Source organism: Sphingopyxis microcysteis (genome assembly GCF_012274265.1).
GTDB classification, from domain to species: Bacteria; Pseudomonadota; Alphaproteobacteria; order Sphingomonadales; family Sphingomonadaceae; genus Sphingopyxis; species Sphingopyxis microcysteis.
This window is the reverse complement of sequence record NZ_JAANYY010000002.1, coordinates 1,024,589-1,138,010: the sequence shown is the minus strand read 5'-3', so window position 1 is coordinate 1,138,010 and position 113,422 is coordinate 1,024,589. Positions and strand designations below refer to the sequence as shown.

General features: G+C 64.6%; 109 protein-coding genes and 3 tRNA genes (2 of these 112 cut by a window edge). 76 read left to right on the top strand and 36 right to left on the bottom strand.

Annotation, left to right across the window (positions count from 1 at the left end; genetic code table 11):
• Positions 1–875, bottom strand: partial view of a BCCT family transporter gene (locus G9408_RS05460; RefSeq protein ID WP_235957475.1) — the 5' portion only. The gene continues 649 nt to the left of window position 1, outside the view; 875 of the gene's 1,524 nt are visible here — the first part of the coding sequence; its start codon is at positions 873–875; its stop codon lies beyond the left edge, outside the window.
• Between the two features lie 154 nt (positions 876–1,029).
• Here G9408_RS05460 and G9408_RS05455 point away from each other — a divergent pair, with 154 nt between their 5' ends.
• Positions 1,030–1,443 carry a hypothetical protein gene (locus G9408_RS05455; protein WP_168453013.1) on the top strand — a complete coding sequence of 138 codons (414 nt, stop codon included), beginning with the start codon at positions 1,030–1,032 and terminating at the stop codon, positions 1,441–1,443.
• A 4-nt stretch (positions 1,444–1,447) separates the two neighbouring features.
• Here G9408_RS05455 and G9408_RS05450 read toward each other — a convergent pair whose 3' ends face one another.
• Positions 1,448–1,939, bottom strand: a complete 492-nt coding sequence (locus G9408_RS05450; RefSeq protein ID WP_168453012.1) for a hypothetical protein — start codon at positions 1,937–1,939, stop codon at positions 1,448–1,450.
• Between the two features lie 246 nt (positions 1,940–2,185).
• Here G9408_RS05450 and G9408_RS05445 point away from each other — a divergent pair, with 246 nt between their 5' ends.
• The gene (locus G9408_RS05445) at positions 2,186–2,542 is read left to right on the top strand and encodes a UrcA family protein (RefSeq protein WP_120216022.1); all 357 of its coding nucleotides are present in this window, start codon (positions 2,186–2,188) and stop codon (positions 2,540–2,542) included.
• Positions 2,543–2,605: 63 nt separating this feature from the next.
• Here the strand turns inward: G9408_RS05445 and G9408_RS05440 are convergent, their stop codons facing one another.
• The 6 genes from G9408_RS05440 to ypfJ all read right to left on the bottom strand — a co-directional run bounded on the left by G9408_RS05440 (position 2,606) and on the right by ypfJ (position 12,192).
• A complete protein-coding gene (locus G9408_RS05440; protein WP_120216023.1) occupies positions 2,606–3,337 on the bottom strand; it encodes a LytR/AlgR family response regulator transcription factor in 732 nt (243 codons plus the stop codon).
• Positions 3,337–4,503: a sensor histidine kinase gene (locus G9408_RS05435; RefSeq protein WP_232014847.1), complete on the bottom strand. Its 1,167-nt coding sequence runs from the start codon at positions 4,501–4,503 to the stop codon at positions 3,337–3,339. Before G9408_RS05435 ends, G9408_RS05440 begins: the two co-directional genes overlap by 1 nt.
• A 105-nt stretch (positions 4,504–4,608) precedes the next feature.
• The gene (locus G9408_RS05430) at positions 4,609–7,449 is read right to left on the bottom strand and encodes a valine--tRNA ligase (RefSeq protein ID WP_210423183.1); all 2,841 of its coding nucleotides are present in this window, start codon (positions 7,447–7,449) and stop codon (positions 4,609–4,611) included.
• A 174-nt stretch (positions 7,450–7,623) separates the two neighbouring features.
• Entirely contained in the window at positions 7,624–9,690 is a 2,067-nt protein-coding gene (locus G9408_RS05425; protein ID WP_168453010.1) for a S9 family peptidase, read from the bottom strand.
• A gap of 340 nt (positions 9,691–10,030) precedes the next feature.
• Positions 10,031–11,314, bottom strand: a complete 1,284-nt coding sequence (locus tag G9408_RS05420; RefSeq protein WP_328804389.1) for a metal-dependent hydrolase family protein — start codon at positions 11,312–11,314, stop codon at positions 10,031–10,033.
• Entirely contained in the window at positions 11,287–12,192 is a 906-nt protein-coding gene (gene ypfJ, locus G9408_RS05415) for a KPN_02809 family neutral zinc metallopeptidase (protein WP_168453008.1), read from the bottom strand. The genes G9408_RS05420 and ypfJ overlap by 28 nt, the downstream gene beginning before the upstream one ends.
• Before the next feature lie 153 nt (positions 12,193–12,345).
• Between ypfJ and G9408_RS05410 the strand changes: the two genes are divergently transcribed.
• From G9408_RS05410 to G9408_RS05385, 6 genes are all read left to right on the top strand, one after another.
• The gene (locus tag G9408_RS05410; protein ID WP_168453007.1) at positions 12,346–13,500 is read left to right on the top strand and encodes a patatin-like phospholipase family protein; all 1,155 of its coding nucleotides are present in this window, start codon (positions 12,346–12,348) and stop codon (positions 13,498–13,500) included.
• A gap of 28 nt (positions 13,501–13,528) precedes the next feature.
• On the top strand, positions 13,529–14,314 hold the full coding sequence (locus G9408_RS05405) for a 3-hydroxybutyrate dehydrogenase (RefSeq protein WP_168453006.1): 786 nt from the start codon (positions 13,529–13,531) through the stop codon (positions 14,312–14,314).
• Positions 14,315–14,556: 242 nt separating this feature from the next.
• Complete coding sequence (locus tag G9408_RS05400; RefSeq protein ID WP_168453005.1) at positions 14,557–15,210, top strand: DUF4893 domain-containing protein; 654 nt, start codon at positions 14,557–14,559, stop codon at positions 15,208–15,210.
• Positions 15,211–15,405: 195 nt separating this feature from the next.
• Positions 15,406–16,728, top strand: a complete 1,323-nt coding sequence (locus tag G9408_RS05395; RefSeq protein WP_168453004.1) for an amidohydrolase — start codon at positions 15,406–15,408, stop codon at positions 16,726–16,728.
• A 424-nt stretch (positions 16,729–17,152) separates the two neighbouring features.
• Positions 17,153–17,335 (top strand): hypothetical protein, encoded by a 183-nt coding sequence (locus tag G9408_RS05390; RefSeq protein WP_168453003.1) that lies wholly within the window; start codon positions 17,153–17,155, stop codon positions 17,333–17,335.
• A gap of 73 nt (positions 17,336–17,408) precedes the next feature.
• On the top strand, positions 17,409–18,395 hold the full coding sequence (locus G9408_RS05385) for a TerC family protein (RefSeq protein ID WP_168453002.1): 987 nt from the start codon (positions 17,409–17,411) through the stop codon (positions 18,393–18,395).
• 148 nt (positions 18,396–18,543) lie between these two features.
• Here G9408_RS05385 and G9408_RS05380 read toward each other — a convergent pair whose 3' ends face one another.
• Positions 18,544–20,136 (bottom strand): isocitrate lyase, encoded by a 1,593-nt coding sequence (locus G9408_RS05380; protein ID WP_168453001.1) that lies wholly within the window; start codon positions 20,134–20,136, stop codon positions 18,544–18,546.
• Positions 20,137–20,275: 139 nt separating this feature from the next.
• Here G9408_RS05380 and G9408_RS05375 point away from each other — a divergent pair, with 139 nt between their 5' ends.
• Positions 20,276–21,664 carry a helix-turn-helix domain-containing protein gene (locus G9408_RS05375; protein ID WP_168453000.1) on the top strand — a complete coding sequence of 463 codons (1,389 nt, stop codon included), beginning with the start codon at positions 20,276–20,278 and terminating at the stop codon, positions 21,662–21,664.
• A 171-nt stretch (positions 21,665–21,835) separates the two neighbouring features.
• On the top strand, positions 21,836–23,128 hold the full coding sequence (locus tag G9408_RS05370; protein ID WP_168452999.1) for an HD-GYP domain-containing protein: 1,293 nt from the start codon (positions 21,836–21,838) through the stop codon (positions 23,126–23,128).
• Positions 23,129–23,148: 20 nt separating this feature from the next.
• Here G9408_RS05370 and G9408_RS05365 read toward each other — a convergent pair whose 3' ends face one another.
• Complete coding sequence (locus tag G9408_RS05365; protein WP_168452998.1) at positions 23,149–23,865, bottom strand: CPBP family intramembrane glutamic endopeptidase, BDIM_20840 family; 717 nt, start codon at positions 23,863–23,865, stop codon at positions 23,149–23,151.
• Between the two features lie 107 nt (positions 23,866–23,972).
• Positions 23,973–25,007, bottom strand: coding sequence for a mannose-1-phosphate guanylyltransferase (locus tag G9408_RS05360; RefSeq protein ID WP_168452997.1), 1,035 nt, complete (start codon positions 25,005–25,007; stop codon positions 23,973–23,975).
• A 127-nt stretch (positions 25,008–25,134) separates the two neighbouring features.
• On the opposite strand from G9408_RS05360, the gene G9408_RS05355 reads away from it, so the two are divergent.
• From G9408_RS05355 to G9408_RS05340, 4 genes are read left to right on the top strand one after another with little or no spacing between them, the layout of a single operon-like run.
• Positions 25,135–26,523 (top strand): TIGR03013 family XrtA/PEP-CTERM system glycosyltransferase, encoded by a 1,389-nt coding sequence (locus tag G9408_RS05355; RefSeq protein ID WP_168452996.1) that lies wholly within the window; start codon positions 25,135–25,137, stop codon positions 26,521–26,523.
• Positions 26,524–26,525: 2 nt separating this feature from the next.
• Positions 26,526–28,658 (top strand): XrtA/PEP-CTERM system histidine kinase PrsK, encoded by a 2,133-nt coding sequence (prsK, locus tag G9408_RS05350; RefSeq protein ID WP_235957474.1) that lies wholly within the window; start codon positions 26,526–26,528, stop codon positions 28,656–28,658.
• Complete coding sequence (gene prsR, locus G9408_RS05345; RefSeq protein ID WP_168452995.1) at positions 28,655–30,034, top strand: PEP-CTERM-box response regulator transcription factor; 1,380 nt, start codon at positions 28,655–28,657, stop codon at positions 30,032–30,034. Before prsK ends, prsR begins: the two co-directional genes overlap by 4 nt.
• The gene (locus G9408_RS05340) at positions 30,035–31,879 is read left to right on the top strand and encodes a tetratricopeptide repeat protein (protein ID WP_168452994.1); all 1,845 of its coding nucleotides are present in this window, start codon (positions 30,035–30,037) and stop codon (positions 31,877–31,879) included. It begins immediately after the preceding gene.
• Between the two features lie 180 nt (positions 31,880–32,059).
• Here the strand turns inward: G9408_RS05340 and G9408_RS05335 are convergent, their stop codons facing one another.
• Both G9408_RS05335 and G9408_RS05330 read right to left on the bottom strand, forming a co-directional pair.
• Entirely contained in the window at positions 32,060–32,407 is a 348-nt protein-coding gene (locus tag G9408_RS05335) for a GntR family transcriptional regulator (RefSeq protein ID WP_137869892.1), read from the bottom strand.
• A 71-nt stretch (positions 32,408–32,478) separates the two neighbouring features.
• Complete coding sequence (locus G9408_RS05330) at positions 32,479–33,060, bottom strand: nitroreductase family protein (protein ID WP_168452993.1); 582 nt, start codon at positions 33,058–33,060, stop codon at positions 32,479–32,481.
• Between the two features lie 201 nt (positions 33,061–33,261).
• On the opposite strand from G9408_RS05330, the gene G9408_RS05325 reads away from it, so the two are divergent.
• The 5 genes from G9408_RS05325 (at position 33,262) to G9408_RS05305 (ending at position 39,031) form a co-directional block, all read left to right on the top strand.
• Entirely contained in the window at positions 33,262–34,845 is a 1,584-nt protein-coding gene (locus G9408_RS05325; protein ID WP_168452992.1) for a peptide MFS transporter, read from the top strand.
• A gap of 3 nt (positions 34,846–34,848) precedes the next feature.
• Entirely contained in the window at positions 34,849–36,258 is a 1,410-nt protein-coding gene (locus G9408_RS05320) for an amidohydrolase (protein WP_168452991.1), read from the top strand.
• Between the two features lie 128 nt (positions 36,259–36,386).
• Complete coding sequence (locus G9408_RS05315; RefSeq protein ID WP_408021862.1) at positions 36,387–37,658, top strand: amidohydrolase family protein; 1,272 nt, start codon at positions 36,387–36,389, stop codon at positions 37,656–37,658.
• A gap of 148 nt (positions 37,659–37,806) precedes the next feature.
• Complete coding sequence (locus tag G9408_RS05310) at positions 37,807–38,508, top strand: NnrU family protein (protein ID WP_168452989.1); 702 nt, start codon at positions 37,807–37,809, stop codon at positions 38,506–38,508.
• A gap of 7 nt (positions 38,509–38,515) precedes the next feature.
• Positions 38,516–39,031 (top strand): DUF1003 domain-containing protein, encoded by a 516-nt coding sequence (locus G9408_RS05305; protein WP_168452988.1) that lies wholly within the window; start codon positions 38,516–38,518, stop codon positions 39,029–39,031.
• 141 nt (positions 39,032–39,172) lie between these two features.
• Here G9408_RS05305 and G9408_RS05300 read toward each other — a convergent pair whose 3' ends face one another.
• Both G9408_RS05300 and G9408_RS05295 read right to left on the bottom strand, forming a co-directional pair.
• Entirely contained in the window at positions 39,173–40,168 is a 996-nt protein-coding gene (locus tag G9408_RS05300) for an aldo/keto reductase (RefSeq protein WP_168452987.1), read from the bottom strand.
• The gene (locus G9408_RS05295) at positions 40,165–41,415 is read right to left on the bottom strand and encodes a dicarboxylate/amino acid:cation symporter (RefSeq protein ID WP_168452986.1); all 1,251 of its coding nucleotides are present in this window, start codon (positions 41,413–41,415) and stop codon (positions 40,165–40,167) included. Before G9408_RS05295 ends, G9408_RS05300 begins: the two co-directional genes overlap by 4 nt.
• Before the next feature lie 120 nt (positions 41,416–41,535).
• Between G9408_RS05295 and glmM the strand changes: the two genes are divergently transcribed.
• From glmM to folP, 7 genes are all read left to right on the top strand, one after another.
• A complete protein-coding gene (gene glmM, locus G9408_RS05290) occupies positions 41,536–42,873 on the top strand; it encodes a phosphoglucosamine mutase (RefSeq protein WP_168452985.1) in 1,338 nt (445 codons plus the stop codon).
• Between the two features lie 33 nt (positions 42,874–42,906).
• Entirely contained in the window at positions 42,907–43,131 is a 225-nt protein-coding gene (locus tag G9408_RS05285; RefSeq protein WP_037510600.1) for a DUF1272 domain-containing protein, read from the top strand.
• The gene (gene thiD, locus G9408_RS05280) at positions 43,128–44,282 is read left to right on the top strand and encodes a bifunctional hydroxymethylpyrimidine kinase/phosphomethylpyrimidine kinase (protein WP_168452984.1); all 1,155 of its coding nucleotides are present in this window, start codon (positions 43,128–43,130) and stop codon (positions 44,280–44,282) included. The genes G9408_RS05285 and thiD overlap by 4 nt, the downstream gene beginning before the upstream one ends.
• A 37-nt stretch (positions 44,283–44,319) precedes the next feature.
• Positions 44,320–44,874: a ribonuclease HII gene (locus G9408_RS05275; protein ID WP_168452983.1), complete on the top strand. Its 555-nt coding sequence runs from the start codon at positions 44,320–44,322 to the stop codon at positions 44,872–44,874.
• A gap of 29 nt (positions 44,875–44,903) precedes the next feature.
• Positions 44,904–45,800 (top strand): oxidoreductase, encoded by an 897-nt coding sequence (locus G9408_RS05270; protein ID WP_168452982.1) that lies wholly within the window; start codon positions 44,904–44,906, stop codon positions 45,798–45,800.
• Between the two features lie 346 nt (positions 45,801–46,146).
• Positions 46,147–47,286: a site-specific DNA-methyltransferase gene (locus G9408_RS05265; protein WP_168452981.1), complete on the top strand. Its 1,140-nt coding sequence runs from the start codon at positions 46,147–46,149 to the stop codon at positions 47,284–47,286.
• A gap of 151 nt (positions 47,287–47,437) precedes the next feature.
• Complete coding sequence (folP, locus tag G9408_RS05260; protein WP_168452980.1) at positions 47,438–48,568, top strand: dihydropteroate synthase; 1,131 nt, start codon at positions 47,438–47,440, stop codon at positions 48,566–48,568.
• Here folP and G9408_RS05255 read toward each other — a convergent pair whose 3' ends face one another.
• Positions 48,569–49,285, bottom strand: a complete 717-nt coding sequence (locus tag G9408_RS05255; protein WP_168452979.1) for an SDR family NAD(P)-dependent oxidoreductase — start codon at positions 49,283–49,285, stop codon at positions 48,569–48,571.
• A 19-nt stretch (positions 49,286–49,304) separates the two neighbouring features.
• Positions 49,305–50,738, bottom strand: a complete 1,434-nt coding sequence (locus G9408_RS05250; protein ID WP_168452978.1) for a sigma-54-dependent transcriptional regulator — start codon at positions 50,736–50,738, stop codon at positions 49,305–49,307.
• Positions 50,739–50,975: 237 nt separating this feature from the next.
• Here G9408_RS05250 and G9408_RS05245 point away from each other — a divergent pair, with 237 nt between their 5' ends.
• The 7 genes from G9408_RS05245 (at position 50,976) to G9408_RS05215 (ending at position 56,574) form a co-directional block, all read left to right on the top strand.
• Entirely contained in the window at positions 50,976–51,095 is a 120-nt protein-coding gene (locus G9408_RS05245) for an aa3-type cytochrome c oxidase subunit IV (protein WP_120216060.1), read from the top strand.
• Positions 51,096–51,105: 10 nt separating this feature from the next.
• Entirely contained in the window at positions 51,106–52,227 is a 1,122-nt protein-coding gene (locus G9408_RS05240; RefSeq protein WP_168452977.1) for an NAD(P) transhydrogenase subunit alpha, read from the top strand.
• 106 nt (positions 52,228–52,333) lie between these two features.
• On the top strand, positions 52,334–53,002 hold the full coding sequence (locus G9408_RS05235; RefSeq protein ID WP_168452976.1) for a fasciclin domain-containing protein: 669 nt from the start codon (positions 52,334–52,336) through the stop codon (positions 53,000–53,002).
• A gap of 22 nt (positions 53,003–53,024) precedes the next feature.
• Positions 53,025–53,645, top strand: a complete 621-nt coding sequence (locus G9408_RS05230) for a fasciclin domain-containing protein (protein WP_168452975.1) — start codon at positions 53,025–53,027, stop codon at positions 53,643–53,645.
• Between the two features lie 338 nt (positions 53,646–53,983).
• Entirely contained in the window at positions 53,984–54,265 is a 282-nt protein-coding gene (locus G9408_RS05225) for a proton-translocating transhydrogenase family protein (RefSeq protein ID WP_088441687.1), read from the top strand.
• 1 nt (position 54,266) lies between these two features.
• The gene (locus tag G9408_RS05220) at positions 54,267–55,766 is read left to right on the top strand and encodes an NAD(P)(+) transhydrogenase (Re/Si-specific) subunit beta (protein ID WP_168452974.1); all 1,500 of its coding nucleotides are present in this window, start codon (positions 54,267–54,269) and stop codon (positions 55,764–55,766) included.
• 109 nt (positions 55,767–55,875) lie between these two features.
• Positions 55,876–56,574, top strand: a complete 699-nt coding sequence (locus tag G9408_RS05215) for an aspartate/glutamate racemase family protein (protein ID WP_168452973.1) — start codon at positions 55,876–55,878, stop codon at positions 56,572–56,574.
• Between the two features lie 149 nt (positions 56,575–56,723).
• On the opposite strand, the gene G9408_RS05210 is transcribed toward G9408_RS05215, so the two are convergent.
• Positions 56,724–57,086, bottom strand: coding sequence for a DUF2147 domain-containing protein (locus G9408_RS05210; RefSeq protein ID WP_168452972.1), 363 nt, complete (start codon positions 57,084–57,086; stop codon positions 56,724–56,726).
• Positions 57,087–57,237: 151 nt separating this feature from the next.
• Between G9408_RS05210 and G9408_RS05205 the strand changes: the two genes are divergently transcribed.
• The 8 genes from G9408_RS05205 (at position 57,238) to G9408_RS05170 (ending at position 64,952) form a co-directional block, all read left to right on the top strand.
• A complete protein-coding gene (locus G9408_RS05205) occupies positions 57,238–58,449 on the top strand; it encodes a parallel beta-helix domain-containing protein (protein WP_168452971.1) in 1,212 nt (403 codons plus the stop codon).
• A complete protein-coding gene (locus tag G9408_RS05200; protein ID WP_168452970.1) occupies positions 58,446–59,477 on the top strand; it encodes an SO2930 family diheme c-type cytochrome in 1,032 nt (343 codons plus the stop codon). Before G9408_RS05205 ends, G9408_RS05200 begins: the two co-directional genes overlap by 4 nt.
• A gap of 143 nt (positions 59,478–59,620) precedes the next feature.
• The gene (gene maiA, locus G9408_RS05195; protein WP_168452969.1) at positions 59,621–60,253 is read left to right on the top strand and encodes a maleylacetoacetate isomerase; all 633 of its coding nucleotides are present in this window, start codon (positions 59,621–59,623) and stop codon (positions 60,251–60,253) included.
• Positions 60,250–62,319, top strand: coding sequence for a TonB-dependent receptor (locus G9408_RS05190; RefSeq protein ID WP_168452968.1), 2,070 nt, complete (start codon positions 60,250–60,252; stop codon positions 62,317–62,319). The genes maiA and G9408_RS05190 overlap by 4 nt, the downstream gene beginning before the upstream one ends.
• A gap of 36 nt (positions 62,320–62,355) precedes the next feature.
• Positions 62,356–62,802, top strand: coding sequence for a MarR family winged helix-turn-helix transcriptional regulator (locus G9408_RS05185; protein ID WP_120216071.1), 447 nt, complete (start codon positions 62,356–62,358; stop codon positions 62,800–62,802).
• Positions 62,795–63,076 carry an HPr-rel-A system PqqD family peptide chaperone gene (locus tag G9408_RS05180; RefSeq protein WP_168452967.1) on the top strand — a complete coding sequence of 94 codons (282 nt, stop codon included), beginning with the start codon at positions 62,795–62,797 and terminating at the stop codon, positions 63,074–63,076. Before G9408_RS05185 ends, G9408_RS05180 begins: the two co-directional genes overlap by 8 nt.
• A complete protein-coding gene (locus G9408_RS05175; protein WP_168452966.1) occupies positions 63,073–63,939 on the top strand; it encodes an HprK-related kinase A in 867 nt (288 codons plus the stop codon). Before G9408_RS05180 ends, G9408_RS05175 begins: the two co-directional genes overlap by 4 nt.
• The gene (locus G9408_RS05170) at positions 63,918–64,952 is read left to right on the top strand and encodes a nucleotidyltransferase domain-containing protein (protein ID WP_168452965.1); all 1,035 of its coding nucleotides are present in this window, start codon (positions 63,918–63,920) and stop codon (positions 64,950–64,952) included. Before G9408_RS05175 ends, G9408_RS05170 begins: the two co-directional genes overlap by 22 nt.
• A 77-nt stretch (positions 64,953–65,029) precedes the next feature.
• On the opposite strand, the gene G9408_RS05165 is transcribed toward G9408_RS05170, so the two are convergent.
• Positions 65,030–65,746, bottom strand: a complete 717-nt coding sequence (locus G9408_RS05165) for an HAD hydrolase-like protein (RefSeq protein ID WP_168452964.1) — start codon at positions 65,744–65,746, stop codon at positions 65,030–65,032.
• Between the two features lie 59 nt (positions 65,747–65,805).
• Between G9408_RS05165 and glmU the strand changes: the two genes are divergently transcribed.
• From glmU to G9408_RS05115, 10 genes are all read left to right on the top strand, one after another.
• On the top strand, positions 65,806–67,161 hold the full coding sequence (gene glmU / locus G9408_RS05160; RefSeq protein ID WP_235957473.1) for a bifunctional UDP-N-acetylglucosamine diphosphorylase/glucosamine-1-phosphate N-acetyltransferase GlmU: 1,356 nt from the start codon (positions 65,806–65,808) through the stop codon (positions 67,159–67,161).
• A 4-nt stretch (positions 67,162–67,165) separates the two neighbouring features.
• Positions 67,166–67,708, top strand: coding sequence for a GNAT family N-acetyltransferase (locus G9408_RS05155; RefSeq protein ID WP_168452962.1), 543 nt, complete (start codon positions 67,166–67,168; stop codon positions 67,706–67,708).
• Complete coding sequence (locus G9408_RS05150; protein ID WP_168452961.1) at positions 67,705–68,019, top strand: hypothetical protein; 315 nt, start codon at positions 67,705–67,707, stop codon at positions 68,017–68,019. Before G9408_RS05155 ends, G9408_RS05150 begins: the two co-directional genes overlap by 4 nt.
• A gap of 31 nt (positions 68,020–68,050) precedes the next feature.
• A complete protein-coding gene (locus G9408_RS05145) occupies positions 68,051–68,428 on the top strand; it encodes a ribbon-helix-helix protein, CopG family (protein ID WP_168452960.1) in 378 nt (125 codons plus the stop codon).
• Positions 68,425–68,805 carry a PIN domain-containing protein gene (locus tag G9408_RS05140; protein WP_168452959.1) on the top strand — a complete coding sequence of 127 codons (381 nt, stop codon included), beginning with the start codon at positions 68,425–68,427 and terminating at the stop codon, positions 68,803–68,805. The genes G9408_RS05145 and G9408_RS05140 overlap by 4 nt, the downstream gene beginning before the upstream one ends.
• A gap of 18 nt (positions 68,806–68,823) precedes the next feature.
• A complete protein-coding gene (gene glmS, locus G9408_RS05135) occupies positions 68,824–70,647 on the top strand; it encodes a glutamine--fructose-6-phosphate transaminase (isomerizing) (RefSeq protein WP_168452958.1) in 1,824 nt (607 codons plus the stop codon).
• A 46-nt stretch (positions 70,648–70,693) separates the two neighbouring features.
• Positions 70,694–71,782 carry a DUF4238 domain-containing protein gene (locus tag G9408_RS05130; RefSeq protein ID WP_168452957.1) on the top strand — a complete coding sequence of 363 codons (1,089 nt, stop codon included), beginning with the start codon at positions 70,694–70,696 and terminating at the stop codon, positions 71,780–71,782.
• A gap of 36 nt (positions 71,783–71,818) precedes the next feature.
• A complete protein-coding gene (locus G9408_RS05125) occupies positions 71,819–72,232 on the top strand; it encodes a GFA family protein (protein WP_168452956.1) in 414 nt (137 codons plus the stop codon).
• Between the two features lie 4 nt (positions 72,233–72,236).
• Entirely contained in the window at positions 72,237–72,902 is a 666-nt protein-coding gene (locus tag G9408_RS05120) for an HAD family hydrolase (protein ID WP_168452955.1), read from the top strand.
• 146 nt (positions 72,903–73,048) lie between these two features.
• Positions 73,049–73,918 (top strand): dienelactone hydrolase family protein, encoded by an 870-nt coding sequence (locus G9408_RS05115; protein ID WP_168452954.1) that lies wholly within the window; start codon positions 73,049–73,051, stop codon positions 73,916–73,918.
• A 95-nt stretch (positions 73,919–74,013) separates the two neighbouring features.
• Here G9408_RS05115 and G9408_RS05110 read toward each other — a convergent pair whose 3' ends face one another.
• The 3 genes from G9408_RS05110 to G9408_RS05100 form a co-directional block, all read right to left on the bottom strand.
• Positions 74,014–74,481, bottom strand: coding sequence for a DUF411 domain-containing protein (locus G9408_RS05110; protein ID WP_168452953.1), 468 nt, complete (start codon positions 74,479–74,481; stop codon positions 74,014–74,016).
• 60 nt (positions 74,482–74,541) lie between these two features.
• Positions 74,542–75,558: an aldo/keto reductase gene (locus tag G9408_RS05105; RefSeq protein WP_168452952.1), complete on the bottom strand. Its 1,017-nt coding sequence runs from the start codon at positions 75,556–75,558 to the stop codon at positions 74,542–74,544.
• A 67-nt stretch (positions 75,559–75,625) separates the two neighbouring features.
• The gene (locus G9408_RS05100; RefSeq protein WP_168452951.1) at positions 75,626–76,216 is read right to left on the bottom strand and encodes a LysE family translocator; all 591 of its coding nucleotides are present in this window, start codon (positions 76,214–76,216) and stop codon (positions 75,626–75,628) included.
• 73 nt (positions 76,217–76,289) lie between these two features.
• Here G9408_RS05100 and G9408_RS05095 point away from each other — a divergent pair, with 73 nt between their 5' ends.
• From G9408_RS05095 to queE, 8 genes are all read left to right on the top strand, one after another.
• Positions 76,290–76,742, top strand: a complete 453-nt coding sequence (locus G9408_RS05095) for an Lrp/AsnC family transcriptional regulator (protein ID WP_168452950.1) — start codon at positions 76,290–76,292, stop codon at positions 76,740–76,742.
• Between the two features lie 141 nt (positions 76,743–76,883).
• Positions 76,884–77,879, top strand: a complete 996-nt coding sequence (locus tag G9408_RS05090; protein WP_168452949.1) for an LLM class flavin-dependent oxidoreductase — start codon at positions 76,884–76,886, stop codon at positions 77,877–77,879.
• 217 nt (positions 77,880–78,096) lie between these two features.
• Positions 78,097–79,284 (top strand): aspartate aminotransferase family protein, encoded by a 1,188-nt coding sequence (locus G9408_RS05085; protein WP_168452948.1) that lies wholly within the window; start codon positions 78,097–78,099, stop codon positions 79,282–79,284.
• Entirely contained in the window at positions 79,284–80,207 is a 924-nt protein-coding gene (gene argF, locus G9408_RS05080) for an ornithine carbamoyltransferase (RefSeq protein WP_120216090.1), read from the top strand. The genes G9408_RS05085 and argF overlap by 1 nt, the downstream gene beginning before the upstream one ends.
• 10 nt (positions 80,208–80,217) lie before the next feature.
• Positions 80,218–81,132, top strand: a complete 915-nt coding sequence (gene hslO / locus G9408_RS05075) for an Hsp33 family molecular chaperone HslO (protein WP_328804387.1) — start codon at positions 80,218–80,220, stop codon at positions 81,130–81,132.
• A 116-nt stretch (positions 81,133–81,248) separates the two neighbouring features.
• Positions 81,249–81,653, top strand: a complete 405-nt coding sequence (locus G9408_RS05070; protein ID WP_137869850.1) for a DUF3617 domain-containing protein — start codon at positions 81,249–81,251, stop codon at positions 81,651–81,653.
• Positions 81,654–81,849: 196 nt separating this feature from the next.
• Positions 81,850–82,533, top strand: a complete 684-nt coding sequence (gene queC, locus G9408_RS05065; protein WP_168452947.1) for a 7-cyano-7-deazaguanine synthase QueC — start codon at positions 81,850–81,852, stop codon at positions 82,531–82,533.
• A gap of 4 nt (positions 82,534–82,537) precedes the next feature.
• Positions 82,538–83,170, top strand: coding sequence for a 7-carboxy-7-deazaguanine synthase (gene queE, locus G9408_RS05060; RefSeq protein ID WP_168452946.1), 633 nt, complete (start codon positions 82,538–82,540; stop codon positions 83,168–83,170).
• A 148-nt stretch (positions 83,171–83,318) separates the two neighbouring features.
• Here queE and G9408_RS05055 read toward each other — a convergent pair whose 3' ends face one another.
• Both G9408_RS05055 and lipB read right to left on the bottom strand, forming a co-directional pair.
• Positions 83,319–83,660, bottom strand: coding sequence for a hypothetical protein (locus G9408_RS05055; RefSeq protein WP_168452945.1), 342 nt, complete (start codon positions 83,658–83,660; stop codon positions 83,319–83,321).
• 9 nt (positions 83,661–83,669) lie between these two features.
• Positions 83,670–84,323 (bottom strand): lipoyl(octanoyl) transferase LipB, encoded by a 654-nt coding sequence (lipB, locus tag G9408_RS05050; RefSeq protein ID WP_168452944.1) that lies wholly within the window; start codon positions 84,321–84,323, stop codon positions 83,670–83,672.
• A 132-nt stretch (positions 84,324–84,455) separates the two neighbouring features.
• On the opposite strand from lipB, the gene G9408_RS05045 reads away from it, so the two are divergent.
• Positions 84,456–85,202, top strand: a complete 747-nt coding sequence (locus G9408_RS05045) for a glycerophosphoryl diester phosphodiesterase membrane domain-containing protein (RefSeq protein ID WP_168452943.1) — start codon at positions 84,456–84,458, stop codon at positions 85,200–85,202.
• 70 nt (positions 85,203–85,272) lie between these two features.
• Positions 85,273–86,145: a hypothetical protein gene (locus G9408_RS05040; protein WP_168452942.1), complete on the top strand. Its 873-nt coding sequence runs from the start codon at positions 85,273–85,275 to the stop codon at positions 86,143–86,145.
• A 55-nt stretch (positions 86,146–86,200) separates the two neighbouring features.
• Here G9408_RS05040 and hemF read toward each other — a convergent pair whose 3' ends face one another.
• Both hemF and G9408_RS05030 read right to left on the bottom strand, forming a co-directional pair.
• The gene (hemF, locus tag G9408_RS05035) at positions 86,201–87,061 is read right to left on the bottom strand and encodes an oxygen-dependent coproporphyrinogen oxidase (protein WP_168452941.1); all 861 of its coding nucleotides are present in this window, start codon (positions 87,059–87,061) and stop codon (positions 86,201–86,203) included.
• Positions 87,058–87,516, bottom strand: coding sequence for a tRNA (cytidine(34)-2'-O)-methyltransferase (locus G9408_RS05030; RefSeq protein ID WP_168452940.1), 459 nt, complete (start codon positions 87,514–87,516; stop codon positions 87,058–87,060). Before G9408_RS05030 ends, hemF begins: the two co-directional genes overlap by 4 nt.
• A 222-nt stretch (positions 87,517–87,738) precedes the next feature.
• Between G9408_RS05030 and petA the strand changes: the two genes are divergently transcribed.
• From petA to G9408_RS05010, 4 genes are read left to right on the top strand one after another with little or no spacing between them, the layout of a single operon-like run.
• Positions 87,739–88,296 (top strand): ubiquinol-cytochrome c reductase iron-sulfur subunit, encoded by a 558-nt coding sequence (gene petA / locus G9408_RS05025; protein WP_168452939.1) that lies wholly within the window; start codon positions 87,739–87,741, stop codon positions 88,294–88,296.
• Positions 88,297–88,309: 13 nt separating this feature from the next.
• A complete protein-coding gene (locus G9408_RS05020; RefSeq protein ID WP_168452938.1) occupies positions 88,310–89,596 on the top strand; it encodes a cytochrome b in 1,287 nt (428 codons plus the stop codon).
• A gap of 31 nt (positions 89,597–89,627) precedes the next feature.
• Positions 89,628–90,437 carry a cytochrome c1 gene (locus G9408_RS05015; protein WP_168452937.1) on the top strand — a complete coding sequence of 270 codons (810 nt, stop codon included), beginning with the start codon at positions 89,628–89,630 and terminating at the stop codon, positions 90,435–90,437.
• Positions 90,438–90,465: 28 nt separating this feature from the next.
• Positions 90,466–91,020, top strand: coding sequence for an adenine phosphoribosyltransferase (locus tag G9408_RS05010; protein WP_168452936.1), 555 nt, complete (start codon positions 90,466–90,468; stop codon positions 91,018–91,020).
• A gap of 595 nt (positions 91,021–91,615) precedes the next feature.
• Here G9408_RS05010 and G9408_RS05005 read toward each other — a convergent pair.
• Entirely contained in the window at positions 91,616–92,389 is a 774-nt protein-coding gene (locus tag G9408_RS05005; protein ID WP_168452935.1) for a DUF1134 domain-containing protein, read from the bottom strand.
• A 244-nt stretch (positions 92,390–92,633) separates the two neighbouring features.
• On the opposite strand from G9408_RS05005, the gene G9408_RS05000 reads away from it, so the two are divergent.
• The 5 genes from G9408_RS05000 to G9408_RS04980 all read left to right on the top strand — a co-directional run bounded on the left by G9408_RS05000 (position 92,634) and on the right by G9408_RS04980 (position 95,885).
• A tRNA-Ser gene (locus tag G9408_RS05000) sits at positions 92,634–92,726 on the top strand.
• Between the two features lie 162 nt (positions 92,727–92,888).
• Positions 92,889–93,533, top strand: coding sequence for a PepSY-associated TM helix domain-containing protein (locus G9408_RS04995; RefSeq protein ID WP_168452934.1), 645 nt, complete (start codon positions 92,889–92,891; stop codon positions 93,531–93,533).
• 11 nt (positions 93,534–93,544) lie between these two features.
• Positions 93,545–94,075, top strand: a complete 531-nt coding sequence (locus tag G9408_RS04990) for a DUF2271 domain-containing protein (protein ID WP_168452933.1) — start codon at positions 93,545–93,547, stop codon at positions 94,073–94,075.
• Between the two features lie 17 nt (positions 94,076–94,092).
• Positions 94,093–94,929: a DUF4198 domain-containing protein gene (locus G9408_RS04985; protein ID WP_168452932.1), complete on the top strand. Its 837-nt coding sequence runs from the start codon at positions 94,093–94,095 to the stop codon at positions 94,927–94,929.
• A 92-nt stretch (positions 94,930–95,021) separates the two neighbouring features.
• Positions 95,022–95,885, top strand: coding sequence for an FAD:protein FMN transferase (locus G9408_RS04980; protein WP_168452931.1), 864 nt, complete (start codon positions 95,022–95,024; stop codon positions 95,883–95,885).
• Here the strand turns inward: G9408_RS04980 and G9408_RS04975 are convergent.
• From G9408_RS04975 to G9408_RS04960, 4 genes are all read right to left on the bottom strand, one after another.
• On the bottom strand, positions 95,882–96,565 hold the full coding sequence (locus G9408_RS04975) for a Fe2+-dependent dioxygenase (protein ID WP_168452930.1): 684 nt from the start codon (positions 96,563–96,565) through the stop codon (positions 95,882–95,884). The two genes, G9408_RS04980 and G9408_RS04975, sit on opposite strands and share 4 nt — an antisense overlap.
• 98 nt (positions 96,566–96,663) lie before the next feature.
• On the bottom strand, positions 96,664–98,958 hold the full coding sequence (locus G9408_RS04970; RefSeq protein ID WP_168452929.1) for a TonB-dependent receptor: 2,295 nt from the start codon (positions 98,956–98,958) through the stop codon (positions 96,664–96,666).
• 143 nt (positions 98,959–99,101) lie between these two features.
• Positions 99,102–99,848: an energy transducer TonB gene (locus tag G9408_RS04965; protein ID WP_235957472.1), complete on the bottom strand. Its 747-nt coding sequence runs from the start codon at positions 99,846–99,848 to the stop codon at positions 99,102–99,104.
• Between the two features lie 20 nt (positions 99,849–99,868).
• On the bottom strand, positions 99,869–100,738 hold the full coding sequence (locus G9408_RS04960) for an alpha/beta fold hydrolase (RefSeq protein WP_168452928.1): 870 nt from the start codon (positions 100,736–100,738) through the stop codon (positions 99,869–99,871).
• Between the two features lie 95 nt (positions 100,739–100,833).
• Here G9408_RS04960 and G9408_RS04955 point away from each other — a divergent pair, with 95 nt between their 5' ends.
• Positions 100,834–101,625 (top strand): SDR family oxidoreductase, encoded by a 792-nt coding sequence (locus tag G9408_RS04955; RefSeq protein WP_168452927.1) that lies wholly within the window; start codon positions 100,834–100,836, stop codon positions 101,623–101,625.
• Between the two features lie 215 nt (positions 101,626–101,840).
• Here the strand turns inward: G9408_RS04955 and G9408_RS04950 are convergent.
• Both G9408_RS04950 and cpdR read right to left on the bottom strand, forming a co-directional pair.
• A tRNA-Val gene (locus G9408_RS04950) sits at positions 101,841–101,915 on the bottom strand.
• Between the two features lie 70 nt (positions 101,916–101,985).
• The gene (gene cpdR, locus G9408_RS04945) at positions 101,986–102,363 is read right to left on the bottom strand and encodes a cell cycle two-component system response regulator CpdR (protein ID WP_088442230.1); all 378 of its coding nucleotides are present in this window, start codon (positions 102,361–102,363) and stop codon (positions 101,986–101,988) included.
• A 143-nt stretch (positions 102,364–102,506) separates the two neighbouring features.
• Here cpdR and G9408_RS04940 point away from each other — a divergent pair, with 143 nt between their 5' ends.
• The gene (locus G9408_RS04940; RefSeq protein WP_168452926.1) at positions 102,507–103,382 is read left to right on the top strand and encodes an N-formylglutamate amidohydrolase; all 876 of its coding nucleotides are present in this window, start codon (positions 102,507–102,509) and stop codon (positions 103,380–103,382) included.
• A 182-nt stretch (positions 103,383–103,564) separates the two neighbouring features.
• Here G9408_RS04940 and G9408_RS04935 read toward each other — a convergent pair.
• Positions 103,565–103,641, bottom strand: a tRNA-Pro gene (locus G9408_RS04935).
• 107 nt (positions 103,642–103,748) lie between these two features.
• Complete coding sequence (locus tag G9408_RS04930) at positions 103,749–104,177, bottom strand: JAB domain-containing protein (protein WP_168452925.1); 429 nt, start codon at positions 104,175–104,177, stop codon at positions 103,749–103,751.
• A gap of 141 nt (positions 104,178–104,318) precedes the next feature.
• Here G9408_RS04930 and thyA point away from each other — a divergent pair, with 141 nt between their 5' ends.
• From thyA to G9408_RS04910, 4 genes are all read left to right on the top strand, one after another.
• Positions 104,319–105,254: a thymidylate synthase gene (thyA, locus tag G9408_RS04925; protein WP_210423181.1), complete on the top strand. Its 936-nt coding sequence runs from the start codon at positions 104,319–104,321 to the stop codon at positions 105,252–105,254.
• 93 nt (positions 105,255–105,347) lie between these two features.
• Positions 105,348–106,643 (top strand): thiamine pyrophosphate-dependent enzyme, encoded by a 1,296-nt coding sequence (locus tag G9408_RS04920; protein ID WP_168452924.1) that lies wholly within the window; start codon positions 105,348–105,350, stop codon positions 106,641–106,643.
• A 32-nt stretch (positions 106,644–106,675) separates the two neighbouring features.
• Positions 106,676–107,680: an alpha-ketoacid dehydrogenase subunit beta gene (locus tag G9408_RS04915; protein ID WP_137870054.1), complete on the top strand. Its 1,005-nt coding sequence runs from the start codon at positions 106,676–106,678 to the stop codon at positions 107,678–107,680.
• A 5-nt stretch (positions 107,681–107,685) separates the two neighbouring features.
• On the top strand, positions 107,686–108,984 hold the full coding sequence (locus G9408_RS04910; protein WP_168452923.1) for a dihydrolipoamide acetyltransferase family protein: 1,299 nt from the start codon (positions 107,686–107,688) through the stop codon (positions 108,982–108,984).
• 108 nt (positions 108,985–109,092) lie between these two features.
• On the opposite strand, the gene G9408_RS04905 is transcribed toward G9408_RS04910, so the two are convergent.
• Positions 109,093–113,422 carry the 3' portion of a DUF11 domain-containing protein gene (locus G9408_RS04905; protein ID WP_168452922.1) on the bottom strand. 824 nt of this gene lie beyond the right edge of the window, so the window shows 4,330 of its 5,154 coding nt (coding positions 825–5,154); the start codon falls outside the window, past its right edge; the stop codon is at positions 109,093–109,095.

The following is a 113,422-nucleotide window of genomic DNA, read 5'->3' as shown; positions in this document are numbered from 1 at the left end:
AAATAGTCGAAGGCGCCGCGCAGCGCGAGGTCGAACATCCGCGCGGTCGGGCCCGCGAGCAGCACGAAGGCGATGATGCCGAAGAATATCCAGGTGTTGAGGACCGAAAGCCCGGCTATCCCCTTTTGCAGGCCCGTCGCGGCGGAGATGAGGAAGCCGCCGACGATGGCCGCGGCGATCGCCCAGCGGAGAGCGGTGCCACCCGCAAACCCGCCGATCCCCTCGATCCCGCCCGCCAGTGCGAGCAGGCCGGCACCGAGCGAGGCGGCCATGCCCGCGACGAGGGCGTAGAGGCAGAGAATGTCGATTCCGGTCCCGACGGGGCCGTGCGCGCGCCGCCCGAGGAGGGGGACGAACAGCGACGACAGGCTGAACGGTTCGCGGTGATTGTAATAGACGAGCGCGAAGGCGAGCCCAGCAACGGTGTAAATGGCGTAAGGTGTCAGCGTCCAGTGCAGGAACATCGTCGACATCGCAAAGGTCGCGGCGGCGTCGCTGCCGGGGATCAGCCCGAGCATCGCGGGCGGATCGTTGAGGTGAAACAGCGGTTCGGCGGCACCCCAGAACAGGATGCCGGTCGCGATCGTGGTACAGAGCGTCACAGCGAACCAGCGCCAACGGCCCAGGATCGGCTTCGCATGCGGTCCGCCGATGATGCGCCCGCCGAGCGGAGAAAGCGCGATACCGGCGAGCAGCGCCAGAAAGGCGAGGCCGGACCATGCGAACAGCGGCGAAAAATGGCGCAAGATCCAGTCGTTGATCGCGACTTCGGCGGCGAGCACGGCGTCGCCCTGCCACAGGCTGAGGCCGACCGCCGCCAGCAGCACCGCGAGCGGGGTGAAAAAGACGGCGCGGTTGAGCGGGTGCTTTGGCAATGCTGGCAAATCGGCGTCCGATCGGACAAGGTGCGGCGGGGCAGCATGACCCCTGGCCTTGCGAAGGTCAATCAACGGGCTGTGATCCGGGCTGGAACGCCCGATGCAGCCATGCGTTGGACCGCCAAAGCGATGGATTGAAGGAGAGACTTCGATGAAGAAGATCATTCTGGCGGCAGCTACCGCAATGTCACTGGTCGGCACCGGACAGGTTGCAGCGTTTCAGGCGCCGGTCGCGACGCCAACCGAAGCGACCGCAGCGCAAACCAAGCTGCCCGACGGCACGACGGCCGAGGAACGGTCGAACACCGCGCGGCTCAATGCCGAACAGGCGGCGCGCGCCAAGGCCGAGATCACCACTTATGAGCAGGAGGTTTCGGCAGTGGCGCAGCAGGTCGCGCATGACCAGGCCGAGTTCGCCGAAGAAACTGCTGCTTACGAAGCCGAAAAGGCGCGTGTCGCGGCGATGTCGGCCGAAGAACGGATGAAGTGGGAGGCCGATGTTGCCGCGTGTAAAGCGGGCGACACGACGCGCTGCGCCAAACCGGTCGCGCCGCAGCCGCGCTGATCAGTCAATATTGCGGCGGTAGCGCCGACGTTTCCGCGGCGACCGGTTCGTCGTCCGCCACGCTGGCGGACACAATCGCGGGAGCCGTCACGACGCGACGTACCTCGCGCGGCGGCGGGTCCGGAAAGCGGCCGCCATAGCGATAGCCGTCATCGGGTTCGTCCGGTGGCGGCGGATCGAGGTCGACGGCGCCCAGCTCGCGAAACTCATGGCTCATCCGGTCTTCGCGATCGGCGCGGAGGCGCGCGGCGACGCCGTAGCTGTCGCGGCAATCGGGACAGGGCACCGCCCCGCCGACGGGCGCCGCCGCGGCGTCGGGGTTGGCGCTGAGGTGCGAATAGGTCGCGGGTTCGCCCATTCCGCCGATGGATCGCGTTCCAACCGCCATCTCGCCGAGCAGCATCCCGGCAATGACCCCGGCCAGCGCTACCGCGGACCAGCGGAACAGCCGGACACCGCGATGACGACTCGCGACGAAAGATAATTTCCTTGGCACGGCGCGATTTGGTCATGTGCGGGCGCCGGATGCAAGCGTGACGCCATCAAATTGCCCGCCTCTCGTCCGTTCGTCGACGGATGAACGGCTTTCGTCCGGTAATCGACCGGCCTTTCGCTCCGATCGATCCAAACGCGATTCTGATGACGTCTAGGGAGTATCACGGTTGTGCGGGATGCGGAGGTGCTGGTCTCCCCGGTCCAGAAACTCCGTGTCCCGCATCATCCCCCAAGAGAGGACTCCCCCATGGCGAAACTTTCCCTGATCCTGCTGACCGCGCCGATCGCGTGCGTTGGCCTGAGCGTCCCGGCCTTCGCGGCTGACGACGAAGACACACAGCGTAGCGTCGTCGTGCGCTATGACGACCTGAACCTGACGAGCGTGGAAGGGCGCGACCGGCTGAACGCGCGGGTCAAGTCCGCCGTTCGCAAGGTTTGCGACAGCCGCCCCAACTACCGCCAGACCTTGCACGAGCGGGCATTGTCGCTGGAATGCGAAACCGCCACGCTGGCCGACGCCGACGTGAAGCTCGCCAGCCTGCTGAATGGCGACGGCACCCGGTTGGCCGATCGCGGCAAGACGATCACGGTCGCCGCGCCCTAACGGTGCGGAACGCGCCAAGAAAAAAGGCGGTCATGCTGGAACAGCATGGCCGCCTTTTTCGGTTCAGGCGTGCATGATGGACTTGACGTCGTGGAGATAGGTGCGGCCGACGCGGTGGATGCCGCCATCGCCCAGATCGACGCTCCAAGCCCCGTCGCCATGATGTTTCAGCCCGACGATCCCGTCGCGGCGAACCATTTTCGAGCGGTGAATGCGCATGAACTGATCGGGGTTCATCCGCGCTTCCAGTGACTTGATGGTCTGGTGAATGAGCCAGCTGCGCGCGCCGACATGCAGCCGCATATAATCGCGCTCGGCCTCGATCAGATCGACCTGGCCCGCGTCGATACGCAGCATTTCGCCGCGGTTCTGAACCCAGAATTCGTTGATCCATTTGCTCTTTTGCGTCGGGGCGCGTTCCGCCGCGCGCCATTCGCGCACCCGCGCGAGCGCGCGGGCGAGGCGGTCGGGTGATACCGGTTTGAGCAGATAGTCGACCGCTGCGACGTCGAAGGCGGCGACCGCATATTGGTCGAACGCGGTGACAAAAATCACCGCCGGCGGATTGTCGAGCCGGTCGATCGCGGCGGCGACCTCCAGCCCGTTGAGATCGGGCATCGCGATGTCGCAGAGCACGAGGTCGGGGGCGAGCGCATCGACCATGCGCAGCGCCGAGGCGCCGTCGCTGGCGGTGCCGACCAGCGACACGCCGTCCTGCTGGCCGGTCAGTATCTGCAGGCGTTCAATCGCCAGCGGTTCGTCATCGACGATCAGAGTACGCAGCGTCTGGATCATCAGCGAGCCTCTCGTGATAATGGCAGCCAGAGCGACACGACGAAGCCGCCATCGTCCGACGGTCCCCATTCGCATCCGGCGGTCGGACCGTAGCGCGTGAGCAGGCGTTCGCGAACATTGCCGAGCCCGAGCCCGGTTCCCGACGCCGGGGTCGGCGCCTTGGGATCGATGTCGTTGTCGATGCGCAGCACCAGCAGCCCATATTCGGCGCTGGCGTGCAACCGGATCGCGATTTTGCCCTTGGTCGGCGCGACGCCATATTTGATCGCATTTTCGATGATCGGTTGGAGGATCAGCACCGGGACGCAGGCGTTTTTCAGCTCGTCGGGCATCGTGACCTCGACCTGCAAACGATCGGGAAAACGCGTTTGCTCGATTTCGAGATACAGGCGTTGCAGCGCGATTTCTTCGTCAAGGCTGACAAGCTGTTCGGGGTCGATCGCAAGGCTGGAGCGCAGGAAGGACGACAGGTTCATGATCATCGTCTCCGCCTCGCTCTTCGATCCTTTCAGGACGAGCGTCGACAGTGAGTTGAGCGTGTTGAACAGAAAATGCGGGTTCACCTGATAATGCAGCGCGCGCAGCTGCGCATTTTTTGCCTCCAGCCGGAAATGATTGGCGCGCCGTTCGACCGCGCGCATCTCATTCGCATAGCCGAAGGCGACATAGAGCGCCGCCCATACGGCAAAGAAGAAATACCAGCGGATCGAGCTGTCGAGAATCAGGATCGTTTCCCACGCGCCGGGGAATTTCGCCTGCATTTCCTCGATGATCCGCGTCGCTTCGGGAACCGGGAACCAGTAATAGAAGACGAGCAGGTTGACCGATGCATAGACGATCACCAGCGGCACCGCCGCGCCCAGCGCGGCCGCCAGGCGCGCGCCGAAACTCTGCGGCTGCGCGCGTTGCAGTAACTGGTAGAGGACAAAGGTGCATAAAATGCCCGCCACGACCACAATCGCGCGGCGCCAGATCGACGACAGCGGCTCCGCCACGCCGGTCAGCATCGCAAGGCCCGTGGTGATCAGGAAATAGATCACCCACATCGCGACGATCGATCCGATCGCAACCCGCGGGTTGACGCGTGCGTCGGAGGCGCGCCAGTCGGGCGCCGCCGCCAACATTTTTGCGCGCTGATCGCGCAGCGCGTCCTTACGTAGAGCCATGTTCATTGCGCCTGCTTTAGCGCCAAAACCGGCGCCGACGCTAGCAGACGGCGGGCCGCCAGTCGAACCCCCGGGCGCTTTGGTCGAAAGCCCGTGCGTCGATCGTCACCCCAGCCGGGCCAGCGCGGCGGTCAGCCGGTCCGCTTCTGCTTCCTTCGCGGCATGATCGGCGCGCGCCTTTTCGACCGCTTCGGGCTTGGCGCGTTCGACGAACGACGGGTTATTGAGGCGCCCGGCGAGGCCGTCGCGTTCCTTGACCGCGGCGGCGAGCGCCTTGGTCAGACGGTCGCGTTCGGCGGCGATGTCGATGACGCCTTCGAGGGGGACGGTGATCGTTTCGCCCTCGACGACAAGCTGCGCCGATGCGCCAGCGGGGGCGGGGTCGAAGCTGACATTTTGAAGCCGTGCTATTCGCAGGAGCGCTTGATAGCCGGCGTTGACGCGCGGCTGTAGGCTCGCGGGGAAGTGCGCCATCAACCTGTCGCTCGGCTTGATCCCAAGTTCGGTCCTGGCGGAACGAACTTCCTTGATGACCGCGACGAGCCAGTTGATCTGGGCGCTCGCTTCCTCATCGAGCTCCGCATTGGGGGCGGGCCAATTTGCTGTGATTAGCGGATGGTTCGGTCGGTCACCCATCGCGTGCCAGAGTTCTTCGGTAACGAACGGCATGAATGGGTGCAGCATGACGAGTATCTGGTCGAGGGCCCATCCTGCAACACGACGCGTTTCGTCGGCCATATCTGGCTGGAACTGAGCGTCCTCATTCAGCGTTGGCTTGATCAGTTCGAGATACCAGTCGCAGAAACGATCCCAAGCAAAGCTGTAGATCGCATTCGCGGCTTCGTCGAAGCGATAGGCGGCGAAGGCGGTTTCCATCGCGGTAACGGTCGCCGCGACTTCGCCGATGATCCAGCGGTTGACCGGCAGGGTGGCGGCGGGCGCCTCGAAGCTGGTCGATGCCGAAATGCCATTGGCTTCGCAGAAACGCGCGGCGTTCCACAGCTTGGTAGCGAAATTGCGATAACCCGCGAGGCGCGCGTCATCCATCTTGATGTCGCGACCCTGGCTTTCCATCGCCGCCATGAAGAAGCGGAGGGCATCGGCGCCATATTGGTCGATCAGCCCGAGCGGGTCGACGACATTGCCCTTCGACTTCGACATCTTCGCGCCATCGGGCGCGCGGACGAGGCCGTGGAGATAGAGCGTCTTCCACGGGACATCGCCCATGAACTCCATCCCCTGCATCGCCATGCGCGCATCCCAGAAGAAGAGGATGTCGAAGCCCGAGATGAGGACGTCATTGGGGTAGTGGCGTTTGACGAGGTCCGTGTCTTCCGGCCAGCCGAGGGTGGCGAAGGGCCAGAGGGCGGAGGAGAACCAGGTGTCGAGAACGTCAGGGTCGCGATAAAGATAGACATCAGCGGTGTTGCCCGTCGCAATCTCGTCGGTGAATTCGATTGTTTTAGCTGAACCGTAGTACTCTCGCGCCTGCTCAAGCACTTCCGCCTCATCGATCCCAACGAAGACCTGTTGGCCGCTATAAAATGCTTGTTCGCGTTCGGGCTTGCGAGAGTCGATAATGACTGTCTTTTGCTGATCCTTGCCCGGCCCATACCAAGCCGGAATCCGGTGCCCCCACCACAGTTGGCGCGACACGCACCATGGCTGGATATTCTCCATCCAGTTGAAGAAGGTCTTTTCCCATGTTTTGGGCACAATGTTGATGCGCCCGTCGCGCACCGCCGCCATCGGCGGCTGCGCGAGCGTTTCGGCGTCGACATACCATTGGTCGGTCAACCACGGCTCGATCACCACGCCGCCGCGATCGCCGAACGGCGTCTGGATCGTGCGCGGCTCGGCGTCGTGAGCGTTGCCATCCTTGTCGACATGCGGGATCAGGAAGCCTGCTTCCTTCATCCGCGTCACGACCAGTTCGCGTGCCCCATCGACACCGTCGCGTTTGAAACGGTGGAGGCCGAGATATTCTGCCGGGATCAGCCCGTCGCTCGTCTGAATGACGTTCGCATCGCCGTCGAGCATGTTGAGCATTTCGCCGGGCTTGAAGCCCGCACGCTTGCCGACGTCGAAGTCGTTGAAATCATGCCCCGGCGTGATCTTCACCGCGCCGCTGCCCAGCTCGGGATCGGCATGTTCGTCGGCGACGATCTTGAAGCGGCGCCCGGTGATCGGCTGCAGGATATCCTTGCCGATCACGCTCTTGTAGCGCGCATCGTCGGGATGCACCGCGACCGCCATGTCGGCGAGCATCGTTTCGGGGCGCGTTGTCGCGACCTCGATATAGTCGCGCTCGTCATCGAGCTTAACGCCATCGGCGAGCGGATATTTGAAGTGCCAGAAGCCGCCCTGCACCTCGTGCGTCTCGACCTCGAGGTCCGAAATCGCAGTTTTGAGCTTCGGATCCCAGTTCACCAGGCGCTTGTCGCGGTAGATCAGGCCCTTCTTGTGGAGGTCGACGAACACCTTGACCACGGCTCGCGTGAAATGCGGGTCCATCGTGAACTGTTCGCGCGACCAGTCCATCGAGCAGCCGAGGCGGCGAAGCTGGCCGGTGATCTGGCCGCCGCTTTCAGCCTTCCATTGCCACACCTTGTCGATGAAATCTTCGCGGCTGTAGTTGGTGCGCTTGTCCTGCCGCGCCTCGAGCTGGCGCTCGACAACCATCTGCGTCGCGATCCCGGCATGGTCCATGCCGACGACCCACAGCGCGTCCTTCCCGCGTAGCCGTTCGTAGCGGACGAGGACGTCCTGCAACGTGTTGTCGAGCGCATGGCCGATGTGCAGCGCGCCGGTGACGTTCGGCGGCGGGTTGACGATCGTGAAGGGGGTGGCTTCGGGACGATGCGGGCGAAATAGCCCGCGGTTTTCCCACTCACTGGCCCATTTCGCCTCGATTGCGGCGGGATCGAATGTTTTTTCCATCGGCATAATGCGCCGCGCTTTGCCAGCCATGGTGCGGCGCGGCAAGGGGCAATGGCGCGCTTCGTCATCCGGCCACGATTGTCGTCGCCCCCGCGCAGGCGGGGGCCGTTATCGGGCGTATCCATCCTAGCCGCGTAAACCTCCAGCGGCCCCCGCCTGCGCGGGGGCGACGAAGGCGGGCTATTTCTTCAAATGCCTGCCCAGCCAGCCAAACACCGTCTGATACCATTGGACGCTGTTCTGGCCCTTCAGGATCCAGTGGTTCTCGTCGGGGAACACCAGCAATTCGCCCGCGACGCCCTGCCGTTGCAAGGCGTGGAATGCCGCGAGGCTTTGGCTGTAGGGAATGCGGAAATCCTTTTCGCCGTGGATCACCAGCATCGGGGTCTTCCATTTGGTGACGTGATTGACCGGGTTCCACTTCTCGGCATCGCGGCGCTGCCACCATGGGCCGCCATGATCAAATTCGTCGAACCAGGTTTCCTCGGTCTCGAACGCCATCGCGCGCAGGTCGAATACCCCGGCATGGTTGACGAGGCATTTGAAGCCGTCGGGCCAATTTCCCGCGATCCAGTTCATCATGTAACCGCCATAGGAACCGCCGAGCGCGCAGGCGTTGGCGGTGTCGACATTGGCGTCCTGCGCTCCCGCTGCGGCGAGTCCGAGCTTGAGGTCTTCGAGCGGCTTGCCGCCCCAATCCTGATTGATGCTGTCGGTGAACGCTTGGCCGTAACCTGTCGAACCGTGGAAATCGACGGTCACCGCGGCATAGCCCGGCGCCGAAAACAGCCGCGGGTTCCAGCGCGTCGACCAGCTGTTGCCAAAGCTCGATTGCGGGCCGCCGTGGACGAGGTAGGCGACCGGGAGCTTGCCCTTGGTGTCGGCGGTCTTGACGATCTGACCCCACACGGTGTCGCCATTGGCGCCCTTGAAACTGAAGCGCTTGGCATCGACGGGGTCGAGTTCGGCCAGCTGGGCGCGGTTGACGTTGGTCAGGCGGGTAATCTTGCCCTTGGCGTCGCGCGTCCAGAGGTCGGTCGGCACCGCGACGCTGTTACGCGAGTAGAGCAGCGCGCCGCCGGGCAGGGGGGTGACGTCGCCGATATTGCCCTCATAGGCTTCGGTGGTGGCCTTGAGCTTGGCCACCTTGCCGGTGTTTACATCGACCTGAAAGACGGGATGGTCGAGCACTTCCTGCGCGGTGACAAAGAGCGATTTGCCGTCCGCTGCCCACGCGATCGAGCCGACCGAACGATCCCACCTATCGGTCAGCTTGCGCGTTTCGCCGCTGGCAAGGTCGCGTAGCATCAGCACCTGCCGATCGGCCTCATAGCCGGGGCGGGCCATCGCGGCATAGGCGAGCCATTTGCCGTCGGGCGAGAGCGTGGGCAGGGTATCGGTCGCCTCGTTTTCCGCAGTCAGGTTCCGCGGCATCATCCGGCTGTCGACCAGCCAGCTATAGATATCGAGGTTGGTCGAGGTTGGCTCGTCCTTGTCGGCCTTGCGCAGCGTGAAATACACGGTGCGGCTGTCGGCGCCCCACGCCAGTTCCTCGCCGCCGCCAAAGGGTTTCGACGGGCTGTCGCCGGTCAGCCCGGCATCGACGGCGCGCGCGGTCGTCGCCTTGCCCCCGTCGAGGTTGAAGACAAAGGGGCGGCTATAGGTGCCGGGGGTTTCCCAGCTGTCCCAGTGGCGCACGAAGCCCGTGCCGTCCTTGTACAGGCGGCCGGTGCCGGGGCCAGGCTGTGCGCCCTTGTCCTTGGCGTCGCAGCCGAAATCGGTGCATTCGCGCGGCACGTCGCCCCAGGCCAGCAGGCGCTGGCCGTCGGGCGAAATCTTGAACCCCGACACGTCAGCCACGGTATCGGTAACCTGCACGGCGCCAGCGCCAGTCTTGGGATCGACCCGCCACACCTGGCTTTTGCCACTGGCGTTCGAGAGGAAATAGAGGCTGCCGTCGGGGTGGAAGGCGGGGGCCGATTCATTCTTGTCGGCGATATCGGCGACGCGCACCGGCGCAGCATCCTTCGCATTGCGGTCCACCAGCCACAGGCCGGTCGCGCGCTTGTAGGTCGCGGCGTCGGTCTCGGTCATCTGGAACACCACCCAGCGTCCGTCGGGCGACGCGGTCGGCGCCGCGACGCGTTTCAGCGTCGCCAGATCGACCTCGGTCATCGGGCGCGCGAAGGCGGGGGTTGACAGGGCAGCGGCGAGCGCCAGAGCGCTGGTCAGGATATGGTTTCGCATGAAAGCGGTTTAGCGGGGTAGGGCGCGCGTTCAAGCGTGTTCGTCGATTGCGGGTTCAGGGCGTTCGGTTTGGGGGGGTGAGCAGACCTAGCCTTATTCGTCATCCCGGCGAAGGCCGGGATCTCACCCTATCGGTTTTCCACACCGGCGAGATCCCGGCCTTCGGCGGGATGACGATGTTATAGATACTCCCTGTGGCGAAGCCATGGGGAGGGGGACCGTTCGCGAAGCGAATGGTGGAGGGGCAGCGGCGGTAGTGCCAATGCCCCTCCGTCAGCGCTCCGCGCTGCCACCTCCCCATCGCTACGCGACAGGGAGGATCGACGGCAGCAATCGGTCGCTACCGGACGATCTCGCCGCCCTTCATCACATGGTCGATCTTTTCGAGCACCGCGATGTCGGCAAGCGGGTCGGCCTTTACCGCGACCATATCGGCATAGCGGCCGGGCACGATCGCGCCGATGTCGCCACGGCCCATCTCGATCGCGGCGCGGCCGGTGGCGGACTGGATCGCCTGCATCGGCGTCATGCCATATTTGACCATGTTGCGGAATTGCCGCGCGTTCAGCCCGTGCGGATAGACGCCGGCATCAGTGGCGTAGCCGATATTCACACCCAGCTCGACCGCGCGGCGAAACGCGGCGCGCTGGGCGTCGGTGGTTTCGCGGTTCTTGCGCAGATATTCCTCGGGCCAGCCCTCCTTGGTCCCGACATCATCGATGTAGGTGCCGTTATAGATGTCCATCGCCAGCCAGGTGCCGCGCGCCTTGGCGAGCCGGAGCGCTTCCTCGTCCGCGAGGCTGGCGTGCTCGATGCTGTCGACCCCGGCGTTGATCGCGATCTTGATCCCCTCGGCACCATGGGCATGCGCCGTGACCTTCTTGCCCCGCGCATGGGCGACTTCGACCACGGCGCGCAGATAGTCCTCGCTGAGTTCGACCGCACCGGGTTCGGTGCCGATCGCCAGTACCGCGCCAGTGGCGATCGTCTTGATGAAATCGGCGCCGCTATCGAGCAGGAAGGTGGTTTTGGCCGCCGCTTCTTCAGGCGTTGCAGCAACGCCCAGCCGCATGTCGGGCGGCAGTTGGTCGTTGGGCACGACGCCGTTCAATTCGCCGCCGCCCTTGGGGATCGTGATATAGGCGCCTGCGACCCACATCCGCGGTCCGGGGACATCGCCCCGCTCGATTGCGTTGCGCAGCGTCACGTCGGTCAGGCCGCGATAGGTGCCGACGTCGCGCACGCTGGTGAACCCCGCGTCGAGCGTGACGCGGGCGTTGCGCGCGCCGACGAGGACGGTCTCGGCGGGCGAGGCCTTGATCGGCGCGGCAAGGTCGGCGCTCTGGCCGAGGTCGGCGAGATGGGTGTGAAGGTCGATCAGCCCGGGCAGGACGGTGTAGCCCGACCAGTCGAGCCGCGTCGCGCCCGCGGGCGTTTCGCCGCATGGCCCAACCGCCTTGATCCGCTCGGACTCGATCGTGATGCATTGGCCGGTGCGAACGTCGTCGGTCACGCCGTCGATCAGCCGTCCGGCCTGAACATAGATCGTCTGCGCCATCGCAGGCGTCGCGGCCACCGCGGCCGCGAGCGCTACGATCAGATGGCGGTATCGAAGGCGTTGCACTGGCGCGGATCCCCCGATTGCAGGCCGCGGCGCAGCCATGTCATACGCTGTTCGCTGGTACCATGGGTAAAGCTTTCGGGGACCGGACGCTGCCCCGCCGAACGCATCAGCGTGTCGTCGCCGATCGCATTCGCCGCGCGCATCGCCTCTTCCATATCGCCCGGTTCCATCACCGGCTGACCCGCCGCAGTGCGCGCGCGCGCGGCCCAAACGCCAGCGTAGCAATCGGCCTGCAATTCCATGCGGACCTGCAGCGCGTTGCCTTCCGCCTGCGAGCTGCGCGCCTGCGCCTGACGGACCTGGTTCGAAATCCCGCTGATCGTCTGGATATGATGGCCGACCTCGTGCGCGATCACATAGGCCTGCGCCGCGTCGCCCGCGGCGCCGAATTTCTGTTCGAGCTCGCGGAAGAAGCTGGTGTCGAGATAGACGCCCTGGTCGGCGGGGCAATAAAAGGGGCCCATCGCCGCCTGTGCCGCGCCGCAGCCCGAACTGTTGCGTTCGGTAAAGAAATTGAGCGTCGGCCTTTGGTAGCCGCTAACCAAGCCCTCCCAAACCGTGTGCGTCGATCCGAACACATTGCAGGCGAACCGTTCCGAAGCGGTGTCGCAGGCGACGTTCGCGCCGCCGCGGCTGTCCGCCATCGGATCGGCGGTGCCGCCGCCGCTGCTCAGCATATTGGCACCGGGGCCGAGCAGGAAAAAGGCGACCGCCCCGATCAGCAGGATCGTCCCGCACCCCATCTTACGCCCGAGCAGCATCGGCAGGAACCCGATCAGCAGTCCGCCCAGCCCGCCGCCACCCCCGCCAAAACCACCGCCCCCGCCGCGGCCCAGGTCGCGAATATCGTCGCCGGGATCATAATCGTCGAGGCGCATGGGGGTTCTCCGCCGCTAAAGTGTCAGTCGGTCTCGATAGTTACAGCAGCGCCGGGCAATTGAAAGAGACTTCGCGCGCGACGCGGCGCTTGCAATCATTTGTGCTGCGGCGCACCAATTGCGCTGTCGCGGATCAGAGGAGCCCCCGAGTCCATGCCACGCCGTGCTGCCGCCGCGCTCCCGCTTCCCGACCTCGTCGTGCTTGTGCTGCAAGGCGGCGGGGCGCTCGGTGCCTTTCAGGCAGGCGTGTATGAGGCGCTGATCGAGCTCGGGATCGAACTCGATTGGGTCGCCGGTATTTCGATTGGCGCGGTTAATGCCGCGATCATTGCGGGCAATCCGCGCGATACGGCGGTGGGCAAGCTGCGCGAATTCTGGAACGGCGTATCGTCGGCGCTGCCGTCGCTGCCGACCGCCGATAATGACTGGGCGCGCGAATGGGCGCATATGGTCGCGGCGGGGCAGGTCGCGGCGTTTGGCGTGCCCGGCTTTTTCACCCCGCGCTTTCCGCCGCCGATGTTCGCCGAGCGTCAGACCCCCGAGGCGGTCAGCCTTTACGATACCAGCCCGCTGATCCAGACGCTCGACCGCCTTGTCGACTGGGACCGGGTGAACAAAGGCAATGTTCGCCTGTCGGTCGGCGCGGTGGCGGTCGAGACCGGGAATTTCCGCTATTTTGACACCAGGATCGACACGATCGACGCGCGGCATATCCTGGCTTCCGGCGCGCTGCCGCCGGGGTTGCCGCCGGTCGAGATCGACGGCACCTGGTATTGGGATGGCGGGCTGGTGTCGAACACCCCGCTCGAGCATGTCGTCGATGCCGCCAAAGAGGATATGCTGGTGTTTCAGGTCGATCTGTTCCCCGCGCGCGGCGAGCGGCCGCACGACATGGAAGAAGCCTGGTCGCGCGAAAAGGATATTCGCTATTCCAGCCGTACGCGGCGGATTTCGGACGGGCTGGTGCGGCGGCGCAAGGAGCATCAGCTGATCGACCGGATGCTCGCGAAGCTCCCGGCGGAGGCGCTGGACCTGCCCGAGGTCAAGGCGGTGCGGCGGATGGTCGACTGCAAGGCGCTGAACGTCGTTCAGCTGATCCACCAGCCGCCGAAATGGCAGACCGGGGCGCGCGATTTCGAATTTTCGCGCTCGACAATGGAGGCCAATTGGGCGCTGGGGCGCGCCGCGGTCGAGGCCGCGATGAAAGACGGGCACCTGCTCGCCGACAGCATCGCCGAAGGGCGATCGGGCAGTTTTGCGGTGCAATCCGACGCGCTGCGTTCCAAGGCCGATCCCGACATCAACTGAATATTCTTCCATCGAAAGGATTTGCACCATGCGTCTCAAAGGAAAAACCGCGCTCGTCACCGGATCGACGTCGGGCATCGGGCTGGGCATCGCCAAGGCGCTGGCGAGCGAGGGCGCGAATCTCATCATCAACGGCTTTGGCGACGCCGCGGCGATCGAGGCCGAGCGCGCTGCGCTCGAAGGCTTGAGCGGCGGCAAGGCGAGCTATGACGATGCCGACCTGACCAAGGTCGATGCGATTACCGCGATGTTCGAGCGCGCCGATGCCGATATGGGCGGCGTCGACATCTTGGTGAACAATGCCGGGACGCAGTTCGTGTCGCCGATCGAGGATTTCCCGGTCGAGAAATGGGATCTGATCCTCGCGCTCAACCTGACGTCGGCGTTTCACACCATCCGTCACGCCGTCCCCGGGATGCGCAGAAAGGGGTGGGGCCGGATCATCGGCACCGCATCGGCGCACTCGCTCGTCGCCTCGCCGTTCAAATCGGCCTATGTCGCGGCGAAGCACGGGCTGGTCGGAATGACCAAGGCGGTCGCGCTGGAAGTCGCGGACGCCGGGATCACAGCCAATTGCATCAGCCCCGGCTACGTCTGGACCCCGCTGGTCGAGGGACAAATTCCCGACACGATGAAGGCGCGCGGGATGACGCGCGAGCAGGTGATCAACGATGTGCTGCTGGCGGGTCAGCCGACCAAGCAGTTCGTGACCGTCGAACAGGTCGCGGCGCTGGCATCGTTCCTGACCCGCGACGAGGCGGCGAACATCACCGGCGCCAATCTGAGCGTCGATGGCGGGTGGACCGCTGCCTGACGCCGACCTTCTCCCCTTGGGAGAAGGATACGAAGCCTTATCGTGAAGCGATTAGGCGGAGTTGGATGAGAGTCTCGGGGGTGGCGTGCATCGGCCACGCCTGATCCCCTCACCCAGGTCCGACTAGCCAACAAGTTGGCAAGTCTTCGCAACCCTCTCCCGACGGGAGAGGGTAGAGTCGCTTGAGCATTCTCCTTTCCCCTCCTAAGGTTAACGCAGCCGGACCAGGGGAGAGACGGAGAATGAGGGGTCGCACCAACTATTTTCTTGCCATGGCGCTGGGGCTGACGGCGGCTGGATGCCAGTCGGTCCCGGTGGTGCCGACAATACCGCCGTCGGCGGCCGACGAGCCGCCCGCCGCGGGAAGCTGGCGCGCCACCGCGACCGATGCCGACAAGGAACGAATTCGCGGCTGGTATTCCAGCTGGGAAGCGGCGCTGGCCGACGCGCGGGCGAAGGGGCATGGCGCCGAAATCGATCGCGAAGGGGGGCTGCTGCAGCCGATGGCGGCGCTGCCCAACGCGCATCTGCCGGCGGGCGATTACCGCTGCCGGACGATCAAGGTCGGCGCGAAGGGACGCGGCGGGCTCAGCTATATCGCCTATGGCTGGTTCCGTTGCCGCGTGGCACCCGAACAGGGGCTGTCGAGCCTGACCAAGCTGACCGGGTCGCAGCGCCCCGTGGGGTTGATCTTTCCCGATCATCTGAAACGCCAGATTTTCCTCGGCACGCTCGAGCTCGGCGACGAGAAAATGGCGGTCAATTACGGCAGCGACCGGATGCGCGACATGGCGGGGCTGGTTGAACGGATCGGCGACAATCGCTGGCGTCTGGTGCTGCCCGCCCCGGCTTATGAATCCTTGGTCGATGTGATCGAACTGGTTCCGGGCGGCTGACGTCCGATTGAAAGGATGCTTACGTTCCGTTCGTGTCGAGCGACGTCGAGACACGCTTGGGACGCGCTACGCCGCGGGGTGTCTCGACTTCGGCCAATGGCCGAAGTTTATCCTGAGCGCCTGCCAAGGCAGTCGAAGGGCTCGACACGAACGGATCAGGATCGGCTCGCAAGAGCTTGGTACAGGGGAATGACGATGCAGAACTTATGGACGGGCGCCGCGGCGCTGGCGCTGATAGCAGTGGGGGCCACCCCCGTGGCGGCGCAGCAGCTCGGCAGCGAAGTGCAGAAGCAGATGCCGTCGCTGATGAAGATTTACGACGACCTCCACGCTAATCCCGAACTCAGCTTCATGGAGGTCCGCTCGGCAGGCATCCTCGCGGCCGAGGCGCGCAAGCTGGGGTTTGAAGTCACCGAAAAGGTCGGCGGCACCGGCATCGTTGCGGTAATGAAGAACGGCCCCGGGCCGATCGTCATGGTGCGCGCCGACATGGACGGGCTGCCGGTGACCGAACAGACGGGGCTGCCGGGCGCGTCCAAGATACGCGTGACCACCGCAGAGGGGGTCGAAACCGGCGTAATGCACGCTTGCGGCCACGACACGCATATGACCGCGTGGGTGGGCGTCGCGCGGCTGATGGCCGCGAACAAGGCGAACTGGTCGGGGACGCTGGTGATGATCGGCCAGCCCGCCGAGGAACGCGGCGCCGGGGCGCGGATGATGCTGGCGGACGGGCTCTATACCCGCTTTCCCAAGCCGCAATATGCGCTGGCATTCCACGACGCGGCGCAGTTTCCTGCCGGGGTAATCGGCTACACGCCGGGATATGCGCTCGCCAATGTCGACAGCGTCGATATCTTGGTCAAGGGCGTCGGCGGCCACGGCGCCTATCCGCAAACGACCAAGGACCCGATCGTGCTGGCCAGCCGCATCGTGACGACGCTGCAAACCCTTGTATCGCGCGAGATCAGCCCGCTCGATAGCGCGGTGGTGACCGTGGGCAGCTTTCACGCCGGGGCAAAGCATAATATCATCTCGGACGAAGCGAAGCTGCAACTGACGGTGCGCAGCTACACCGATGCGGTGCGCGAACATCTGCTCGACGGCATTGCGCGCGTCGCCAAGGGCGAGGCGATTGCGGCGGGAGTTCCCGAGGACAAGATGCCGGTCGTGACCGTGCAGAAGGACGAATATACGCCATCGACCTTCAACACGCCCGATTTCACCGAGGAAATGGCGGGCTTTCTGAAAACCAGTTTCGGCGACAAGCGCGTGGTCCAGGTGCCGCCGGTGATGGGCGGCGAAGATTTCGGCCGCTTCGCGCGCGACGACAAGGGCATCAAAAGCCTGATCATCTGGGTCGGCGGGGTGCCGCAGGCCGAATATGACGCGGCGAAAAAGGAAGGCCGGACGCTGCCCAGCCTGCACTCGCCCTTCTGGGCGCCCGATGCCCCGGCGGTGATTTCGACAGCGACCGAGGCGCTGACGGCGATGGCGATGAAGTTGATGGGGAAATAGCGAGCCACGCGGGAACCGGCCGGTCGCGGTCATGCCACTATCGTCATCCCGGCGAAGGCCGGGATCTCACCCTATCGGCTTGCCGCACCGGCGAGATCCCGGCCTTCGCCGGGATGACGAATAAGCAACGGGCGGGGATACACACCCAAAGTTACACCCCATCTATCGTGCCCACTGCTCCACCCAGCCGGCCCGACCGAACGGCTTTTCCGCCAATATGATATCGGGAGTCTTGAAACCGTCACATACCCCACCTAGATTGATCTCATGCGGGCCGGGCCCCTCTGGCGTCGGCGGGACTTTTCCCGCCACGTGATGTCGGACCGCATCGGGTGACACCGATGCTCTGGGCCTACCTCCCCCCTTACACCCGGGTCCGGCATCGGCGTCACCTGCTTGATTTTCAATCAGGAGGCCCATTTTCATGACGCTTAATCCCAATGTTTATCGGCTCACCCTGCTGCATCGCCAGCTGGACGAGGCGGCGCGGCGCGAGGCGCGGCGGCGTGGAGCTGATCCGTTCCGCCTGCTGCGGCTGAAGACGCTGAAGCTTGCGGTCAAGCGGCGCCTGGCGGCGCTGTCGCTGCGTCCGGCGCTCGCCCGCTAATCCATCCTAATCAAGACCGGAAGCGTCGTCCCGCCGGGGCGGCGCTTTCTGGCGTTCACCAGGGACTATCACCATGGAATTTCTGTTTGCCGACTGGCTGGGCACCCCGGCCTGGTTCTGGCTGGCGTTCATCGCGCTGGTCGTGGCGCTCACCGCCTTTGACCTTGGCATCCTGAACAAGGAAAACAAGGAAATGGGGATCGGCGAGAGCCTGAAGCTCTCGGCGCTCTATATCGGCATCGCGATGGCGTTCGGCGCCTGGGTCTGGGCCGCGAAAGGCGGCGAGGCGGGGCTGCAATATTACACCGGCTTCTTTATCGAGAAGGCGCTGTCGATCGACAACATCTTCGTCATCTCGCTGATCTTCGCCACCTTTGCGATCCCGCCGCGCTACCAGTATCGCGCGCTGTTGTGGGGCATCGTCGCAGTGATCGTGCTGCGCGGGATCATGATCGCGGGCGGCGCGGCGCTGGTCACCGAATATGAATGGCTGCTCTATGTGTTCGCCGCGTTCCTGGTGTTCACGGGGATCAAGATGCTGTTCGCGGGCGACAAGCCGATGGACGTCGCGGGTAACCCGGTGGTCAAATGGCTGTCGCGCCATATCCCGATCACCAACGAACTGCACGGCGAGAAATTCTTCGTGCGCGTGCCCGACAGCAAGACCGGCAAGCTGGTACTGGCGGCGACGCCCTTGTTCCTCGCGCTCGTCGTCATCAACCTCGCCGACCTCGTGTTCGCGGTCGACAGCGTGCCGGCGATCTTTGCGATCACCACCGATACCTTCATCGTCTATACGTCGAACATCATGGCGATCCTGGGCCTGCGCGCGCTCTATTTCGCGCTGTCGGCGATGGTGCACCGTTTCCATTACCTCAAATATGCGCTCGCGCTGGTACTGGTGTTCATCGGGTCGAAGATCTTCGTCGCCGATTTCATCCTCGGCGGCGACAAATTCCCGCCGCTGGTCAGCCTTGGCGTAACCGTCGCGCTGATTGCGGGCGGCGTGATCTGGTCGCTGGTCAAGACGCGCGACGAGGAAGCGATCCTGCCGCAATAAAAATGTCCGCCGGAAGCCCGTATAAGCTTCCGGCGGACAGGCTTTCCTCCCCAGGAAAGCTCGGGAGGCGCGGGGGCTGGGTCGCTAGCCCCCGCACCAAGCGGGGTGGCGCGAGCGGGTGCAACGGGCCGCTCGCGCCGAACTCGTGTCAGGCAGCGAACTGGTTCATCGTATTGTCCTTGCCCGCGGCTTTGAGGGCCGCTTCGCCGGCGAAATATTCCTTGTGATCGTCGCCGATGTCGCTGCCCGACATATTCTGGTGCTTCACGCAGGCGATACCCTGGCGGATCTCGGCACGCTGAACGCCCTTGACGTAGCCGAGCATCGCTTCGTCGCCGAAATATTCCTTGGCGAGATTGTCGGTGCTGAGCGCCGCCGTGTGATAGGTCGGCAGCGTGATGAGATGGTGGAAGATGCCCGCCCGCTTCGCCGCGTCGCGCTGGAAGGTGCGGATGCGGTTGTCGGCTTCTTCGCCCAGCGGCGTCGCGTCATAATCGGCGCTCATCAGCTTGGCGCGGTCATAGGCGCTGACGTCCTTGCCCTCGGCCTGCCAGCTGTCGAACACCTGCTGGCGGAAGTTGAGCGTCCAGTTGAAGCTCGGCGAATTGTTATACGCGAGCTTCGCATTGGGAACGACTTCGCGGATGCGGTCGACCATGCCGGCGATCTGTTCGATGTGCGGCTTTTCGGTCTCGATCCAGAGCAGGTCGGCGCCGTTTTGCAGGCTCGCGATGCAGTCCATGACGCAGCGATCCTCGCCGGTTCCGGGGCGGAACTGATAGAGGTTCGAGGGCAGGCGCTTCGGGCGCATCAGCTTGCCGTCGCGGTTGATCAGCACGTCGCCCGGGTTGCCCGCGCCTTCGACCTCTTCGCAGTCGAGATAGCTGTTATACTGGTCGCCAAGGTCGCCGGGCTCCTTCGAGAAGGCGATCTGCTTGGTCAGGCCCGCGCCGAGACTGTCGGTGCGCGTGACGATGATACCGTCCTCGACGCCGAGTTCCATGAAGGCGTAGCGGCAGGCGCGGATCTTCGCGATGAAATCCTCGTGCGGCACGGTGACCTTGCCGTCCTGGTGGCCGCACTGCTTTTCGTCCGAGACCTGGTTCTCGATCTGGAGCGCGCAGGCGCCGGCCTCGATCATCTTCTTGGCGAGGAGGTAGGTCGCCTCGGCATTGCCGAAGCCCGCATCGATGTCGGCGATGATCGGCACGACGTGCGTTTCATGATTGTCGATCGCGGCCTGCACCTGCTTGGCCTTCAGCTCGTCACCTTCAGCGCGCGCGGCGTCGAGTTCGCGGAACAGGCCGCCGAGTTCGCGGGCGTCGGCCTGACGCAGGAAGGTGTAGATTTCCTCGATCAGCGCCGGAACACTGGTCTTTTCGTGCATCGACTGGTCGGGCAGCGGCCCGAATTCGCTACGCAGCGCAGCGATCATCCAGCCCGACAGATAGATGTAGCGGCCCTTGACGGTGCCGAAATGCTTCTTGATCGAGATCATCTTCTGCTGCGCGATGAAACCGTGCCAGCAGCCCAATGACTGGGTGTAGTTGGCGGGATCGGCGTCATAGGCGGCCATGTCGGCGCGCATGATGCGCGCGGTGTAGCGGGCGACGTCGAGGCCGGTGCGGAACTTGTTCTGCGCGCGCATGCGGGCAACGCTTTCGCCGCTGATGCCGTCCCAGGTGCCGTCATAATCGCGGATGAGGCGGCCTGCCTGCGCCATGTCTTCGGTGTAGCCCATCGTTCGAATCCTTGTGGAGAGGTGATGGGCCGAAGGTGGCGAAAGTGGCGCACAAAGTGAAAAGCTTTGTCAATAATATTTGTAAAATATGCCGTTCTGGTGCTAATTAGCGTGTAAATCAGTAAAGAAAGTTACATCTATGGCTGAGCGACGGGTGTTTGCAGGGGCGGCGGTACGGCGGGCGCGGCGCGATGCGGGGATGACGCAGGCGGCGATGGCCGAGGCGCTCGACATTTCGCCGAGCTATCTCAACCTGATCGAGCATGGGCAACGCCCGCTGAGCGCGACGGTCATCGTCAGGCTGGCCGAACGCTTCGATTTCGATGCCGCCAAGCTCGGGGAAGAAGAGGTGCCGGGCGGGTTGGCGGGGTTACGGCGGCGGCTCGCCGACCCGCGTTTCGCCGACCTGGGGATCGGCGCGCAAGATGTCGAGGAGTGGTTGCAGAGCGCGCCGGCGACCGCCGCGGCCTTTGCGCGATTGTTCGATGCGGCACCCGAAGCGCGCGCCGATGTGTCGCAGGAAGCGCCCGAAGTTGCCGCGGTTCGCCGTGCGATCGAAAAATGGCGCAACCATTTTGCCGACCTCGACGCGAAGGCCGAGGAACTGGCCGACGAACTGCGGCTCGCGGGCGGCGATCTTTACGGCACGATTTCAGAGCGCTTGCGCACGCGGCACCAGCTGGGCATTCGCATCTTGCCGAGCGACGTCATGCCCGACCGGCTGCGCTGGCTCGACTGGCACGCACGGCAGTTGATGCTGAACGAGCTGCTCCGCCCCGCCTCGCGCACCTTTCAGGCGGCGGCGACATTGGCGCAGGTCGAGGCGAAGGGCGAGATCGACGCGCTGGTCGCGGGCGCCGAGTTTGCCGAGCCCGCAGCGGCGCGCCTGTTCGAGCGGCATCTGGTCCACTATTTCGCCGCGGCGCTGATGATGCCGTACAGCCGGTTCCTCCGCGCGTGCGACGCGACCGGCTATGACCTGCTGCTGCTCCAGCGGCGCTTCGGTGCGGGCTATGAGCAGGTCGCGCACCGGCTGACGACGCTCCAGCGCGTCGGCGCGCGCGGACTGCCCTTTTTCATGCTGCGCATCGACCGGGCGGGGCAGGGGAGCAAGCGTTATGCCGGCGCGAGCCAGTCGCCGCTGGTCGATGGCGATGCGCGTTGTCCGCTGTGGGGCGTCCATGAAGCGTTCGCGCGGCCCGGCGAAGTGATCGCCGACCTGATCGAGCTGGAGGACGGGTCGCGCTGGTTCACGCAAAGCCGCAGCGTCGCCGCGCCGGGCGCAACAGGCAGCGGTACGCCCGCGCGCTTTGCGGTGTGCGTCGGCGTCGATGCAAAGGTCGCGGCACCGCTCGTTGCCGCGCGCGGGATCGACCTGATGCGATCCCCCGCGACGCCGATCGGACTCGGCTGCCGCCGCTGTACGCGCACCGGATGCGTGCAAAGATCGATGCCGCCGCTGGGACGACCTTTGCGGTTCCGCGAGGGCGAGCGAGGCGTTAGTGCCTTCGATTTTGCGGGGGATTAGGTCAATTCACCATTTGGGCGAAGGCTGGATATCGCTCGCCGAAACAACGTCCGGGTGACATCGCCAACTACGCTGGCGTGCACACCGACATGGCGCGCCGCATCTCTGATTAAATCGCGTCCCGTTCCGGTCGTTAAGCGACTGTGGCATATGCCATTTGGGACCAGATCAATGCTGCTTCACCTCAAACCCGAGCAAGTCGAGATCGGCATGTTTGTCGATGGGTTCGACGGACGATGGATCGATCATCCGTTCTGGCGCAGCCGGTTCCTGATCGAAACACCCGAGCAGCTGGCGCGCATTCGCGAGTCCGAGGTGACGGCGGTGATCGTCGACCGCAGCCGCAGCCGATGGGCGGAAACCGACGCGGCACGCGAGTTTACCGCCGATGACCGCCGAAAATCGGCGACCGGCCTTGCGCCGCCCTATCGCGGGATCGAGCGTCGGCGCGCGCATATCTTTGCGCCCCCGCGCGAGCGGGTGGTGCGTCCCGCAAGCTATGCCCAGGAGCGCCGCCGCGCCGAGCGGCTGGTCGCGAAATCGAAACAGGCGGTGGTCGACCTGTTCGGCGCGGCGCGGATGGGGCGCGCGGTCGAAGCGCGGCGGATGGCGTCGCTGGCCGAAGCGGTCGGCAAATCGATCACGCGCCAATCGCGTGCGATGATCGACCTGGTGCGGCTGAAGCAGAAGGATGAATATACCTATCTTCATTCGGTCGCCGTCTGTGCGCTGATGATCAATTTTGCCCGCCACCTGAAACTGGACGAGGCCGAGGTGCAGGCATTGGGGGTGGCGGGATTGCTGCACGATGTCGGGAAGGTCGCGATTGCCGACGACGTCCTGTTCAAGCCCGGCAAGCTGACGATGTGCGAACGCAATGCGGTCGAGGTGCATCCCGAAGCAGGCCATGCCTTTTTGATGAAGTCGCAGGATATTCCGGCAGCAGCGTTTGAAGTGTGCCTGCGCCATCATGAAAAGATGGATGGTACCGGCTATCCGGGCGGGCTGGCGGGCGATGAGCTGTCGCTCTACGCCCGGATGGGGGCGATCTGCGACGTGTATGACGCAGTGACGTCGGATCGTCCGTACAAGGCGGCGTGGTCGCCGTGCGAGGCGCTGACCGCGATGCAGGGTTGGGCCGGCCATTTCGACCCGCACCTGCTTGACCAGTTCGCCGACAGCTTAGGGATATATCCCGCTGGAACGCTGGTCAGCCTGTCGAACGGAATGCTGGCGGTGGTCACCGGTAGCGCGGGCGAGACGGGCGCGGCGGTGTCGGTTCGTCTGTTCTTTGACTGCAACCTGCTCGCCGAAGTGACGCCGGTGGACCTGGAAATTGCGCCAACCGATCGAGAACCGCGGATCGTCGGCCGTTCGAGCCCGGGGTTCTGGCGGTTCGACGATTGGGAGCGGACCGTTGATCGCATCCTGACGGCCAGCCTGGACGTTGCGGTGCACCACTAAGCCGACCGCCCGTCCGCACGTTACAGCAACCAGCCAATCGCATTGCCGAAGTTGTGAAGGATAACCGGCAGCAACAGACTGCGCGTCCGCAGCACCAGCCAGACCGCCAGCAGCGACGGGACGGCGGTCAGCGCCATGATAATCGGATCGAACGAGAAAGTGCCATCGGAATAGCCGAAGGCATGCGCCATGCCAAACAGCGCGCACGACAAGAGCGCGCCCCAGCTCCAATCGACGCCAAGAAAACGGATGCGTGCCGTAAATGCCTGCGCCAGCGCGAACAGCAGGGTGCCGCGGTAAAAGGATTCTTCTTCGAACCCCGGCATCGTGAGCTGAAAGGCAATGGCTTCGGGCGATACCGGGTCGCTGGGGAACGCCACGGCCAGCGCCAGAAAGAAGGCGCAATAGAGGATGGCAACGGCGATTGCCGCGCGCAGGCTTCCAGGCTGTTGCCGCAGCGTCAGGCCGACACGTCGCCAGCCAAAGGCAGGGTGAGCGGCGATGGCGAGGGTGGCGATCAGCGCCAGCAACTTGCCCTCCCAGTTCCAGTCGCTGTCGGGCAGCAGCGACGGGATCAGCCCATAGGCGCGGGTGAGCAGCAGATCGTTGAGCAACACGAGCGCCGCGGCGACGCCAAGCCAGCGCGCGGAAAAGGCGCGGCGTTGGCAAAGTCCGATCGCGGCCCCCGCAACAAGCAGGAGCCCGACAATCGCGACGATAGCGATCACCCCGTTCATGATGTCCCCCCGTTGCAACGCGGCACGGGACAGTTAGAAATTCCTGTAGCTTCGTTCAAAGCCGATCGCGTACCGGGTCATGACAGGTGGAAGCGAAGCGGATGCGCTCATTCGCGCGCTTTGGCGGCGACGCGCACGTCTTGCGAACGCGCGAGCGGCATGACGAGGATGTCGTCGCCGTCGACGATCACCGCAACCTGCTCCATCCCGACGAGCGAGACGCGCTTGCCGCCCGCGCGGACGAGGTTGCCGCGGCTGTCGTGCAGGAAAGCGTCGCCGATGACCGCGTTTTCGGCGTCGTCTTTGGGCGCGAGCGCATGGACCGCCTGCCAGCTGCCGAGGTCGGACCAGCCCATTGCGGCGGGAACGACGGCGACGCGGTCGTCCTTTTCCATCACCGCATAGTCGATCGAGTCCGACGGGGCGGCGGCGAAATGCTCGGCGTCGGCGTAAAGCGCGTCGCCGTCGAATATCCCCGCAGCGACGGCGCGATCGGCGGCTTCGAAGATCGCGCGGCAATGGGTGAGCATCGCGTCGCGCATCCGCCCGGCGCGGAACAGGAAGATGCCGGCATTCCAGCTGTAGCCGCCCGCGGCGAGCATCGCTTCGGCATCGGCGAGCGGCGGCTTTTCGATGAAACGATCGACCACAAAGCCGTCGTCGCCCAGCGCCTTGCCACTGGCGATATAGCCAAATCCGGTTTCGGGGGCGTCGGGCGTGATGCCGAAGGTGACGATCCAATCCTGCTGCGCCAATCGCGAGCCCTTGGCGATGGCGGCGTGGAAGGCGGCCACGTCGGCGATCACATGGTCGCTGGGCATCACCAGCAGCAGCGCGTCGGCGTCGGCGCGCGCCACCGCGAGCGCAATCGCGGCAGCGGTGTTCCGTGGCATGGGTTCGACCAGAAGCGATGCCTGGTGCGCCCCCATCCGGTCGCGCACCGCGGCGACATGGCCAGCGCCGCACAGGATGATCGGCGGCGCGAACCCGGCGTCGGGGAGAGTGCGCTGCACCGTTTGCTGAAACAGGCTTTCGGGGCCGGTCAGCGGCAGGAACTGCTTGGCACGCTGGCCGCGCGATTCGGGCCATAGCCGCGTTCCGGCGCCGCCGCACAGGATGACGGGTTGGATCATGCTGGTCATCGCGCCCGTCTATCGCCTTGGGCGCAGCAGGTCATCCCCGATTGCGCGCATCGTGAGTGTAAAATTAACCGACAGTTGACGCCTCGGCTGTAGTATTGGGCGACGCGAAAGGGTTGCCCGTTTTACCATGTTCCGGCTGTTCAAACATTATGTGCCGCACGCTGTCGTCTGGCTGGCGCTGATCGAATTTCTCGCGCTGCTCGGTTCGGCCGAGGCGGCGTGGCACCTTTATGCCAATCAGGCCGCGTTCGACGCCGGACCGCTGGGCGAGCGCTGGTTGCCGCTGACGACCTTTGCCGTCGCCAATTCGCTCGCGATGATGGCGACCGGAATGTACGGCAACGAGGGGCTGCGCTCGATGCGGTTCGCGACCGCGCGCCTGCTCGCCGCGATTTCGCTGGGGGTGATTTTCCTGTCGGTGGTGGGGTTTCTGCTGCCGACCGCGACCTTGTGGCGCGCCAACAGCCTGTATGCGATGATGATGGCGATCGCGGCGCTGTTCGTCATCCGCCTGGTGCTCACGCAATCGGCCGGCGCCGAGGCGTTTCGGCGCCGGATTTTGGTGCTGGGCGCGGGCGCACGCGCGGCGCGGCTGGCGGCGCTGGCGGACGAGCCGGGCAGCGGGCTGGAGATCGTCGGCTTCGTTGCGATGAGCGGCGCCGAAAAGACCGTGGCCAGCGCAGTACCGCGCGATGCGATCCCCAATCTGTCTGATCATGTCGTCGCGCTGCGCGCGGGCGAGGTGGTGTTGGCGCTGGAGGAGCGGCGCAATGCGTTGCCGTTGAACGACCTGCTGCGGGTCAAGACGACCGGAGTGCATGTCAACGACATCGCGAGCTTTATCGAGCGCGAGACGGGACGCGTCGACCTGGCGACGACGAACCCCAGCGGGCTGATCTTCTCCGACGGCTTTTCCGCAGGGCAGCGGATTTCGAAGGTCGGCAAGCGATTGTTCGATATCCTCGCCAGCCTGGTCGTGCTGGTCATTGGGTTGCCGCTGATCCTGCTCGCGGGGATCGCGGTCGTGCTCGACAGCCGCGGGCCGGTCTTTTACCGCCAGCCGCGCGTCGGGCTGTTCGGCGAAACCTATGACATCTACAAGATCCGGTCGATGCGCACCGATGCCGAGGCGGCGGGACAGGCGGTGTGGGCCAGCGAGAATGATCCGCGCGTGACGCGGGTCGGACGGATCATCCGCAAGCTACGCATCGACGAGCTGCCGCAGCTGTGGTGCGTGCTGAAGGGCGAAATGAGCTTTGTCGGGCCGCGCCCCGAACGGCCGAGCTTCGTCGCGGAGCTCGAGCAGAAGATGCCCTTTTATGCCGAGCGGCATATGGTGAAGCCGGGGCTGACCGGCTGGGCACAGATCAACTATCCCTATGGGGCGTCGGTCGAGGATGCGCGGGTCAAGCTGGAATATGACCTATATTATGCAAAGAATTATTCGCCCTTCCTTGACCTGTTGATCCTGCTCCAGACGGTGCGCGTCGTGCTGTGGCCCGAGGGTGCGCGCTGACCATGCTGTCCGGGCTTTCCGAGATTTTGTCGGTGCTGGCGCTGGTCGGCTTTTCGGTCGTTGCGCTGTGGTTGCTGGCGCGGCCGACGGCGCGGATGGCGGTGCTGATGCCCGCGCCGCGACTGCTCATGCTGGCCGCGACCGCGACGGCGCTGTGGTGCGCGGCGCTGGCGATGTTCGGGGCGGGATCATCGCAAGCCTTTGTCGTACAGACGCTGCGCGATCTGGCGATGCTGGGGTGGCTGAGCGCGACCTTCTGGACCGCCGTGGCACCCATGTCGCGCCCGCTGCGCCTGATCCTGCGGATGCTGATGACGATCGCCGTCCTGGCGCTGGTGCTGGGGGCCGCGGCGCATTGGCGCGCCGGGGCAGAGGCGGAGGCGTGGATGGCGCCGACGCTGATCTTTGCGGCGATGGTCGTGGCGACCGGCGGGCTGGTGATCGTCGACAGCGGGGTCCGGCACGCGAGCGCCGGATTGCGGATGCCGGTGATGGCGGTCGCGGGCGGTTTCGCGATGCTGTGGGCCTATGAGCTCAATGCCCAGCTGATCGGGGCGCTGACCGGCAAGCGGGCGCAGGCGCTGATCGAGCTTTTGCCCGCGGTCGTGTTGTTGACGCTGCCCACCTATGTCGTCGCGGCGATGGACATCGGGCGCGAGCGGATGCGCCTATCACGCACCGCAGCGGTGCGGACGCTGATCCTGGTCGGCGGTGCGGCCTATCTGATCGTCATCGGGCTGACGGGTGCGATCGCACGGTGGGTGGGCGGCGATTATGCCGTGCTGGCGCAGGCGGCTTCGCTGGTCGTCGCGCTGGGTGCCGGCGGGCTGCTGATCGTATCGGCGCGGCTGCGCGCCTGGTTGTCGGTGATGATCTCGAAGCATTTTTTCGAGCATCGCTATGATTATCGGACCGAATGGATGCGTTTCACTGCGACGCTGGGGCAGGGCGCCAAGGGGGATGGCGACGCGGATGATCGCAACCTGCACGGCCGCGTCGCCAAGGCGATGGCCGAACTGACCGGCAGCCCTGCCGCGCTGTTGATGCTGCCCGGTGCGGGGGGCAGCTTTCGCGTCGCCGAACAATGGCAATGGCCGGTCGACGTCGAGGGTGAGGAAATGGCGCTGTCGGTGCGATCGGCGTTCATGTTGCAGGAAACGCGGCATATCGTCGACCTCGATGCGCGTCGGCGCGGTCTGAGCGGGGACGTGCCGGACGGCGACGATATGGCGCTTCCCGCATGGCTGCTCTCCGATCCGCGCGCGTGGGTGGTCGTCCCGATCCTGCATTTCCAGCGAATGATCGCGGTCGTCGTGCTGCACCGCCCGCCGGTTTCGCGCGCGCTGGACTGGGAAGATCTGGACGTGCTGCGTATCGCGGGGCAGCAGGCTGCCAGTTATCTGGCGGAATCGCAAAGCCAAGAGGCTTTGTCGGAGGCGCGGCGCTTCGACGAGTTCAACCGCCGCTTTGCCTTCATCATGCACGACATCAAAAATCTGGCGAGCCAGATCGGCCTGCTCGCGCGTAACGCCGAACGACACGCGGACAATCCCGCTTTTCGCGCCGACATGGTCGAAACGCTGAAGATTTCCGCGGGGAGGCTCAGCGACTTGCTGGTGCGGCTGGCCCCCCGCGCGCGCGGGACTGCGGCAGAGGCCGTACGGGTGTTGATCGAGCCGATATTGAACGATGTCGCGGCGGAGGCGCGGGCGCGGCGCGCGCTGTTCGTCGGCTGTCAGGCGGGGCTCGCGGCGTGGGGCGACGCCGCGTCGGTGCGGCAGATCGTGCAGCATCTGGTCGCCAATGCGATCGATGCTTCGGCATCCGATACGCCGGTTCAGGTGGTGGCGGTGTCCGAACATGGCCGCGTGCGCATCGACGTGATCGATCAGGGCAGCGGCATGACGCGCGCCTTCATCCGCGACGAATTGTTCAAACCCTTCGTATCGACGAAAGACGGCGGTTTTGGCCTGGGTGCGTTCGAAGCGCTGAACATCGCGCAGGCCATGGGCGGCGCGATCGATGTCGAAAGCGAGCCCGGCAAGGGCAGCAGCTTTACCCTGTGGCTGCCGCTCGCCGATGCGCGGGACGATGGCGGCAATGCAAACCTGATGATGAAAGTAGCATCGCAATGAGCGACAGCGGCGCCGATATCCGCAAATTGCTGGTGGTCGAGGACGATCCCGGGCTGCAGGCGCAGCTCAAGTGGGCGTATGAGGATTATCAGGTGCTGATCGCGGGCGACCATGACGCCGCGATCGAATTGCTGCGCGCCGAGGAGCCCGAAGTGGTGACGCTCGACCTGGGGCTGCCGCCCGATCCCGACGGGACGCGTGAGGGGTTCCGGACGCTGAGCGCGATCCTGGAGGCGAAGCCCGATACCAAGGTCATCGTCGTGTCGGGGCATGGCGAACGCGCCAGCGCGCTGGCCGCGATCGCGAGCGGTGCTTGGGACTTTTACCAGAAGCCGATCGACATCGACGAACTGGGGCTGATCGTGCGCCGCGCCTTTCATGTCCGCGAGCTGGAAGTCGAAAACGCGCGGCTGGCACAGCAGGGGAGCAGCGACAACCGCGTCCTTGGCGGCATGATCACCGGCGCGCCCGAGATGCAGAAGGTCGCGCGGACGATCGAGCGCGTCGCCGATCTGGATGTCAGCGTGATGCTGCTCGGCGCCAGCGGCACCGGCAAGGAATTGCTGGCGCGCGGGCTGCACCAGGCGAGCAGCCGGCGCGATGGCGCGTTCGTCGCAATCAACTGCGCCGCTATCCCCGAGAACCTGCTCGAAAGCGAATTGTTCGGGCATGAAAAGGGCGCGTTCACAGGTGCGGTCAAGACGACCGAGGGCAAGATCGAACTGGCGCATGGTGGGACATTGTTCCTCGACGAAGTCGGCGACATTCCGCTGCCGTTGCAGGTCAAATTGCTGCGGTTCTTGCAGGAACGGACGATCGAGCGGATCGGCGGGCGCAAAGCCATCGCGGTCGACACGCGCATCGTGTGCGCGACGCACCGCGACCTCGACGCGATGATCGCCGACCAGAGTTTCCGCGATGACCTTTATTACCGGCTCGCCGAGATGGTGGTGAAGATCCCCTCGCTCGCCGAACGGCCCGGCGATGCGGTGCTGTTGGCGCGGCATTTCCTGCATCAATATGCGCCCGCGATGAACCCGGCGGTGCGCGGCTTTGCCCCCGATGCGTTGCAGGCGATCGACGAAGCGCGCTGGCCGGGCAACGTCCGCGAGCTGGAAAACCGGATCAAGCGCGCGGTGATCATGGCCGACGGCAAGCTGGTCGCCAAGGACGATCTCGACCTGATGAACGGCGGGGCGGGCGACGGCGACGAAGCCTGGCTCAACCTGCGCAGCGCGCGCGAGGCGGCCGACCGCGTCGCGATCCGCCGCGCGATGATCCAGAGCGAGGGGAATATTTCCGCCGCGGCCAAGCTGCTGGGGATCAGCCGCCCGACGCTGTACGACCTGCTGAAGCAATATCGGATGCAGGCCTGAATGGGCCTTGGACGTTTCTGGATCGGCGCGCTGCTGGTGGCGGCGACGCTCGCCGGATGCGGCGAAGCCGGTTCGGATGCGCCGCGCGCCGCCCTCGCCGAACGCCGCGCCGAATTGCAGGATGCGATTGCCGATAATCCGCAGGCGATTGCGGAGCGTGTCGAGCTGGCGCGCGTTGCGATCCGGATGGGGGATGGGGTCGGCGCGGAAGCCGCGGTGAACGGGGCACTGGCGGCGGGAGGCAATGCTGCGGCGCTGCGACCGTTGCTGGCGCGCGCTTTTGCGATGCAAGGCGAGGGCCAGCGCGCGCTGGAGACGATCGACGGCGGCGCGATCATTCCCGAGATGATCGGCGAGGCCGCATGGGTCGCGGGCGACGTCCACCTGTCGAACGGCGATCTGGTCGCAGCGCGCGACGCTTATGACCGGGCCGTGCGCGAAATGCCCCGCAATTCGCCGTTATGGGTCGATGTGGCGCGCTTTCGCGACGCCAGCGCCGACACTGCGGGCGCGCGCGATGCGGTCGATTACGCGATCGAACTCGACAAGGGGAACAGCGCCGCATTGGCGTATAAGGCCAATCTGATCCGTACCGAAGACGGGTTGAAGGCGGCGCTGCCCTGGTACGATCAGGCGCTGGCGGCCGATCCGGACAATGCCGACGCGCTGATCGATCAGGCGGCGACGCTGGGCGATCTGGGGCGGTACCGCGACATGCTGGTCGCGCTGCGCCGCGCCGCGACGGTGGTGCCCGGAAATCCGCGCATCTATTATCTGCAAGCGGTGCTGGCCGCGCGGGCCGACAATTACCGGCTGGCGCGCAGCCTGCTTCAGCGCACCCGCGGGGCGATCGACGATCTGCCGGGGTTCATGCTGCTGAGCGCGGTCGTCGAACTGGAGCTCGGCGGCGAGGCGGTTGCGGCGACCTGGGCCGACCGGCTGCTCGTCGAACAACCGAATAATTTTACCGCGCGGCGCATACTGGCGGCGGCGAACTGGGCCGACGGCGATGCCGACGGAGCGATCGAGGCGCTGCTGCCGATCGTCGATCGGCCCGACGCCGACAGCTGGTCGCTGCTGCTGGCGGCGCGGGCGGCAAGCGAATTCGATCGGCGCAGCGAGGCTGCCGACTATTTGGCGCGCGCCGCAACGCTGGCGCGCGGCGAAGCGCCGCCCTTCGCCGCCGATTACGACTATGGCGTGTTGAGCCAGGCGGCCGACGCCCAGCCGCTGAACCCGGGAATCGCGATTCCGGCGATCGGCGCCGACATCCTGCGCGGCAATGGCGAACGGGGCGTAGCGCGCGCGGCGCGGCTGCGCGACGCCAACCGCGGGGTGGCGGATGCACACATTCTGCTCGGCGATGCCGCGCTGGCGAGCGGGCGCTTCGACCTCGCCATACAGGCCTATCGCACCGCGCGCGACCTGGATGCCAGCGAGCGCACGACGCTGCGGCTGGCCAACGCCTTGTTCCGCGCGGGCGATGCGGCGGGGTCGGGTGCCGCGATCCTGGCGCTCCGCGATACCCAGCCGTCGAGCATCGCCGCCGATCGGCTCGCGGGGCATCTGGCGATGGATCTGGCGCATTGGGACGAAGCGATCGGGCATTTCGAGCGCGTACGGCGGCGGATTGGGGATCGGGACGTCGTGGTCCTGCGCGAACTGGCGCGCGCGTGGGCCGCCAAGGGCGATGATGTCCGGGCGCTGGCGCTGATCGATCGGGCGTATCGATTACAGCCGCTGAACGCGGCGATCATGCGGATCTATGCTGATCTGTTGGCGAAGCGCGGCAATGCGCAAGCGGCGGCGGATTTGCGCGACAAGGCGGCGCAGATCGGGCGTTAGGCGTATTGGTGCGTGACGCCAACTCAGGACAAGCTTGGCCGCGAAAACCCCACGATCCCGTTCGTGTCGAGCGAAGTCGAGACACGCGAAGGCTGGTGCTTCCCAAGCGTGTCTCGACTTCGCTCGACACGAACGGAAACCGAGTATGGATTCGAAACCGCCCCTAAGCGCTGAGAGGGATCAAGCCTCGGTCAGGTCCAGCAACGTCCGCGCATCGAGCCCGATGCGGCGCATCTGGTCGGCGACGGGGGGCCACACGTTGGTCAGGAAATCCTCGCGCATCATCGCGCGCAGCCGTTCGGTCGCCCCGGCGGCGACGAACATGCCGACGCCGCGCTTGACCGTCACCAACCCTTCGTCCTGAAACGTCTGATACGCCTTGGCGACGGTTAGCGGGTTGGCGCCTTCATCGGCGGCGAGCGAACGGACCGACGGCAGCATGTCGCCGTCGCGAAAGCTGCCATCGAGAATCGCGTTGGCGATCACGTCGCGCAGCCGCTGATATACGGGTTTGGATTGATCGAGCATGCCGCCTTAATGCCATAAGACAGCAGCACAGTCAAATGCGGGTTGTTACAATCAGGCGACCTGCCGTGTAACTAAATTTCCCAAGGCCGAACAACGGCGTCATATTCGGGTCGTGGCCGCTCATCAAGCTCGCGTGCGGGGGAGCCGAGGAAGAAATAGCCGACGATGCTGTCGCCGTCCTCAGCGCCGAACGCCGCGGCGACGTCGCGATTGTAAGCCGCCCAACCGGTCAGCCAGCTGCCGACAAAACCATGCGCATGTGCGGCGTGGAGCAGGTTCATGCCGACGGCGCCGGCGGACATCTGCTGCTCCCACACCGGAATCTTGCTGCCCGCGACCGGGGTCGAGAGCAACACGAGCAGGCTGGGCGCCTGATGCGCGAACTGGTCGAGCGCCGACAGATCGAGCCCGGCGGCGCCGGGATTCTCTGCCACCCAAGCCGCTTTGAGCAGCGATGCCAAGGCCTCACGCTGGTCGGCGGTGATGGTGACGATGCGCCAAGGCGCGAGCTTGCCATGGTCGGGCGTGCGCAGTGCAAGGGCGATGATGTCGCGCAATTGCGCCGCGTCGGGGCCGGGTGCGACCATGTCGCGTGCCTTGCCCGAACGGCGGCTGGCGAGGTAGGCGCGGAGCGAGGAGGTGTCGTTGAACATGCGCTGTCCTGTGGCCCTTTATGCGGCCTTGCGCAAGTGTTGCGAGCCGTTCGCAATAGAAATGCATGCGGTAGCGTTGGTCCGCCAGAAAGTTTCCGGCGCAATTAGATTCTTCCCTTACGCAATTTTCGCGTTAGGTTGCCGCCCAACCGGGCCGCATCGACGGCACCCAAACCAACAATCTCCAGGGAAAAGTCGCACATGACCAAAGCCTATGCTCAGCCGGGGGATGCCGCAGGAACCTTCCTCGGCCATCCCAAAGGCCTGTTCGTCCTGTTTTTCGCCGAGATGTGGGAGCGTTTTTCCTACTACGGGATGCGCGCGCTGCTCATCTTCTATCTCACCAAGCACTGGCTGTTTTCGGACGGGGAATCGGGCGTCATCTATGGTGCCTATACCGCGCTCGTTTACATCACGCCGGTGCTCGGCGGTTATCTGGCGGACAAATGGCTGGGGCAGCGAAAGGCGGTGCTCTATGGCGCGGTGCTGCTGACCTTTGGGCATTTCATCATGGGATTCGAGGGCGATGGCGGGCAGGATCCCGCCAGCCTGAACATCTTCTGGCTGGCGCTGGCGTTCATCATCGTCGGGTCGGGCTTCCTGAAAGCCAATATCTCGGTGATCGTCGGCCAGCTCTATCCGCGCACCGACGTGCGCCGCGACGGCGCCTATACGATCTTCTACATGGGGATTAACCTCGGCGCCTTCCTCGGTTCGCTGCTCTGCGGTTATCTCGGCGAAACCTATGGCTGGGCCTATGGCTTCGGCGCCGCCGGTTTCGGGATGCTGCTCGGCCTGATCGTGTTCATCTGGGGCAAGCCGCTGCTGCTCGGACGCGGCGAGGCGCCCGATCCGGTCAAGCTGGCCGCGCCCGTGATGGGCATCAAGCTCGAATGGCTGCTCTATCTCGTCGGTCTGGTCGCGGTTGCCGTCTGCTGGTGGATGGTACAGAATCAGGCGATCGTCGGCACGTTGCTCGGCCTCGCTGGCGCGGTACTGGTCGCTTATGTGATTTTCACGGCGGTGGTGAAGCTGCCCCGCGAAGATCGCGACCGCATCTTTGCCGCCATGTTCCTGATCTTGGGATCGATCCTGTTCTGGGCGCTGTTCGAACAGGCGGGATCGTCGCTGAACCTGTTCACCGACCGTTATGTAGATCGCGCCGGGGTTCCGGCATCGGTGTTCCAGTCGCTCAACGCCGGTTATATCGTGCTGCTCGCGCCGCTGTTCGCGGCGCTGTGGACATGGCTTGGTCGCCGCAACATGGAACCGTCGGCGCCGGCGAAATTTGGCCTGGCGATGCTCCAGCTCGGGCTCGGCTTCCTTGTTCTGAAATGGGGTGCCGAAGCGGTTGGCATGGGCGTCGCGACGCCGGTGCTGTTCATCTTCCTGATCTATCTGCTGCACACGACCGGCGAGCTTTGCCTGTCGCCGGTCGGCCTCAGCGCGATGAACCGGCTGTCGCCCGCCCATATGGCGTCGCTGATCATGGGTACCTGGTTCTTTGCGTCGGCCACCGGCAATTTCGCCGCGGGCCTGATCGCCGCCGCGACCGGTTCGGAAAAGGCGAGCGGCGAAGGCGCGGGCAAGGCGCTGGTGCTCGACGTTTACCAGACGATCGGCCTCTGGGCGATCGGCTTTGGCGTGCTGGTCATCCTGGTGTCGCCGCTGATCAAGAAGCTGATGCACCTCGACACGCTGCGCGATGCCGATGAGCTGGCGGGCCAGGGCGAACTCGGCGAGCCGCAGGCCGCGGGTGTCCATCCCGAACCCAAGGGGGCGTAATCCATGATCCGTGGTGTGAAGGGCAGCCTGCTGGCTGCGGTGTCGCTGGCGCTCGTCGGTTGTGCGGCGACCGGCAAGGAAACGGCTTCGGCGGGCGACAAGCCCGCCACCGCCGAAAAGCCGGTCAAGTTCAACAAGGACCCCTATCCGTCGACCTATCGCCCCTATGGCGGGCGGCCGACCGCGGTGCGCGGGGTCACCATCTTTGATGGCGAGGGCGGGCGGATCGACAATGGCGTCGTGCTGTTCGCAGGCGGCAAGGTCGAGGCGGTCGGCGGCGCCGACACCGCGATCCCGACGGGCTATGACGTGATCGACGGCACCGGCAAGTTCGTCACCCCCGGCGTCATCGACATCCACAGCCACCTTGGCGACTATCCGTCGCCCAGCGTTGATGCGCATTCGGACGGCAATGAGGCGACCAGCCCGACAACCCCCGAAGTATGGTCCGAACATAGCGTCTGGCCGCAGGATCCGGGCTTCAGCCGCGCGCTCGCTAATGGCGGCGTGACATCGCTCCAAATCCTCCCCGGCAGCGCGAACCTGATGGGCGGCCGCTCGATCACACTCAAGAATGTGCCTTCGCGCACCGTGCAGGGGATGAAATTTCCCGGCGCGCCCTATGGCCTCAAAATGGCGTGCGGCGAGAATCCGAAGCGCGTCTATGGCGGCAAGGGCCGGATGCCCTCGACCCGCATGGGCAATTTTGCGGTCAACCGCGCGACCTGGCAGAAGGCGGCGGCGTACAAGAAGAAGATGGACGACGGCAAAGCCGTCGATCGCGATCTGGCGATGGAAACGCTCGCGGGCGTGCTGTCGGGTGAAATCCTGCTCCACAATCATTGCTACCGCGCCGACGAGATGGCGCTGGTGATCGATATGTCGAAGGAATTCGGATACAAGGTTTCGACCTTTCACCACGCGGTCGAAAGCTACAAGATCGCCGACATATTGGCGAAAGAAGGCATCTGCTCGGCGATGTGGGCCGACTGGTGGGGCTTCAAGATGGAAGCCTATGACAGCGTCAACGAGAATATTCCGATGGTCTATAAGGCCGGGGCGTGCACGATCGTCCATTCGGACGACGCGAACCAGATCCAGCGCCTGAACCAGGAAGCGGCCAAGGCGCGCGCCGCGGGGCGCCGCATGGGGATCGACGTCAGCGACGAGGTGGCCTGGACCTGGCTGTCGCTGAACCCGGCGAAGGCGCTGGGCATCGGCGACCGGACCGGCAGCCTGAAACCCGGCAAGATGGCCGACGTCGTGCTGTGGAACGGCAATCCGTTCAGCGCCTATACGCGGCCCGAAAAAGTGTGGATCGACGGCGCGCTGATGTTCGACGCCAATGATCCGAAACGGCGACCGGTCAGCGATTTCGAGCTTGGCCAGCCGGGCGAAGGAGATGTGAAATGAAGTATCTCCTGAACGCTATCTCTCACCTCCGTTCGTCCCGAGCGAAGTCGAGGGACGCGAAGCCTGGCGCAGACGTGTCTCGACTTCACTCGACACGAACGGGGTTGGGGGGCGCACTGGTTGCAGCCTTGGTCCTGGCTGCACCGGCTACCGCCCAAGACATCGCGATCACCAACGCCAAACTCGTCATCGGCGACGGCAGCGCGCCGATCGACAGCGGCACCGTCGTCGTGCGCGGCGGCAAGGTCGTGGCCGCAGGCGCGGGCGTTGCGGTGCCCGCCGGGATCGAGCGGGTCGACGTGGGCGGCCGCTGGGTCACGCCGGGGATCGTCGCAGCGTTCAGCCGCGTCGGGCTGGTCGAAGTCGATGCGGTCGGCGGCACCAACGATCGCAATGCCCCGCGCACGCGCTTTTCGGCGGGGCTCGACATCGCGCCCGCGCTCAACCCGATGGGATCGCCTGTCGCGGTCAATCGCGCGGCGGGAGTCACGCGGGCGATCGTCGCGCCGGGGGGCAGCAGCAACTTGTTCGCCGGGCAGGGCGCGGTCGTCGATCTGGCCGACGACATGGACATGGTGACCAAGCCGCGCGCGCTGCAGTTCGTCGCATTCGGCGAGGATGGATCGGCCAAGGCGGGCGGCAGCCGCGCCGCGACCTTCCTGCTTTTCCGCGAACAATTGCTCGCGGCGCGCAGCTACGCCCGCAACCCCGCGTCGCGGGCAGAATGGGGCAATGACGCGATGATCCAGCGCGCCGATGCCGATGCGCTGGTGCAGGTGATCAACGGGACAACGCCGCTGTTCGTTCGCGTCGATCGCGCCGCCGACATCGTCAACGTGCTGAAGCTGCGGCAGGAGTTTCCGGCGCTGAAACTGGTGCTGGTCGGGGTGACCGAGGGCTGGATGGTGGCGCGCGAGCTGGCGGCAGCAAAAGTGCCGGTGCTGGTGTCGCCGCTGACCGACCTGCCGTCGAGCTTTGAACAGCTCGGCGCGACGCAGTCGAACGCCGGACGGCTGAAAGCCGCGGGCGTCGACGTGTCGGTCGGGGTGTTCGACGACGATGATGCGCACAAGATGGGCTATGCCACGCAATATGCGGGCAATCTGGTCGGGCTGACGCGTGTGCCGGGTGCCAGCGGGATGACCTGGGATCAGGCGTTCGCGTCGATCAGCAGCGCACCCGCGCGCGCGGTCGGGATGGAGGGCAGCATCGGGTCGCTGCGCCCGGGGCGCGTCGGCGACGTTGTCGTCTGGGACAATGATCCGCTGGAACTGGGCAGCCGCCCGACCGCAATCTGGATCGACGGCAAGGCGCAGTCGCTGACGACGCGGCAGGATCGCCTGCGCGATCGTTATGCGACGCCGCAGGAAGGCGCGTTGCCCAAAGCTTATGACCGCTAAAACCCTGCGTCATCCCGGCGAAGGCCGGGATCTCACCGGCGCGTTATAGCGTGAGGGCGAGATCCCGGCCTTCGCCGGGATGACGATCATGGGGTAATGCGCGTCGATGTGTTAGGGTGCCGCGGGATAGGCAGGTGAGGGGCTTTCCATGCAACCGATGTCGCTTCTGATCACAACCTGCGCGCTGTTTGTCGGCTCGCACCTCGCGCTGTCGCATCCGCTTCGCGCCGGACTGGCCGGTCGGCTGGGTGAGCGGGGGTTCCAGATCGTCTATTCGATCGTCGCGATCGCCACGCTGATCATGGTCGTTCAGGCTTGGCGCGGGATGCCGCCCGAACCGCCGCTGTGGGCGGTCGGCGACGGATTGTGGATCATTGCGTCGCTGATCGTGCTGTTCGCGAGCATTCTCTTCATGGGATCGCTGATCGGCAATCCGGCCCTGGCCGCTCCGGGCGCGGCGGAGGCCGCCCAAGCCCCGCCGCGCGGCGTGTTCGCGATCACGCGGCACCCGATGATGTGGGGGTTTGCGCTGTGGGCGATCGCGCATGTCATGGTGATGCCGACGCCGGGGCAGATCGTGCTTTCGGCCACCATCGCCTTCCTCGCGCTCGTCGGGTCGGCGGGACAGGACGTCAAAAAGGCGCGGCTGATGGGCGAGGCATGGCGCGGCTGGGCCGCACGGACGAGCTTTGTGCCCTATGCGGGGCAGCTTTCGGGCAAGGCATCATGGGCCGAAGCGATCCCGCGGCCGCACGCCCTCTTTGGCGGAATAGTGCTTTGGATTGCCGCAACCTGGGCGCATGGTGCGCTTGGCTATATGGTCGCTGGAATATGGCGCTGGACCGGATAGGGGACGAATGAACGCGGAGATGCATCTCAACGACTTGTCGCTGCGATTGCTGGGCCGCGCATTCGATGATCTCGATCCGGAAGAAGGCCGCGTAGTTGAGGCGATCGCCAAGCGCGCGCCGAGCAGCCGCGACGCCGCCGACATGGGCGATGCGCAGGCCAGCACCGGCGATCGGCTCGCCGACAAGGTCGCGGCGGTCGGCGGGTCGTGGGGCTTCATCATCGTGTTTGCGCTCGTGCTGCTCGGCTGGATGTTGCTCAATTCGGAAGTGCTCGAGCGCTGGGGCATGGCGTTCGATCCTTATCCGTTCATCTTTCTGAACCTGATGCTCTCGACCCTCGCCGCGGTGCAGGCGCCGATCATCATGATGAGCCAGAATCGGCAGGCGGCGAAAGACCGGCTGACGGCGAGCGTCGATTACGAGATCAATTTGCGCGCCGAGCTGGAGATCATGCGGCTGCATCACAAAATCGATGCGTTGGTCGAGAAGGTTGAGGGATTGGGCGGGCAGGTCGCCAGCTAATCCTCCCTGTGGCGAAGCCATGGGGAGGGGGACCGCTTGCGAAGCAAGTGGTGGAGGGGCCGCGACGTTGGCGCTATCGCCCCTCCGTCAGCGCTTCGCGCTGCCACCTCCCCATCGCTGCGCGACAGGGAGGATTGGTTATTACAACCGCACCATCCGCATGCCCATTTCGCCATAGCGCGGGCCGCTGGTGCCGCCTTTGGGCGCCGCAGCTTCGATTGCAGCAAGGTCGTCGGCGGTCAGCGTGACGTCAGCGGCGCCGACGCTGTCCTCCATTGTTGCGCGGCGCTTGGTGCCGGGGATCGGGACGATGTCGTCGCCCTGCGCGAGCAGCCACGCCAGCGCGACTTGCGCCTTTGACACGCCATGCCCGTCCGCCACCGCGCCAATGGCATCGACGATCGCCAGATTGGCGGGCAGGTTTTCGTCCGAATAGCGCGGATCATTGCGGCGCCAGTCATGCTCGGGCAGTTCGTCGCGGCTGCGCACCGCCCCCGCGAGGAAGCCGCGGCCGAGCGGCGAATAGGGGACAAAGCCGATGCCATTCTCGCGGCAGACGCCCAGAATCTCGTCCTCGATGTCGCGCTCCCAGATCGAATATTCGCTTTGCAGCGCGGTGATCGGCGCGGCCTTGGCGGCGCGGCGCAGCGTTTCGGGGCCGGCTTCGGACAGCGCGATGTGCCGCACCTTGCCTTCGTGGACCAGCTCCATCATCCCGCCGACGACTTCCTCGATCGGGATCGAGGGATCGACACGGTGCTGATAGAAAAGGTCGATCGTGTCGATGCCGAGCCGCTGGAGCGAGCCTTCGCACGCGGCGCGTGCGTTGGCGGGCGAGCCGTCGACCCCGACGATCGCCTTGCCGTCGAATTTGAAGCCGAATTTGGTCGCGATGATCAGGCCGTCGCGCTTGCCCCTGATCGCCTGCCCGAGCAGTTCCTCGTTCGAGAACGGGCCATAGATTTGCGCGGTGTCGAAGAAGGTGACGCCAAGGTCGATCGCGCGGTGAATGGTCGCGGTCGATTCGTCCAAGTCGGCGGCCTCGCCATACAGGATATTGCCGCCTTTGATCATCGGCATGCAGCCGATGCCGATCGCCGACACTTCAAGGCCGTGGCCGAGCTTGCGATATTTCATGGCGTCTCTCCTGTCGGTTCGGGCTCCTCGACCCCATCGGCGGCAAATTTGGTCGCGGCGACGTCGCCGACGACATTGCCGAGGGTGCGGAAAATATCAGGAAAGGTCTCGACCGCCACCAGCAATCCGAGCGGGGCGACGGGGACGCCCATCGACACCGCGATCGGCGCGATCGAGGTGACGAAGCTGATCGACCCCGGCAGGCTGACCGACGAGAGCGCGGCCGCCATCGCGACCGCCAGCCCGACCGCCATTTCCCACGGGGTGAGCTCGACCCCGAACAGCCACGCGACATAGACGACGACCGCAAGGTTCATCGCCGGGCTGGTAAAGCGGAAAAGCGCGACCGCGAGCGGCAGGACGACGTCGGCTTTCTTGGGATCGACGCCCAGCGCTTCCGACGATTTGAGCATCGCGGGCAAGCTGGCGAGCGAGCTTTGCGTGCTGATCGCGACCGCCAGCGTCGGGACCATCGCGCGGATGAAGCGCGGCAACGATATGCCGACGACCAGCCAGGCGAGCAGGAGACCAAGAATGAGGCAGCTGACCCCGATCCCCATCAGGATGAGCACATAATGGATCAGCCCGCCGAACGCCGCGAGTCCCGCCTTGACCGCGAGCGCATAGCCGAGCGCAAACACCCCGATCGGAGCGAGCGCGAGCACCCAGCCGATGACGATCAGCATCGCGTCGCCGAGCGCCTTGAAAAAGCCCGACAAGGTTGCGCGCTGCGCTGGCTCGAGCTTGGTGATCGCAAAGGCGAATATGGTCGTAAAGACGATCAGCGGCAGGATAGCGGTATCGGCGGCGGCGGCGATCGGATTGGTCGGGACCAGCGAAAGGAGGAAGTCGCCAAAGGTGGGCGACGGCCCTGTCTCGGTCGTACCGCCAAGCCCGCTCCGCAGTGCCTCGGCGGCGCTGGCCGAAAGCGGGAACAGGCGAAGCAGCAGCGGCGTCATCAGGAGCGACATCGTTCCCGACAGCGCGATCGCGCCAAGGAAGATCATCACCGCGCGCGCTGCAAGCTTGCCGGCGCGCGCGGCGTCGGCGGTCGCGGTGATCCCGGTGATCAGCAGCGCGACGACGAGCGGGACGATCGTCATCTTTAGCGCGTTGAGCCAGAGCAGCCCGATCGGTTCGATATAGGGGAGCGATGCGGTTCCCGCGGCGGGCGCGATCACTTCGATCGCGATCCCCAGCAGCATCCCGGCGACCAGCGCCGAGAGGATGATCCATGCCGATTTCAAGCCATATTCTCCCGGTGATATTCGTGGCCAGCTTGCCAAGCAATTGGCGGTGACTTAGGGCCATCCGGAACAAGCCGGGCAGGCATTGGTCTGACCCTCGGCTTAAGTAGCAGAGGTGGCATGCGCAAGTTTTTCGGAACCGACGGGATTCGCGGACTGACCAATCAGGTTCCGATGACCGCGGAAGTCGCGATGCGCGTCGGCATGGCGGCGGGCGCGCATTTCCTGCGCGGCGACCACAAGCATCGCGTCGTGATCGGCAAGGACACGCGATTGTCGGGCTATATGCTCGAAAACGCACTGGTCGCGGGGTTCACCAGCGTCGGCATGGACGTCGTGCAGGTCGGCCCGATGCCGACCCCCGCGATCGCGATGCTGACGCGCTCGATGCGCGCCGACCTCGGCGTGATGATTTCGGCGAGCCACAATCCCTATCAGGACAACGGTATCAAGCTGTTCGGCCCCGACGGCTACAAGCTGTCGGACGAGGACGAAGCGAAGATCGAGCATCTGCTGGCCGTGCAGCCGACGCTGGCCGACGCCGGACATATCGGCCGCGCCAAGCGGATCGACGACGCGCGGGGCCGCTATATCCACGCGGTGAAGCAGAGCCTGCCCGAATCGGTGCGCCTCGACGGGCTGCGCATCGTGCTCGATTGTGCCAATGGCGCGGCGTATAACAGCGCGCCGACGGTGTTCTGGGAATTGGGCGCCGACGTCGTCGCGATCGGCGTCGAACCCAACGGCACCAACATCAACAATCAATGCGGATCGACCGCGCCCGCGCTGCTCCAGGAAACCGTCGTCGCGAGCGGCGCCGACATCGGCATCGCGCTCGACGGCGACGCCGACCGGCTGATCGTGGTCGACGAAAAGGGGACGATCGTCGATGGCGACCAGATCATGGGGTTGATCGGCGCGAGTTGGGCGAGGCAAAGCCGGCTGAAAGGCGGCGGCGTCGTCGCGACGGTGATGTCGAACCTTGGCCTCGAACGCTTTCTCGAGGGCGAGGGGCTGCGGCTCGAGCGCACCAAGGTCGGCGACCGCTATGTGCTCGAACGGATGAAGGAGGGCGGGTTCAATGTCGGCGGCGAACAGTCGGGGCATATGATCCTGTCCGACCATGCGACCACCGGCGACGGCACGCTGGCGGGGCTGCAGGTATTGGCCGAGCTGGTCGCGTCGGGCAAGCCGGCGAGCGAATTGCTGCACCAGTTCGACCCGGTCCCGCAGCTTTTGAAGAATGTTCGCTTCGCGGGTGGCAAGCCGCTCGACGACAAGCATGTCATCGCGGCGATTGCCGAAGGCGAAGCCGCGCTCAATGGCCGCGGACGCCTCGTCATCCGGCCTTCGGGCACCGAGCCGCTGATCCGCGTGATGGCCGAGGGCGACGATGCCGGACAGGTCGAGCAGGTCGTCGACATGATCTGCGATGCAGTGCGCGCCGCGGCAGCGTAAATATTTGATTTTTAGAACTGAAAGAGACTGATCATGCTTGAAATGCGACCCGATTGCGAAAAATGCGGCCGCGATTTGCCCGCCAATCTCCACGGCGCCTTCATCTGCTCGTTCGAGTGCACCTTTTGCGCGAATTGCGCCGACAAGCTCGATGAAATCTGCCCCAACTGCGGCGGTGACCTGCTCGACCGCCCGCTGCGCGAAGGCGCGGCGCTGGCCAAATTCCCCGCTTCGACGGAGCGAAAGCATAAGGGGTGACCGCCCGCGTCCTGATTATCGCCGGATCGGATAGCGGTGGCGGCGCGGGGATCCAGGCCGACATCAAGGCGGTGTCGATGCTCGGCGGTCACGCGATGACCGCGATCACCGCGATCACCGCGCAGAATACGCTGGGGGTGCAGGGCGTCCACCCGGTTCCCACCGACATGGTTCTGGCGCAGATCGATAGCGTCGCGTCGGACATCGGTGTCGACGCGGTCAAGATCGGGATGATCGGCAGCGCGGAAACCGCCGCAGCGGTGGCGGAGCGCCTGTCGCGGCCCGACCTTGCGCAAGCCGCGCTGGTGTTCGACCCGGTGATGGTCGCGACAAGCGGGTCGGTGCTGGCCGACGAAGCGACGATCGCGGCGTTCAAGGCGCTGCTCGACCGCGCGATGGTCGCGACGCCGAATCTGCCCGAGTTGGATGCGCTCGGCGGGGAGGATGCGGTGCTCGCGCACGGCTGCTCGCTGCTCGTGAAGGGCGGCCATGCGGACGGCGAAACGATCGTCGACCGCTTGCTCGAAACGGGCGAGGGCGAGGTCGCGCGCTGGGAAGCGCCGCGGATCGATACGCCGCACAGCCACGGCACGGGATGCACGCTCGCGAGTGCGATCGCGACCGGGCTGGCGCAGGGCATGCCGCTCGAACCCGCGATCGCGCGCGCGCGCGATTTCGTGCGCCTGTCGCTGATGGGCGCGCCGGGGCTGGGGCAGGGGCATGGCCCGATGGGACAGCAATATGTCCGCAACGACGGTCTGTTCACCGGTCCGGCGCTCAACCAGATCACCTTGCCTGCGCGCGATTATGCGGTGTCGGTGGCTTTCTACAAGCAGCTGGGCCTGAAGCAGATCGTCGATAGCCCGGGCAATGGCTATGCGCGCTTCGAGGCCGCGAACGGCGTGACGCTGTCGATCCATGTTGACGACAGCGTCGGCGATGGCGCGGCGGTCGGCGCGACGACCTATCTCGAAAGCGGGGCGCTCGACGCCTGGGTCGCTTATCTCGCGCGCCGCGGGGTGCGGTTCGACCAGATGCCCAAGGATGAAGAATGGGGCTGGCGCGAGGCGCGGCTCACCGACCCCGCGGGTAACCGGCTGTGCCTGTATCAGGCAGGGGAGTATCGAAGGTGTCCGCCGTGGCGGGTGTAGCTATTCCTGCTCCCCTCCCTCTTAGGGAGGGGAACCAATGATCGTCGGCGTCGATGAGGCCGGGCGCGGGCCGCTTGCGGGACCGGTGGTCGCCGCGGCGGTGTTGCTGTGCGACGGCGGCATCGAGGGTCTGGACGACAGCAAGAAACTCTCCGCAAAACGCCGCGCCAAACTGGAAGACCAGATCAAGGCGCGCTGCCGCTGGGCGATCGGCGAGGCGAGCGTCGAGGAGATCGACCGGATCAACATCCTGCAGGCGACTTTCCTCGCGATGACGCGCGCGGTCGAGGCGCTGGGGTTCGAGCCCGCAGAAGTACTGGTGGACGGCAACCGCCTGCCGCGCTGGCGCTACACGGCGCGCGCGGTCGTCGGCGGCGACGCGCTGCATCCGTGCATTTCGGCGGCGAGCATTTTGGCGAAGGAGCATCGCGACCGCTTCATGGTTGCGGCCGCGCGCGATTTCCCGGCTTTTGGTTGGGAGAGCAACATGGGTTATGGTACGGCTCAGCATCTCGCGGCGCTGCGCCAGCATGGCCCGACGCCGCACCATCGGACCAGCTTTGCCCCGGTCGCACAAATGCAACTGGTCTGACCGCCCGAAGCCTAAGAGGGGAACAGGCGATGAGCAGAGGATTTTCGGCCGACGATGTCGGCATGCAAACGGGACGCCGCGTCCTTGTCACCGGTGCCAATGCCGGAATCGGGTTCGAGGTCACGAAAGTTCTCGCCGCCCGCGGCGCGCATGTCGTGCTTGCCTGCCGCGATGAAGACAAGGCCGAGGTGGCGATGAACCGCATCTGGGCCGACGTCCCGCAAGCCGAGCTGTCGTTCCAGCCGCTCGATCTTGCCGACATCGATCAGGTCAGGGAGTCGGCCCAGGCGGTGCTGGCGGGGCCGCGCATCGATGTGCTGGTGAACAATGCCGGGGTGATGATCCCGCCGCGGACGCTGACGAAGCAGGGCTATGAGCTGCAATTCGGGGTCAACCACCTTGGCACCTTTGCCTTCACCGGGCTGGTCCACCGCCATGTCGACGACCGGATCGTTATCACCGGCAGCATCGCGCACAAGAGCGGCACGATGGATTACAGCGACCTGTCGGCGTCGCGCAGCTATCATAATTGGGCCCGCTACCAGATGAGCAAGCTCGCAAACCTGCTCCATATGTTCGAACTCGACCGCCGGCTGAGCGCGGCGGGCCGCGCGACGCAGGCGATCGGATGCCACCCCGGGGTCGCACTGACCGAACTGACGCGGCACCTGCCGCTGCCGCTGCGCACACTGACCCCGCTCGCCGGCCCCTTTTTCAACAGCGCCGCACAGGGGGCTTGGCCCACATTGCAGGCAGCGACGGGCGCGCATGTGCAGGGTGGCGACTATCTGGGGCCGCAGGGGCTGGGCGAGGTGTCGGGACGATCGGGCCCGGCGCGCGCGACGCGCGACGCGCGCGACCCGAAGCTGGCGCGCGAATTGTGGCAGCGGTCGATCGAGCTGACCGGGGTCGATCCGGGGATATGATAATCCTCCCTGCCGCGAAGCGGTGGGGAGGGGGACCGTTCGCGAAGCGAATGGTGGAGGGGCCAACGACGCGTCGCCATCGCCCCTCCGTCAGCCCTGCGGGCTGCCACCTCCCCATGGCTGCGCCACAGGGAGGATTGAAATTATTTTTGCGGGTGAGTCTTGATCGCCACACCACCACCCGTTGAGTCCCCGAGTCACGGCCGACTCCATATGCTGTGTCAGACTCGTTTCGTTCTCATCCCGTTAACCACTTGGTCACGCGGAATCCCTAGGATTCTGCGCTTGACGGCGGACTCCGCCGGACTCATCAGGGGCTTCTTTCGGATCTTCGCGGGGGCAGAACATGGGTGTGATGGAACGGGTGAAGACCCCGGCGGTAAAGCAGCGGGCCGCGAAGATTGCGCCCGCCCAGCTGCCGCTCGACAGCATCCTGCAGGGCGATTGCATCGAAATGATGCGCTCGCTGCCCGCGGCGTCGATCGACATGATCTTTGCCGATCCGCCGTACAATCTTCAGCTTGGTGGTGACCTGCATCGCCCCGACGGCAGTCAGGTCGACGCGGTCAACGACGAATGGGACAAGTTCGACAGCCTCGCGACCTATGATCGCTTTACCCACGCCTGGCTCAAGGAAGCGAAGCGCATCCTGAAACCCAACGGCAGCATCTGGGTGATCGGCAGCTACCACAATATTTTCCGCGTTGGCGCGGCGCTGCAGGATCGCGGTTACTGGATCCTCAACGATGTCGTGTGGCGCAAGGCGAACCCGATGCCCAACTTCAAGGGCACGCGCTTCACCAACGCGCACGAAACATTGATCTGGGCGTCGATGGGCGAGAAGGCGAAATATACCTTCAACTACCGTGCGATGAAGACGCTGAACGACGAATTGCAGATGCGCAGCGACTGGCTCATACCGATCTGTGCGGGGCAGGAGCGGCTGAAAAAGGGCGGCCACAAGGTCCATCCCACGCAGAAACCCGAAGCCTTGCTGTATCGCGTGCTTCTCGCCTGTTCGAACCCCGGTGACGTGATCCTCGATCCGTTTTTCGGGACCGGGACTACCGGGGCGGTCGCCAAGCGGCTTGGCCGTCATTTCATCGGCATCGAGCGCGAGGATGACTATATCGCCGCGGCGAAAGAACGCATCGAAATGGCGCTGCCGCTCGACGAAAGCGCGGTTAAGACGATGATGGCGCCGCAAGCCGCGACGCGCGTCGCGTTCGGCACGCTCGTCGAATGCGGCATGATCGCGGCGGGTACGCTGCTCACCGATACGAAGCGCCGCTGGAAGGCGAAGGTGCGCGTCGACGGCAGCCTCGACTGCGAAGGCCAACCCGCCGGATCGATCCACAAGGTCGGCGCAGGCGTGCAGGGCGCGCCGAGCTGCAACGGCTGGACCTTCTGGCACGTCGACAATGGCAAGGAATTGCGCGTCATCGACGCGGTGCGGCAGGATTGGTTGCTGGCGAACGAGGCGTAGAGAAATCAATAGACTTTGATAAAAGCGCTGCGCTCCCGCGAAGGCGGGAGCCCATCACCTGCCGGTGCCATCTTGAACCGACCGGAGATGGGTCCCCGCCTTCGCGGGGACACGCGGCTTTAACTCAGCACAGACGGTTAAGGGGATGGGGATGTTTGCGCCACTGACGAAACCCGACCTTGGCGCTTCGTCCGCCACCGCGCAAATCTATTGCCGCCCAACCTGTTTCATCGACCGGCCGCACGAGCTCGACGACAATTGTCTGCGGATCGCCGATTCTATGGTCTGGTTCGCCGCGTGGAACATCAGCCTGCGTGATGGGGCCAGCGTCAAATCGGGGATCGTGACCGTGGCCGAATGGGCCGACTGGATCGCGGCGATGCCGGATGCCTTGGCGCAGGCGGCGACGGCGCAGCACGCCGGGGTGCTGCGACCGCGCGGCGCGCTGCACCTGGGCGAACGCACGGTGCGACTGAACGAGCCGCAGCTGATGGGTATCCTCAACGTCACCCCCGACAGTTTTTCGGACGGCGGCAAGCATGTCGATGTCGAAGCCGCGGCCGGCGCGGGCTTTGCGATGGCCACCGCGGGCGCCGCGATGATCGACGTCGGCGGTGAATCGACGCGCCCCGGCGCCCCGCTGATCTGGGACGGCGACGAGATCCAGCGCGTCGAGGGCGTCGTCGCGGCGCTGGCGAAGGGCGGTGTCGCGGTGTCGATCGACACGCGCAAGGCCGCGGTGATGGAGGCGGCGCTGGCTGCCGGGGCGCGGATCGTCAATGATGTGTCGGCGCTGCGTTATGACGACCGCGCGATGGAGGTTGTGCTGGCCGCGGGCTGTCCGGTCGTGCTGATGCATGCACCATCGGCGAAAAGCGATCTGCATGCGGGCGGCGATTATGGGCACGTCCTGTTCGACGTTTACGACATGCTTGCCGAGCGAGTTGCGGCGTGCGTGGCCGCCGGGGTCGACCCGGCGAAGATCATCGTCGATCCGGGGCTGGGCTTCGGCAAAGGTGTTGCGGACAATCTGGCGCTGATCAACGGCCTCGCGCTGTTCCACACGCTTGGCTGTCCGATCCTGTTCGGCGCGAGCCGCAAGCGGATGATCGGTGCGCTCGATAATGAGGCGCCCGCTGACCAGCGGCTTGGCGGCACCGTCGCGCTGCATTATCAGGCGGCGGCGCAGGGCGCGCAGTTGCTGCGCGTCCACGATATTGCAGAGAACCGGCAGGCGCTGCGCGTGTGGCGCGGGCTGCGCGATGCGGCGCTGACCGGCTGATTATAGAGAATAGCCACCATCGGCGGCAAGGACCGCGCCCGTGATCGTCGCCGCGTCGTCGGACAGCAGGAAGGCGATCTGACGCGCGGTTTCCTCGGTGGTCGCCCAACGCCCCAGCGGCGTGGCCATTTGCGCCAGCGCGGCGGTCGCGGCGGCGCGGCTGCCGAGATCGGTTACCATCTGGCCGAAGAAATCCATGCCATCCCAGATCGGCGTGTCGACCCCGCCCGGCGCGATCGCGTTGACGCGGATGCGGTGCGGCGCGCCTTCCTTTGCCGCGACGCGTGCGAGGTGGATCGCGCCGGCCTTCGACGCGGCATAGGCCGCCGTGCCGGGTTCGGCCTTCAGGCCGGCGATCGACGCGGTCACGACGATCGCACCGCCGCGGCCATGGCCGATCATCGCGCGCATTGCCGCCTGCACGCTGAGCATCGCGCCGTCGAGGTTGACCGACAGGGTGCGGCGCCAGTCGGCAAAGTCGAGTTCGGCGATCGGTGCGGCGGAGGAGACCCCGGCGTTCACGACTGCCAAATCGATACCGGCGAGCTGGCCCGCGAGCCCGGCCCATAGCGTCGGATCGGTGACGTCTTGCCCTTGTGACAAATCGACCCCGATGACTTCGGCCCCCTCGGCGGCGAGCAGCGCGGCGGTCGCGGCGCCGATGCCGGAGGCATGGCCGGTGACGAGGGCGGTTCGATCGGAAAAGCGGAGCGACATGCCGCCGCGGATAACGGGTTCAGGCGGCGGTGTCGATGCCGAGGTCGCTGAGTTTGCGGTACAGTGTTGAGCGGCCAATCCCCAGTCGCCGCGCGACTTCGCTCATCCGGCCGCGGTAGTGACCGATGGCCAGACGGATGACATCGGCCTCGATTTCCTCGAGCGGGCGGAGGTTGCCGTCGGGCAAATAGAGGGTGACCCCGATCGCTTCGCCATTGATCGCAATCTCGCCTTCGCCGGTCGGGCTGCCGCCGCCCAGCGTCGCCTCGATGGCGCGGAAATCCGCGCTGGTCAGCACGTCGGTCTTGCTGCCGACGGCGGCGCGGAACAGCACGTCCTGCAACTGGCGCACATTGCCCGGCCAGGCATAGGCGGCGAGCAGGCGCAGCGCGTCGTCGGTCACCCCGATCGGCCCCATGCCCGGCAACCCGCCGATGCGGGCGAGCAGATGGCGCGCGAGCGGGCCGACGTCGCCGCGGCGTTCGGACAGCGACGGCAGGGTGAACTGCGCGCTCGACAGCGCGTAATACAGGTCTTCGCGGAAATGCCCCGCCTCGATCAGCTTTTCCAGCGGGCTGGTGCTGGTCGCGATGATGCGGACATCGACGCTCTGGCGGATCGTGCCGCCGATCATCTGCACCTCGCCGCTGGTCAGAAACTCGACGAGCTTGGCCTGCGTTTCGAGCGGGATACATTCGACATGATCGATGATGAGGCTGCCGCCGTCGGCCTGGACGAGCCGCCCGACCTGACGATCGAAGGCGCCGGCAAAGGCGCCGCGTTCATGCCCGAACAGCCCCGATCCGATCAGCCCCGGCGAGACCGCCGAACAATCGACCATCACCAGCGCACCGCGGGCGCGCGGGGACGCATTGTGGATCGCGCGGGCAAAGACTTCCTTGCCGGTGCCCGGGCGGCCGTTGATCATCACCGGGACGCGGGCGCGCGCGGCTTTCGCGGCGATGGCGAGCGCGCTGCGGAAGTTCGGGCTCGACCCGATGATCTCGTCAAAAGCGAGCGGCGCCCGCAGCTTTTCGGTCAGCGGGCGCAGCTCGCCCTGCGGACCGCTGGTCGATACCACGCGATCGAGCGCCTCGAGCAGGCGGTCGGGCGCGATCGGCTTCTGAACAAAGTCGCTGGCCCCGGCGCGCATCGCGCCGACCGCAACCTCGACCCCGTTGCGCATGGTGATGACAATCAGGGGGAGGGCGGGGCGCCAGCGACGCAATTCGGCGACGAATTCGGCGATTTCCATGCCGGGCGCGCCCTGATCGACGAGCACTGCATCGAGCGCCATGCCTTCCTGGGTGCCAAGCTTGGCGAGCGCGGTGTCGGTGTCCGCCGCAACGACGCTGCGCCAGCCGCCGCGCGATACCAGCGCCGCCAGAAAGCGTTGCTGCGCCGGCTCGCTGTCGACGATCATCACTGTTCGCGTATCGCGCGTGGTTGCCATCGTTTTCGAATCCGCCCTTGTTCGGCGCTGTCGTGCCGATTTCTCCGCTTGAACGCTGTGATGTACGCCACACGGGTAAAGGGGCGATTAAGGCCGTTTGGCTTTTGCGGGGCGGCGCGCGGGCCAAAGCGCGCTTGAGCATCTGCGGCAGCGTGGCTAAGACCGGCGCGAAGGCCGATTCTGGGCCGGGCGCCTGGCGCCTGTGCGCGGAAACTGGCGACTGAAGGGGAAAGAGCCATGGCGGAACAGGAAATGAAGGCGGCAACCGAAACGTATTCAGGTTTCCTCAGCCTGCTGAAAGTCGGATCGATCATCACCGCGATCGTGACCGTTTTTGTCGTCCTGATCATTTCCTGATCGGGTTGGCATGCGCATCGCCGTCCTGAAGGAGCTCGCCCCGGGCGAGACCCGCGTCGCCGCGACCCCCGAAACCGTGAAGAAATTCATTGGCTTGGGTGCCGAAGTTGCCGTTGAATCGGGGGCGGGTGAGGCCGCATCGGTGGCCGACGCCGACTATAGCGCCGCGGGCGCCAGCGTCGCCAGCCGCGCCGACGTGCTCAAGGGCGCCAACGTCATTCTGGCGATCCAGGGGCCGGATCCCAAGGGACTGAGCGGTTTTGCCGACGGTGCCTGGCTTGCCGCCGGTTTGAACCCGTTCGGCGAGCGCGCGCGCGTTGACGAGTATGCGAAGCTCGGTCTCGAAGCGCTGGCGATGGAATTCATGCCGCGCATCACGCGCGCGCAGTCGATGGACATATTGTCGAGCCAGGCCAATCTTGCCGGTTACAAGGCGGTGCTGATGGCAGCGAACGCCTATGGCCGCGCCTTTCCGATGATGATGACCGCCGCGGGCACGGTGAGCGCTGCCAAGGCGTTCGTGATGGGCGTCGGCGTCGCGGGCCTGCAGGCGATCGCCACCGCCCGCCGTCTGGGTGCGCAGGTCAGCGCCACCGACGTGCGCGCCGCGACCAAGGAACAGATCCTCAGCCTCGGCGCCAAGCCGATCTTCGTCGAAAGCGTCGCGGGGATCGAGGGCGAGGGCGCAGGCGGCTATGCCACCGAAATGTCGGACGAATATAAGGCGGCACAAGCGGAATTGGTGTCGTCGCATATCGCCAAGCAGGATATCGTCATCACCACCGCGCTGATCCCGGGGCGCCCCGCGCCGCGGCTGATTTCGGACGCGCAACTCGCGACGATGCGCACTGGCAGCGTGATCGTGGACATGGCGGCCGAAAGCGGCGGCAATGTCGAAGGATCGGTGCCGGGCGAAGCCAAGCGCATCCACGGCGTCACCGTGATCGGCGCGAGCAATATCGCCGCATTGATGCCCGCCGACACCAGCGCGCTGTTCAGCCGCAACCTGTTCAACTTCCTGTCGGCCTTTTGGGACAAGGAAGCGGGCAAGCCCGTGCTCGACGAAGAGATCGGCAACGCGATCCGCCTGACGCAGGGCGGCAAGGTCGTGAACGAGCGGCTTTTGGCGTAGCACTAGGGCAAGAAAAGCCCGATTTCGGCCTTTTCCTGCAACTTTCGGCGGTTAGGATGCGTTCAGGGTGTGAAACCCTGTCCTTTCAACAACCGGAGATTGATCGATGTTGCGTGCGAAGTTTTTTGCCGTCCCTCTGTTTGCGCTGACTGCGGCGGCAATGGTCGCCCCGGCGCACGCCCGCGCCGCCGACGAGGCTGCAGAGGCGACGACTGCCGAGGCCGAAGCCGCGGCGGGCGCGATGGTCGATAGCTGGAACATCGTCCAGAACGCAACGAAGTCGCCCGAACATACGACGCTGGTCAAGGCGCTGACCGCCGCCGGTTTGACCGACACGCTGTCGGGCACCGGCCCGTTCACGGTGTTTGCGCCGACCGATCAGGCCTTCGCCGCGGTGCCGCAGTCGATGACCGCTTATCTGATGGATCCGGGCAACAAGGCGGCGCTGGCCCAAGTGCTGACCTATCATGTCGTGCTGGGCGCGATCAGCTCGACCGATCTTTATGCCAAGATCAAGGCGGGTGGCGGCAAAGCAACGCTGACCACGGTCGAAGGCCAGCCGCTGACCTTCACCGAGGTTTCGGGCAACATCAAGGTCGACGGCACCCAGGGCAGCAGCGGCTATGTGACGCAGGCCGACGTGGCGCAGTCGAACGGGATGATCCACATCCTGAACGGCGTGCTGATCCCTGAAATCAAGCCCGCCGCCGCAGCCGAACCCGCGGCCGCGCCAGCCGAAACGGCCCCCGCCGCGGAAGCTGCTCCGGCGAGCTGATGCTGAACCCAGAGGAGAGTTTATGAAACGCACGACTTTGTTGGCGGCGGTAGCCGCCGTCGGACTTGGCCTTGCCGGTTGCGGCGGCAAGAGTGAAACACCGACCGAAACGACCACCGTCGATGCCGGTGAAACGACCCCGGTCGAGACCGCGGGCGCCAACCCGACCGTCGGCGGCGCTGAGATGCTGCCGACCAAAAACATCGTCGAAAATGCATCGGCATCGCCTATTCACAAGACGCTGGTGGCCGCGGTAACGCAGGCTGGTTTGGTCGAGACCCTGTCTGGCGCAGGTCCGTTCACCGTCTTTGCGCCAACCGATGCCGCCTTCTCGCAAGTCGCTCCGGTGACGCGGGACGGCTGGATGCGGCCGGCGCAGAAGGAAGTACTGGCGGGCGTGCTGAAATATCATGTCGTGCCGGGCAAGCTGACCGCGGCCGATCTGGCGGCGCAAATTACCGCCGGTGGCGGAAAGGCGGTCCTTAAGACCGCTGACGGTCAGGATCTGGCGGCGACCAAATCGGGCGACGCGATCATCCTGACCAGCGCCAGCGGCAACAAGGCAGCGGTTACGCAGGCCGATGTCGGCCAGTCGAACGGCGTGATCCATGTGATCGATGCCGTCCTCGTGCCCAAGATGTAATCAAAGGCGATCCTCCCCCTTCATGGGGGAGGCAGCGCGACTTGGCGGCTTGCCGCCTAGTCGCAGCGGAGGGGGTGTGCTCTCGGCCTCGGATGATGGTCGAAGGACGCACCCTCACTCCCATCCAACTCCGCCTAATCGCTTCGCGATAAGGCTCCATATCCTTCCCCCATCAAGGGGGAAGATATTTTGGCGCCCGCGACATTTAATTTCGCAATTGGCCCGCATTTCTCATCTTTGAGAGATGCGGCCCTTTCTTTTTGGCCGCTTTGGAGTCGACACGCTCCGCGGGGCGCGGCAAGAGGTGCGCGAAACGGAATCAGCAGGGGAGCGAGCCCGTGGATTTTATCGCGATTTTTTCGATTTTCATCCTGGCGTGCTTCGTCGGCTATTTCGTCGTGTGGTCGGTGACCCCGGCGCTGCACACGCCGCTGATGAGCGTGACCAATGCGATTTCGTCGGTGATCATCGTCGGGGCGCTGATTGCCAGCGCTGCCGCGGGTTCGGCCTCGTCGAAATGGCTCGGGCTGGCCGCGGTCGTTATGGCGAGCATCAATATTTTCGGCGGCTTTGCCGTCACCGCGCGCATGCTGGCGATGTACAAGAAGAAGGAGCGCTGAGATGGATATCCAGTCGATCCTTGCGGCCGCGGCGGACGGCCATGGCGCGGTAAACCCCTGGGCCGCCATCGCCTATCTCGTTGCGGGCGTGCTTTTCATCCTCTCGCTGCGCGGGCTGTCGAGCCCGGCGACGGCGCAAAGCGGCAACCGCTTTGGCATGATCGGCATGACCATCGCGGTGGTCACGACGCTGCTGACGCATATGCCGATGAAATTTGGCGACGCGACCAACAGCTATACCGGGGTCGACCCGGTCGGGCTGATCGAGATCCTGGCGGCGATCGGCATCGGCGCCGTCATCGGTATCGTCATGGCACGCCGGATCGCGATGACCGCGATGCCGCAGCTGGTTGCTGCCTTCCACAGCCTCGTCGGCCTCGCCGCGGTCGCGGTGGCAGCCGCGGCCTATCTCAATCCGCAAGCCTTCGGGATCGCCGACGCGGCGGGTCAGATCTTCACCGTCAGCCGCATCGAAATGGGTCTGGGTATCGCGATCGGCGCGATCACCTTTTCGGGATCGGTCATCGCCTTCCTTAAGCTCAACGGCAATATGTCGGGTTCGCCGATCATGCTGCCGGGGCGGCACATCATCAACCTCGGCACGCTGGCCGCGATCATCGGGCTCGTTGCCTATTTCACCGTTGACCAGTCGCCCTGGGTATTCTGGACCGTCACCGGGCTCAGCTTTGCGATCGGCTTCCTCTTGATCATCCCGATCGGCGGCGCCGACATGCCCGTCGTCGTGTCGATGCTCAACAGCTATTCGGGTTGGGCCGCGGCGGCGATGGGCTTCACGCTCGGCAACACCGCGATGATCATCACCGGCGCGCTGGTCGGATCGTCAGGTGCCATCCTGTCGTACATCATGTGCCGCGCGATGAACCGCAGCTTCATCAGCGTGATCGCTGGCGGTTTCGGTGCCGAGGCCGCGGCGAGCGGCGGCGGATCGAAGGAGCAGCGTCCGTGGAAACCGGGCAGCGCCGACGACGCCGCTTTCCTGATGAGCCAGGCCGACACCGTCATCATCGTCCCCGGTTACGGCATGGCGGTCGCGCAGGCGCAGCACGCGCTGCGCGAAATGGGCGACTTGCTGAAGAAAGAGGGCGTCACGGTCAAATATGCGATCCATCCGGTCGCGGGGCGCATGCCCGGCCATATGAACGTGCTGCTCGCCGAAGCGAACGTCCCCTATGACGAGGTGTTCGAGCTGGAGGACATCAATGGCGAATTTGCGCAGGCCGATGTCGCCTTCGTTATCGGCGCCAACGACGTCACCAACCCGTCGGCAAAGACCGACAAGACGTCGCCGATCTACGGGATGCCGGTGCTCGACGTCGAAAAGGCCAAGACCGTGCTGTTCGTGAAGCGATCGATGGGCGGCGTCGGTTATGCCGGGGTCGACAATGACGTCTTCTACATGGACCAGACGATGATGCTGCTCGGCGACGCCAAGAAGATGACCGACGATATCGTGAAAGCGCTGAACGGCGGGGGTCATTGAGTTATACGTCGCCCCCGCGAAGACGGGGGCCGCTGGCAACCTTATGCAAGGACGATAGCGGCCCCCGTCTTCGCGGGGGCGACGATTTTAAAGAGGACTGAATATCCAAATGCGTAAAATCGGCCTGATCGGCGGCATGAGCTGGGCATCGACCGAGCTCTATTACCGGCATCTCAACAAGGGAGTGCAAAAGCGCCTCGGTACCGCCTGTTCTGCGCCGATCCTGCTCGAAAGCCTGAATTATTGCGACCTGTCGCGGCTGACGACGCCCGAGCAATGGGCGCATGCGAAAGAGGTGCTGATCGCCTCGGCGCAGCGGCTGGAGACCGCGGGCGCGACCGCGCTGATGATCGCGGCCAATTCGATGCACAAGGTCGCCGATGAGGTCGCCGCGGCGATCTCGATCCCGCTCATCCATATCGTCGACGAAACCGGCGAGAAGATGAAGGCCGACGGGATCAAGGCCGCGGCGGTGATCGGCACGCGCAATGTGATGACCGAAGCCTGGTTCCGCCAGCGCCTTGTCCGCCACGGCCTGACGCTGGCGCCCTATGACGCGAGCCGCGCCGACGAGATCGACCGGATCATTTACGAAGAGCTGATGCAGGGCAAGGCGAACGAAGCTTCGCGGCGCACGATGAAAACCTTCATCACCGACATCGCCAAGCAGGAGATCCAGGCGATCGTGCTGGCGTGCACGGAATTGGTGATGCTGGTCGACCCCGACGCCAATGTGCTGCCGATCTACGACACGACGCGGATTCACGTCGCGGCAGGGGTGGATTGGATATTGGGGGATGAAGGCTAGTTAATTCCTCCCTGTGGCGAAGCCATGGGGAGGGGGACCGTCCCCGCGAAAGCGGGGATGGTGGAGGGGCGGCGACGTTGCGCTAAAGCCCCTCCGTCAGCGCTTCGCGCTGCCACCTCCCCATCGCTGTGCGACAGGGAGGATTTGGGTCAGCTCATCTTCGTCCACGTCACGGTGCGGCAAAACAGGCTGACGCAGCCCTTCATTGTCAGCTTGCTGCCCTTCACGCGGAGATGCGCCTTGTAATATCGCCCGTCTTCGGGGCTGTAGCCTTCGCCTTTCCAGCCATCACCGTGCGGGACCAGATCCCAATAGATTTGCAGCCCGGTAATCTGTCGTCCGCGCTTGGCCTTGTCGGGATTGCGTTCGTCAAGCTGGCCGCCCGCGGGCTGTTTGACGAGGATGCGTTCGATGCGTCCGCACATCTTGTTGCCGCAAGCCGCCATCACGACGACGCCTTTGCCATCGTCGGTTTTCCAGCGTCCCGCGATCGGCGCAGGCGCGGCGGCCATCGATGGTACGGCAATGAGCGCGACAAGCGCCAATGATAATCTGGTAAGCAAAGCGACCTCTCCCCGGTTTTTTAGCTACACGCATGTCAGCAACCCGCTTGGCATCCGTCAAGTCTTGCCGCATGTTCTCCCAAAATCAGGGGAGAGAGCGATGCGATTCAACGGCTTTCACGCGGCGGCGCTGGGCGTATTGGCGGTGCTTGGCGCCAGTCCGGCGGCCGCCAAGACGATCAGCGTCAGCGCGACAACGCCCGACGCCAATGAAAAGCTGCAAGAGGCGCTGATTCTGGCCGAGCCCGGCGATATCGTCCAGCTCGGCGCCGGGGTATGGACGCTGACCGATGGCCTGTCGCTCGACGTCGCCGGGGTCACCGTGCGCGGCGCGGGGGCGGGCGAGGGCGGATCGATCCTCGACTTTACCGGCCAGCAGGGCGCGGGCGAGGGGTTGCTCGTCACCAGCGACGATGTGCTGCTGACCAATTTTGCGGTGCTCAACACCAAGGGCGACGGAATCAAGTCGAAGGGCGCCGACCGCATCGTCTATCACCAGCTGCGCGTCGAATGGACCGCGGGGCCGAAGGAAACCAACGGCGCCTATGGCATTTACCCGGTCGAAAGCACCGACGTGCTGGTCGACAGCGTCTATGTGCGCGGGGCGTCGGACGCGGGCATCTATGTCGGCCAGTCGAAAAATATCATCGTCCGCGATTCGATCGCGACCGAGAATGTCGCGGGGATCGAGATCGAGAACAGCTATAACGCCGACGTCCACGACAATATCGCGACCAAGAACACCGGCGGCATCCTGGTGTTCGACCTGCCCAGCCTGCCGATGCAGGGCGGGCATAATGTCCGCGTGTTCGAAAATATCGTCAACGACAACAGCACGCCCAATTTTGCGCCAAAGGGCAATATCGTCGCGAGCGTGCCGACCGGCACCGGGGTGCTGGTGATGGCCAATCGCAATGTCGAAATTTTCGACAATGTGTTCGCCGACAACGGCACCGCCAATGTGATGATCGTCGGCTATCGCTACGAGCATAAGGATCCGAACTATCAGCCGCTGCCGCGCGCGATCGTCGTGCGCGGCAACCAGCATGGCAAGGCGGGCTATGCTCCGAAGTTTCCCGGCGGTGACATGATCGCGGCGGCGATGGGCGGCGCGATCCCGCCGGTGCTATGGGACGGGTCGGGCGATGCGGTCGTGCTCGACAAGGTCGGCGTGCTGTCGCTGAACCTGCCCGACGTAAAGACGCCGCAAAGCGAAGCCAAACCTGCCCCCGCCGACCTGTCGAAGGGGACGCCGCCCGCCGCGCTGCCAGCAATCACCCTGCCGGAAAGCATGGAGGCCAAGGTCAAGTGAAGCGGATATTGGCTGCGGTTGCTGCGACGCTGCTATGTGCAAGCGGCGGCGCGGCCTTTGCGCCACCCGGGGTCGACCAAGCGCTGGTCGAGAGCGATGCGATGCCGCCAAAGCTGTCGGCCTTCGGGTTGTTCCGCGGCAACGATCCAGGGCAGCCGTCGACCGGCGTCGCCTACACACTCCGCGCGCCGCTGTTCAGCGATTATACCGAGAAGCACCGCTTCATCGCGATCCCGGCGGGCAAGAAGGCCAGGGTCGGGAGCGATGGAGTCATCGACTTCCCGGTCGGCACGGTGCTCGTCAAAAGCTTCGGCTGGAACGACGTGGGCGGCGGACGTCCGGTCGAGACGCGCCTGTTGATCCACCGCGCTTCGGGCTGGGTCGCGCTGCCCTATATCTGGGACGCCGATGGCAAGGATGCGACGCTCGCGCTGGGTGGGCGGCGGGTGCCGGTGACGTTCAAATCGCCCGATGGCGAGACGCACAGCATCCGCTACGCGGTTCCCAACAAGAACCAGTGCAAGGAATGCCACAGCCTGAATGGCGAGATCGTGCCAATCGGGCCAAAGGCGCGCAATTTCATCCTCGATCCCGCCGCTTCCGACGCGGTACGCGCTCGCTATTTCGAGAATCCGGCGGCACTCAAGCCGACCATGCCGATATGGGACGACCCCAAGGCGGGCAGCGTCGCGGACCGTGCGCGCGCCTATCTCGACGTCAATTGCGCGCATTGCCACAATCCGGCGGGCAGCGCGTCGAACAGCGGGCTGTTCCTGCGCTGGACCGACGATCCGGGCGGCGTGAATTACGGCATCGGTAAGCGCCCGACCGCGGCGGGGCGCGGCAGCGGCGGGATGGATTTCGCGATCGCGCCGGGCGACCCCGCGCACAGCTTCATGATCTATCGCCTCGAAAGCATCGACCCCGGCATCGCGATGCCCGAGGTCGGACGATCGACCGTGCATAAGGAGGGCGCCGCGTTGCTGCGGCAGTGGATTGCGGAAATGCCGAGGGGCGCAAGCAACTAGCTTTCCCCCGGCCTTGAACGAAACAGTTTCCGCCCATATGCGTCATCCCGGCGCAGGCCGGGATCTCGACGATGCGTCAGGTCGCGACGATGAGATCCCGGCCTGCGCCGGGATGACGACAAGATAGGGACGCGCTGAAGCTTATGATGAAACTCGTCCTCCACGATTATTTCCGCTCCTCGGCCAGCTTTCGCGTTCGCATCGCGCTGAACCTGAAGGGGCTCGACTATGAACGCGTCGAGGTCAGCCTGATCGCGGGTGAACAGCGCAGCGACGCCTATCTTGAACAGAATGCGCAGGGCTTTGTCCCGATGCTCGCCGTCGATGGCGAGCCGATCATCCAGAGCATGGCGATCATCGACTGGCTCGACCGTGCCTATCCCGAACCACGGCTGATCCCCGACGAAGCGATGCCGCGCGCCGTAGCGCTGGCGCAGGCGCAGGTGGTGGCAAGCGACATCCATCCGCTCAACAACCTCCGCGTGCTCAAATATCTGACCAAGGACCTGGGGCTGAACGAGCAGACCAAGGACCGCTGGATCGCGACGTGGATCACGCAGGGGTTCGAGGCGCTCGAGGCGATGGCCGGCGACGCGCGCTATCTGGGGGGCGATGCGCCGGGGATCGCCGACTGCTGTCTTGTCCCGCAAATGTACAATGCGCGCCGGTTCGAAGTGCCGCTCGACGCCTTTCCGCGGCTGGTCGCGATCGATGCCGCGTGCATGGAGCTGTCGGCGTTTCAACAGGCGCATCCCGACGCGGTCAAGGCGGCGTGATCCGCCTGCTCGCGGGTGTCGCGGCGCTGGTCGTGCCGGCGTCGGTGGCGGCGCAGGATGCCGCCACCTCGCCAACAAACGACGACGTCCTCGACGAGGTTATCGTCTGTCGCGCGCGGACGACGCAGGAACGACTTGAGATTGTCGTCAACGGCGCAGGCGCGCTGCCGCTGACGTCCGCCGACGCCGTGCAGTCGACCAGTTTGATCGAAAATCTGAGCCCCGGCCTCGGCACCCGCGTCGAAAACCGCCTGCGCGACGAAGCCGGGATCGTCCAGTTCCGCCGATCGGACGGGCGGACGGCAAATCCGACCAGCCAGGGGGTGACGCTGCGTGGGCTCGGCGGTAATGCGTCGAGCCGCGCGCTGGTGACGCTCGATGGGATCCCGCAGGCCGATCCGTTCGGCGGCTGGGTCGCGTGGACCGCTTATGACGCGATCAACCTGCGCGGCGTCACGATCACGCGCGGTGGCGGCGGCGGTGCCGACGGGCCGGGGGCGCTAGCGGGCACGGTCGGGCTGCATTCCGATCTGATCCATGGTGGCACTGCCAGTCTGGCCTTTGGCAGCCGCGATAGCTGGGACGCATCGGCATCGGTCGGCGGCGAACTGGGCGGCGGTGAGGTCGCGGTCGACGGCCGCTATAGCCGCGGCGATGGCTTTATCCCGATTGCCGATGGCCAGCGCGGCAGCGTTGATCGCGCGGCGCCTTACGAGCAGGGCGGGCTAGGCGTGCGCATGCGCTTCGACGCGGGGGAGAGCGGCCGGATCGAGGCGAGCGTCCGCGGTTTTGCGGACCGGCGTGATCGCGGCACAGATTTTACGACCAGCCGGGTTGACGGCATCGATGCGAGCCTGCGCCTTGTCCATGATCCGTACCGGGCCAATCAGCTGTTCGCGCTGGCCTATGTCCAGCTGCGCGATTTCGAGAGCGGCTTTGCCAGCGTCGCGGCGAACCGTAACAGCGTGACCCCCGCGTTGTTCCAGCGCGTTCCGGCCACGGGCCTTGGCGCGCGGGTCGAATTTCGCCCGCTCATCGGCCGCGCCAACCCGCTGCGGATCGGGGCCGACTGGCGCCGCACGACGGGCCGCACCGAAGAGGACTTCTTTTTTGCCGGGACCGTTCCCGGTCGCCACCGCATGGCGGGCGGCGACAGCGACACCGTCGGGGCTTTCGCCGAATGGACGTCGGGGTACCGCGACTATGGCCTGGTCTGGACGGTCAGTAGCCGCGTCGATCGCTGGTGGCTGGGCGAGGGGTATCGGCTTGAGCGCAACATCGCCGGTCCCGTTATCACCGACCTGCGCTTCGCCGCTCGGCAGGGCTGGGAAGCCAGTGGTCGCGCCGGGGTGCAGTGGACGAAAGATGCCTTGTCGCTGCGCGGCGCGGTCTATCGCGGCTGGCGCCTGCCGACGCTGAACGAACTCTATCGCCCATTCCGCGTTGGGGCCGAGGTCACGACCGCGAACGAGATGCTGAAGCCTGAACGGCTGTGGGGCGGCGAAGTCGGCGTCGATTGGAAGCGGGACGACACCAAGCTGTCGGCGACCCTGTTCGTCAATCATCTGAGTAATGCTATCGCCAATGTGACCTTGGCGCCCAATCTGAACCAGCGGCAGAATCTCGATGCGATCGACACCAAGGGGATCGAAATTAGCGCCGAACAGCGGATCGATTTTCTGACGCTGCGCGCAAGCTATGCGTTGACCGATGCGACGGTCGATGCGGCGCGCGCCGCCTCGGCGCTCGACGGGCGCCGTCCGGCACAGATCGCCAAACACGGCGCCAGCGTTTCGCTGCGCAGTAACGCCCGCGGCCCGCTGAGCGGTTTTGCGACGCTGCGCTATATTGGCAGGCAGAATGAAGATGATCTGGGGCTGCTGGTCCTTGGCGACGCCTTGACGTTCGACGCGGGATTGTCGTGGCGGCTGGCGGATGCGATCAGCATCGAGGCGCGCGGCGAGAATCTGTTCGACGAACTGGTGCCCGCTGCGATCTCGTCGGCGGGGATCGTCGAGCGCGCGACACCACGAACCTTGTGGATCGGCGCGCGCGTGTCGTTCTGAGCTTCACAGGGCGGCGATTGTCGATAAGAACGGAGCATGGCCGCCAAGAAACTGAACCTCGACAATTTCCTGCCCTATCGCCTGTCGATCGCGTCGAATGCGCTCTCCGAACGGATCGCCGCCGAATATCAGAACCGCTTCGGGCTGAAGATTCCGGAATGGCGGTTGATGGCGGTGCTCGGCGAGGGAAAGCCCAAGACGCAGCGCGAACTGGTCGAAGCGACGCGGATGGACAAGGTGACGGTCAACCGCGCCGCAAAAGCGCTCGCCGACCGGCAGCTGATCGCGCGGCAGGCGCATGAGGTTGACGGGCGGTCGCATCATCTGGAACTCACCGCGACGGGATGGTCGCTGTACGACGCGATCGTCCCTGCGGCGCTGGCGAGCGAGGCGCAGCTGGAATCGCGGATCAGCGCTGCCGAGCGCGAAACAATGATGGCGATCCTCGCCAAGCTGACCGCCGCCGCCGAAGATTATGCCTGATCCCGCCTATCGCGCGGCGCCGCCCGGCGCGCTGCGCTTCGAACCGCTGGGCGAGGTCACCGCAATCTTTGACCGGCGGTCGGTGCAGACGCATCTGGTCGTGTCGCCGATGCCCGAAATATTGGAAGCGATGGGTGCGGGCGATTGCGATGCGGCGACGCTTGCGGCGCGCCTCGCCGCACGCTTTGACCTTGACGGCGTTGCGGACGTGGGGGCGATCCTGAACGAACGGCTGGGCGAGCTTGCCGCCATGGGGCTGGTGGAGCGCGCGTGAGGCACAGCACGCGCATCGCGGTCGGCCCCGTGCAGTTCCGGATCGGCAGCGACTGGGCGGCGCCCATTGCCGCGCTCGACCGGCTCTACGCGGGCTATCCGCAAGACGAAGCACGGCCTGCCGACGCGACCGTTCGGCTGTTCGCGGCGCGGCCGTGGCGGCGCTGGCTGCGGCCGTCGGTGCATATCGGCGGCGACTTTGTCGTCCCCGACGCGCTGCCTCTGCCGCTGTCGATGGGGCTCCTCGCCGCCGAAATGGGGATGAATTTGCAGGTCGCGCTGGGGTGGCGGCGCCACATGCTGCTCCACGCCAGCGCCGTTGCAAAGGATGGCCGCGCGCTCATCATGTCGGGCGAATCGGGGTCGGGCAAATCGACGCTCGCGGCGCTGCTGGGTGAGGGCGACTGGCGGTTGATGGGTGACGAATTCACGCTGATCGATCCGGCGAGCGGCGATGCACTGGCCTTCCCGCGCGCGGTCAGCCTCAAGAATGAAGCGATTGCGGCGGTTGCGGCGCGGGTCGATGTCGCGCGGCTCGGTCCGCTGCTGGCGGGGACGCCGAAAGGCGACATTCGCCACCTGATCCCGCGCGCCGACGCGATCGCGGCGATGCACGAACCCGCGCGGCCCGCGCTGCTCCTGTTCCCGCGCTTTGGCGGTGAAGCGAGCATCGAGCCGATGGGCGAGGGCGAGGCGTTCGTGCGGCTGACCGAGGCGTCGACCAACTATGTCGCGCTCGGCGAGGCGGGTTTTGCCGCGCTGACTCGGTTGGTGCGCGAGACGCCGGCGTTCGGCATCTCCTATCCCGACGGCGCCGCGGGGATCGCGCTGGTCGAACAATTATGGGCGGACGCGGCCCGGTGAGCTCGGCGCAGACCTTCGTCGACCTGCTTGCCGGGCGCCGTGATGCCGCCACGCTGGCGCCGCGCGACTGGGACGGGGTAATCGGCGTCGCGCGCAGCGAGACGATGTTGGCGACCCTCGCGCACCGGCTGAAAGATTCCGCGCTGCCGCCGACCGTTGCGGCCCTGTTTGCTGATCAACGCGCTGCGGCGGCAGTCGCGCGGCAACAGGCGCTGTGGGAGGCGGAGATGGCGCGCCGGGCGCTGGCCCCGCTGGGGATCGAGTTCGTGCTGCTGAAGGGCGCCGCCTATGCCGCCGCCGATATGGCCTGCGCCGCCGGACGGCAGATCGGCGACCTCGATATATTGGTTTCTGAGCCCGACATTCGCCGCGCCGAAAATGCGCTGCTCAAGGCCGGGTGGGAGTGGGTCAAGGCCGACCCCTATGACGATTTCTACTACCGCGAGCATATGCACGAGCTGCCGCCGCTGATCCACAAGGCGCGCGACCGGATGATCGACGTCCACCACACGATCCTGCCGCGCACGCACCGGATCACCCCCGATGCGCTGGCGCTGATGAGCGACGCGGTGAAGCGCCCCGATGGCTTTGCGGTGCTGAATCCCGCCGACATGGCGTGCCACTGCGCCGCGCATCTGCTCGCCGACGGCGATTTGCAGGGCGGGCTGCGCAATCTGTGGGATTTCCATCTCATGACGCGTGATTTCGCCGCCGCGGACGCGGGCTTCTGGGGCAAGCTTGACGCGCGCGCGGAACTGCACGGGCTGCGCGCCGCGGTGCGGCGGGCTGCACGGCTGGCGCGCGATTTGTACGGCAGCGTGTTGCCATCGGGCTGGGACGGGCAGGATGGGAGCGACGTCTGGTATCGCCGACGCCTGCTCGCGCGCGACGATTGGGGCCGGGTGACCCGACTGCTGCTGGAGCAAGCTTTCTACATCCGCTCGCACTGGCTGCGCATGCCGCCCGCCATGCTGGCGAAGCATCTGTGGACGAAGTGGCGGAAGAAGCCATAAGCCCCTCCCCTTTAGGGGAGGGGTTGGGGTGGGGGCCAGCGGCAATGCGCTCGGCCGCTGGACCCCACCCGCTGCGACTAACGAACAAGTTCGTAAGTCTCGCTGCCCTCCCCTGAAGGGGAGGGCCATAGTTCCCGAAGCAGCGGGACCAGTTCGTCATAATGGTCGATGACATGATCGGCGCCCAGCTCTTGCACAGGTCTATCGAGAAAGCCGAAACTGACCGCCACACTGGTCACACCGGCGCCGTTGGCTGCCATCACGTCATAAATGCTGTCACCGACAAACGCCGCGCGCCCGCCGCCGCAGCGCTCGATCATCGCAAGGATCGGGGCGGGCGAGGGTTTGGCCTTGTCCGGCCCCAGCGTATCGCCGCCAATAATCGTCGCCATCCGCTCCGCAAGCCCGAGCGCGCTGAGCAGTTTGCACGCCATATCCTCGCGCTTGTTGGTGACGACTGCCGTCTTCACACCCAGCGCATCGAACCGATCGAGCGCTGCTATCACCCCCGGGTAGGGGCGGCTGTGTACCGCGATATGTGCTTCGTAGAAGCGCAGCAATTCGCAGTAGAGCCGCTCGAAATCGCCGCCCGGAACACCGCCGGTCGCGGCAAAGCCCTGTTCCAGCATATGCTGCGCGCCCAGCCCGATCATCGGCCGCACCTCCGCCTCGGTCAGCGGTGAGCGTGCGGCAAGGCTCAGCGCATGGTTGACCGCGGCGGTCAGGTCGCCCGCGGTATCGATCAGCGTTCCGTCGAGGTCGAAGCCCACGATCGCGAAAGGAAATCCGTTCATCGGCTGCGCATGGCGCGATGCTCTGGAAACCGCAATGATTTGCTGGCATGGCAGCGCGCATGAGCAATCCGATCGCCGCTATCGTCCTTGCCGCGGGCAAGGGTACCCGCATGAAATCCGACCTGCACAAGGTGCTGCACCCGATCGGTGGGCGCCCGATGCTGCTGCATCTGATGGCCAGCGTTGACGCGCTGAGCCCCGCGAAAAAAGTGGTGGTCGTCGGCGACAAGGCCGACCAGCTCGAGGCCGCGCTCGGCGGCACCGCTGATCTGGCGGTACAGGATCCGCAGCTCGGCACCGGCCATGCGGTGCAGCAGGCCGAAACCGCGCTCGCGGGTTTCGACGGCGATGTGCTGATCCTCTACGGCGACGTGCCGTTCGTTCCCGCCGCGACGATGCAGGCGATGATCGACCGGCTCAACGCCGATGACGCACCCGCAGTCGTCGTGCTTGGTTTCGAACCGTGGGACGGGCTTCAATATGGCCGTGTGATCAGCTGGGACGATGGCACGATCACAAAGATGGTCGAATTTAAGGATGCGACGCAGGCCGAACGCGATTTTCGCGTTTGCAACAGCGGCCTGATGGCGGTGCGTGCAAAGGATTTATTCGCCCTGCTCGCAAGGGTGACCAATGAAAATGCGGCGGGAGAATATTATCTGGTCGACATCGTCAATCTGGCGATTTCGGACAAGCGACGCTGCGTGGTCATCAAGACCGATCCCTATGACGTTGCCGGAATCAACAGCCGCGGCGAGCTTGCGTCGATGGAGGCGGAATGGCAGGGGCTTCGCCGTCATGAAGCAATGGCCAACGGCGCGACACTTATCGCGCCCGAAACCGTCTGGTTCTCGTGGGATACCGAGCTTGGCCGCGACGTGACGATCGAGCCCAACGTCTTTTTCGGCCCCGGCGTAAAGGTCGCCGACAATGTCACGATCCGCGCCAACAGCCATATCGAGGGCGCGACGATCGGCGCCGGCTGCGAAGTCGGTCCCTTCGCGCGCCTGCGCCCCGGCACGGTGCTCGGCGAAAAGGCCAAGATCGGCAATTTCGTCGAAACCAAAAAGGCGGTGCTCGGCAAGGGCGCCAAGGCGAACCACCTGACTTATCTGGGCGATGTGACCGTCGGCGCGGGCGCCAATATCGGCGCCGGGACGATCACCTGCAATTACGACGGCTATTTCAAATATCAGACCGTCATCGGCGAAAATGCGTTCATCGGGTCGAACAGCGCGCTGATCGCCCCCGTCACCATCGGCCGCGACGCGATCGTCGCCGCGGGCAGCGCGGTGTCGCGCGACGTCGCTGCCGGCGACCTGCGCATGGTCCGCGCCGAGCAGCTGATCAAGCCCGGATGGGCCGACCGCTTCCACGATACGATGCGCAAGAAAAAGGCGGCGGAGAAGAAATAGCCCGATGCCCGCGCCGACGCTGACCACCGCGCGCCTTGTGCTGCGCCAACTGCGCGCGGACGATGCCGCCGCGCTGTTTCCGGTGCTGTCGGACGCAGAGGTGATGACCTGGTGGTCGAGCGGCCCGCACCAGTCGCTCGCCGAGACAGCCGACTATGTCAAAGGCAATGCGGCCGAGGATGAGGGCTATCTCTGCTGGGCGATCACCGACGCGGGCGACGACACCGCGCTCGGCTGGGTAATCCTCATCGACGGCAAGCCCGACGTCAAGGAGATCGGCTATATCCTGCGCCGCGACCAATGGGGCAGCGGCCTTGCGCGCGAAGCCGTTGCGCGGGTGATCGATTACGGGTTCGGCGACCTCAGATTGCGGCGCATCTTTGCCGATACCGATCCGGAAAACGGCGGATCGATCGCGCTGCTCGAACGGCTGGGCTTTCAATATGAGGGACGCCTGCGCGGTGAGTGGGAAACGCATATCGGCATCCGCGATTCGCTGATTTATGGCCTGCTCCGCGACGAATGGACGATGGAGAAGAACAAGTGAGCGATCGTTATACCGACAAGCCCTTCCTGCGCTTCGTCGACGCGTGGGTGCTAAAGGCGATCGGGCATCTCGACGCGGCCACCGAAACCTATTGCAAGGCGATGGTGCCGCAGCTCGAGCAAAGCTTCGGCATCACCGGCAGCTGGGAGCAGATCGTCGAGCAGCAGATGAAATTCGGCCCCGATCTGCCCGCGCAGATCCGCAAGATCTGGACAGATGGTCAGGCGCGGTTCGAAGCAGGCAACGGAATGGCGCCCGATCCGGTGCAGTTCGCCATGATTTTCGTCGATCGCAACTTCGACCGCGCTTGACATGATATCATGATATGATATCAGTATATCAATGACCCGCATTCTCGCCGACCTGCCCGATGAAGACATCCAGTGGCTCGACCAGCTTGCTGCCGAGCAGGGAAAGTCGCGCGCGTCGGTGCTTCGCGATGCCGTTACGGATTATCGGGCGCAGTCACAGGCGTCGCAGCGCAAGGAGTGGCTCGATATCGGCTTTGGTGCGTGGAAGGACCGGGCTGATATCGGCGATTCGGTCGAGTGGCAGCGGCGCGAACGCGCCGCCTCGACGCGCCCGTGGGATGATGACTACGAAGACGTCAAAGCCGAGTTTCCGGACCTGTTCGATGCGGAGGACGATCGCCAGCGGCGGATCCATCTCGACATGCTGGCAGGAAAATACCCCAAGCCCAAAAAGCCCGCTTCTCGGTGAGCGGCTTCAGCTTCGATTCAAATATCATCATCGATGCGCTCGCTGGCTTTGGTCCGGCGCGCGCAGAGATCGATCGCGCCACCGACTTCGGTTCGCGCGCGTGGATTAGCCGCGTGGTGTGGATCGAAGTGATGTCGAAGGGTGAGGGCGACGGCCTGCGTCGCGCCGAAACGCTTCTGTCCGGGTTCAGCGTGGATGAAGTCGATGCCGAAATTGGCCGACGCGCTGCTGCTTTGCGGCGCGAACGCGTTCGGCTGAAAGCGATGGATGCCATCATCCTCGCAACCGCGCTTACCCGCGGACGGGTACTGATTACCCGCAATACAAAGGATTTCCCGGCGAACATGCCGGGCATCCGTGTCCCCTACACGCTCTAAGACGAAAGCCAGACCCACATGTGCGGAATTATCGGAATCATCGGCAAGGATCAGGTCGCCGATCGGCTCGTCGACGGGCTGAAGCGGATGGAGTATCGCGGCTATGACTCGGCGGGCGTCTGCACCGTCGAGGGCGGCCAGCTGATCCGCCGCCGCGCCGAGGGCAAGCTTGGCAATCTGGTGAAGGAGCTGGCGGGCAACCCCGCACCCGGCACCGTCGGCATCGCGCACACGCGCTGGGCGACGCACGGCGCGCCGACGACGAGCAACGCGCACCCCCACGCGACGGGCGAGGTCGCGCTGGTCCACAACGGGATCATCGAGAATTTCAAACCGCTGCGCGAGGCTTTGCAGGCGCGCGGGCGGAGTTTCGAGAGCGAAACCGACACCGAAGTCGTCGCCCACCTCGTCAGCGAACAGGTCGAAGCGGGCAAGTCGCCGCAGGAAGCCGTGCAGGCGGTGCTGCCGCAGCTCCGCGGTGCCTTCGCGCTCGCCATCGCCTTTCGCCAGCATCCCGGCCTGCTCATCGGTGCGCGGCTCGGTTCGCCACTCGTCGTTGGCTATGGCGAGGGCGAGACGTTCCTCGGCTCCGACGCGCTCGCGCTCGCGCCGCTGACGCAGAAGATCGCCTATCTCGACGAGGGCGACTGGGTCGTCATCACCCGCGATGGCGCGCAGATCTACGATGCTGACAATAATCCGGTGCAACGCGAGATCACCACCAGCGGCGTCACCGCTGCGGCGGTCGAAAAGGGCAATTACCGCCACTTCATGCAGAAGGAGATTTTCGAGCAGCCGACGGTGGTCGCGCAGACGCTCTCCTCCTACATCCGCCCGCTCGAACAGACGGTCGCGCTGCCGCAGATGGACTTCGACCTCAGCAAGATCGACCGCATCACCATCGTCGCCTGCGGCACCAGCTTCTACGCGGGGATGGTCGCCAAATATTGGTTCGAAACCTTCGCGCGCGTCCCCGTCGATATCGATGTCGCGAGCGAGTTCCGCTACCGCGACCCGGTGCTGCAACCGGGCGGGCTCGCGCTGTTCATCTCGCAGTCGGGCGAGACCGCCGACACGCTCGCGGCGCTGCGCCATTGCAAGGCGAACGGCCAGACGATCGCCGTCGTCGTCAATGTGCCGACGAGCAGCATGGCGCGCGAGGCCGACCTGCTGCTTCCGACCCACGCGGGGCCGGAGATCGGCGTCGCCTCGACCAAGGCCTTCACCTGCCAGCTCGCGGTCCTCGCCGCGCTCGCCGCGCATCTCGCGCTCAAAAAGGGCAAGCTCAGCGAAGCCGACGAGCGCGAGATCGTCAAACATCTGATCGAGGCGCCCGCCGCATTGAACGCCGCACTCGCGCACGACGAGGACATCTCGAAAATGGCACATCTCGTCGCCCCGGCGCGCGATGTTCTCTACCTCGGCCGTGGCCCCGACTATCCGCTAGCGCTCGAGGGCGCGCTGAAGCTCAAGGAAATCTCCTACATCCACGCCGAAGGCTACGCGTCGGGCGAGATGAAGCACGGCCCGATCGCGCTGATCGACGAGGCGGTCCCCGTGATCGTCCTCGCGCCGAGCGGACCTTTGTTCGAAAAGACCGTCAGCAACATGCAGGAAGTCATGGCGCGCGGCGGCAAGGTCGTGCTGATCAGCGACGCCGAAGGCCTCGCCGAAGCCGGTGACGGCTGCATGGCGACGATCGAAATGCCCAAGGTCCATCCGCTGATTGCGCCGCTGGTCTATGCGGTGCCGGTGCAGCTCCTGGCGTACCACGTGGCGGTGGCAAAGGGGACGGACGTCGATCAACCACGCAACCTGGCGAAGTCGGTGACGGTCGAGTGACAGAGCGGAAGATTGATTATATCGCCCCGGGTGACAGTATCGCAAGATGGCCCACAATAAGAATCAACACTATGTCCCAAAGGGCTTGCTGAAGCCGTTCACGAAGAATGAGGAAGGCATTTCTTTAGAAATGCTCCTGATTAGATCGGGGAAAATTCAGTCAGATGTTAGCGTATCGAGCCAGTGCTCAAAGCCATATTTCTATGGGTCAGATCCAAAGCTTGAAAATGCCATTCAAGCGATGGAAACCCAATATGGCGTCGCCCGAAATTCCATCGTCGATGGATCGTTCTTGCCTAAAGACATCGATCAAGCAACGTTTCTCAATCGCTTCATTTTATTCCAGCATTATAGAACCTTATCAAGCCTCCAGCACAACGCAGAAGCGATGGTTCTGATGCGAGAGGGTCTCAGTCGTATGCCGGGCTCAGATATTGAGCCGCTTCCTGACGAACGTACGCTAACCCAATTCGCGATGAGGGCTTACGTGCAAAACATGCCGATGCTGGACGATCTCGCCATATGCTTGATCAGGAATGAAACCGACCTAGACTTTGTTGTCGGAGATAACCCTGTAGTCCATACAAATCGTTGGCAGCTTCAGAGAATGAAACGTCAGCATTTTGGTCCTGGGCATGCCGGGGCGATCTTCTTCCTACCGATATCTCCTCGGGTCGCGGCGATGGGATATGACGGTGACGTTTATCATGTGCCGAAGATCGCTGGTTGGCTTCGGCTCTCCCGTCGCAAAGATGCCGACGTGGTCAATATGCTCCAGTTTAGCAATGCTCGCGCTGCCATATACTTTTCTGCTACATCCAATCGCGAGGCTATCCTTTCGCAGTACCGGCGGTTTCAGGCTGAATGGCCACAAAGGCTTAGGGCGCACACCTTACGGGTCGCTCAGCTAAAAGAAGAAAACGAGGAGTATAAAGAATATTTGGTGCTCTCTGAGGGTGAGGCGCCCAAGGAAAATGAACTTCTTGTGCACGTGCAGCAACAGCATGCCCAAATCCCGACGTGGCCGAAGTTTTTGAAGTATAGGAGTAAGCCCACCTATTTTGACACCAATTCTGGGCGTGGACAGATTCGCCATCATACTCGAATCTGGCACAACGGTGTAGATTGGGCTTGATGTGGTCGGCAATCTTCTTCGCAGAAGTTCAGTAGAATGACCTGGATCACCACCTGCCACTGCGGCGCCGTCTCGGTGCAGCTCGCCAAGGCGCCCGAGGAAATCGCCGAGTGCAATTGTTCACTGTGCTTTTCGCACGGCATTCTCTGGGCCTATTATTCGCCGCGCGATGTTGTCATTGAGGGCGCGACGCGGACCTATAATCGCGCCGACCGGCCAAACCCCAATTCGGACCTTCATTTCTGTCCAACCTGCGGCTGCTCGACCCACTGGTCGGCAACCGCGGGGCTGATCGAGCGGATGGGCGGCTCGGTCGACATGATGGGCGTCAACATGCGGCTGTTCGCGCCGGAGCAGCTCAGCGGGATCAAGCTCAGTTTCCCCGACGGGCGAGGCTGGTCGGGCGAGGGGGCGTGGGCGTTTGCGCGCGATGCCGGGGTCATGTCCTAGCCGCATGTCTTTCGCCGCCATCATTTTCGATTTCGACGGCGTCATCGCCGACAGCGAGGTGCGCGCGAATATGTCGCTGTCCGAAAGCCTGACCGCGATCGGGATGCCAGCGACCTATGATGAGTGCCTCCGCGACTATTATGGCCATAATTGGCAGGAGACGCAGCGGCGGATCGAGGCGCGCTTTGGCCGTCCACTTCCCGCCGATTTCCGCGAGACGCACCGGACCCGCGCCCGCGCGCGCTTCATGGAAGGTTTCGAAGCGGTTCCGGGCGCCGCCGAGTTTCTTGGCCGACTGGGGCCGCTGCCCCGCGCGATCGCCTCGTCGAGCCGCGCCGAATATATCGGCTGGGCGCTGGGGCTGTTCGGGCTCGATCATCATTTCGGCGGGCATGTCTATAGCGCCGACGGCTGGGATCGCGGCAAACCGCATCCCGACATCTATCTTGCTGCCGCCACAGGGCTGGGCGTCGATCCGGCGCGGTGTCTTGCGGTCGAGGATTCGCCGACCGGCGCACAGGCGGCGCTTGCGGCGGGAATGACCGTCGTCGGTTTCTGCGGCGCGGGGCATATCGTCGACCGCGCCGCGCACGGCGGGCTGCTGCGCGAGGTTGGCGTGCATCATGTGGCGCTGAGCTTCGACGAGATCGATTTCCTCCCTGTCGTTTAGCGCCAGCAAAAAAGCGCTGTCCTACAATTGCGCGCTGGATTAGCTTTGCCCTTGGCTCGATCCCGAAGACGGGACGAAATATGCAATCGCGAGTAAAGTTGCGCAGTTTTCCGCGACTTCTCCGCAAGCCCCCAAGGAGAGACAGCATGTGTACCGACAAGACCGAAGCCGATCTCGACCGTGCCGGGATGCCCGTTGGGCGCCGCAGCTTTGCCGCGCTGGCGGGCGCCGGCGCGCTGATCGCGGCGCTGCCCGCGCGCGCAATCGCGGGGAAGCCGGTGAAAGGGCGCGATGTCACGATCAAGACCGCCGACGGCGTGTGCGACGCCTATTTCGTCGCGCCCGCGCAGGGCCGGCACCCGGCGGTGCTGGTGTGGCCCGACATCCGCGGGCTGCGTCCCGCCTTTCGCCAGATGGCCGACCGGCTGGCGGGCGAGGGCTATGCGGTGCTGACGATCAATCCCTTTTACCGCTGGCAGAAATCGCCGGTCGTCGATGCGGCGAATGATTGGGGCAACCCTGAAGTGCGCGAAAAGCTGATGGGTTATCGCAAGCAGTTGACCCGCGCGACCGGCGAGACCGACGCGGCGGCGCTGCTCGCCTTCCTCGATGCCCAGAAGGAGGTCGATACCAGGCGGCGGATCGGAACCACCGGCTATTGCATGGGCGGGGAGATGACGATCTACACCGCCGCGCTGCGCCCCGATCGCGTCGGTGCCGCGGCGAGCTTCCACGGCGGCGGGGTCGGCACCGACAAGCCTGACAGCCCGCACCTGCTGATTCCCGGGACCAGTGCCGGCTACCTGTTCGCGATCGCCGACAATGACGACAAGGAAACCCCGAACGAGAAAGTGCTGCTGAAGGCGGTGCTCGAGCCGCGCACGCAATGGCACGAGGTCGAGGTATATGAAGGCGCGATGCACGGCTGGTGCCCGCCCGATGGCCGCGCCTACAATGAGGCCGCAGCCGAAAAGGCGTGGGCGCGGATGCTGGCGTTGTTCGAGGCGAGTTTGTAGGCCTTGTTTCGTCATCCCGGCGAAGGCCGGGATCTCGCCGGTGCGGCAAACCGATAGGGTGAGATCCCGGCCTTCGCCGGGATGACGGAAGGAGTTCAATGCGCGCGTGCGCCGCCGCTCGCCGCATAGCTCGCGTAAACGCGCTGTCCGGCGGGGCCGAAGGTCATGACCTTATAGGCTTCGCGCACATTGCCATGTTCCATGCCCGGCGAACCGGTCGGCATTCCGGCGACGGCAAGGCCTTTGACGCCCTTGGGCTTTTCGCGGAGCAGGCGGGCGATGTCCTTCGCGGGGACATGGCCTTCGATCACATAGCCGCCGACCAAGACGGTGTGGCAGCTGCGCAGCGCCTGCGGCACCCCCTGCTTGTCCTTGACCGCGTCCATGTCCTTCGAGTTGACGACCACCGCCTTCTGCCTGAACGACGCCTTCACCTGTTCGAGCCATTTGAGGCAGCAACCGCACCCGGCGTCGCGGAACATCACCGGGTTCGCGGCATGCGCGGTGCCGACCGCGGCGGCAAAGGCGGCTAGGGCGAAGAGCGGGCGGCGGACGGGGAGCATCGGCGGATCCTTTTTCAACGGTTGGCGAGATTAGCAGTCGCGGCGCGGCGCACAAGCCGCTCAGCCCATCGGATAGAGGATGTCCTTGCTCACCTGATGCAGCGCGGTCATCACATCGTCGCCGAGCACAAGGTCGATCGCGTCGAGGATCGGCTGGACCTGCTCATAGGCGCTGACCCCGACGATCGTCGAAGCGACGAAATCATGCTGTTTCGACCATGCGGTCGCCATCGTCACCGGATGCAGCCCCGCTTCGGCGGCGATCGCGAGATAGCGCTCGGTCGCCGCGAGGCTCTTTTCGTTGACGAAGCGCTTGCCCATCGCCGCCTGCCGCCCCTCCATTGCGAGGTAGCGCGAGAAGCGCGCACCCTCCGGCGTCGCGCCGCCCTGATATTTGCCCGACAGCACCCCGCCGGCGAGCGGCGAATAGGGGATCAGGCTGACGCTTTCCTGGCGGCAAACCTGTTTCAGCTCGTCCTCGAAGCGCCGGTTGTTGAGGCTGAAATTATTCTGGATCGTCTGATAGCGCGCGGCACCGAGCCGTTCCGATGCGGCAAGCGACTTCATGAGCCCCCAACTCGTCTCGTTCGAGCAGCCGAGGATGCGGACCTTGCCGACGCGGACGAGTTCGTCGAGCGCATCCATGATTTCGTCATAGGGCGCGTCATGGTCGGGCCAGTGCGTCTGGTAAAGGTCGACATAGTCGGTCTGGAGCCGCGTGAGGCTGTCGTCGATAGCCTGCATAATGTTTTTGCGGTCGAGCGCGGTCATGCCGCTGCGGCACGGTGACTTGAACCAGACGTGGCTGGGCCCCGACACCTTGGTCGCCATGATGATCGCGTCGCGCGGCTTGGTCTTCATCCAGCGCCCGACGATTTCCTCGGTGCGCCCGACCCATTTGACGTCGGGCGGCACCGGATAGCCTTCGGCGGTGTCGAAGAAGTTGATCCCCGCATCGAAACAGCGATCGAGCACCCGGAAAGCCGTCGCCTCGTCGGTCTGGCTGCCGAAGGTCATCGTCCCCATGCAGATGTCGGAGACGTGGATGGCGCTTTTTCCAAGGCGGCGGCTTTGCATGGCTCTTTCTCCGGTCAGGGGAGGGGAGCGCGATGCATAGGTTGCGGATCGCAACCTGGCAATTGCATCAAATGAGCAGCGCGAGCGATCCGACGAGCAAGGCCGCCATCGTCCAGTTGAAGGCCTTCAATCGGGCCGGGCTCGATATCCATCCGCGCAGCGATACGCCCAGCACCGCCCACAGGCTGGTCGACGGCAGGTTGATAAGGCCAAAGATCACGGCGACGAGCAGGACCGCGACGAAATTGCGATCGGGCGCGTAGAGCGCGATCGCTGTGAGCGCCATCGACCATGCCTTGGGGTTCACCCACTGGAACAGCATCGCCTCGACAAACGTCATCGGCTGACCGCGCGCGTTTCCTTTGGTGTCGGGCGCGGCGGCGTTGGCGATCTTCCACGCGAGCCACAAGAGATAGGCGACGCTCACCACCTTGAGCACGATGTTGAGCACCGGGAACAGGTCGAACAGCCCCATCAAGCCGACACCGACGAGGATGATCATCACCGTGAAGCCGATTCCGACCCCCAGCGCGTGCGGTATCGTGCGGCGCAGGCCGAAATTGGCGCCCGACGCCATCAGCATCATATTGTTCGGCCCGGGCGTGATCGACGAGACGAGAGCGAAGGCGGAGAGCGCCGCGAGGGTGGTCTGGTTCATACGCGCAATATATTCTGCAATTCGGCGCTTCGGGTTGCAAACTTTGGCGGCTTTGCGATAGAAATCACAATCTATGACCAAGATTGATGATATTGGCCGCAAGATATTGCACGAATTGTCGCGCGACGGGCGAATCTCGAACCTCGACCTCGCCGATCGCGTCGGGCTGTCACCCTCGGCCTGCCTGCGACGGGTGCAGGAACTGGAACGCAGCGGGTTGATCACCGGCTATCGCGCCACGATCGACCCGGCGAAGCTGGGGCTGAGCTTCCTCGCCTATGTCACCGTCGGGCTGTCGACCCACACCAAAAAGGCGCAGTCCGACTTTGAATCGGCAATGTCGCTCGCGCCCGAGGTGCGCGAATGCCACAATGTCACCGGCGCAATCGAATATCTGTTGCGGATCGAGACCGCCGATCTGGCGTCGTACAAGCATTTTCATACCGAGGTGCTGGGCGTGCTGCCGCAGGTGCATTCGATCAGCACCTATGTCGTGATGGATTCGACCAAGGACGAGCGGGCGTAGAGTCGGAAGCTTCGTCATTGCGAGGAGCCGAAGGCGACGCGGCAATCCAGAGTTGCGTGAACCGCTTTGGATTGCTTCGCTGTGCTCGCAATGACGACGCGAGAGGTTGAACCGCAGGGCCGCTGACCGCATATCCGTTTCATGACGAAACTTTCCTTCCTCGATCTCGTGCCCGTCACCGACACCGGCACGATCGCGCAATCGCTCGCCAACGCCGCCGATCTCGCCCGCCACGCCGAGGTACTCGGCTACGAACGCTATTGGGTCGCCGAACATCATGGCATGGCGGGCATTGCGAGCGCCGCGACCTCGGTCGTGCTGGCCCATATCGGGCAGGCGACGTCGACGATCCGCATCGGGGCGGGCGGGATCATGCTGCCCAACCACGCCCCTATGGTGATCGCCGAGCAATTCGGCACGCTCGAGGCGCTGTTCCCTGGCCGCGTCGACCTTGGGCTCGGCCGCGCGCCGGGTTCGGACGGCATCGTCGCGCGCGCGCTGCGCCGCAACCTGGCGAGTGACGAGCGGCAATTCCCGCAGGATGTCGTCGAGTTGCAGGCGTTCCTCGCGGGCGACGACCGGCTCGGCATCCGTGCGGTGCCGGGCGAGGGAACGAATGTGCCGCTCTGGATCCTGGGCTCCAGCCTGTTCGGCGCGCAGCTCGCCGCGATGCTCGGCCTGCCCTACGCTTTTGCCAGCCACTTTGCGCCCGACGCGCTCGACGAGGCACTCGACATCTATCGCCGCCAGTTCAAGCCGTCGGCGCAGCTTGCCGAGCCCTATGCCGCCGCGGCGTTCAACGCCTTTGCCGCCGACACGCGCGAGGAAGCCGAACTGCTCGCCTCGTCGCAGCAGCAGGCATTCGTCGCGCTGCGCACCGGCAACCCGGGCAAGATGAAGCCGCCGCTTGGGGGCTATAAGGACAGCCTGCCGCCCAACGCCCGCGCGATCCTCGATCATGTGCTGCAATGTTCGGCGGTCGGGACGGTCGATGATGTCGCCGCCGGACTGAAGACTTTCAAGACGCGCACCGGCGTTGACGAGATCATCATCGCCTCGTCGATGTATGATCACGGCGCACGCAAGCACTCGCTGGCGCTGACGATGGCGGCGGCGGGCGCGATCGCCGCAAGTTGACATGGTCATCCCGGCGAAGGCCGGGATCTCGCCGGTTCTTATATTCGCGAGGGTGAGGTCCCGGCCTTCGCCGGGATGACGGAAGGGTCAGGTTGGCGTCTGGCGGTTCCGCTAGCCCCGTGTTGACGCGCCTCGGGCGGCGGCAGTATAGGGACGGCCCGACCAAGGGCGGCCCGAACGGGGTCGCCTTTTTACTTTTGACTGAAAGGTGCTTGCCATGACGATCACGCCGCTGATGCCCGTATACCCCCGGTGCGGTGTGCGTCCGGTTCGCGGCGAGGGCGCCTATCTGATCGGCGAGCGCGGCGAGCGCTATCTCGATTTCGCGAGCGGCATCGCGGTGAACCTGCTCGGCCATGGCCACCCGCATCTGACCAAGGCGATCCAGGATCAGGCCGCGACGCTGATGCATGTGTCGAACCTGTACGGCAGCCCGCAGGGCGAGGCCTATGCCGCGCGCCTTGTCGAAAACACCTTCGCCGACACGGTGTTCCTGACCAATTCGGGCGCCGAAGCGGTCGAATGTTCGATCAAGACCGCGCGCGCCTATCATTCGAGCGCGGGCAATGCGGAAAAGCACACGCTCATCACCTTCAACAACGCTTTCCACGGCCGCACGCTCGGCACGATCTCGGCGACCAATCAGGAAAAGCTGCGCAAGGGTTTCGACCCGCTGCTGCCGGGCTTCGCCTATGCGCCGTTCGACGACATCAACGCCGCGCTCGATCTGGTCGACGACAACACCGCGGGCTTCCTTGTCGAGCCGATCCAGGGCGAGGGCGGTATCCGCCCCGCATCGCAGCCGTTCCTGCAGGCGCTGCGCGATATCTGCGACAAGCGCGACCTGATGCTGGTGTTCGACGAAGTGCAGTGCGGCGTCGCTCGCACCGGTCATCTCTATGCCTATGAGCATTTCGGCGTGGTCCCCGACATCATGGCGAGCGCCAAGGGCATTGGCGGCGGCTTCCCGATGGGGGCGTGCCTCGCGACCGAAAAGGCTGCGCGCGGCATGGTCATCGGCACGCATGGTTCGACCTATGGCGGTAACCCGCTCGCCTGCGCGGCGGGGCAGGCGGTGCTCGACGTCGTGCTCGAAGAGGGCTTCCTTGACCAGGTCAAGACGACGGGCGAGCGGCTGCGCGGTGCGCTCGAACAGCTCATTCCGAACCATGACCAGCTTTTTGAAAGCGTGCGCGGCGTCGGGTTGATGCTCGGGCTCAAGCTCCGGTCGGACAGCCGTGCGTTCGTCGCGCACCTGCGCGACAATCACGGATTGCTGACCGTTGCGGCGGGCGAGAATGTCGTTCGCGTGCTGCCGCCGCTCAACATCGACGACAGCCACATCGCCGAATTGATCGAGAAACTGTCGGCGGGGGCGGCGAGCTATACGCCGCCCGAAGCCTAATGCGGAACTTCCTCAACCTGTCCGACGCGGGCGGGGATGCGGTCGCGGCGATGTTGTCCGACGCGATCGACCGCAAGGCGGCGCGTGCGGGCTGGCCGAAGGCAAAGCCCGATAGCGACAAGCCGCTCGCCGACCATGTGCTGGCGATGGTGTTCGAGAAGAACTCGACGCGCACGCGCTGTTCGTTCGACATCGCGATTCGCCAGCTCGGCGGCGTGCCGATGATCCTTGATGCGGGGACCAGCCAGCTGGGTCGCGGCGAGACGATCGCCGACACGGCGCGCGTCCTGTCGCGCTACGCCGATGCGATCATGATCCGCACCGATGATCATGCCAAGATCGAGGAGCTCGCCGAATATGCGAGCGTCCCCGTGATCAATGGCCTGACCGACCTGTCGCACCCGTGCCAGATCGTCGCCGACCTGCTGACGATCGTCGAGCAGGGCAAGGCACTGCCGGGGCTGGAGCTCGCGTGGCTCGGCGACGGCAATAATGTGCTGTCCTCGCTGATCGAGGCGGCGGGGCTGTTCGGCTTCCACGTTCGCGCGGGCGTGCCGCAGGGCTACGAACCTGATCCAGCTTTCGTCGAAGCCGCGCGCGCCAGCGGCTCGCGGATCGACATCGTGCGCGATGCGCGCGAGGCCGTGGCGGGCGCCGATCTGGTCGTGACCGACACTTGGGTGTCGATGGGGCAGGATCATGCGCACAACAAGGTCGCCGCGATGGCGCCGTTCCAAGTCGACGAACGGTTGATGGCGGGCGCGAAGGGCGACGCCATCTTTCTCCACTGCCTCCCGGCGCATCGCGGCGACGAGGTAGTCGATGCGGTGATCGACGGTCCGCAATCGCGCGTGTGGGACGAGGCCGAAAATCGCGTCCACGCGCAAAAGTCGATCCTGCTGTGGGCGCTGGGCAAGCTGTGAGTTTGGAACTGTGAGCGAGACCATCGAAACCTGGTTCGACCAGCCGCTGCTGTTCACCATCGCCGCGCGCCATGTGCGCGGGCGTCTCGTTCGGCTCGGGCCGACGCTGCGGACGATCATCGCGGCCCATAATTACCCGCCGGTGGCCGAAAAATTGCTCGCCGAAGCGCTCGTTTTGACTGTGCTGCTCGGTTCGACGCTGAAGGACGAGAATGGCCAGATGACGTTGCAGGCGCAGACCGGCGGCGGGCCGGTCGAGCTGCTCGTGTGCGACTATCGCGCCGGCGAGCTGCGCGGTTATCTGAAGTTCGACGCCGAACGGCTCGCCGAGGTCGGCCCCGAACCGACGCTGTTCGCGCTGTTCGGTGAGGGCTTCCTCGCGATCACCTTCGATCAGGCGACGACCGCCGAGCGTTATCAGGGCATCGTCCCGCTCGAGGGCGCCTCGATCGGCGAGGCGGCGGAGCACTATTTCGAGCAGTCGGAGCAGATTTCGAGCCTGATCCGCCTCGCCGCACGCCACGACGCCGAGGCGGGGTGCCTCGCCGGTGGCCTGCTGCTCCAGCATCTTCCCGAGGGAGAGGTCGGTCGCGACCGGCTCCATGTCCGCCACGACAATCCCGAATGGGAGCATGCGCGCACCATCGCCGCGACGCTGAAGGACGATGAACTCACCGATCCGGCAACCTCGCTCGAAACGCTGGCGTGGCGCTTGTTCCACGAGGATGAAGTGCGGGTCGAACCCGGCGTGGCCGTATCGCGCGGCTGCCGGTGCAGCACCGGCTATTTCGCGGGCGTCCTTGCCCAGTTTCCTGAAGCCGAGCGCCGGGACATGGCCGATGAGAGCGACAACATCGTCGTCGATTGCGCCTTTTGTTCGCGCATTTTCCCGATCCCGCTAGCGGACATCGCAACGCCAAACTGACGACGAAACGTCCTAATCCAGCGGCAAACGGTTGAAAATTTGGGTCGGCATTGTTATCTCGGTCGAAACGGGGTCGCAATTCTGCCCGGATCCGGGCGTCCGATGGATAGGTGACAATGGCGATCTTCTCTCCCATTTTACGATATTCCTTTGCCGTCGCCGCGCTGGCGGGAGCAACCGCGGTTCCCGCCCAGGCGCCGTCGCTCGCGATGCTTGACGGGCTTGAAAAAGGCAGCTGGCAGCTTCGCGAGCGCGGCAGCGATGCGGTGTTGCAAACAATTTGCGTCGGCGACGCGCGGCGAATGATCCAGATCCAGCACCCGCGGGCGAACTGTTCGCGCTATATCATCGAGGATACGCCAAAGTCGGTGACGGTGCACTACACGTGCCCCGGGGCAGGCCATGGCCGCACTAGCATTCGCAACGAAACGAACCGGCTGGTCCAGATCGACACCCAGGGCATCGCCGACGGCAAGCCCTTTTCACATGCGATCGAAGCGCGTCGGGCGGGGCCGTGCTGAACCGTCGGGCGGTGCTAACCGGTTGTTAACCATCCGGCGTTAATCGGGACATGCGGCACACCGATGTGTGTCCTTCTCCCTAACGGCTTTAATGCCGCACTGGGCCGTGTGACGATCGTCGCGCGGCCCGTTTCTTTGGAAGCGTCGCGGCAAGCGGCCCCTTGCGCCGCTATCGGTGCAGGCGTATCGGGCGCCGATGCACGATGTCGCTGGAAAAACCCTGATCGTCCTGTTGTCGGGCGGGCTCGACTCAATGGTGTGCGCCGGGCTCGCGCGCGAAGCCGGTGCGCGCATCGTTGCGCTGACGATCGACTATAACCAGCGGCACCGCGTCGAACTCGCGTCGGCCGCGCGGATTGCGGCCGAAGTGGGCGCGGCCGAACATATTGTGTTGCCGCTCGATCTCCGCCGCTTCGGCGGATCGGCGCTGACCGCCGACATCGACGTGCCCAAGGACGGGATCGGGGGCGACGTCCCGATTACCTATGTCCCCGCGCGCAACCTTATCTTCCTGTCGCTGACGCTGGGGCTCGCCGAAGCGCGGCAGGCGCAAGACATTGTCATCGGGGTCAACGCGCTCGACTATTCGGGCTATCCCGACTGCCGCCCCGAATTCATCCAGGGCTTTGAAAAGCTCGCGGCGCTTGCGACGCGCGACGGCGACAAAGGCGTCGAATTCCGCATTCACGCGCCGCTTCAGCATATGACCAAGGCGGATATTGCTGCCGAAGCTGCGCGGCTCGGCATGGACGCGGCGATGAGCTGGTCCTGTTACGATCCGACGCCCGCAGGCCTGCACTGCGGATCGTGCGACAGCTGCCGCCTCCGGTCCAAGGGCTTCGCCGACGCCGGGCTCGCCGACCCGACGGTTTACGCCTGATCCGATGACTTACGCCGTCAAAGAGATTTTTCTGACGCTGCAAGGCGAAGGCGCGCAGGCGGGGCGGCGAGCCGTGTTCTGCCGCTTTGCCGGATGCAATTTGTGGACGGGACGCGAGCAGGATCGCGCCAAGGCGGTCTGCCAGTTCTGCGATACCGATTTTGTCGGCACCGACGGGACATTGGGCGGCAAATATGCCGACGCCGGTGCGCTCGCGGCGGTGATCGCCGAAAGCTGGGGGGCGGGGGACGAGGACCGCTATGTCGTACTGACCGGCGGCGAGCCGATGTTGCAGGTCGATGCGGCATTGATCGATGCGCTCCACGCGCACGGCTTCACGATCGCGATCGAAACCAACGGCACGTTTGCGGTCCCGCGCAGCATCGACTGGATCTGCGTCAGCCCCAAGGCGGGCAGCGAATTGGTGCAGACGAGCGGCGATGAGCTGAAGCTGGTTTGGCCGCAGCCCGGCAGCGATGTCGCCCGGCTCGTGACGCTCGACTTCACCCATCGGCTCGTGCAGCCGCTCGACGATCCGGACGCGGCCAATAATGTGCAGCGGTGCATCGATCTGGTGATGGCCGATCCGCGCTGGCGGCTTTCGCTCCAGACGCACAAGAGCCTGGGGCTTCGTTAGCGCGTGATCGCGTGAGGCTGAAACACAGCTTTCCTTGTTTCGTCATCCCGGCGAAGGCCGGGATCTCATCGCTTCATTCTGACACAACGGCGAGATCCCGGCCTTCGCCGGGATGACGAACTAATTCGGAATGATTGCGCTCAAGGCGTCAGTCGCCCTTCTTTGCCGCACTGTCAGTCGTGACGGCCTTTTTCGCGGCGGGAGCCGGGACGGCGTCGGGATTTTCTGTCTCTTCCGCGTCGGCAGTTTCTTCGTCCGAGCTGTCGGCATCCGACTTCGCCGCTTCCTTCTTGATACCGTCATCGGGGACGCTGTTATCGACCGCGGTGCCGTCGGTGCTGGCGTCGTCGAGGATGATCATCGAATCGCTGACCGATCCCGGCTGGACTTCGACTGCGTCGAGCTTGGTCGTCGATTTGCCCGCGGGGTCGCCGCTGCCACAGGCGGCGAGGGGCAGGAGCAGGAGCGAGGCGATAAGGGTACGGGTCATGCGCCGTTCCTAATCGCTCGGCCGAAGCTTGTCGAGAAAGGCGGGCAGGGTGTCGGCCAGCGCGGCGTCAACGTCGGCGAACGCCGCCGCTTTGCCGAGTTCGGCAAGGCTGGTGACGGGAAATTCGGCGATGCCGCACGGCACGATGCCGCCGAAATGAGTCATGTCGGGCGACACGTTGAGCGAAAAGCCGTGGAGCGTGATCCAGCGTTTCACGCGGACGCCGATCGCGCCGATCTTGGCCTCGCGGCCATCGGGCGCGTCGGTCCAGATGCCGATGCGCCCGTCGGCGCGGCGCGCCTCGACGCCAAGCGAGGCCAGCGCGTCGATCACCCAGCCTTCGAGCGCCGACACATAAGCGCGTACGTCGCGGCCGCGCCGCGTCAGGTCGAGCTGGACATAACCGACGCGCTGGCCGGGGCCGTGATAGGTGTAACGTCCGCCGCGGCCCGCGTCATAGACGGGAAAGCGCGGGTCGAGCAATTCGGCGGGATCGGCGCTGGTTCCCGCGGTGTAAAGCGGCGGATGTTCGAGCAGCCAGATCCGTTCGCCCGCTTCGCCCGCGTGAATGGCGGCGGCGCGCGCTTCCATGTCGGCAAGCGCGGCGGCATAGTCGGTCAGCCCAGTTGACAGGGTCCATTCGGGGGATGGCAGACGGGTCATTGCGGCGCTTCCTGCCTCGCTGCGCCCCGCCGCGCAAGGCTCTGTGCGCAGATCGCCGACAGGGCTGGACAGACGCGGCGAACGGCGTCACCTTCGCAGGCAATCGGGGATCCAGAAAATGACGGGGTATCAATGGTAAAATTCGACATGGGTGCGGCGTGGGAAGACAGCATCCAATTGCTGAAATCGCATCCTGCCTTGATAGGTGCAATCGCAGGGGTGTTCTTCTTCCTGCCCGCGCTGGCGGTCGCCTGGTTCGGCCCGGTACCGATCGAGCCGCCCGCGGGGGCGAGCGTCGAGCAGTCGATGGCGGCGTTGCAGGAGACGTTTCGGCAGCTGATCCCCGGCCAGATCATCGTCGCGCTCACCACGATCATCGGATCGGCGGCGATTCTGCGGCTGTGGCTCGCGCGCGGAGGGATCAGTGTCGGCGAGGCGCTGACATTCGGGCTGATGTTCTTTCCGACCTTGCTCGCGGTGCAAATATTGTCGGGCCTCGCGATCGGTTTCGGGCTGATCCTGCTGATCATTCCGGGCCTGTATCTGGTCGGGCGCTTGACGCTGGCGGCGCCCAGCGTCGCCGATCGCAGCCTGTACAACCCGTTCGAGGCGCTGAAGACCAGTTGGGAACTCACGCGGAACAACGGCTGGGCGATCTTCTTTTTCCTGTTTCTAGTCACCATCGTGATTTTCATCGCCGCGATGATCGTCGGGCTGGTTGTCGGCGCCATTGCCGGGACGGGCGATGGCATCGGCCGCATGTTGGGCGGAGTGATCGAAGCGGGTTTCGGCGCGCTCGGTAGCCTCGTGTCGGTGGCGATTTCGGCGGCGGCGTATCGCCAGCTTGCTGTGCGATCGTCGAGCGACGTGTTCCAGTAAAAGGCATCGGCACAGCAACGCTTCAGGATGAACGATTTGGGGAATGGGGTTCAACAACGGGGGAAGTGACATGATAAAGATGAGCATAGGGGCGGCCTTTTCGGAAACCTTTGCGTTTCTGAAGGCCAATTGGATGCAGATGCTGATGTGGGTTGGCGGCGCACTGGTCGCCGTCGGTTTGCTCGGGTTCCTGTTCCTCGGTTCGACCTTTACCGCGATGGCGATGTCGCCTGCCGATCCGTCAGTGGCCTTTGGTGCGATCGGCAAGATTTTCCTCTTTGCCCTCATCGCTTCGGTCATTCTTTACGGCGTCTGCATGTTGATCTGGCGCGGCGGGATGCATCCCGGTGAAGCACCCAATTTTGCGTGGGCGTTTCAGGCCGGGCCGGCGTTTGCCTTTGGCATGTTCGTCGTGATGATCGCTGCCTATATCGTGATCTTCGTGGTCATGCTGATCTTCGCGTTGGTTTTTGGCGCGGCGCTGGGCGGCATGGGTGCGATGTCACCCGACGCCCTGGCATCGGGCGCGGTCGGCGGCGGCGCAATCTTCGTGATGCTGCTGCTCTACGTCGGCGTTCTGGTGTTCATGCTGTGGATCCAGTCGCGGGTTTCGGTGGCCGGACCGGTCATGGCCGATCGGCTGACGCGCAATCCCGTCACCGGCTTTGCCGAATCGTGGCGGATCACCGGCGCGTCGCAGTGGAAGATCGTCGGTTTTTACCTGCTCTTTGCGCTTGGCATGCTCGCCTATCTGTTCGTCGCCAGCCTGATTTTCGGCGGCATTCTGGGGGCAATCCTGGGGGGCTCGGCATTCGGTGCGATGCTGACGATGATCGTGATGGCGGCGATGGTCTATCTGCCGATCATGATGTTTTCATTTTCGATGCCGGTGGGCATTTACCGTGCGATCACGCCGCGCGCGGCGGGTGACGTTTTCGCCTGATCCCGAGAATTGGTCAGCGAGGGGCGCTCCGGCGACGGGGCGCCCTTTTGCTATTTCAGCTCCATTTGGCGAGCGGGGGCAGGCTCATCAGGATCGCGTCGATATTGCCGCCGGTCTTAAGCCCGAACAGGGTGCCGCGATCATAGACGAGGTTGAATTCGGCGTAGCGGCCGCGCCAGATCAGCTGCGCGTCGCGCTCGGCCTCGGTAAAGGGCAGGCCCATACGGCGCCGCACGATTTGAGGGAAAATATCGAGAAACGCCTCGCCGACGGCCTTCGTCAGCTGAAAGTTGCGATCGAATTCGGCGTCGTCGCCGCATTCCAGATGATCGTAGAAGATGCCGCCGACCCCGCGGTGGACGCCGCGGTGCGGGATATAGAAATAATCCTCGGCCCATTTGGCATAGCGTTCATAGACGTCGGGGCCGAAGGGCGTGCACGCCGCGCGCAGCCGTGCATGAAAGGCGTCGGTGTCCTCCTGATACGGAATCGGCGGGTTGAGGTCGGCGCCACCGCCGAACCAGCGCTTCGTCGTGACCAGGAAACGCGTGTTCATATGGACGGCAGGGGCGTGCGGGTTCGCCATATGCGCGACCAGGCTAATCCCGGTGGCAAAGAAGCTGGGGTCTTCGCCCGCGCCGTGGATCGACGCGGCGAAATCGGGGGCGAATTGGCCGCCGACGGTCGAGACGTTGACGCCGACCTTTTCGAATACCTTGCCCGTCATCACCCCGCGCACGCCGCCACCGCCTTCGCCGGAGGCGATCCCCACGGCTTCACGGTCCCACGGGGTGTAGGCAAAGCGCGCGTCGCTGCCTGCCTCGGCCTCGATGCTTTCGAATTCGGCGCAGATTCGGTCGCGCAGCGATTCGAACCAGTCGCGCGCTGTTTGCTGCTGTGGATCGAGCGTGATCATGCCGGAAAGCCTTTCGTTTGCCTGAGCGCTTCGGCGAGCGCGATGCCAGCCGCGACCGCGACATTCAAGGATCGAAAGCCCGCCTGCATCGGAATCGCGACCCGCGCCGCCGCGGTATCATGGACATGGGGCGGGACACCCGAAGATTCGGCACCGAGCAGCAGCACGTCTGCGGACGAAAAGGCGAAGTCGGGCAGGGGCGTTGCGCCCGCGGTGGTCAGCAGCACCAGCCGGTGGTCGGCGGCCGCCGCCCAGCTTTGAAAATCGCGCCAGTCGGCGTGGCGGCGGACGTTGGCGCGTACCGCATAATCCATCCCGGCGCGTTTCAATGCGCTGTCGGAGAAGGGAAATCCGCACGGTTCAATGATATGCGCGGGAACGCCAAAGCAGGCGGCGGTGCGCAGTGTGGTGCCGACATTGCCCGCAATATCCGGCTGAAACAGGGCGATTTCCATGGCTAGCCCTTAGCCGCGCGCCGGTGCGGAATCGAGGGCTTTCGCGGCGGCGTCATACATCGGTCAAAGAAGGGGAAATTGCCTGTTGGCAAGCCCCGGATGTGCGGCTATCAGGCCCGCAATTCCCGGAGGGGCCGCCGGGGCGTGCCATTTTGTGCGCGCGTCGCGGGGCGGCCCGACTTTCCGAGAACTTTGTCAGTTCACCCATGCAAGGGCAGTCGAATGGCCAGTGAATCCGAACTCAATGCCGGCATCGAAGATGGCGTGCGTCGCCGGGACTTCATCAATATTGCGGCAGTGAGTTTCGCCGGGGTTGGCGCGGTGGCGGTCGTGCTGCCGCTGGTTAACCAGATGAATCCGTCGGCCGACGTTCTCGCGCTGTCGACCACCGAGATCGATATTTCGGCTATCCAGCCCGGTCAGGCAATCAAGACCAGCTGGCGCAAGCAGCCGGTCTTTGTCCGCAACCTGGTCGAAAAGGAAATCGCCGAAGCCAAGGCGGTGCCGCTCAGCGATCTGCGCGATCCGCAGACGATCGATGAGCGTACCAAGCCCGGCAAGGAAAACTGGCTGATCACCCTTGGCGTTTGTACCCACCTCGGCTGTGTGCCGCTTGGTGCGGCGGAAGGCGAGAACAAGGGCGATTTCGGCGGCTATTTTTGCCCGTGCCACGGTTCGCACTACGACACCGCGGCGCGCATCCGCAAAGGCCCGGCGCCGACCAATCTGGTGGTGCCGCCTTATGAATTTACCAGCGACACTGTCGTGACGATCGGCTGAGGAGCGAGATAAGATGAGCTTTCCCTGGGCCAAACCCTATGAACCGAAGCATCCGCTGATGAAGTGGATGGACGAGAAGCTGCCGATTCCGCGTCTGGTCTATAACGCCACCGGTCCCGGCTATCCCGTCCCGCGCAACCTCAACTATTTCTGGAACTTCGGCGTCCTCGCGGGCGCCGCGCTGATGATCCAGATCATCACCGGCATCGTGTTGGCGATGCACTACGCCGCCAACACCGGCGTCGCATTCAATTCGGTCGAGCATATCATGCGCGACGTGAACGCCGGCTGGTTCATCCGCTATGCGCATATGAACGGCGCGAGCATGTTCTTCATCGTCGTCTATCTGCACATCTTCCGCGGTCTTTATTACGGTTCGTACAAGGCGCCGCGCGAAATGGTGTGGCTGCTCGGGGTCGTGATCTTCCTCCTCATGATGGCGACCGCCTTCATGGGCTATGTGCTGCCGTGGGGCCAGATGAGCTTCTGGGGCGCGCAGGTGATCACCGGCTTCTTCTCGGCTATTCCGCTCGTCGGCGAGCCGGTGCGTCAGTGGCTGCTCGGCGGCTTCGTCCCCGACAATGCGACGCTGAACCGCTTCTTCTCGCTCCACTATCTGCTGCCGTTTGTGATCCTGGGTGTCATCATCCTGCACATCTGGGCGCTGCACATACCGGGGTCGAACAATCCGACGGGCATCGAGGTGAAGGACGAACAGGACACCGTCCCGTTCCACCCCTATTACACCGCGAAGGATGGTTTCGGGCTCGGCGTATTCCTGCTGGTGTTCGTCGCGCTGACCTTCTTCAGCCCGAATATGCTGGGTCATGCCGACAATTATATCCCGGCTAACTCGCTGTCGACCCCGGCGCATATCGTTCCCGAATGGTATTTCCTGCCCTTCTACGCGATTTTGAAGGCCTTCACCTTCAACTTCCTGTGGATCGACGCGAAGCTGTGGGGCGTCATCGCGATGTTCGCATCGATCGCGCTCCTGTTCTTCCTGCCCTGGCTGGACAGCTCGCCGGTGAAGTCGTCGACCTATCGCCCGCTGTACCGCATCTTCTTCTGGGTGCTCGTCGCCGACGTGCTGCTGCTCGGCTGGTGCGGCATGCAGCCCGCCGAACAGCCGTGGGTGATCCTCAGCCAGCTGGGCGCCATCTACTACTTCGCCCACTTCCTGGTCATTCTGCCCATCGTTTCGCGGATCGAACGTCCGTTGCCGATGCCGAATTCGATCACCGAAGCGGTTCTTGCCAAACATGCCCCCGACGCCGCGTCGGGTCCGGCAGCGGCCTGAGCGCCAGACTTTAACAGGAGCTGATACAGCCATGGTTCGCCCGCTCGGATTTCTCGTCGGCCTCGGTTTTATTACCGCGCTGGTGCTCGCGATTTTCACGACGCCGCTCAAGAATGAGCCCAATGTGGCTTATTCGTTCGTCAAGCATCCTCGCCATGTGAAACTGGCGAGCGACGGCCTGGTACCCCATTGGGACAAGGCGCAGTTGCAGCGCGGGATGCAGGTGTACAAGGAGGTCTGCTCGGCCTGCCACAGCCTGAACCTCGTTGCGTTCCGCAACATTCAGGATCTGGGTTATACCGAAGGCCAGGTGAAGACCTTTGCCAAGGGCTTCCAGGTTCCGTCGGTCAATCCCGACACCGGCGAAGTCGCGACGCGCGATGGCTTGCCGTCGGATCATTTCCCGGCACCCTATGCCAATGATGTGGCGGCACGCGCGGCGAACAACAATGCGATCCCGCCCGATCTGTCGCTGATCACCAAGGCGCGCGAAGGCGGCAAGGATTATATCTATTCGCTGCTGACCGGCTATCAGAACCCGCCGGCGAACCTGCCCGCCGAGCTGAAGCCGGGTACCGGGCTTCATTACAACCCTTATTTCCCGAACCTGAACCTCGCGATGGCCAAGCCGCTCGCCGACGGGCAGGTGACCTACGCCGACGGCACCAAGGCCAGCGTCGACCAGATGGCCAAGGACGTGACCGCGTTCCTCGTCTGGACCGCCGAGCCGAAGCTGGTGAAGCGCGTGCAGGTGGGTTGGGCCGTGTTCTTCTTCCTTCTGATCTTCACGGTTCTCGCCTATCTGTCGTACCGCAACATCTGGGCCGACAAGATGCATTGAGGACAAGGGGCAGGGCGATTGTGACCGCATGATCGCCCTCCCACCCCAGCCCGACCTCGACCTGGCGTCGCTGGTCCGCACTATCCCGGATTTCCCGAAGCCGGGTATCCAGTTTCGCGACATCACGACGCTGATCGGCGACGCGGCAGGCTTTGCCGAAAGCGTGCGCCGCCTGTCTGCGCGCGCGGCCGTGCATCGTCCCGACCTGATCGTGGCTGTCGAGGCGCGCGGCTTTCTGTTCGGCGCCGCGATGGCGACCGCGATGGGGCTGGGCCTTGTTCCCGTGCGCAAGGCGGGCAAGCTGCCCGGCGTGACGATCGGGGTCGATTACGCGCTGGAATATGGCACCGACCGGCTGGAACTGCACGAGGGCGCGGTGATGCCGGGGCATCGCGTGGTGCTGGTCGATGATTTGCTCGCCACCGGCGGCACGATCCTGGCGGCGGCGGATTTGATGCGTAGCGTCGGGGCCGAGGTGGTCGCCGCGCTGTTCGTCATCGACCTTCCCGATCTGGGCGGTTCGGAGCGGTTGGCGGCGGCTGGGCTACGGTGTGAGACGTTGATTGCCTTTGACGGCGATTAGGCTGCGATGGGTGGGGCGCTGACCTTCGTCACCCGGCCCAAAGTTCAGGAAAGTTCAGCCTTGTGCGCACCGCGATGCGGACCCGCTGCTCTGCTAGTGGCGACCCGAAGTAAACCGTCCCTGCCGACTGCGAGCGACGACTTGATCCGTCAGAAGCGTCAGACGAATGAAGGCTGACATAGTCGAATAATGTAGGAAAGGCCTTTTTGGAGGTGATGTCTGTTTTGGGGTGGGGAGCGGACGGTCAATTTTTGTCGTCACCCCGGCGAAGGCCGGGGTCTCACCCTCGCATCCTAACGCAACGGCGAGATCCCGGCCTTCGCCGGGATGACGATGTTATAGATCCTCCCTGTGGCGAAGCCATGGGGAGGGGGACTGTCCCCGCGAAAGCGGGGATGGTGGAGGGGCCGCGACGGTAGTGCCAAAGCCCCTCCGTCAGCGCTCCGCGCTGCCACCTCCCCATCGCTGCGCGACAGGGAGGATCGATGGCAACTTCCGGTCGTTAGCCGTCATTTCGCCGCTAACCTCTGTCCCCCAAAGAAAAGCCTCGGCCGTCGGGCGCGGGCTTTCTTTTCGTTGGTACACGGGCCGATACTTAGAACGGGACCCAATTCTGCTTCTTGCGGAACTTCATATAGCCGACGTTCGCGCCCAGTCGTGCGCCGACGCCGACGCGGATCGGGATCAGGACGACGTCGCCGCGGCGCAGGTAGCTCGCGTTGAAGCCGCCGAGGAGATAGGCAGCGCCTTCGCCCGCGGGGAAGCGCTTGTAGAGATCGTTGCTGTCGAACAGGTTATAGACGAGGACGAAGGTATTGCCCGCGTTGGCGCCTGCGTCGAAGCCGACCGAGGGGCCGGTCCAGTAAGCGGGCAATTCGCCTTCGATCTTGTGGTGCAGCGTCCCCGAACCATAGCGCACGCCGAGCACCAGCGCACCGCCGGCTTCGCGGCCGACGATATAGGCGTTGGGTTCGCCCTGTTTCTTGAGGATGTCTTCGATCAGTCCGGCCAGCCCCTGCGCGCCTTTGCCGAACACGCCCTCGGCGGCGCCGATCAGGTCGTCCTGCTTATAGGTCGCCGTATCTTCGGTGATCACGGTGGTGGTCGTCATATCGCCCGGGGTGGCGGTGCCGCTGATCGGCGCTTCGCTGGTCTGCTGGTCCCCGGTCGCAAGGTCGCTGTCGTAATTGATGACCTCGTCGGTGGCATCGCTCGATACGGGTGGGGGCGAGGTGGGGTTGTCGAGATCGGAATCGATCGCGGTGTTCGGATCGAATTCGCGCATCTGGGCCGCGGCGGGAACCGGCGATAGCGCCAAGCCGAAAGCGGCGGCCGCCGCCAAAGCAAAGCTGGTGAATGTGTGTCGCATGTCTGACCCCCAAAATTCGAACGGTACGAGCGCACCGAAAGCGGCGTTAATCATGACTCGGTTTGCGCGGCGGGCAATGAACCGGCGATGACCCGAGTCGATTTTGCGCCAGACCGAATCGATAGTGCGCCGAAATGCTCGGCCTCGGGGTAAAATTGGGCAATCTTTGGCGTTGCGGGGCGCGAAGTGCATGGCTATAGCGACCCGCCTAGGCCAAACCTGTCGTTAGCGCGGCAGACCATGCGGAGACGTGGGTGAGTGGCTGAAACCAACGGTTTGCTAAACCGTCGTACTGGTAAATCCGGTACCGAGGGTTCGAATCCCTCCGTCTCCGCCACCCTTTCCTTCATCGTCAGATCGACCGGTCGGTAAGGCGCCAGCCAGCGCCTTCGCTCGCTGTGCGTGGTCCATCAAATTTCGTTCTCACAGCGGAATAGTTATTGTAATTGCGAAGCGTTCGCGATAATTGCCGCGCATCATTCCCATCCAGAATTCTTTCATGCACGCACCCAACCCCTCGCGCCCGGCGATCAAAAAGAGCCGGAAAGCCTTTTGGCTGAAGCAGTTGCACATGTGGCACTGGATGAGCTCGGCTGTCTGCCTGATCGGATTGCTGCTGTTTGCGATCACCGGCTTTACGCTGAACCACGCCGCCGACATTGAGGGATCGCCGGTCGTCACCGAAAAATCGGCCGACCTTCCCGCGCCGCTGCTTGCCCAATTGGCCGCGGCAGTCCCGGCGGATGCCAAGGCGCCGCTGCCCGCGCCGGTTGCCGCATGGGTCGAGCAGACGTTCCCGGTCAAGGCGTCGAACGAGGCCGAATGGTCGGCGGGCGAAGTCTATCTGCCCGCGCCGCGTCCGGGCGGCGACGCCTGGGTCGCGATCGACCTGACGACGGGCGCGGCAACCAGCGAAGTCACCAGCCGCGGCTGGATTTCCTATCTCAACGATCTTCACAAGGGCCGCAATTCGGGCGGCGAGTGGAGCCTGTTTATCGACGTTTTTTCGTTCGCCTGTCTGGTGTTTGCGATCACCGGGCTGTTCCTGCTCCAGCTTCATTCGGCGAAGCGCAAGAGCACCTGGCCGCTCGTCGGGCTGGGGCTGGCGATCCCCGCCGCGATCGCCGTCGTCTTCATTCATTAGGGAGTTTCTTGATGCAGCTTTCCACCCGCGCGCTCGTGGTCGGTTCGACCGTCGGCCTGGGGGCCGCGTTCGCGGCGCCTGCGCTGGCCGCCGATCCCGGCACGATGGACGTGACGATCAATATCCCGCGGCTGAAGGTCGCCGAATATCATAAACCCTATGTCGCGATCTGGGTCGAAAAGGCGGGCGCCAAGGCCAAGACCGTCGCGGTCTGGTACGATCATGACATGAAGGCGAATGAGGGGACGAAGTGGCTCCGCGACGTGCGCCAGTGGTGGCGCGTGTCGGGACGCTCGCTGGCCTTCCCCGCCAATGGCATCACCGGCGCCACCCGCGCGCCGGGTGCGCATAAAATATCCTTCTCGCGCGCGCAGCTGGGTGCCGCTGCGCCGGGGCAATATACATTGGTGGTCGAGGCAGCGCGCGAGGTTGGCGGCCGCGAATTGCTGCGCATTCCGTTCAGCTGGCCGGCGAAGGCCGGGGCTGGCGGACGCGCAGCGGGAACGACCGAACTGGGGGCCGTCGCGGTCTCTTTCCGTTAAGACGAGAGGGCAGGATGATGAACAAGCGGTTTTGGGGTTTGGCGGCGGGCGCCGCGCTTGCGGCTTTGGCAGCGGTTCCGGCCAGCGCGCATCGCCAGTGGATGATGCCGTCGTCGACGGTGGTATCGGGTGACGATGTGTGGGTGACCGTCGATGCCGCGGTATCGAACGACCTTTTCTATTTCGAGCATCAGCCGATGCGGCTCGACGCGATGAAGGCGTGGGCGCCCGACGGCACCGAGGCGGCGATCGAGAATAAATCGACCGGGCGGTATCGCAGCACCTTCGACGTGCGTCTGACGCAGCGGGGAACCTGGCGGATCGGTTCGGCGACCGACATGCTGATGGGCAGCTATGAGCTCAACGGAAAGACCGAGCGCCTGCCGCGCGGGACGACCGCGGCCAATCTGGCCGAGCGTCTGCCCGCGGGTGCGACCAATGTGAAGACCGCCGAAGCGAACAATCGCAACGAAATTTTCGTGACGGTCGGCGAACCGACGACGAGCCTGTTCAAACCGACCGGCAAGGGCATCGAGCTGGCGCCGGTGACCCACCCCAATGACCTGTTTTCCGGCGAGGCGGCGACGTTCCAGTTCCTGCTCGACGGCAAGCCGGCGGCGGGCCTGCCCGTCACGGTCATTCCGGGCGGTATCCGCTATCGCGATCAATTGGGTCAGATGGACCTGACCACCGACGCCGAGGGCAAGGTTGCCGTGACCTGGCCCGAACCCGGCATGTATTGGCTGAACGTCACGACCCCGCAAGTCGAGCGGGAAGAAGGCGAAGGCGGTGCGCCGCCGCCGCTGGCAAGGCGCGCCAGCTATGTCACCACGCTCGAGGTGCTGGCGCCCTGAACGACCGTATCCTGATCCCCCGGGCGCTTACGCCCGCTGCCTTTGCGGCGCGCGATCCCCGGGCAGCGATCGCAAGCTTCGGCGGCGAAACGATGGGGACGAGTTGGTCGCTGCACGCGGTCGAGTCGTCCCCTTCGCTCGCTGCGGGGGTACAGGCGACGCTGGACCTTGTGGTCGCGCAGATGAGCCAGTGGGACAGCGCATCCCACCTGTCGCGGTTCAATCGCTCGCCGGTCGGCGAATGGTTCGACCTGCCCGCTGAATTTGCCCATGTCGTCGATGCTGCGCTGACGATCCAGCGCGCGAGCGACGGTGCGTTCGACCCGGCCCTGGGCGCGCTGACCGATCGTTGGGGCTTTGGCGCGAGCGGACCGGTGGATCGCGTGCCCGGCCCTGGCGAGGATGGCGAGCGCCGGATCGACTTCGATGCGGACGCGCGCCGCATTCGGCGCAGCGAGGGTGCCGTGCTGGACCTCTCGGGCATCGCCAAGGGCTATGGCGTCGACCTGGCCGCCGAATGGCTGCTGGCGAACGGCGTGCGCCACTTCCTGCTCGAGGTAGGCGGCGAGTTGCGCGGGGAGGGGATTCGCCCCGACGGCCAGCCGTGGTGGGTCGATGTCGAAATGCCGCCGAGCACTTCGGTGGCGCCTTACCGGATTGCGCTGCACGATCTGTCGGCGGCGACGTCGGGCAACTACCGCCGCGGCTTCACGGTCGACGGGCGGCATTATTCGCACAGTTTCGACCCGCAAACCGGGCGGCCGATAGTCAACGCCGTGTCGTCGGTGACGGTGCTGCATCGGAGCTGCATGCTGGCCGACGGCTGGGCCACGGCGCTGACCGTGCTCGGGCCAGCGGCGGCGATCGCGCTCGCCGATGCGCAGGGGCTAGCGGCCTGTGTGATTGCGGGTGAGCGCGAATTTCTGTCGCGCGAATGGCGCGCAATGTTGGGTTAGCTGTCCGCCCAGCGGCGCAAGAGATTGTGATAGACGCCGGTGAGTTCGATTACCGACCGGTCCTTGCCGCCAAGATCGCCGGTCAGCCGCTGGACCGCGCGGTCGAGGTCGAACAGCAGTCGCCGCGCCTCGGTATCGCGCACCATCGACTGGATCCAGAAGAAGGAGGCAACGCGCCGCCCGCGCGTGACCGGGGTGACGCGATGTAGGCTGGACGAGGGATAGACCACCGCGTGTCCGGCAGGCAGCTTGACGCGCTGGACCCCATAATGATCCTCGACCAGTAACTCGCCGCCGTCATAATTGTCGGGGGCTTCGAGGAAGACAGTGATCGACAGGTCACTGCGCATGCGAAACTCGCTGCCGCGCTTCAGCCGAACCGCATTGTCGACATGGGTGTCGAATTCCTGCCCCTCGCCATAACGGTTGAACAGCGGCGGAAAGATTTTGAGCGGCAGCGCTGAGGCAAAAAACAGCGGCGACCGGCCGAGCGCGTCGAGGATCAGTCGCCCCGCCTGCCGCGCCGCGTCGCTGTCTTCGGGCAATTGTTCGTTGTTCTTGGCGAGCGCCGCCTGATGGCCCGACGTGACGTTGCCGTCGACCCAATCGGCGCCGTCGATGATTCGCCGGATTTCGGCCAGCTCGTCGGCGGTCAACAGATCGGGAACGGCAATCAACATGGCAGGGTCTCTTCGGCGATACCGCGACGGGCTGCCATAGGTTCGGGCGCGAAGCAATGGCGGGGGCGGCAGCGGCGCCGCCGTCCCCGCCATGCAGGTCAATGCGTGTATGTCAGCGAGAAAATCGCCGCGCGCGCATCGCCCGGGGTGGCCCAGCCATTGTTGCGGACGCGCGTGAAGTAGAGCTCGTCGGTGAAATTCTTCACATTGAGCTGTGCCTTCAGCTTGTCGGTGACGTTGTAAGCGACATAGGCGCTATGGACGAGATAATCGTCCGAGCGGAAAATCGTCGGGCTGGCCGCGGTGGGCAGGTTCAGCGCGAAGCTGCCCTGATAGGTCAGGCTGTATCCAAGCGTCAGGCCAAACGGCAGCTCGTACGTCGTGAACAGGCTGCCCGAATGCTTTGGCGTGTTCTGAAGCTGTGCACCCGCCGCCGGGTCGGGCAGGCCGTCGGCGACCGACTGGATCAGCGTGCTGTCCAGATAGGTGTAGTTGGCGGTCACCGACCATTGCGGGGTGATCTTGCCGACGACGCTGAGCGCGATGCCATCGACGCGCGATTTGCCGTCGAGCACCTGGTCGGGGATCGTCGGATCGTTCGACGGCACCTTGTACTGGTTGCGTTCGTTGCGGAATGCCGATGCGGCAAGGAGCAGTTTGCCACCTGCGACTTCGGCCTTGGCGCCAATTTCGTAGTTACGCGCGCTTTCGGGATCGACGTTGCAGGTCAAGGCGGTGCAGGCGCCGTTGACGGCGCTGATCGAAGGCGTTCTCGAATTGCCATAGGCCGCATAGAGCGTCACGGCTTCGACCGGTTTGTAAACCAGCCCGAGGCGATAGGAAAACAGGTCGGCATCGTTGCGGAATATCGTGCCAGGCGTCACCACGCCTGCCGTCGTTACCGTTTCGGTACGGTAATTTCCGCTGTTCTTTTCCCAGCGCACGCCGCCGTTGATCTCGAACTTCCCGATCTTCATCGCGTCGAACAGATAGACCGCGTAATTGTCGATCTCGCCGCGCTGGCGACCGCTTTCAAAATAATTCACCGGACCGGTATAGACGTTGCTGCCATAGACAAAGCCGGGCGGTCCCTGAACGATTTCGTTCGGGTTGGCGATGTTGATCAGCGGGAAGGTGGCAAAGGCCGGGGTGCCATTGGCGTTGCGGTACACATTGCCCGTCGACAGCAGATATTTTTCCCAGCTTGCCGACGCGCCAGCGACCAGCGTGTGTTCGACCGCACCGGTGTTGAACACGGCACGCAGGTCAAGCTGATTATACATGATTTCGTTGTTCGAATCGCGGGTGTTACCGCGCGGGCCGCCAATCAGGTAATAGCCTGCGGGGACCGTCGCGGGGCACGCTGCTCCCGTGGGGAGCTGGTTGTTGGCCAGGCAATAGGTGCCCTGCGGCGGGCCGACGATCGTCAGCTGCGATACCTGTTGCCAACGCGACAGATTGCGAAGCGATACCTGGTCGCTCAACTGATGTTCGAAGGTCAGGGTCGCCTGATCGACCGTAATGTCCTGCGTATCGACGTTGCGGTACCCGAAATAATCGCTGCGATCGACGCCGGGAAGGACGCCCCCGGCAACCGCATAATAGGGCACGCCATATTGCGGGATATTCTCGTCCTCCTGATGCAGATATTGCAGCGTCAGGCTGGTCGGGCCGCCGACACCAAGGGTGATCGAGGGTGCCACACCCCAGCGCTCATAATATTCGACGTCGCGGCCCGGAACGTCGTTTTGATGGATCATCGCGTTCAGGCGGAAGGCGATCAGGTCATTGGCGCGGATGTTGGCGTCGATCGAACCGCGATAATAATCATCGGTGCCGATACCCGCCGTCGCGATGACCCGAGTTTCCGCGAGCGGACGCTTGGTGACGAGGTTGATCGAGCCGCCAACCGACCCCGATCCGCCATAGACCGAATTGGCGCCGTTGACGATTTCCAGCTGTTCGAGGTTGAAATTGTCCGACCGGTTGTACGCACCGCTGTCGCGCACCCCGTCCTGCGTGATGTCCGACCCCGCCGAATAGCCGCGCAGCGTGATCGAATCCGCCGGCGGCGAGCCGCCTTCGGCGGCGCCAAAGGTAATGCCGGGAACGGTCGACAACATGTCGCGCAGCGTCAGGAGATTTTGCTGTTCGATCGTTTCGCCGGTGATGACGGTCACCGTCTGCGGCGTGTCGCGCACCGAGCGCGTCGATTTCGGCGATTCCTGCTGGGTCTGATATTGCTGACCGGTAACGATGATCTGCTCGCGTTCTTCGCGGCGGTCGCGCTCCGCTTGCTGTTCGGCAGCGGCATCGGCGCCGACTTCGGCGGCCATGGTGGGGGCGCTGATCAGGGTCCCCACGCACGACATGGCGAGGAAGGTGGCGGACATCGATTTTTTCACAATATTACCCCTGCTGGTGTTCGGAGGGGCCGCTATTGCGAATCGATCGCAGAGTCAATTTATATTGCGAATTATTCGCATCATTCTCGCAAATTGTCGCGACGATGAGGGTGGGGCTGCGATCAGGTCGCCTAACGACGCGGTTCGAGCCACCAGCTTTGCCGCCAGCCATAGGTGCTGGCGACGGCGACGCCCGCGGCATTGGTGGCGGGTTTGAAGCGAAAACGGTCTTCGATCAGGCGGCAGGTGGTCTGGTCGAGCGCGGCGTCGCCGCTCGATCGCGTCACCAGGCAGCCGGTGACGCGGCCCGACGGCTGGATCGTGAAGCGAACCTCGACGTCGCCGCCGACGCGGGCGCGGCTCGCGCTACGCGGATAGTCGCGGTCGCGGATCGTGCCGCTCTGCCATACCGCCTTGGTGCCGCCACCGGTGCCGTTGCCCGACCCGCCTGCGCCCGTTCCATCACCGCGCCCACCCGCGCCCGATCCGGCGCCGGGGTTCGGTGTCGCGCCCGCAGATGCATCGCTTCCCGTGCCGGGGTGCGGCGCGGCGGCAACCGGAGGCGTGATCGGCGGCAGTTTGGGTTTGGACGCGATAACGGGGGCCGCTTTGGCGTGTTGATTGGCTGCCGACGCCTTGCCGCTGGCGATGTCGCTGGGCGAAGTTTGGGGGACGACCGGCTCGGTCGGCGGCGGCGCCGCGATGGCAAGCGCGGCGATTGCCTTGCTGGCCTTGCGAACGACGTCGAGGTCGAGCCCGCTGGCGAGGCCGAATCCGACCGCAACTGCCGCCAGCAAGGCGCCGCCGCCCGCCACCATCCGCTGCCGTCTCGAAACCTGCCCGCTATAGGCCATCTTCTGCCCCAAAATGCGCGCCATTGCGCGCCAATGGGCCGGGTTTACAGGAAATCGTCTAGCGTGGACATGAACCGGTCGAACTGGTCGTGGTGCAGCCAGTGGCCGGCATTTTCGAACTCGATCACCTTCGCGGTGTTGAACGCGGCGAGACGCCCATCGCGCTCGGGGTTCGATGCCCAGCTGTTGGCGCCATAGAGCAACAGGGTGGGACAGGTGATCGCACCCCACAGCGCGGCAATGTCGTCCTGCGGCATGTCGAACGCGGGCCAGACATTCAGGTAATTGTCGAATTTCCAGCTCCAGCTGCCATCCTCGTTGCGGCTGATGCCGTGGATGGTCAGGTGGCGCGCCTGCGCTTCGGTCAGATAGGCGTTCTCGCTCATCATCCGCGCCAGCGCGTCGTCGAGCGTTGCATAGCGGCGCGGGGTGCGCCCGGCGGCCTGCCGCTTGTCGTCGATCCATTTGCGAAAGCGTTCGGCATAGGGCTTTGCGGCGCGCTCGGCGATGATCTTGGGGGAGGGGCCAAGCCCTTCGATCGCCACCAGCTTGCTGACATTTTCGGGATAAAGGCCGGTATAGCGGAGCGCGATATTGCCGCCCATCGAATGCGCGACGATGCTGACCGGTCCCAGATCGAGCTGATGGATCAGCTGAGCCAGATCATAGACAAAGCCGTCCATCGCGTAATTGCCGTCGGGCGACCATGCGCTGTCGCCATGCCCGCGCAGGTCCGGCGCGATGATGTGATAACGGTCACGCAGCTTTTCGGCGACCCAGTCCCAGTTGCGGCAATGGTCGCGCCCACCATGGACAAGCAGCAGCGGGGGCGCGCCGCGATTGCCCCAGTCGACATAGTGGAGCTTCAGCCGCTGCGAAATGAAGCTGTTCGAGGTGGGGCCGGCACTTGCCATCGGTTCGTCCTTGCTGTCTGATCCAGTTTCAAAAGGCGACTGGTTCCGATCCGTCAACCCCGGATCGTTACCGCGACGGATCAAGGGAGAGCAGCATGACGACATTCCGCGATAATTTGCTGGCGGGCAAAACGGCGTTCGTTGCCGGGGGGACGAGCGGCATCAATCTGGGGATTGCCAAGCGTTTCGCCGAGCTGGGCGCCAGGGTTGCGGTGGCGGGGCGCGACCCCGACAAGGCGGCGCGTGCAGCGGCGGAGATTGGCGCGGGCGCGATCGGACTGTCGGCCGATGTTCGCGATTACGCGGCGATTCGCGGCGCGATGGAGCAGGTCGCGGATCAGCTCGGACCAATGGACATCGTGATTTCGGGTGCGGCGGGCAATTTCCTGGCGCCCGCGCTCGGCATGTCGGCGAATGCCTTTCGTACCGTCGTCGATATCGACCTCAATGGCACCTTCAACGTCTTTCGCGGCTGTCACGACCTGCTTAACCGTCCGGGTGCATCGCTGATCGCGATTACGGCAGGGCAGGCGGTCAACGCGTCGGCGCTGCAAGCGCACGCTTGCGCGGCAAAGGCGGGGATCAACCAGTTGATTCGCGTGCTCGCGCTCGAATGGGGACCAGAGGTCAGGGTGAACGGCATTTCGCCGGGGCCGATCGCCGATACCGAAGGAATGAAAAGGCTCGCGCCCGATGCCGCGACGCGCCAGTCGCATTTCGACCGCATCGCGATGAAGCGCTGGGGCAAGATCGAGGAGGTCGCCGAATCGGCGGTGTTCCTCTGCTCGCCCGCCGCGGGCTATATCACCGGCACGATCCTCGACTGCGACGGCGGCAGCCAGGTCGGCGACGCGTCGCGCGGCGATCTGGCGAAGGGGATGGCGTGAGCTCATGTGATTTTGAGTGTGAAAGCTGTTCCCCTGCGAAGGCAGGGGGCCATCACCGGACGTTACGAAATACAGCGAGCGCCTCGGCAAAGCGATAGCGGTGGTGATGGACCCCTGCCTTCGCAGGGGAACGGGAAACTCATTTGGCAGTTTCGGGTGCCGCTGACGCCGAAAGCAAAAACGCCGCCAACCCGGGTGGGTGGCGGCGTTTTTAATGGTGGGCGTGGCAAGGATTGAACTTGCGACCCCTGCGATGTCAACACAGTGCTCTACCACTGAGCTACACGCCCATCCCTTGGGGTGACGGCCCCCTAATATCCCCGGCCACGCTTGGCAACCCCTTCGCGGCGGATGATGTCGTTATTGTTGGCTCGACCGATCGGCGCGGCCGAACAGATTGTCGACTTCGCGCACGAGATCTTTGAGGTGAAACGGCTTTGACAAGAGTTTCGCTTGCGGCACATTTTCTTCGGCGCGCAGCGACACGGCGGCAAAGCCGGTGATGAACATCACCTGCGTTTGCGGCGCGACCTTGGCGGTGTGCTGCGCAAGCTCGATTCCATCCATTTCGGGCATGACAATGTCGGACAGCAGCAGGTCGAAGGTTCCCGAATCGATGTAGGGAACCGCGGCGGTGCCGCGATCGACGGCGGTGACGTGATAGCCGGCGCTGGTCAGCGCCCGCGCAAGATATTCGCGCATCACGTCATCATCCTCGGCCAGAAGAATACGAATCATATGAAAATCTGTCCCCTGGTCGCTCGATACGGCCGGTTCCGGTCGACCCTATCCTTAATTCCACGTCTGCCATAGCGGCAGAGATTTAACAAATTGACTTGGCGACGCTGGATTCGTCGCGCTTTTTTTGCCACCCATGGTCCATGCTCTCCCGCGCTCCCCCGTCGACCGCCATCGCCGTCGACCGCCCTTCGGCCATCGGTCCGGTGGTCGTTTCGGTGCCGCACGCGGGACGGATATATCCTCCCGAAATCCTGGCAGCGGCGCGCGTCGGGAAGGGCGATCTGGAGCGACTGGAAGATAGTTGGTGCGACTTGATCGCGCGCGGAGCCGTCGATGCCGGCGCGACGATCGTCCACGGTCTGTGGGCGCGCGCCGTCGCCGACTGCAATCGCGGCGAGGGGCAGATGGCGCCGGGCGAAGTCGCGATGCCGCTACGCGCGCAATTTTCGGCCCCGGGGCGCAAGGAGCGCGCCGGCCTTGGCGTCGTCCCGACGCGGCTGGCCGATTGCGGGCCGCTCTGGAAACTGCCGATCGATCAGGCGGCGCTGCAATGGCGGCTCGATTCCTTTCACCGACCCTATCATGCCGCACTCGCGGCAGCTTTGGCGGCGGCGCGTGAGCGGTTCGGCTACGCCATCCTGTTCGATCTGCACTCGATGCCGTCGATTCCGATTGGCCAACCGGGCCATGGCGCGCGGATCGTCGTCGGCGATCATTTCGGGGTGACGTCGGCGGGGTGGCTGGTTGACCTGGTGCTGGAGGCAGCCGAACGCCTGGGCGAGCCGGTGTCGCGCAACCAGCCCTATGCGGGCGGACATATCATCCGCACGCATGGCAATCCGGGACACGCGGTCCACGCGGTGCAGATCGAGATCGACCGGCGCCTGTATCTGACGCCTGACCGTGCGCCCGATGCCCCGCGAATTGCGACAATCGCGCAATGGTTTGCCGACCTGGTAGGCGCGGCGGCGCGCGCACGTCCGATGCCCGACGCCAATATTCAGGCCGCTGAATAAAAAACCACCCCGTACCGAAGTACGAGGTGGCCAGGGTCCAGGGAGGACGCGCCACGCCAAAGCTGGCGGGACGCTGGCCGCGGTGGAAAGGGGGAAAACCACGGCGGCGTAGAACAAATCTAGGGTGCTGTGCGCCGATTTACAAGAAGCGACGGTGCAGAATCTGCAATATGCGAAGAAATTGGTCGGGGAGAGAGGATTCGAACCTCCGGCCCCTGCCTCCCGAAGACAGTGCTCTACCAGGCTGAGCTACTCCCCGACCGATCTGCGCGCCGACCGGGGTCGCCGCGAAGGCAGGGCGGTCCTCTAGACGCGCAATCGGCGAACTTCAAGCGCCAATCGGCACATTGATCTGGATTGCCGCAACTAGAGCATTTCGGCACTTCGAAAACTGAAATGCCCGTCCGCAACGAATATCAGATGATCGACCAGCTCGATGTCCATGGTGCGCAGAAAATGCGCCGTTTCCTGTGTCGTCCGCGTGTCGGCGGCGCTCGGGCGGGGATCGCCCGACGGGTGGTTGTGCGCCATGATCACCGCGACGACCCCGCTGCTGATCAGGCCGCGCCAGCAGCGCGGCGGGATGATGCAGCGGATGGCGTTGTCGCCACCGGTGCGTTCGACGCGAACGAGCCGGTCAAACACGTCAAACCCAGCCAACAGCAGCGTTTCGCGGTCAGCGGCAAAATGCGGGCGCAAAAGATGCCGCGCGATGTCGTCTTCGGCATCGCAAGCGACATAGCCCGCCATTTCCGATGGAACGGCGGGCGGGTCGATGGGGGCGAGCAGGGTCATGGAATATGCCATGTGCGTCGCGCGCGCGCGCGCCAATCGACGACTGCGCCGCATTGGACCCTTTCTGCGCGCATCCCCGTTGCGCCCTTGTCCGCATGGCGCGCGCGGCCTAGCAAAGAGCGACCAAAACGGGAGCGAGTCTTGGCCGAGTCCATCCATTATGAACTGCAATATCTCGACCTGATGCGCCGCATCTGGGTCGAAGGCGACGAGCGGGTCGATCGAACCGGAGTCGGAACGCGGTCGCTGTTCGGCGAAACGATGCGATTCTCGCTGAAGGACGACGCAATTCCTTTGCTGACGACCAAGCGCGTCTATTGGAAAACGGCGCTGCGCGAGCTGTTGTGGTTCCTGACCGGCGATACCAATATCCGTTCGCTCGTCTCGCAAGGCGTCAAGATCTGGACCGACTGGCCGCTCGAAAAATATCGCAAGACGACGGGCGAGGCGATCAGCGCCGAGGAATTCGAGGCGCGGATCATCGCCGATGACGACTTTGCCGCGCAATGGGGCGATCTTGGTCCCGTTTATGGCCATCAATGGGTCAACTGGCCGCGCTACGAGCCTGCGGGCGAGGGTCTGTTCCGCCGCACAAGCCAGGGGCACAACCAGATTGCGGCGCTGATCGACGGGCTGCGGAACAATCCGGGGTCGCGTCGGCATATTTTCACCGGCTGGAATGTCGCCGATCTCGACCGCATGGCGTTGCCGCCGTGCCATATGACCTATCAGTTCCACGTGCGCAGCGACGGCGGGCTGTCGTGCCTGTTGTTCCAGCGTTCGTGCGATCTGGGGCTTGGTTTTGCGTTCAATATATTCGAGGCCGCGCTGCTGACCCGCATGGTTGCCGACCAGTGCGGCCTGCACGCGCATGAACTGGTGTGGACCGGGGGTGACGTGCATCTCTATCTCAACCACGCCGAACTGGTCGAACAGCAAATGGGGCGCACCCCGGCGGGCGCGCCAAAGCTTCGGATCTTGCGCCGTGCTGACAGCATTTTTGACTATAACTTCGATGACTTCGCGGTCGAAGCTTATACGCCGCAGGCACATATTTCGGCACCGGTAGCGGTGTGATCGCTAGCGTTGCATTCATATGGCGATCGAAATAATATGTCGCCACGCTGAAATATAACTAGGCGCTGATTCGCGCCGCAATGGGAAGACGATATGCCCGAAACGGACCGGCGCCCGGCGAGCAATCTGCAGCCGCTGTCGCTTCATATCCCCGAACCGCGCTATCGCCCGGGCGACACGCCTGATTTTGGCGATATTGTCGTTCCCGCGGTCGATGCGACGCCGCGTCCAGGCGAAGCGACGAAGCCCGATGCTATGCGCGACCTGTGCTACGGCCTCGTCCGTGTGCTCGATTTTGACGGGCAGGCCAAGGGCCAGTGGGATCCCAAGCTGAGCCCCGAGCGGCTGCGCACGATGCTGCGCTACATGATGCTGGTCCGCGCCTTCGACGACCGCATGTTCCGCGCCCAGCGGCAGGGCAAGACCAGCTTCTACATGAAATGCACCGGCGAAGAGGCGACATCGGTCGCCTCGACCATGGCGCTCGATCGCGGCGACATGTGCTTCCCCAGCTATCGCCAGCAGGGCATTTTGATCGCGCGCGACTATCCGCTGATCCAGATGATGAACCAGATTTATTCGAATCGCGGCGATCATCTGCTCGGACGCCAGCTGCCGATCATGTACTCGGCGCCCGAGCATGGGTTCTTCAGCGTGTCGGGTAACCTCGCGACGCAATATCCGCAGGCGGTGGGCTGGGCGATGGCGTCGGCTTCCAAGGGCGACAGCCGCATCGCGACGGTGTGGTGCGGCGAGGGGTCGTCGGCCGAGGGGGACTTCCACTCGGCATTGACCTTTGCGACGGTCTATAACGCGCCGGTCATTTTCAATGTCGTCAACAACCAGTGGGCGATCTCCAGCTTTTCGGGCTTTGCCGGCGGCGAGCGCACGACCTTTGCAGCGCGCGCCGTGGGTTACGGGATTGCCGGGCTGCGGGTCGATGGCAATGACCCGCTGGCGGTCTATGCCGCGACGCAATGGGCCGCGGATCGCGCCCGGACCAACAGCGGGCCGACGTTGATCGAGCATTTCACCTATCGCAGCGAAGGGCATAGCACGTCGGACGACCCGAGCGCCTATCGCCCCGCCGATGAAGCCTCGGCATGGCCGTTTGGCGATCCGATCGTGCGTTTGCGCCAGCATCTCGAAACGCTGGGCGAATGGGATGGCGAACGGCATGAGGCGCAGCGGGCTGAACTCGAAGATTTGGTAAAAACGACGCAGAAGCAATCGGAAAAGCTTGGTATTTTGGGGCATGGCATGCACCAACCGTTCGAGACGATGTTCCAGGACGTGTTCGAAGACATGCCCTGGCACCTGAAGGAACAATGCGCGCAGATGCTCGCCGAACAGGAAGCGAAGTTCGGCCCCGACTGGAAGCCCGAATGATGAGCGCCGACACGATGACTGCGACCAAGACCATGAACATGATCGAGGCGATCAACAGCGCGATGGACGTGATGCTCGAACGCGACAGCAATGTCGTTGTGATGGGCGAGGACGTCGGCTTTTTCGGCGGCGTGTTCCGCGCGACTGCGGGATTGCAGAAAAAACATGGGAAAACGCGCGTTTTCGATACCCCGATCAACGAATGCGGGATCATCGGGGTCGCGGTCGGCATGGGCGCCTATGGCCTGCGTCCGGTACCCGAGATCCAGTTTGCCGACTACATCTATCCCGGGCTCGACCAGTTGGTCAGCGAAGCGGCGCGGCTGCGCTATCGCTCCGCGGCAGATTTCATCTGTCCGATGACGGTTCGTACGCCATTCGGTGGCGGCATTTTCGGCGGCCAGACGCACAGCCAGTCGCCCGAATCGATCATGACGCATATTTGCGGCGTGAAAACCGTGATCCCCTCCAATCCCTACGACGCAAAAGGCCTGTTGATCGCGGCGATCGAGGACAATGACCCGGTCGTCTTCCTCGAACCCAAGCGCATCTATAACGGTCCGTTCAGCGGCTATTATGACCGCCCGGTCGAGCCATGGTCCAAACACGCGGCGAGCGCGGTGCCCGAGGGGCATTATCGGATCGAGCTTGGGAAGGCCGCGACGGTGCGCGAGGGCGAGGCGCTGACCGTGCTCGCCTATGGTACCATGGTCCACGTCGTGAAAACTATTGTGGAAGAATTGAAGGTCGATGCAGAAATCATTGATCTTAGGACGCTTCTTCCGCTCGATATCGACGCGATCGAGGCATCGGTGAAGAAGACCGGGCGCTGTCTGGTGATCCACGAAGCGACGCGCACCTCGGGTTTTGGCGCCGAACTGGCCGCGCTGGTACAGGAACGCTGCTTTTACCACCTCGAAGCGCCGGTCGAGCGCGTCACCGGCTTTGACACGCCCTATCCGCACAGCCTGGAATGGGCCTATTTCCCCGGTCCGGTCCGCATCGCGACCGCGCTGACCAAGATTTTGAAGGACTGACGCCAATGGCTCGCTATTCATTCCGCCTGCCCGACATTGGCGAAGGTATCGCCGAGGCCGAGATCGTTGCCTGGCACGTGCGTGTAGGCGAACGCGTCGAGGAAGACGCGCAGCTGGCCGACATGATGACCGACAAGGCGACCGTCGAGATGGAATCGCCGGTGTCAGGGATCGTCGTCGAGCTGGCCGGTGAGGTCGGCGACCTGATTGCGATCGGATCGACGCTGGCGGTTATCGAAACCGATGGCGACGGCGAAGTCGACGCGCCGCCGATGGACAAGGCGGTCGAAGCGCAGATCGAAGCCGAAACGCCGGGGATGGATTCCGAGCCTGAACCCAAGGTAACAGAGTTAACATCGGCCGCTGAGGCGCCGCATCCGGCCGAAAAGCCTTCCGAAACGCCGGCGGCTCCCGCGGCCCCGGCTGTCGCTGTCCACCACGACGCCAAAGTCCTTGCATCGCCCGCCGTTCGCGCCCGCGCGAAGTATCTGGGGATCGATCTGGGGCAGGTGCAGTGCGACGGCGACCGCATTCGCCACGCCGATCTCGACGCTTTCCTGCGCTATAGCAGCGGACAGGGCTATCACAGCCCCGGCGCCAGCCGTGCGCGCGCCGACGAGCCGATCAAGGTTATCGGCATGCGGCGCAAGATTGCCGAGAATATGGCGGCGTCGAAACGCGCTATCCCTCATTTCACCTATGTCGAGGAAATGGACGTCACCGCGCTGGAAGAAATGCGCGCCGATTTGAACGCCAATCGCGGCCAGCGGCCAAAGTTGACGATGTTACCTTTCCTGATTGTAGCGATTTGCCGCACGATTCCGCAGTTTCCGATGATCAACGCGCGCTATGACGATGAAGCGGGCGTGGTGACGCGCTACGGCGCGGTGCATCTGGGCATGGCGACGCAGACCGATGCGGGACTGATGGTCCCCGTGATCCGCGACGCGCAGGACAAGAATGTCTGGCAATTGGCGAGTGAAATCAGCCGATTGGCTGAGGCTGCGCGGACCGGAAAAGCGAAGGTTGACGAACTGTCGGGATCGACGCTGACGATCACTTCGCTGGGGCCACTCGGCGGTATTGCGACGACCCCGGTGATCAACCGGCCCGAGGTCGCGATTATCGGCCCGAACAAGATTGTCGAACGCCCGGTTTTCGACGGCGACGACATTCGCCGCGCGAAGCTGATGAACCTGTCGATCAGCTGCGACCACCGGGTCGTCGATGGCTGGGATGCCGCGAGCTATGTCCAGGCGCTGAAAAAGCTGGTTGAGACGCCGGTTTTGCTGTTCGCGGATTGATAAGCCTAACCAACAACCGTTTGTGTCGAGCGTAGTCGAGACACGCTGCGTTGGCGTGCGCCTTCACGTGTCTCGACTTCGCTCGACACGAACGGAGTGGGTGTAGGTTTAGAGCCCCAGCCCGGCAAAGCTTGTCTGGTCGAACTTCAGCTTGAACGTCACATAGGCGCCCGAGCGCGAATAGCGCGCGTCTTCGAAATCGCGGTCGTGGAAACCCGCGAAATTATAGCCGAAGGTGATGTTCGCATTCTTCATCGGCGCCAGCGTCACGGTCGGCCCGCCCGCCCAGTTAACAGTGTCAGCATCGGTGCCGACGCGCACGGTTCCCGACGCGCCGACGTCGACATGCTCGCCGAGGTTGAAGCGGAAATCGGCGCCGATCAGGTTCGACCACCCCTTGACGTCGTCAGCGCCGAACTTGTCGAAATTGTAGCGCGTGCCCCAGAAAAAGCCGAATTCGCCCTTTTCGTACCATGCGCGGCCCGCGCCGCGGCGGTTTTCGCGGTCGCCGAGCGGGGTCCAGTTGACCGACAGGCTGTTGAGCAGGCGGCGGCTGGTGGCGTCGCCGTCGATCGTCAGCGCGCCGCCGCCGATCGGGCCGGGCTGTCCCGCGATGGCGTCGCGGACCTTGTCCGAACGGAACTCGCTCTTGTTGAGCCACGAAATGGTGGAATTCGCGGGGCGGTGCGCCCAGCTCATCTCGAAATTGATAACCTCGGTCGTCGGGGTCGTGCCGCTCCCGCTGGCCTTCGCATAGGTGAACAGCGCACCGAGCGCACGGCCTTCGCCGAGCTGGCGGAGGCCGCCCAGCGTCAGCCCGTAGCGATTGGCGATCTCTCCATCGCGATATTCGGCGCGGCCCGTCAGCGTCCAGCGATCGGCGCGATAGGTGGCGCCGGTGCTGATCGCGAGGAAATCTTCGGTCAGCGTCCCGTTGTCACCAAGGAAACCGCCCGAAGCAACGGGTTGGTTGACATTGATAACATCGCTCGCCCGGATTCCGCCAAGGGTGCGATTGCCGTCGATCGACACATCGACCGACCAGCGCTCGCCGAGCTTCAGCGACTGCGACAGGCCATAAGCGGCAAAGCTGCGCGGGCCATATTCGCCGATCTGCTGCTGGTTCGCGGTGGCGAGCATGCGTGCGCCCGACCAAGGGGTCAGGTCGAAACCCAGCCGCGCGGTGCGCGCCTTGATGGTATCGCCGTCGGCGATTTCATAGCTGCCGACCAGATTGACGTCGCGATGGATCGCAAAGCGCGCACCGAGGCGGTGGCGGGTCGGGAAATCGATGCTCGCATCCTTGCCGCCCAGCGCGAATTCGGTCTGCGCGTCGAGTTCGAGGCGTTTTTCGAACAGTCGCTGCGTCGCGCCGAACTGGACGATGTTCGAGCGGTTGCGCGTGCCATCCGACAGCCGGTCGTCGGCGTGGGTCAATCCGGCACGCGCCACCGTCGTGCCATTGTCATATTCGGCCAGCGCCCGCGCGGCGCGGCGGCGCGCGCCGGTATCCAGATAATCTTCCTGCCAGGCGCTGCCGGTCAGCGACAGGGTGCGAGCGGCGCGCAGCCGGGCATCGACCCCGAATTTGCGTGTGCCATTCTCGCCGCGGTTGAGTTGGCCCGCGCCAAAGCCGCTCTCGCGCTCGCGGACGTACGCGAGGAAGTCTGCGTTGCTGCTGTGATGTTCGGCTTCGATCAGCCATGCCTTGGCGGTGCCGACCGCGGCATTGCCGCCATTAGCCGACTTGGCATCGCTGACCGCCAGTTCGGCGCGAACTTCGGTGTCGATATTCGGCCGATAGCGCGCGTCCACGCCGCCGAGGTCGGTTTTTGCGTTTCCGTCTTCGTCATGGATGAAGGTCGCGCCGACCCGCAGTTTTTCGTCATTCGACTGGTAGCTGACGCGCCCTCCGGCGTTGAGCACGCGCTGTCCGACGCCATCGACCTCATATTCGGCGACGATGAACTGCGGATCGAGATCCGACGAGCGGCTGAGCACCGGGCTGCGGAAGCGGATCGTGCCGGACAGATAGTCGATGTCATAATCGACGTGGCGCGTCATGCTGACACTGTCAACAATGCGCTCGCTGCGCAGGCGATCGCGCGTTTCAATGACGATGCGTTCGCTGTTGGGCAGGATATCGCGCGCCCCGAGCTGATACGGCCCGGTCAGGCCGTTGCCCTGGATTTCGTCGCGGCGGAACCGATAGGGGGTATCGGCGACGAACGCGGTCGCGGCAAAGTTCCTACCGCGATACTCGGCTTTGCCGCCGTTGAGCGCGCGCTGGTACCGTGCAAGTTCGGGTTCGGAAATGCCGGTCTCGATATCGCCGAACATCGCATAGAATTGCGGGCGCTCCAGGCGGAGGTAGAGCTTGCGCACCGACGCCGCATCGTAACGCGTCTCGTTGCGATCGGCATAGATGGTGTAATAGGCGCGCGGATCGATAACACCGCCGAAGCGTGCGTCGTCCTGCTCCTTGTCGCTGTCGTACGCCAGCGTCATCAGCCATTTGCCGCGCACGCGGCCCTTGGCATAGAGCGCGAGGCGCGCATCGGCGTTCAGATCGTCGAGCGTTTCCGCAACCGGTTCCATGCGATCGTCGAGCGTGTTGTAGCCGAGCGTCCCGGCGGCAAAGCCGACGACGGTCCACGGCCGATCGCCCGGATCGAGCCAGGTTTCGATCGTCTGCTTGCGCGTCACCTTGTCGTCGCGGAAGATGAAATCCATCGCCAGCGTTCCCGACGCGGTCGTCGGTTCGAGTTCGATATAGGCGATACCGTCGTCGCCATCGATTTTCCACAGCGGCTGGGCGCGCTCGAGCCCGGCGAGCTGGCGCGCCTGCTGCGCATCGGCCTCGACCGCCGGATAATAGGGGGCAGGGACGCTGAAATCACCCGTCAGCCCGGCGCGCACGGGCTTGCCGTCGCGATCGGTCAGCCGCACCGCGATCACCGGGCGCGTCACGCCGTCGGCGACCAGCACCGAGCGTTCGCGTACCAGACTGGCGCGCATCGGTGTGATCGAATAGTGAACATCGCGCTCCAGCGTCGTGATGATAACGCCGTTCACATCCTTGACCTCGGCGATCAGGCGGTTTTCGCCCTCGCGAATTTCGAGCCCGCGCCACAGACTGACCGCGATGGTGCCGTCGGCGGCCTTGCTGGTGCCTTCAAAGGTCAAAGGATCGGCGGCCTTGCCATTGACGCGCAGCGTGACCGTCTGACCCGGCACGTGCTTGATCGCGGCGCGGATCGCCTTTGAGCGCGGATTGTGATCGGTGGCGGGAAACAGCCATTCGATGCCCGGGGTTTGTCCAGCGAGCCAGTCGCGACCCGCCCCGGCCGCCTCCGGGTCGCTGAGGACGACCGGCGCCGCAACGGCCGAGGTTTTAGCCGCTGCGCGCGGCGCGCTGGCGACGGCGCGGAAATCGGCGCGCTTGAGCGCTCCGCCGCGGCCTTCGACAAAGCGCGAGATGGCGCTGCCCGCGCTTTGCGTCGAGCGTGCACAGTCGATCGGCGCGCGGTCGAGCGGCAGCGTCGACGGATCGATCTGGACGACGTGGAGGCCGGGGCGCACGCCTTCGAAGTGATAACGGCCATCTTCGTCGGTGACGGTGTAGCTGCCGTCCTGAAGCATCACGCGAACACCCGCGATGCCGTCGGCCTTGCGCGGATCGACCGTGCAACCGCCGTCGGTGATGCGCCCGATGATCGTCATCCGGTCGCCGAGCTGGTCGCGTTTGATCGAGATCGTCGCCTCGGCAATGTTGCTCGCTGCTCCGCGGTTATCGATGGCCGAGGCGCGGTTGAGCGCGTTGCCAGGCTGCGCCGAAACGATGACTTCGGCCAGATAGGTCAGCAAAACGGTCCGCGATGCGCCGATGCTGGGCACCACCACGCTGAATTCGCGGCCGTTGGCGGCAACATTGGCAGTGACGCGCACCCCGTCGATTCGCACGGTGTCGGGGCGCAGGCGCATGCCGGGCGGCAGGACGTCGTTGACCGTCACGGCGCCGGTGGTGCGCCGCGCGTCGCGGTTCGCGACCTCGATGCGGTACTGGATCACGTCGCCGGGCACCGCGACCTGCGTCGAGGTTGTCTTGCGCAGCACCAGCGGCAGGCCGGGCTGATCGACCGGAATATCGACGCGTACCGGGGCAGGGCTGTTCAGCGTGAAGGGATTGCCATAGCTGGCGCCGCTGATTTCGAATGGCAGACCATCGTCGGGACGGCGGAATCCAGCCAGATCGGCGGGATTCGAGGTCGACGGCGCGGTGAACGGCGACGGCGGCTGGACGATCAGGCGATAGCTTCCCGGTGCGACGAACGGGAAACGATAGTCGCCCGGCGGGAAATTATAGGTCGTGCCGCCCGAATCGGTGACACTCCGTCCCGTGATCACGCTGGAAGGGTAGGCGGAAATCCCGTCGTCG

Excerpts from the sequence above, each read along its gene's own strand:
- G9408_RS05455 (WP_168453013.1), top strand. The coding sequence starts at position 1,030 with ATGAAGAAGATCATTCTGGCGGCAGCTACCGCAATGTCACTGGTCGGC.
- G9408_RS05445 (WP_120216022.1), top strand. The coding sequence starts at position 2,186 with ATGGCGAAACTTTCCCTGATCCTGCTGACCGCGCCGATCGCGTGCGTT.
- G9408_RS05440 (WP_120216023.1), bottom strand. The coding sequence starts at position 3,337 with ATGATCCAGACGCTGCGTACTCTGATCGTCGATGACGAACCGCTGGCG.
- G9408_RS05435 (WP_232014847.1), bottom strand. The coding sequence starts at position 4,503 with ATGGCTCTACGTAAGGACGCGCTGCGCGATCAGCGCGCAAAAATGTTG.
- G9408_RS05430 (WP_210423183.1), bottom strand. The coding sequence starts at position 7,449 with ATGCCGATGGAAAAAACATTCGATCCCGCCGCAATCGAGGCGAAATGG.
- G9408_RS05425 (WP_168453010.1), bottom strand. The coding sequence starts at position 9,690 with ATGCGAAACCATATCCTGACCAGCGCTCTGGCGCTCGCCGCTGCCCTG.
- ypfJ (WP_168453008.1), bottom strand. The coding sequence starts at position 12,192 with ATGCGCCTCGACGATTATGATCCCGGCGACGATATTCGCGACCTGGGC.
- G9408_RS05410 (WP_168453007.1), top strand. The coding sequence starts at position 12,346 with ATGCCACGCCGTGCTGCCGCCGCGCTCCCGCTTCCCGACCTCGTCGTG.
- G9408_RS05405 (WP_168453006.1), top strand. The coding sequence starts at position 13,529 with ATGCGTCTCAAAGGAAAAACCGCGCTCGTCACCGGATCGACGTCGGGC.
- G9408_RS05400 (WP_168453005.1), top strand. The coding sequence starts at position 14,557 with ATGAGGGGTCGCACCAACTATTTTCTTGCCATGGCGCTGGGGCTGACG.
- G9408_RS05395 (WP_168453004.1), top strand. The coding sequence starts at position 15,406 with ATGCAGAACTTATGGACGGGCGCCGCGGCGCTGGCGCTGATAGCAGTG.
- G9408_RS05390 (WP_168453003.1), top strand. The coding sequence starts at position 17,153 with ATGACGCTTAATCCCAATGTTTATCGGCTCACCCTGCTGCATCGCCAG.
- G9408_RS05385 (WP_168453002.1), top strand. The coding sequence starts at position 17,409 with ATGGAATTTCTGTTTGCCGACTGGCTGGGCACCCCGGCCTGGTTCTGG.
- G9408_RS05380 (WP_168453001.1), bottom strand. The coding sequence starts at position 20,136 with ATGGGCTACACCGAAGACATGGCGCAGGCAGGCCGCCTCATCCGCGAT.
- G9408_RS05375 (WP_168453000.1), top strand. The coding sequence starts at position 20,276 with ATGGCTGAGCGACGGGTGTTTGCAGGGGCGGCGGTACGGCGGGCGCGG.
- G9408_RS05370 (WP_168452999.1), top strand. The coding sequence starts at position 21,836 with ATGCTGCTTCACCTCAAACCCGAGCAAGTCGAGATCGGCATGTTTGTC.
- G9408_RS05365 (WP_168452998.1), bottom strand. The coding sequence starts at position 23,865 with ATGAACGGGGTGATCGCTATCGTCGCGATTGTCGGGCTCCTGCTTGTT.
- G9408_RS05360 (WP_168452997.1), bottom strand. The coding sequence starts at position 25,007 with ATGACCAGCATGATCCAACCCGTCATCCTGTGCGGCGGCGCCGGAACG.
- G9408_RS05355 (WP_168452996.1), top strand. The coding sequence starts at position 25,135 with ATGTTCCGGCTGTTCAAACATTATGTGCCGCACGCTGTCGTCTGGCTG.
- prsK (WP_235957474.1), top strand. The coding sequence starts at position 26,526 with ATGCTGTCCGGGCTTTCCGAGATTTTGTCGGTGCTGGCGCTGGTCGGC.
- prsR (WP_168452995.1), top strand. The coding sequence starts at position 28,655 with ATGAGCGACAGCGGCGCCGATATCCGCAAATTGCTGGTGGTCGAGGAC.
- G9408_RS05340 (WP_168452994.1), top strand. The coding sequence starts at position 30,035 with ATGGGCCTTGGACGTTTCTGGATCGGCGCGCTGCTGGTGGCGGCGACG.
- G9408_RS05335 (WP_137869892.1), bottom strand. The coding sequence starts at position 32,407 with ATGCTCGATCAATCCAAACCCGTATATCAGCGGCTGCGCGACGTGATC.
- G9408_RS05330 (WP_168452993.1), bottom strand. The coding sequence starts at position 33,060 with ATGTTCAACGACACCTCCTCGCTCCGCGCCTACCTCGCCAGCCGCCGT.
- G9408_RS05325 (WP_168452992.1), top strand. The coding sequence starts at position 33,262 with ATGACCAAAGCCTATGCTCAGCCGGGGGATGCCGCAGGAACCTTCCTC.
- G9408_RS05320 (WP_168452991.1), top strand. The coding sequence starts at position 34,849 with ATGATCCGTGGTGTGAAGGGCAGCCTGCTGGCTGCGGTGTCGCTGGCG.
- G9408_RS05310 (WP_168452989.1), top strand. The coding sequence starts at position 37,807 with ATGCAACCGATGTCGCTTCTGATCACAACCTGCGCGCTGTTTGTCGGC.
- G9408_RS05305 (WP_168452988.1), top strand. The coding sequence starts at position 38,516 with ATGAACGCGGAGATGCATCTCAACGACTTGTCGCTGCGATTGCTGGGC.
- G9408_RS05300 (WP_168452987.1), bottom strand. The coding sequence starts at position 40,168 with ATGAAATATCGCAAGCTCGGCCACGGCCTTGAAGTGTCGGCGATCGGC.
- glmM (WP_168452985.1), top strand. The coding sequence starts at position 41,536 with ATGCGCAAGTTTTTCGGAACCGACGGGATTCGCGGACTGACCAATCAG.
- G9408_RS05285 (WP_037510600.1), top strand. The coding sequence starts at position 42,907 with ATGCTTGAAATGCGACCCGATTGCGAAAAATGCGGCCGCGATTTGCCC.
- G9408_RS05275 (WP_168452983.1), top strand. The coding sequence starts at position 44,320 with ATGATCGTCGGCGTCGATGAGGCCGGGCGCGGGCCGCTTGCGGGACCG.
- G9408_RS05270 (WP_168452982.1), top strand. The coding sequence starts at position 44,904 with ATGAGCAGAGGATTTTCGGCCGACGATGTCGGCATGCAAACGGGACGC.
- G9408_RS05265 (WP_168452981.1), top strand. The coding sequence starts at position 46,147 with ATGGGTGTGATGGAACGGGTGAAGACCCCGGCGGTAAAGCAGCGGGCC.
- folP (WP_168452980.1), top strand. The coding sequence starts at position 47,438 with ATGTTTGCGCCACTGACGAAACCCGACCTTGGCGCTTCGTCCGCCACC.
- G9408_RS05255 (WP_168452979.1), bottom strand. The coding sequence starts at position 49,285 with ATGTCGCTCCGCTTTTCCGATCGAACCGCCCTCGTCACCGGCCATGCC.
- G9408_RS05250 (WP_168452978.1), bottom strand. The coding sequence starts at position 50,738 with ATGGCAACCACGCGCGATACGCGAACAGTGATGATCGTCGACAGCGAG.
- G9408_RS05245 (WP_120216060.1), top strand. The coding sequence starts at position 50,976 with ATGGCGGAACAGGAAATGAAGGCGGCAACCGAAACGTATTCAGGTTTC.
- G9408_RS05240 (WP_168452977.1), top strand. The coding sequence starts at position 51,106 with ATGCGCATCGCCGTCCTGAAGGAGCTCGCCCCGGGCGAGACCCGCGTC.
- G9408_RS05235 (WP_168452976.1), top strand. The coding sequence starts at position 52,334 with ATGTTGCGTGCGAAGTTTTTTGCCGTCCCTCTGTTTGCGCTGACTGCG.
- G9408_RS05230 (WP_168452975.1), top strand. The coding sequence starts at position 53,025 with ATGAAACGCACGACTTTGTTGGCGGCGGTAGCCGCCGTCGGACTTGGC.
- G9408_RS05220 (WP_168452974.1), top strand. The coding sequence starts at position 54,267 with ATGGATATCCAGTCGATCCTTGCGGCCGCGGCGGACGGCCATGGCGCG.
- G9408_RS05215 (WP_168452973.1), top strand. The coding sequence starts at position 55,876 with ATGCGTAAAATCGGCCTGATCGGCGGCATGAGCTGGGCATCGACCGAG.
- G9408_RS05210 (WP_168452972.1), bottom strand. The coding sequence starts at position 57,086 with ATGGCCGCCGCGCCTGCGCCGATCGCGGGACGCTGGAAAACCGACGAT.
- G9408_RS05205 (WP_168452971.1), top strand. The coding sequence starts at position 57,238 with ATGCGATTCAACGGCTTTCACGCGGCGGCGCTGGGCGTATTGGCGGTG.
- maiA (WP_168452969.1), top strand. The coding sequence starts at position 59,621 with ATGATGAAACTCGTCCTCCACGATTATTTCCGCTCCTCGGCCAGCTTT.
- G9408_RS05185 (WP_120216071.1), top strand. The coding sequence starts at position 62,356 with ATGGCCGCCAAGAAACTGAACCTCGACAATTTCCTGCCCTATCGCCTG.
- G9408_RS05180 (WP_168452967.1), top strand. The coding sequence starts at position 62,795 with ATGCCTGATCCCGCCTATCGCGCGGCGCCGCCCGGCGCGCTGCGCTTC.
- G9408_RS05170 (WP_168452965.1), top strand. The coding sequence starts at position 63,918 with ATGGGCGGACGCGGCCCGGTGAGCTCGGCGCAGACCTTCGTCGACCTG.
- G9408_RS05165 (WP_168452964.1), bottom strand. The coding sequence starts at position 65,746 with ATGAACGGATTTCCTTTCGCGATCGTGGGCTTCGACCTCGACGGAACG.
- glmU (WP_235957473.1), top strand. The coding sequence starts at position 65,806 with ATGAGCAATCCGATCGCCGCTATCGTCCTTGCCGCGGGCAAGGGTACC.
- G9408_RS05155 (WP_168452962.1), top strand. The coding sequence starts at position 67,166 with ATGCCCGCGCCGACGCTGACCACCGCGCGCCTTGTGCTGCGCCAACTG.
- G9408_RS05145 (WP_168452960.1), top strand. The coding sequence starts at position 68,051 with ATGACCCGCATTCTCGCCGACCTGCCCGATGAAGACATCCAGTGGCTC.
- glmS (WP_168452958.1), top strand. The coding sequence starts at position 68,824 with ATGTGCGGAATTATCGGAATCATCGGCAAGGATCAGGTCGCCGATCGG.
- G9408_RS05130 (WP_168452957.1), top strand. The coding sequence starts at position 70,694 with ATGGCCCACAATAAGAATCAACACTATGTCCCAAAGGGCTTGCTGAAG.
- G9408_RS05125 (WP_168452956.1), top strand. The coding sequence starts at position 71,819 with ATGACCTGGATCACCACCTGCCACTGCGGCGCCGTCTCGGTGCAGCTC.
- G9408_RS05120 (WP_168452955.1), top strand. The coding sequence starts at position 72,237 with ATGTCTTTCGCCGCCATCATTTTCGATTTCGACGGCGTCATCGCCGAC.
- G9408_RS05115 (WP_168452954.1), top strand. The coding sequence starts at position 73,049 with ATGTGTACCGACAAGACCGAAGCCGATCTCGACCGTGCCGGGATGCCC.
- G9408_RS05110 (WP_168452953.1), bottom strand. The coding sequence starts at position 74,481 with ATGCTCCCCGTCCGCCGCCCGCTCTTCGCCCTAGCCGCCTTTGCCGCC.
- G9408_RS05105 (WP_168452952.1), bottom strand. The coding sequence starts at position 75,558 with ATGCAAAGCCGCCGCCTTGGAAAAAGCGCCATCCACGTCTCCGACATC.
- G9408_RS05100 (WP_168452951.1), bottom strand. The coding sequence starts at position 76,216 with ATGAACCAGACCACCCTCGCGGCGCTCTCCGCCTTCGCTCTCGTCTCG.
- G9408_RS05095 (WP_168452950.1), top strand. The coding sequence starts at position 76,290 with ATGACCAAGATTGATGATATTGGCCGCAAGATATTGCACGAATTGTCG.
- G9408_RS05090 (WP_168452949.1), top strand. The coding sequence starts at position 76,884 with ATGACGAAACTTTCCTTCCTCGATCTCGTGCCCGTCACCGACACCGGC.
- G9408_RS05085 (WP_168452948.1), top strand. The coding sequence starts at position 78,097 with ATGACGATCACGCCGCTGATGCCCGTATACCCCCGGTGCGGTGTGCGT.
- argF (WP_120216090.1), top strand. The coding sequence starts at position 79,284 with ATGCGGAACTTCCTCAACCTGTCCGACGCGGGCGGGGATGCGGTCGCG.
- G9408_RS05070 (WP_137869850.1), top strand. The coding sequence starts at position 81,249 with ATGGCGATCTTCTCTCCCATTTTACGATATTCCTTTGCCGTCGCCGCG.
- queC (WP_168452947.1), top strand. The coding sequence starts at position 81,850 with ATGCACGATGTCGCTGGAAAAACCCTGATCGTCCTGTTGTCGGGCGGG.
- queE (WP_168452946.1), top strand. The coding sequence starts at position 82,538 with ATGACTTACGCCGTCAAAGAGATTTTTCTGACGCTGCAAGGCGAAGGC.
- G9408_RS05055 (WP_168452945.1), bottom strand. The coding sequence starts at position 83,660 with ATGACCCGTACCCTTATCGCCTCGCTCCTGCTCCTGCCCCTCGCCGCC.
- lipB (WP_168452944.1), bottom strand. The coding sequence starts at position 84,323 with ATGACCCGTCTGCCATCCCCCGAATGGACCCTGTCAACTGGGCTGACC.
- G9408_RS05045 (WP_168452943.1), top strand. The coding sequence starts at position 84,456 with ATGGTAAAATTCGACATGGGTGCGGCGTGGGAAGACAGCATCCAATTG.
- G9408_RS05040 (WP_168452942.1), top strand. The coding sequence starts at position 85,273 with ATGATAAAGATGAGCATAGGGGCGGCCTTTTCGGAAACCTTTGCGTTT.
- hemF (WP_168452941.1), bottom strand. The coding sequence starts at position 87,061 with ATGATCACGCTCGATCCACAGCAGCAAACAGCGCGCGACTGGTTCGAA.
- G9408_RS05030 (WP_168452940.1), bottom strand. The coding sequence starts at position 87,516 with ATGGAAATCGCCCTGTTTCAGCCGGATATTGCGGGCAATGTCGGCACC.
- petA (WP_168452939.1), top strand. The coding sequence starts at position 87,739 with ATGGCCAGTGAATCCGAACTCAATGCCGGCATCGAAGATGGCGTGCGT.
- G9408_RS05020 (WP_168452938.1), top strand. The coding sequence starts at position 88,310 with ATGAGCTTTCCCTGGGCCAAACCCTATGAACCGAAGCATCCGCTGATG.
- G9408_RS05015 (WP_168452937.1), top strand. The coding sequence starts at position 89,628 with ATGGTTCGCCCGCTCGGATTTCTCGTCGGCCTCGGTTTTATTACCGCG.
- G9408_RS05010 (WP_168452936.1), top strand. The coding sequence starts at position 90,466 with ATGATCGCCCTCCCACCCCAGCCCGACCTCGACCTGGCGTCGCTGGTC.
- G9408_RS05005 (WP_168452935.1), bottom strand. The coding sequence starts at position 92,389 with ATGCGACACACATTCACCAGCTTTGCTTTGGCGGCGGCCGCCGCTTTC.
- G9408_RS04995 (WP_168452934.1), top strand. The coding sequence starts at position 92,889 with ATGCACGCACCCAACCCCTCGCGCCCGGCGATCAAAAAGAGCCGGAAA.
- G9408_RS04990 (WP_168452933.1), top strand. The coding sequence starts at position 93,545 with ATGCAGCTTTCCACCCGCGCGCTCGTGGTCGGTTCGACCGTCGGCCTG.
- G9408_RS04985 (WP_168452932.1), top strand. The coding sequence starts at position 94,093 with ATGAACAAGCGGTTTTGGGGTTTGGCGGCGGGCGCCGCGCTTGCGGCT.
- G9408_RS04980 (WP_168452931.1), top strand. The coding sequence starts at position 95,022 with ATGGGGACGAGTTGGTCGCTGCACGCGGTCGAGTCGTCCCCTTCGCTC.
- G9408_RS04975 (WP_168452930.1), bottom strand. The coding sequence starts at position 96,565 with ATGTTGATTGCCGTTCCCGATCTGTTGACCGCCGACGAGCTGGCCGAA.
- G9408_RS04970 (WP_168452929.1), bottom strand. The coding sequence starts at position 98,958 with ATGTCCGCCACCTTCCTCGCCATGTCGTGCGTGGGGACCCTGATCAGC.
- G9408_RS04965 (WP_235957472.1), bottom strand. The coding sequence starts at position 99,848 with ATGGCGCGCATTTTGGGGCAGAAGATGGCCTATAGCGGGCAGGTTTCG.
- G9408_RS04960 (WP_168452928.1), bottom strand. The coding sequence starts at position 100,738 with ATGGCAAGTGCCGGCCCCACCTCGAACAGCTTCATTTCGCAGCGGCTG.
- G9408_RS04955 (WP_168452927.1), top strand. The coding sequence starts at position 100,834 with ATGACGACATTCCGCGATAATTTGCTGGCGGGCAAAACGGCGTTCGTT.
- cpdR (WP_088442230.1), bottom strand. The coding sequence starts at position 102,363 with ATGATTCGTATTCTTCTGGCCGAGGATGATGACGTGATGCGCGAATAT.
- G9408_RS04940 (WP_168452926.1), top strand. The coding sequence starts at position 102,507 with ATGCTCTCCCGCGCTCCCCCGTCGACCGCCATCGCCGTCGACCGCCCT.
- G9408_RS04930 (WP_168452925.1), bottom strand. The coding sequence starts at position 104,177 with ATGACCCTGCTCGCCCCCATCGACCCGCCCGCCGTTCCATCGGAAATG.
- G9408_RS04920 (WP_168452924.1), top strand. The coding sequence starts at position 105,348 with ATGCCCGAAACGGACCGGCGCCCGGCGAGCAATCTGCAGCCGCTGTCG.
- G9408_RS04915 (WP_137870054.1), top strand. The coding sequence starts at position 106,676 with ATGAACATGATCGAGGCGATCAACAGCGCGATGGACGTGATGCTCGAA.
- G9408_RS04910 (WP_168452923.1), top strand. The coding sequence starts at position 107,686 with ATGGCTCGCTATTCATTCCGCCTGCCCGACATTGGCGAAGGTATCGCC.